Annotated in this window: 99 protein-coding genes and 1 pseudogene (1 of these 100 running past the window's edge); 55 read left to right on the top strand and 45 right to left on the bottom strand. The window is 63.3% G+C overall.

Features of this window, described 5'->3' with window-relative positions:
- The 6 genes from AB3X95_RS22790 to AB3X95_RS22765 form a co-directional block, all read left to right on the top strand.
- A protein-coding gene (locus tag AB3X95_RS22790) for a hypothetical protein (protein WP_368622620.1) crosses the window boundary here: on the top strand, positions 1-374 show its end. It extends 1,387 nt beyond the left edge of the window; only the last 374 of its 1,761 coding nucleotides appear in the window; the start codon falls outside the window, past its left edge; its stop codon occupies positions 372-374.
- Between the two features lie 1,103 nt (positions 375-1,477).
- On the top strand, positions 1,478-1,795 hold the full coding sequence (locus AB3X95_RS22785; RefSeq protein WP_368622619.1) for a helix-turn-helix transcriptional regulator: 318 nt from the start codon (positions 1,478-1,480) through the stop codon (positions 1,793-1,795).
- Between the two features lie 889 nt (positions 1,796-2,684).
- Entirely contained in the window at positions 2,685-4,046 is a 1,362-nt protein-coding gene (locus AB3X95_RS22780) for an ATP-binding protein (RefSeq protein ID WP_368622618.1), read from the top strand.
- On the top strand, positions 4,046-5,041 hold the full coding sequence (locus tag AB3X95_RS22775) for an O-methyltransferase (protein ID WP_368622617.1): 996 nt from the start codon (positions 4,046-4,048) through the stop codon (positions 5,039-5,041). Before AB3X95_RS22780 ends, AB3X95_RS22775 begins: the two co-directional genes overlap by 1 nt.
- Positions 5,042-5,243: 202 nt before the next feature.
- The gene (locus tag AB3X95_RS22770) at positions 5,244-6,203 is read left to right on the top strand and encodes an HNH endonuclease domain-containing protein (protein ID WP_368622616.1); all 960 of its coding nucleotides are present in this window, start codon (positions 5,244-5,246) and stop codon (positions 6,201-6,203) included.
- A 131-nt stretch (positions 6,204-6,334) separates the two neighbouring features.
- On the top strand, positions 6,335-8,905 hold the full coding sequence (locus AB3X95_RS22765; protein ID WP_368622615.1) for a DNA phosphorothioation-associated putative methyltransferase: 2,571 nt from the start codon (positions 6,335-6,337) through the stop codon (positions 8,903-8,905).
- 152 nt (positions 8,906-9,057) lie between these two features.
- Here AB3X95_RS22765 and dndE read toward each other — a convergent pair whose 3' ends face one another.
- From dndE to AB3X95_RS22735, 6 genes are all read right to left on the bottom strand, one after another.
- Entirely contained in the window at positions 9,058-9,429 is a 372-nt protein-coding gene (gene dndE / locus AB3X95_RS22760) for a DNA sulfur modification protein DndE (RefSeq protein ID WP_368622614.1), read from the bottom strand.
- Complete coding sequence (gene dndD, locus AB3X95_RS22755; RefSeq protein ID WP_368622613.1) at positions 9,419-11,443, bottom strand: DNA sulfur modification protein DndD; 2,025 nt, start codon at positions 11,441-11,443, stop codon at positions 9,419-9,421. The genes dndE and dndD overlap by 11 nt, the downstream gene beginning before the upstream one ends.
- Positions 11,433-12,917 (bottom strand): DNA phosphorothioation system sulfurtransferase DndC, encoded by a 1,485-nt coding sequence (gene dndC / locus AB3X95_RS22750; RefSeq protein WP_368622612.1) that lies wholly within the window; start codon positions 12,915-12,917, stop codon positions 11,433-11,435. The genes dndD and dndC overlap by 11 nt, the downstream gene beginning before the upstream one ends.
- Before the next feature lie 32 nt (positions 12,918-12,949).
- Positions 12,950-14,032, bottom strand: a complete 1,083-nt coding sequence (gene dndB / locus AB3X95_RS22745; RefSeq protein WP_368622611.1) for a DNA sulfur modification protein DndB — start codon at positions 14,030-14,032, stop codon at positions 12,950-12,952.
- Between the two features lie 357 nt (positions 14,033-14,389).
- Positions 14,390-16,438: a hypothetical protein gene (locus AB3X95_RS22740; protein WP_368622610.1), complete on the bottom strand. Its 2,049-nt coding sequence runs from the start codon at positions 16,436-16,438 to the stop codon at positions 14,390-14,392.
- Between the two features lie 2 nt (positions 16,439-16,440).
- Positions 16,441-17,085 carry a GIY-YIG nuclease family protein gene (locus AB3X95_RS22735; protein WP_368622609.1) on the bottom strand — a complete coding sequence of 215 codons (645 nt, stop codon included), beginning with the start codon at positions 17,083-17,085 and terminating at the stop codon, positions 16,441-16,443.
- Between the two features lie 646 nt (positions 17,086-17,731).
- Between AB3X95_RS22735 and AB3X95_RS22730 the strand changes: the two genes are divergently transcribed.
- Positions 17,732-19,180, top strand: a complete 1,449-nt coding sequence (locus tag AB3X95_RS22730; protein WP_368622608.1) for a YifB family Mg chelatase-like AAA ATPase — start codon at positions 17,732-17,734, stop codon at positions 19,178-19,180.
- Positions 19,181-19,512: 332 nt separating this feature from the next.
- On the opposite strand, the gene AB3X95_RS22725 is transcribed toward AB3X95_RS22730, so the two are convergent.
- Positions 19,513-20,031 (bottom strand): hypothetical protein, encoded by a 519-nt coding sequence (locus AB3X95_RS22725; RefSeq protein ID WP_255215170.1) that lies wholly within the window; start codon positions 20,029-20,031, stop codon positions 19,513-19,515.
- Positions 20,032-20,401: 370 nt separating this feature from the next.
- On the opposite strand from AB3X95_RS22725, the gene AB3X95_RS22720 reads away from it, so the two are divergent.
- Positions 20,402-20,938, top strand: coding sequence for a TlpA disulfide reductase family protein (locus tag AB3X95_RS22720; RefSeq protein WP_176122234.1), 537 nt, complete (start codon positions 20,402-20,404; stop codon positions 20,936-20,938).
- 58 nt (positions 20,939-20,996) lie between these two features.
- Here the strand turns inward: AB3X95_RS22720 and AB3X95_RS22715 are convergent, their stop codons facing one another.
- From AB3X95_RS22715 to AB3X95_RS22685, 7 genes are all read right to left on the bottom strand, one after another.
- Positions 20,997-22,346, bottom strand: a complete 1,350-nt coding sequence (locus AB3X95_RS22715) for a sigma-54-dependent transcriptional regulator (RefSeq protein WP_368622607.1) — start codon at positions 22,344-22,346, stop codon at positions 20,997-20,999.
- A gap of 31 nt (positions 22,347-22,377) precedes the next feature.
- Positions 22,378-24,411: an ATP-binding protein gene (locus AB3X95_RS22710; RefSeq protein ID WP_368622606.1), complete on the bottom strand. Its 2,034-nt coding sequence runs from the start codon at positions 24,409-24,411 to the stop codon at positions 22,378-22,380.
- A gap of 44 nt (positions 24,412-24,455) precedes the next feature.
- The gene (locus AB3X95_RS22705) at positions 24,456-25,736 is read right to left on the bottom strand and encodes a dicarboxylate/amino acid:cation symporter (RefSeq protein ID WP_176109672.1); all 1,281 of its coding nucleotides are present in this window, start codon (positions 25,734-25,736) and stop codon (positions 24,456-24,458) included.
- 377 nt (positions 25,737-26,113) lie between these two features.
- The gene (ugpQ, locus tag AB3X95_RS22700; protein WP_368622605.1) at positions 26,114-26,866 is read right to left on the bottom strand and encodes a glycerophosphodiester phosphodiesterase; all 753 of its coding nucleotides are present in this window, start codon (positions 26,864-26,866) and stop codon (positions 26,114-26,116) included.
- A 125-nt stretch (positions 26,867-26,991) separates the two neighbouring features.
- Entirely contained in the window at positions 26,992-27,999 is a 1,008-nt protein-coding gene (lipA, locus tag AB3X95_RS22695) for a lipoyl synthase (RefSeq protein WP_368622604.1), read from the bottom strand.
- 13 nt (positions 28,000-28,012) lie between these two features.
- Positions 28,013-28,738, bottom strand: coding sequence for a lipoyl(octanoyl) transferase LipB (gene lipB / locus AB3X95_RS22690; protein WP_368622603.1), 726 nt, complete (start codon positions 28,736-28,738; stop codon positions 28,013-28,015).
- 118 nt (positions 28,739-28,856) lie between these two features.
- Entirely contained in the window at positions 28,857-29,183 is a 327-nt protein-coding gene (locus tag AB3X95_RS22685) for a DUF2917 domain-containing protein (RefSeq protein WP_013088248.1), read from the bottom strand.
- Positions 29,184-29,281: 98 nt separating this feature from the next.
- On the opposite strand from AB3X95_RS22685, the gene AB3X95_RS22680 reads away from it, so the two are divergent.
- On the top strand, positions 29,282-30,265 hold the full coding sequence (locus AB3X95_RS22680; RefSeq protein ID WP_176122239.1) for a transcriptional regulator GcvA: 984 nt from the start codon (positions 29,282-29,284) through the stop codon (positions 30,263-30,265).
- A gap of 21 nt (positions 30,266-30,286) precedes the next feature.
- Here the strand turns inward: AB3X95_RS22680 and AB3X95_RS22675 are convergent, their stop codons facing one another.
- The 10 genes from AB3X95_RS22675 to AB3X95_RS22630 form a co-directional block, all read right to left on the bottom strand.
- Complete coding sequence (locus AB3X95_RS22675) at positions 30,287-30,556, bottom strand: DUF493 family protein (RefSeq protein ID WP_013088246.1); 270 nt, start codon at positions 30,554-30,556, stop codon at positions 30,287-30,289.
- Positions 30,528-31,487 (bottom strand): D-amino acid aminotransferase, encoded by a 960-nt coding sequence (locus tag AB3X95_RS22670; protein ID WP_368622602.1) that lies wholly within the window; start codon positions 31,485-31,487, stop codon positions 30,528-30,530. The genes AB3X95_RS22675 and AB3X95_RS22670 overlap by 29 nt, the downstream gene beginning before the upstream one ends.
- A 13-nt stretch (positions 31,488-31,500) precedes the next feature.
- Positions 31,501-32,730 (bottom strand): D-alanyl-D-alanine carboxypeptidase family protein, encoded by a 1,230-nt coding sequence (locus AB3X95_RS22665; protein ID WP_176122242.1) that lies wholly within the window; start codon positions 32,728-32,730, stop codon positions 31,501-31,503.
- A gap of 321 nt (positions 32,731-33,051) precedes the next feature.
- Entirely contained in the window at positions 33,052-33,696 is a 645-nt protein-coding gene (locus AB3X95_RS22660; RefSeq protein WP_176122243.1) for an alpha/beta hydrolase, read from the bottom strand.
- Between the two features lie 32 nt (positions 33,697-33,728).
- Positions 33,729-34,052, bottom strand: a complete 324-nt coding sequence (locus AB3X95_RS22655; protein WP_176122244.1) for a ferredoxin — start codon at positions 34,050-34,052, stop codon at positions 33,729-33,731.
- A 136-nt stretch (positions 34,053-34,188) separates the two neighbouring features.
- Positions 34,189-35,346 carry a VanZ family protein gene (locus tag AB3X95_RS22650; RefSeq protein WP_368622601.1) on the bottom strand — a complete coding sequence of 386 codons (1,158 nt, stop codon included), beginning with the start codon at positions 35,344-35,346 and terminating at the stop codon, positions 34,189-34,191.
- Positions 35,347-35,377: 31 nt separating this feature from the next.
- Positions 35,378-36,004, bottom strand: coding sequence for an ABC-type transport auxiliary lipoprotein family protein (locus AB3X95_RS22645; protein WP_368622600.1), 627 nt, complete (start codon positions 36,002-36,004; stop codon positions 35,378-35,380).
- A gap of 30 nt (positions 36,005-36,034) precedes the next feature.
- Complete coding sequence (locus tag AB3X95_RS22640; protein WP_176122247.1) at positions 36,035-37,000, bottom strand: MlaD family protein; 966 nt, start codon at positions 36,998-37,000, stop codon at positions 36,035-36,037.
- Positions 37,001-37,046: 46 nt separating this feature from the next.
- On the bottom strand, positions 37,047-37,925 hold the full coding sequence (locus AB3X95_RS22635) for an ABC transporter ATP-binding protein (protein ID WP_018436783.1): 879 nt from the start codon (positions 37,923-37,925) through the stop codon (positions 37,047-37,049).
- On the bottom strand, positions 37,922-39,055 hold the full coding sequence (locus AB3X95_RS22630) for an ABC transporter permease (RefSeq protein ID WP_176109686.1): 1,134 nt from the start codon (positions 39,053-39,055) through the stop codon (positions 37,922-37,924). Before AB3X95_RS22630 ends, AB3X95_RS22635 begins: the two co-directional genes overlap by 4 nt.
- A gap of 148 nt (positions 39,056-39,203) precedes the next feature.
- Here AB3X95_RS22630 and AB3X95_RS22625 point away from each other — a divergent pair, with 148 nt between their 5' ends.
- From AB3X95_RS22625 to AB3X95_RS22615, 3 genes are all read left to right on the top strand, one after another.
- The gene (locus AB3X95_RS22625; RefSeq protein ID WP_176122248.1) at positions 39,204-40,142 is read left to right on the top strand and encodes a biotin--[acetyl-CoA-carboxylase] ligase; all 939 of its coding nucleotides are present in this window, start codon (positions 39,204-39,206) and stop codon (positions 40,140-40,142) included.
- Positions 40,139-40,978: a type III pantothenate kinase gene (locus AB3X95_RS22620; RefSeq protein ID WP_176122249.1), complete on the top strand. Its 840-nt coding sequence runs from the start codon at positions 40,139-40,141 to the stop codon at positions 40,976-40,978. Before AB3X95_RS22625 ends, AB3X95_RS22620 begins: the two co-directional genes overlap by 4 nt.
- A 77-nt stretch (positions 40,979-41,055) precedes the next feature.
- Positions 41,056-41,295, top strand: a complete 240-nt coding sequence (locus tag AB3X95_RS22615) for a hypothetical protein (RefSeq protein ID WP_176122250.1) — start codon at positions 41,056-41,058, stop codon at positions 41,293-41,295.
- 68 nt (positions 41,296-41,363) lie between these two features.
- Here the strand turns inward: AB3X95_RS22615 and rfaE2 are convergent, their stop codons facing one another.
- From rfaE2 to AB3X95_RS22585, 6 genes are all read right to left on the bottom strand, one after another.
- Positions 41,364-41,846, bottom strand: a complete 483-nt coding sequence (rfaE2, locus tag AB3X95_RS22610; RefSeq protein WP_176368334.1) for a D-glycero-beta-D-manno-heptose 1-phosphate adenylyltransferase — start codon at positions 41,844-41,846, stop codon at positions 41,364-41,366.
- Positions 41,847-41,999: 153 nt separating this feature from the next.
- A complete protein-coding gene (locus tag AB3X95_RS22605) occupies positions 42,000-42,878 on the bottom strand; it encodes a ferritin (protein ID WP_013088232.1) in 879 nt (292 codons plus the stop codon).
- 621 nt (positions 42,879-43,499) lie between these two features.
- Positions 43,500-44,312 carry a PhaM family polyhydroxyalkanoate granule multifunctional regulatory protein gene (locus AB3X95_RS22600; RefSeq protein WP_368622599.1) on the bottom strand — a complete coding sequence of 271 codons (813 nt, stop codon included), beginning with the start codon at positions 44,310-44,312 and terminating at the stop codon, positions 43,500-43,502.
- Positions 44,313-44,394: 82 nt separating this feature from the next.
- Positions 44,395-45,252 carry an enoyl-CoA hydratase/isomerase family protein gene (locus tag AB3X95_RS22595; protein ID WP_176122253.1) on the bottom strand — a complete coding sequence of 286 codons (858 nt, stop codon included), beginning with the start codon at positions 45,250-45,252 and terminating at the stop codon, positions 44,395-44,397.
- Between the two features lie 54 nt (positions 45,253-45,306).
- Positions 45,307-46,560 carry an ABC transporter substrate-binding protein gene (locus tag AB3X95_RS22590; protein WP_368622598.1) on the bottom strand — a complete coding sequence of 418 codons (1,254 nt, stop codon included), beginning with the start codon at positions 46,558-46,560 and terminating at the stop codon, positions 45,307-45,309.
- Between the two features lie 196 nt (positions 46,561-46,756).
- Positions 46,757-47,740: a fumarylacetoacetate hydrolase family protein gene (locus AB3X95_RS22585; protein WP_176122255.1), complete on the bottom strand. Its 984-nt coding sequence runs from the start codon at positions 47,738-47,740 to the stop codon at positions 46,757-46,759.
- Between the two features lie 159 nt (positions 47,741-47,899).
- Between AB3X95_RS22585 and AB3X95_RS22580 the strand changes: the two genes are divergently transcribed.
- The 7 genes and pseudogenes from AB3X95_RS22580 (at position 47,900) to AB3X95_RS22550 (ending at position 56,023) form a co-directional block, all read left to right on the top strand.
- Complete coding sequence (locus tag AB3X95_RS22580) at positions 47,900-48,826, top strand: IclR family transcriptional regulator (protein ID WP_176122256.1); 927 nt, start codon at positions 47,900-47,902, stop codon at positions 48,824-48,826.
- Between the two features lie 41 nt (positions 48,827-48,867).
- The gene (locus AB3X95_RS22575; protein ID WP_368622597.1) at positions 48,868-50,154 is read left to right on the top strand and encodes a DUF3108 domain-containing protein; all 1,287 of its coding nucleotides are present in this window, start codon (positions 48,868-48,870) and stop codon (positions 50,152-50,154) included.
- 151 nt (positions 50,155-50,305) lie between these two features.
- Entirely contained in the window at positions 50,306-51,094 is a 789-nt protein-coding gene (locus tag AB3X95_RS22570) for an alpha/beta fold hydrolase (RefSeq protein WP_176122258.1), read from the top strand.
- A gap of 121 nt (positions 51,095-51,215) precedes the next feature.
- The gene (locus AB3X95_RS22565) at positions 51,216-51,473 is read left to right on the top strand and encodes a DUF3567 domain-containing protein (RefSeq protein WP_013088223.1); all 258 of its coding nucleotides are present in this window, start codon (positions 51,216-51,218) and stop codon (positions 51,471-51,473) included.
- 295 nt (positions 51,474-51,768) lie between these two features.
- Entirely contained in the window at positions 51,769-52,839 is a 1,071-nt protein-coding gene (locus AB3X95_RS22560) for a homocysteine S-methyltransferase family protein (protein WP_176368330.1), read from the top strand.
- Positions 52,840-52,910: 71 nt separating this feature from the next.
- A pseudogene (gene metH, locus AB3X95_RS22555) lies at positions 52,911-55,637 on the top strand (methionine synthase); the annotation flags it as partial.
- A 188-nt stretch (positions 55,638-55,825) separates the two neighbouring features.
- Complete coding sequence (locus tag AB3X95_RS22550) at positions 55,826-56,023, top strand: acid-shock protein (RefSeq protein WP_176122261.1); 198 nt, start codon at positions 55,826-55,828, stop codon at positions 56,021-56,023.
- A gap of 131 nt (positions 56,024-56,154) precedes the next feature.
- On the opposite strand, the gene AB3X95_RS22545 is transcribed toward AB3X95_RS22550, so the two are convergent.
- On the bottom strand, positions 56,155-56,481 hold the full coding sequence (locus tag AB3X95_RS22545; RefSeq protein WP_013088219.1) for a DUF1840 domain-containing protein: 327 nt from the start codon (positions 56,479-56,481) through the stop codon (positions 56,155-56,157).
- 460 nt (positions 56,482-56,941) lie between these two features.
- On the opposite strand from AB3X95_RS22545, the gene argS reads away from it, so the two are divergent.
- The 8 genes from argS (at position 56,942) to AB3X95_RS22505 (ending at position 65,329) form a co-directional block, all read left to right on the top strand.
- Positions 56,942-58,732: an arginine--tRNA ligase gene (gene argS, locus AB3X95_RS22540; protein WP_184226086.1), complete on the top strand. Its 1,791-nt coding sequence runs from the start codon at positions 56,942-56,944 to the stop codon at positions 58,730-58,732.
- 79 nt (positions 58,733-58,811) lie between these two features.
- Positions 58,812-59,633 carry an SPOR domain-containing protein gene (locus tag AB3X95_RS22535; protein WP_255215168.1) on the top strand — a complete coding sequence of 274 codons (822 nt, stop codon included), beginning with the start codon at positions 58,812-58,814 and terminating at the stop codon, positions 59,631-59,633.
- A gap of 176 nt (positions 59,634-59,809) precedes the next feature.
- Entirely contained in the window at positions 59,810-60,448 is a 639-nt protein-coding gene (locus AB3X95_RS22530; RefSeq protein ID WP_176368327.1) for a thiol:disulfide interchange protein DsbA/DsbL, read from the top strand.
- 15 nt (positions 60,449-60,463) lie between these two features.
- On the top strand, positions 60,464-61,237 hold the full coding sequence (locus AB3X95_RS22525) for an SDR family oxidoreductase (protein WP_176122264.1): 774 nt from the start codon (positions 60,464-60,466) through the stop codon (positions 61,235-61,237).
- Between the two features lie 3 nt (positions 61,238-61,240).
- Positions 61,241-62,059 carry a helical backbone metal receptor gene (locus tag AB3X95_RS22520; RefSeq protein WP_368622596.1) on the top strand — a complete coding sequence of 273 codons (819 nt, stop codon included), beginning with the start codon at positions 61,241-61,243 and terminating at the stop codon, positions 62,057-62,059.
- Positions 62,060-62,340: 281 nt separating this feature from the next.
- The gene (locus AB3X95_RS22515) at positions 62,341-63,927 is read left to right on the top strand and encodes an ABC transporter substrate-binding protein (RefSeq protein ID WP_368622595.1); all 1,587 of its coding nucleotides are present in this window, start codon (positions 62,341-62,343) and stop codon (positions 63,925-63,927) included.
- Positions 63,928-64,262: 335 nt separating this feature from the next.
- Positions 64,263-64,898: a LysM domain-containing protein gene (locus AB3X95_RS22510; protein WP_260332143.1), complete on the top strand. Its 636-nt coding sequence runs from the start codon at positions 64,263-64,265 to the stop codon at positions 64,896-64,898.
- Positions 64,895-65,329, top strand: coding sequence for a lysozyme inhibitor LprI family protein (locus AB3X95_RS22505; RefSeq protein WP_260332144.1), 435 nt, complete (start codon positions 64,895-64,897; stop codon positions 65,327-65,329). Before AB3X95_RS22510 ends, AB3X95_RS22505 begins: the two co-directional genes overlap by 4 nt.
- A 100-nt stretch (positions 65,330-65,429) precedes the next feature.
- On the opposite strand, the gene AB3X95_RS22500 is transcribed toward AB3X95_RS22505, so the two are convergent.
- On the bottom strand, positions 65,430-66,503 hold the full coding sequence (locus tag AB3X95_RS22500) for an MBL fold metallo-hydrolase (RefSeq protein WP_368622594.1): 1,074 nt from the start codon (positions 66,501-66,503) through the stop codon (positions 65,430-65,432).
- A 158-nt stretch (positions 66,504-66,661) separates the two neighbouring features.
- Here AB3X95_RS22500 and AB3X95_RS22495 point away from each other — a divergent pair, with 158 nt between their 5' ends.
- The 11 genes from AB3X95_RS22495 to bioB all read left to right on the top strand — a co-directional run bounded on the left by AB3X95_RS22495 (position 66,662) and on the right by bioB (position 79,340).
- Positions 66,662-67,066: a MerR family DNA-binding transcriptional regulator gene (locus tag AB3X95_RS22495; protein WP_018436808.1), complete on the top strand. Its 405-nt coding sequence runs from the start codon at positions 66,662-66,664 to the stop codon at positions 67,064-67,066.
- Positions 67,067-67,105: 39 nt separating this feature from the next.
- Positions 67,106-68,923 carry a bifunctional isocitrate dehydrogenase kinase/phosphatase gene (gene aceK, locus AB3X95_RS22490; protein WP_176368322.1) on the top strand — a complete coding sequence of 606 codons (1,818 nt, stop codon included), beginning with the start codon at positions 67,106-67,108 and terminating at the stop codon, positions 68,921-68,923.
- 72 nt (positions 68,924-68,995) lie between these two features.
- Positions 68,996-70,204: an acetyl-CoA C-acetyltransferase gene (locus tag AB3X95_RS22485; protein ID WP_368622593.1), complete on the top strand. Its 1,209-nt coding sequence runs from the start codon at positions 68,996-68,998 to the stop codon at positions 70,202-70,204.
- 27 nt (positions 70,205-70,231) lie between these two features.
- Positions 70,232-70,909, top strand: coding sequence for an SDR family oxidoreductase (locus AB3X95_RS22480; RefSeq protein WP_176109713.1), 678 nt, complete (start codon positions 70,232-70,234; stop codon positions 70,907-70,909).
- Positions 70,910-70,942: 33 nt separating this feature from the next.
- Complete coding sequence (locus AB3X95_RS22475; RefSeq protein WP_368622592.1) at positions 70,943-72,073, top strand: acyl-CoA dehydrogenase family protein; 1,131 nt, start codon at positions 70,943-70,945, stop codon at positions 72,071-72,073.
- A 7-nt stretch (positions 72,074-72,080) separates the two neighbouring features.
- On the top strand, positions 72,081-72,536 hold the full coding sequence (locus tag AB3X95_RS22470) for a YchJ family protein (protein WP_368622591.1): 456 nt from the start codon (positions 72,081-72,083) through the stop codon (positions 72,534-72,536).
- 613 nt (positions 72,537-73,149) lie between these two features.
- The gene (locus AB3X95_RS22465) at positions 73,150-74,457 is read left to right on the top strand and encodes a dienelactone hydrolase family protein (RefSeq protein WP_368622590.1); all 1,308 of its coding nucleotides are present in this window, start codon (positions 73,150-73,152) and stop codon (positions 74,455-74,457) included.
- A gap of 447 nt (positions 74,458-74,904) precedes the next feature.
- On the top strand, positions 74,905-76,266 hold the full coding sequence (gene bioA, locus AB3X95_RS22460) for an adenosylmethionine--8-amino-7-oxononanoate transaminase (RefSeq protein WP_368622589.1): 1,362 nt from the start codon (positions 74,905-74,907) through the stop codon (positions 76,264-76,266).
- Positions 76,266-77,450, top strand: a complete 1,185-nt coding sequence (gene bioF, locus AB3X95_RS22455; RefSeq protein ID WP_368622588.1) for an 8-amino-7-oxononanoate synthase — start codon at positions 76,266-76,268, stop codon at positions 77,448-77,450. The genes bioA and bioF overlap by 1 nt, the downstream gene beginning before the upstream one ends.
- Positions 77,447-78,187, top strand: coding sequence for a dethiobiotin synthase (gene bioD / locus AB3X95_RS22450; protein WP_176368314.1), 741 nt, complete (start codon positions 77,447-77,449; stop codon positions 78,185-78,187). The genes bioF and bioD overlap by 4 nt, the downstream gene beginning before the upstream one ends.
- Before the next feature lie 52 nt (positions 78,188-78,239).
- Positions 78,240-79,340, top strand: a complete 1,101-nt coding sequence (gene bioB / locus AB3X95_RS22445; protein WP_176122276.1) for a biotin synthase BioB — start codon at positions 78,240-78,242, stop codon at positions 79,338-79,340.
- Positions 79,341-79,448: 108 nt separating this feature from the next.
- Here bioB and AB3X95_RS22440 read toward each other — a convergent pair whose 3' ends face one another.
- Together AB3X95_RS22440 and AB3X95_RS22435 are read right to left on the bottom strand one after the other, a co-directional pair.
- Entirely contained in the window at positions 79,449-80,486 is a 1,038-nt protein-coding gene (locus AB3X95_RS22440) for a sulfate ABC transporter substrate-binding protein (RefSeq protein ID WP_176368313.1), read from the bottom strand.
- Between the two features lie 102 nt (positions 80,487-80,588).
- Complete coding sequence (locus AB3X95_RS22435) at positions 80,589-81,191, bottom strand: alpha/beta hydrolase (protein ID WP_176368312.1); 603 nt, start codon at positions 81,189-81,191, stop codon at positions 80,589-80,591.
- Positions 81,192-81,507: 316 nt separating this feature from the next.
- Between AB3X95_RS22435 and AB3X95_RS22430 the strand changes: the two genes are divergently transcribed.
- The 6 genes from AB3X95_RS22430 (at position 81,508) to AB3X95_RS22405 (ending at position 85,684) form a co-directional block, all read left to right on the top strand.
- Complete coding sequence (locus AB3X95_RS22430; RefSeq protein WP_368622587.1) at positions 81,508-82,449, top strand: 2-hydroxyacid dehydrogenase; 942 nt, start codon at positions 81,508-81,510, stop codon at positions 82,447-82,449.
- 117 nt (positions 82,450-82,566) lie between these two features.
- On the top strand, positions 82,567-83,493 hold the full coding sequence (locus AB3X95_RS22425) for a hydroxymethylglutaryl-CoA lyase (protein ID WP_368622586.1): 927 nt from the start codon (positions 82,567-82,569) through the stop codon (positions 83,491-83,493).
- Between the two features lie 34 nt (positions 83,494-83,527).
- Positions 83,528-84,049: a YbaK/EbsC family protein gene (locus AB3X95_RS22420; RefSeq protein WP_176109725.1), complete on the top strand. Its 522-nt coding sequence runs from the start codon at positions 83,528-83,530 to the stop codon at positions 84,047-84,049.
- Between the two features lie 5 nt (positions 84,050-84,054).
- On the top strand, positions 84,055-84,300 hold the full coding sequence (locus tag AB3X95_RS22415) for a DUF1289 domain-containing protein (protein ID WP_368622585.1): 246 nt from the start codon (positions 84,055-84,057) through the stop codon (positions 84,298-84,300).
- Positions 84,297-84,770: a MaoC family dehydratase gene (locus tag AB3X95_RS22410; RefSeq protein ID WP_368622584.1), complete on the top strand. Its 474-nt coding sequence runs from the start codon at positions 84,297-84,299 to the stop codon at positions 84,768-84,770. Before AB3X95_RS22415 ends, AB3X95_RS22410 begins: the two co-directional genes overlap by 4 nt.
- The gene (locus AB3X95_RS22405; protein WP_368622583.1) at positions 84,767-85,684 is read left to right on the top strand and encodes an MBL fold metallo-hydrolase; all 918 of its coding nucleotides are present in this window, start codon (positions 84,767-84,769) and stop codon (positions 85,682-85,684) included. The genes AB3X95_RS22410 and AB3X95_RS22405 overlap by 4 nt, the downstream gene beginning before the upstream one ends.
- Before the next feature lie 282 nt (positions 85,685-85,966).
- Here the strand turns inward: AB3X95_RS22405 and AB3X95_RS22400 are convergent, their stop codons facing one another.
- Positions 85,967-86,905 (bottom strand): DMT family transporter, encoded by a 939-nt coding sequence (locus AB3X95_RS22400; protein WP_176122285.1) that lies wholly within the window; start codon positions 86,903-86,905, stop codon positions 85,967-85,969.
- Positions 86,906-87,018: 113 nt separating this feature from the next.
- On the opposite strand from AB3X95_RS22400, the gene AB3X95_RS22395 reads away from it, so the two are divergent.
- Positions 87,019-87,489: an Lrp/AsnC family transcriptional regulator gene (locus AB3X95_RS22395; protein WP_129960278.1), complete on the top strand. Its 471-nt coding sequence runs from the start codon at positions 87,019-87,021 to the stop codon at positions 87,487-87,489.
- 37 nt (positions 87,490-87,526) lie between these two features.
- Here the strand turns inward: AB3X95_RS22395 and AB3X95_RS22390 are convergent, their stop codons facing one another.
- Positions 87,527-88,417 carry an alpha/beta fold hydrolase gene (locus tag AB3X95_RS22390; protein WP_184226102.1) on the bottom strand — a complete coding sequence of 297 codons (891 nt, stop codon included), beginning with the start codon at positions 88,415-88,417 and terminating at the stop codon, positions 87,527-87,529.
- A 316-nt stretch (positions 88,418-88,733) separates the two neighbouring features.
- On the opposite strand from AB3X95_RS22390, the gene AB3X95_RS22385 reads away from it, so the two are divergent.
- Positions 88,734-89,693, top strand: a complete 960-nt coding sequence (locus AB3X95_RS22385) for an NAD(P)H-dependent flavin oxidoreductase (protein ID WP_368622582.1) — start codon at positions 88,734-88,736, stop codon at positions 89,691-89,693.
- A 39-nt stretch (positions 89,694-89,732) separates the two neighbouring features.
- Here AB3X95_RS22385 and icmF read toward each other — a convergent pair whose 3' ends face one another.
- From icmF to AB3X95_RS22365, 4 genes are all read right to left on the bottom strand, one after another.
- On the bottom strand, positions 89,733-93,125 hold the full coding sequence (icmF, locus tag AB3X95_RS22380) for a fused isobutyryl-CoA mutase/GTPase IcmF (RefSeq protein ID WP_368622581.1): 3,393 nt from the start codon (positions 93,123-93,125) through the stop codon (positions 89,733-89,735).
- A 116-nt stretch (positions 93,126-93,241) separates the two neighbouring features.
- Positions 93,242-94,174, bottom strand: coding sequence for a LysR family transcriptional regulator (locus AB3X95_RS22375; protein ID WP_176122289.1), 933 nt, complete (start codon positions 94,172-94,174; stop codon positions 93,242-93,244).
- Between the two features lie 151 nt (positions 94,175-94,325).
- The gene (locus AB3X95_RS22370) at positions 94,326-95,411 is read right to left on the bottom strand and encodes a porin (protein ID WP_176368304.1); all 1,086 of its coding nucleotides are present in this window, start codon (positions 95,409-95,411) and stop codon (positions 94,326-94,328) included.
- Between the two features lie 556 nt (positions 95,412-95,967).
- Positions 95,968-96,504 carry a hypothetical protein gene (locus AB3X95_RS22365; RefSeq protein ID WP_309235099.1) on the bottom strand — a complete coding sequence of 179 codons (537 nt, stop codon included), beginning with the start codon at positions 96,502-96,504 and terminating at the stop codon, positions 95,968-95,970.
- A 533-nt stretch (positions 96,505-97,037) separates the two neighbouring features.
- Here AB3X95_RS22365 and AB3X95_RS22360 point away from each other — a divergent pair.
- The 6 genes from AB3X95_RS22360 to AB3X95_RS22335 all read left to right on the top strand — a co-directional run bounded on the left by AB3X95_RS22360 (position 97,038) and on the right by AB3X95_RS22335 (position 102,331).
- Positions 97,038-98,063 (top strand): bile acid:sodium symporter family protein, encoded by a 1,026-nt coding sequence (locus AB3X95_RS22360; protein WP_368622580.1) that lies wholly within the window; start codon positions 97,038-97,040, stop codon positions 98,061-98,063.
- A 371-nt stretch (positions 98,064-98,434) separates the two neighbouring features.
- Entirely contained in the window at positions 98,435-99,421 is a 987-nt protein-coding gene (locus AB3X95_RS22355) for a LacI family DNA-binding transcriptional regulator (protein WP_368622579.1), read from the top strand.
- A complete protein-coding gene (locus AB3X95_RS22350; protein WP_176122293.1) occupies positions 99,418-100,719 on the top strand; it encodes an AGE family epimerase/isomerase in 1,302 nt (433 codons plus the stop codon). The genes AB3X95_RS22355 and AB3X95_RS22350 overlap by 4 nt, the downstream gene beginning before the upstream one ends.
- Positions 100,716-101,624, top strand: a complete 909-nt coding sequence (locus AB3X95_RS22345) for a carbohydrate kinase (RefSeq protein WP_368622578.1) — start codon at positions 100,716-100,718, stop codon at positions 101,622-101,624. Before AB3X95_RS22350 ends, AB3X95_RS22345 begins: the two co-directional genes overlap by 4 nt.
- A 153-nt stretch (positions 101,625-101,777) precedes the next feature.
- Positions 101,778-102,008 carry a hypothetical protein gene (locus AB3X95_RS22340; protein ID WP_176109740.1) on the top strand — a complete coding sequence of 77 codons (231 nt, stop codon included), beginning with the start codon at positions 101,778-101,780 and terminating at the stop codon, positions 102,006-102,008.
- 77 nt (positions 102,009-102,085) lie between these two features.
- Positions 102,086-102,331, top strand: a complete 246-nt coding sequence (locus tag AB3X95_RS22335) for a hypothetical protein (protein ID WP_176109741.1) — start codon at positions 102,086-102,088, stop codon at positions 102,329-102,331.
- 91 nt (positions 102,332-102,422) lie between these two features.
- Here AB3X95_RS22335 and AB3X95_RS22330 read toward each other — a convergent pair whose 3' ends face one another.
- On the bottom strand, positions 102,423-102,884 hold the full coding sequence (locus AB3X95_RS22330; RefSeq protein ID WP_176368300.1) for a DUF3828 domain-containing protein: 462 nt from the start codon (positions 102,882-102,884) through the stop codon (positions 102,423-102,425).
- A 243-nt stretch (positions 102,885-103,127) separates the two neighbouring features.
- Here AB3X95_RS22330 and AB3X95_RS22325 point away from each other — a divergent pair, with 243 nt between their 5' ends.
- Together AB3X95_RS22325 and AB3X95_RS22320 are read left to right on the top strand one after the other, a co-directional pair.
- Complete coding sequence (locus tag AB3X95_RS22325; RefSeq protein WP_176122413.1) at positions 103,128-104,105, top strand: ion channel; 978 nt, start codon at positions 103,128-103,130, stop codon at positions 104,103-104,105.
- A gap of 242 nt (positions 104,106-104,347) precedes the next feature.
- Positions 104,348-107,935 carry an indolepyruvate ferredoxin oxidoreductase family protein gene (locus AB3X95_RS22320; RefSeq protein WP_368622577.1) on the top strand — a complete coding sequence of 1,196 codons (3,588 nt, stop codon included), beginning with the start codon at positions 104,348-104,350 and terminating at the stop codon, positions 107,933-107,935.
- 23 nt (positions 107,936-107,958) lie between these two features.
- Here the strand turns inward: AB3X95_RS22320 and AB3X95_RS22315 are convergent, their stop codons facing one another.
- Positions 107,959-108,654 (bottom strand): copper homeostasis protein CutC, encoded by a 696-nt coding sequence (locus AB3X95_RS22315; RefSeq protein WP_368622576.1) that lies wholly within the window; start codon positions 108,652-108,654, stop codon positions 107,959-107,961.
- A gap of 35 nt (positions 108,655-108,689) precedes the next feature.
- A complete protein-coding gene (locus tag AB3X95_RS22310; protein ID WP_176122298.1) occupies positions 108,690-109,976 on the bottom strand; it encodes an EAL domain-containing protein in 1,287 nt (428 codons plus the stop codon).
- A gap of 239 nt (positions 109,977-110,215) precedes the next feature.
- Between AB3X95_RS22310 and AB3X95_RS22305 the strand changes: the two genes are divergently transcribed.
- Positions 110,216-111,871: a Na+/H+ antiporter gene (locus AB3X95_RS22305; protein ID WP_368622575.1), complete on the top strand. Its 1,656-nt coding sequence runs from the start codon at positions 110,216-110,218 to the stop codon at positions 111,869-111,871.
- A gap of 62 nt (positions 111,872-111,933) precedes the next feature.
- On the opposite strand, the gene AB3X95_RS22300 is transcribed toward AB3X95_RS22305, so the two are convergent.
- Positions 111,934-113,241 (bottom strand): solute carrier family 23 protein, encoded by a 1,308-nt coding sequence (locus AB3X95_RS22300; protein ID WP_176122300.1) that lies wholly within the window; start codon positions 113,239-113,241, stop codon positions 111,934-111,936.
- A gap of 185 nt (positions 113,242-113,426) precedes the next feature.
- On the bottom strand, positions 113,427-114,959 hold the full coding sequence (locus AB3X95_RS22295; protein WP_368622574.1) for a diguanylate cyclase: 1,533 nt from the start codon (positions 114,957-114,959) through the stop codon (positions 113,427-113,429).
- Positions 114,960-115,343 lie beyond the last annotated feature (384 nt).

The following is a 115,343-nucleotide window of genomic DNA, read 5'->3' as shown; positions in this document are numbered from 1 at the left end:
AAGTCGCTAGCTGCATCAGGGATGCGAAAGTTGGAAAAGGCATAAGCGCCGGGCAGCTTGTCAGGGTGCCGTTACTGCTGTGCGGGGGCGGCTCGAGGATGCGTTTCTATGGGTCAATCGATCAGCTGATCAACAATACGCCGGGCTGGGATCTGAGTGTCGAACTCATGAAGCTACCGGTGCCGAGCGATCTGGCGGATTCAGGATGGCACGGCGAGGAGTTTGATCGACTGTCGGTCGCGTACGGGCTCAGCCTGTCCGGCGACGGTGATCGGAGTCTGGGAAAGATTGTGCGAGCAATCGAAGTCCCTGACGCGGAAAACTATCGACCGAAGGATGCGGGGGATTGCTACGTTTCCAAAGATCAGGTGTGAGATGTTAGAGACGCCGGTAGTCGAAGCGATGCTGAATGGCTGTGGTCGACAGGCGTTGATTAATTCGTTCGTCGTGGACGTGCCTCACACGCGGCAGCAGCATTTCCAACCTTCCATCGTCGGAAGAACCCAGACATCGACGGACGTTTTCCGCGGCGACGGACGAGGCCGCGAAGCATCATTGAAGCTTCTTGGCGAGATCTTCGGCGCGCGGACGTAATACCGCATCAGCATGCGTGGATCTTTGTGGCCCGCATCTTGTTTAGCTCGTGCAATGGGAAGATTGATGCCAGCCACGGCGTTGCTTCATGTCTGAGGTCATGAAAGCGGAGGTCTGTCAGAAACTTCCCATTAGCCCGTCGGCTGGCTTCTCTGCATGCTTCTAGGTAGTTCTTGCGTGCACGCGCGACAGCCCTAGTGACAGCGTCGGTGCAAATCAATAACCCTCCGCCTATCGTCGCTTACGTCGTCGCTTGTGAGGGCGATTTTTGGGGCATACTCGTTTCGGCGCGATTGTCCTTCAGAGCTTGACGGACTACGATAGCTCGGGGCGACAACGGCACGTCGCGGGTGTCTCCGTTTTCTTGGCTGGCAGATGCGCGACCCGCCGCGTGAGATCTACATTTTCCCATCGCAGCGAAACGATTTCTCCCCGGCGGATTGGCGTTTCAACGGCCAGCCAGATGATAGCGGGCAGTAGCGCAGAGTTGCTTGCCATTGCAACCCGCTCGAGCTCGCTATCCTGTGCGCCCCAGCTCTGACGCGGGATCGCCGGCGTCTGGGACTCCTGCCACGGGCTCGCCGGGCAATGCGTCGCGTCCGCGCGTTAATCGGCTGCGGTTTACAAGGGGCTTGACATGAACGAACGAAGGCTTGGCCGGCCGTCTGTCCAATTTCGCGGGCCGCTAGCAGCACGCACCGATTTCCACGCTGACGGTGCGAAATGGCTCGCAAGGCTCTCTCCCTCCGCACTGGCGCATTGGCCGTCAGTCGCTAAGCAGTTGTCTGACGCAGGGGTGCTAGACCTTGTCAATGGAGAATCGCAAGCCCGCTACTGTGAAGCATTCGCGCAATGGCGTGCCGCCAGTGACCGGCTTGGCACCATGTTGATCGAACTCGGCTTGATGGCAGGCCGTCGGGCGCGTATCCAAGACGATCTGCCGCACACACCACCAACACCCGCTGGGGCGACAGAGACCAAACCGGAAACCGTTCGACGACCGCCCAATGCGATCATGCGTCGTTCAGACGTCGAGCGCGAGACGGGTCTGTCGCGGTCAACCATCTATCAGCGCATGAAGGCGGGAACGTTTCCGAAACCGGTGCACCTCGGAGCCCGCTCTGTGGGATGGCGGGTTGCCGACATTGAGGTATTTTTGGCATCGCCAGCCGCCTATAAGGCTGCGGGCGGTGACATCTAGTGGTGCACCGGCATATACGGCCCCAGCATAGACACGAGGAGGCAGAGCGGCAAAAATCAGATCTCAAATTGCCCTAATCCCATTCGATTTCAGGGACGTCGAGACCGTCAGTCTCCCTTGACGCCCAAACAGGAGTACCACACGCAGGATGGCGAGGTATCCGCTCGAAAAGCTTGGGCCTTTACCAGGGACCAGTGCACGCTCTTGCGCCGCCTCGCCTGAGCGTGCACAACCCTCGGCGAATCGAGGATCGGCATTTCATCTGGTCGCCCATTCGGAGGGCCCGCAGCCTTCCCGCCTAATGCTGACCGAACGAACTGTTTCCGACGACCACGTTCCGCCCCGCATACTACGCACTGCTTGAAGCAACGCCTCGACGTACCCAAGACTTTCGAGGAAAATATCGGCCACGAAAACAAGTAGCTCAAAAACGTGAGATTCATCGTCCACCACCGCATCTGCCAAATAGGAGAGTCAATTGCTTGTAGATGCAAGGGAGCGAAACCACTTTTGAAAGTGCACATCTCTAAAACTGCTCAAGTGTTCCTCGTACGACAGATTTCTTGGTGCTGAACGAAACCTGTTTGATTCCTTAAGCAGAGATACGATCTGACTATGCAACCGCAACAAGCGGCCGAGGATTTGTCCAAGGCGCGATGAAGGAAATCGCGGAAAAGAGAATTATGAGAACATGCTTAACCACATAACTCCCGAGCGTTCTCGGCTTACCCACGAGCGCATTTTGTCAGTAGCGGCATGCAGCCCCCGGGTCGGCCGAAATCTTCTGGAATCCAGTTCCTGCGTTCGTAGCGGGTAAGCCGCAAACGACGTTTCACTTTGCAAAAAGTAGCGCAGCCGGCGTTTCAAAAAAAACAACCCAGTAAAAGGTATGACAGTGTCTCTTCCAGGCGACTCGGCGTTCAGGATCAATGCATCGCCCAGCAAAGAATTCTTCATTCACATGTTGACGAGGGATGTCCAACTTACCAGAGCCATCATTGACCTCCTCGACAATTGCGTCGATGGTGCAAAGCGCCTCTGTCCCGGCGGTGACTTCACCGGTCTTTGGGTCAAGTTACAGTTGGATGCAAATACATTTAGCATCACGGACAACTGCGGTGGGATTCCCGTTGAAATTGCACGCGATTACGCCTTTAGGTTCGGCCGCCCAAAGAAGGCGAAAGATACACCCAACTCCATGGGCTTGTTCGGCGTGGGGATGAAACGCACATTTTTTAAGCTAGGCAACTATTTCGAGGTAGTTAGCAGGTGCGAAACTGAAACGTTTGATCTTCAAGTTGACGTAAACGAGTGGTTAGGGGAGGAGGAAGAAGATCCCAGTGATTGGCACTTTCGCTTCGCTTCCGTTCATGAAGGTCTTCCTGCAGTACCCGAGGACGAACGCGGAACCAAGATTGTGGTTTCTCAGCTTCACGAGTCCATCAAAACTGCATTTAGCCTGGAAAATTTCATAGTGCAGCTAATGTCGGAGATCAAAGATGCTCATCTCTTAAGCATCGAAAAAGGGCTTGGGATCATCGTCAACAATATTCCGGTTCAGCTCGAAAAGATATCTTTGCTTGAATCAACACAGCTGCACCCAGCAGCCAAAACTTTGGACTACAACCGCCAGCAGATAGACGGCGGGAGCGGACCAGGTGTCTCCGTCAAGTTGATCGCCGGATTATCCGAACGCTCGCTTCCCCAAGGGGGCTGGTACATTTTCTGTAACGGACGGCTCATCGTCAAAGCAGACAAAACCTCCGAGACGATATGGGGCCCAAGTCACGGTATGCGCCAGTATCATCCGGACTTTGCTTATTTCAGAGGATACGCATTTTTCGAATCAACTGTCTCCTCACTACTTCCTTGGACCACGACCAAGACAGGAATCGACGTCGATTCTGCGCTCTATAAAGCGGTTCAGCAGCAAATGATCGAACTGAGCAAGCCGATCATTTCGTTCCTTTCGAACATCGCAAAAGAGCAAAGCGAAGGAGTGGTCGAAGAAGGGATACTGGATGCGAATATAAAAGCTGCCGCCTCGAAAGATATCCGCGAAGTATCAAGCGTATCGACCTTTCGCGCAGATATCAGAAAGACACCTCTTGGCCCGCGCGTTGGCAGAATTCAATACACCAAGCCGGTGAGTGAAATAGAAAAGGCCAAGAAACTGTTGGGTGTGACCACTCTGAAAGAGGTTGGCGAGCGCTCCTTCGATTACTATCTACAGTACGAAGGGGAAGATTGATGCCGTCGTTCAGGAAAATCAACTATTCAGTGCGCCCCGCTAAAGCGACGGAACGTCGCATGTTAGGCGAGCTTTTCCGACGACTATATCCATTTGAACGTGTGGAGAACTATCGATACATCGGCTTTGGATCAGTCTACTTTAGTGATTTCCAAATTGTTCATCGAGCATTGGGAATCGACGATATGGTCAGTATCGAGCGGGATACGAATGCGAAGGAATGCTTCGAGTTCAACAAGCCATTTCGCTCTATCGATTTGAAATTCGGTGAGTCTGAGGACATTCTTCCAACGCTACAGTGGGACAAACGAAGTATTGTTTGGCTCGATTACGATGGTCGCCTTAACTCTAGTGTGCTCTCTGACGTTGCTACTTTTTGCGCGAACGCGGGAAGCGGCAGCGTTTTGATCGTTTCCGTTAACGCACAACCAGAGGCCGAGCCGAACGAAGAAGCTCGAAGCCAGTTTGAGCGAGAGACCGGCGACGCGTTTGATAGCGGAGCTTATCGGCTAGCGAAGCTGAAGGAAAACTTACCCGGGCGCGTGCCCCCCGGCACACAAGGCCGCTCGCTTAGGAAAGAGGGTGTAGCAACGGTATTCTATCGCGTTCTTATGAATCAACTTGCGGAACAGATAGCGGTAAGGAACGCAACCCTGCTAGGCGAACACAAATTATTCCTCCAACAGTTCGCACATTTTCACTATAAAGATAACGCGCTCATGCTCACGGTCGGCATCATCCTTGTCAGCGAGGCCGAGCGCTCGCTTTGCGAAGCATGTTCGTTCGATGGGCTGGACTTCGTGCGAACTGGTGCAGAGGCTTATACGATCCGCGTCCCGTGTTTGACTGGTCGCGAAATACAGCACCTTAATTCGCAACTGCCAGCCCCAGCTGGCATATCACTGGAATGTCCTGGCGTCTCAAAATCAGAGATACAAACATACAGCGAGGTTTATCGATTTTTCCCGAACTTTGGCGAAATCCTTTGGACTTGACTTTGGGCGCACCGCTTCCGTAGTGGCCTTGAGAACCGCCTTGTCTGAGACGGTCCCTCGCGGTCAATTACGTGCACCTGCGAGCGTTGCTTCGGGGGACACTTAGCCGCGAACCGGCGCTTAGGAAGCAACCCAGATCGCGTTAAATGCATTTAGCGCATTTCAACAAGATTGGAACAGGGGATCCAAGCAGCACATGCACTTGAGCTCTAACTACATCGGCATCGACCAGTACGTACACGCGTGGATGAATATGCTTCGTTCGAGCAAAACGAGCACGCTCAAGTTTGCTCTCGCCCGCGCCATTTTGGATGAGGCAAGCGAAGCGCAAGGCGATGGAGAACTCCTGATTGCTCGCGAGCGCCTAGCATCGCGGCTCGTGTCCTACTATTGGTATCAAGTGAGGCAGTTTCGTCTCAAGCAAGCCGCGGTCGAGATTCAGGAACCGAACGTTGTCCGGCGAATACGGGACATGAGTCAGTCGGTCAGCATTAGGTGGAACCGGTTGCTGCCCGAAGTCAATGAAATTGTCGACTTCGTCACAACGGCCGGATTCAAGGAAGTCATTCCGCGTTTCAACACTGGGATCGAGGCGAAGATCTTCGAAGCCCGAACGAACGGCGCTATTGCAGTGCCGCCCGAACAGCGAGCGTTTCTTGCTGTTTTCGAGCCTCTGCTGATGCAAGCGACTCTCGCGGGGTGGGCTGAACAGATTGAGCAGTACAATCATTCACCGCGTGCACTCGCGAAGGTCAAGTTCGACGGGCGGAGGCGAGGGAGCGTATCGAAGTGGGCGCAACCGCTTCGGGCGCTCGACAATGCCTGCTTCTACTGCCGTCGGAGTGCACCGGAAGCCGTACACGTTGACCACGTCATACCGTGGGCATTCGTATTCGACGATGCAGCATGGAATCTCGTGTTGGCATGCGAGACTTGCAACGTGAAAAAGGGCGACAAGATTCCTGACCGTTACTATCTTCAACTTTTGTGCCAGCGGAACTCGAATCATTCGCTGTTGGCCGCATCCGAGTTCGGGAAAAAAATCTCGTTTTCTCTAACTCAGCTCCTTCACCAAAGTGTCGGCGGACTTGAGAAAACGCTAGAAGCACTGTGCGCACAAGCCTACCTTCAAGGATTCTCGCGTAATTGGTCACCGGTGTGACTCGTCGGTGTACTCGATATCGACCATTGCGTTCCTGAGAGCGCGGCCCCCTCCCATCTGACGAATTCCTTCCTAGGCCCGCATCGACGAATTACACTCAATCACGCATTCGATCATATCTAGGTGAGCAAATGTGTGCCATTGGTAAGACGATAGCCGACGAGTTCTATATTCACCTTTCGGTTCTCGATGATGTTCGAGACGTGGAAATCAGGACGCGGATAAGGGCGGCCGTTTACGCACTGTCATCATGCATCGGCGCCAATCCGAACGTAGCGAAGTACAACTCTCGTACTAAACGCGTCACCCTCCTCGACTACCCTCAGTTTTTCGAGGATCCCTTTCCGAGCTTGGCATGTTCGTGGGGGTTCCCTGACGGTGCTCGTGAGCCAATTTCGATTCGGCACTATGAAGACTCGCTCAATCCGCCCATCTTGCACAGGAAGGAACTCCTCGTCGGGGATAAACACCCGAGCTATTCCGCCTGGGCCGAATTAACCGCGAGCGCCGAAGCGTTCGGCTTGTTTGATGACACAAGGATTATTGGTTTTGCCGCGAATTGGGAGAAACTGCTCAGTGAAAAGAGTCTTCATGTAGTCGCACACTCGATCTTACCGCTGGGCAACGACGTATCCACGGTAAAAGGGATATCTGCTGGCGCCTCTGACGCGAAGGTGGTCTCGAGACATTTGACCGCTCTTTCTCGCACGGCGATATCCGCGCCTGTACAACTGTTGGAAAGGCACGGATATCTTGAATCCGGGAGGAGCTTTTTCGACTACGGCTGCGGAAGAGGGGGCGACATCGATACCCTAATCAATGCCGGGATCTCCGCATCGGGGTGGGATCCATACTACCGCCCAGCTGAATCACTTGTGAAAGCTGATGTTGTCAATCTCGGCTTTGTAGTCAATGTCATCGAGGATCCAGCTGAACGGGTAGAAGCACTGACCAAAGCTTTTTCGCTAGCGAACGAGGTGCTTTCGGTTAGTGTGATGCTAGATAGTGGCAAAAACGGCGGAACGCCCTTTCGAGACGGCGTCCTGACATCGCGAGAAACCTTCCAGAAGTATTTCACGCAGAGCGAGTTTCGAGATTATCTTGAAATGACACTCGGCCGAGACGTTTTCATGGTCGGGCCGGGAATTGCATTCGTCTTTGCGACGTCTGACGCAGAGCAGCGCTTCATCGTTAGTCGATATAGGCGCCACGGAATATCACGAACGTTGTCCCGAGTCCATCGGCCGCACCTCGTCCAACCAGTGGCCACGGCAAGCCGAACGAGCACAGCAGACGCACGGGCAATCGCAGAGAAGGAACAGCTCGAGCCTCTATGGAATGCAACGCTAGAACTTGGCCGGTATCCGGAAGCAGACGAAGTATCGGACTGCGCCGCGACGATCGCGCGGTTTGGTAGCGTCAACAAAGCGCTACGCAAGCTCGGAAGGCACTTTGATCTCAAGCTCTTGGAGACCGCGGCGCGATTTCGTGCCGAGGAGCTCAGCTTGACACTAGCCATCCAACGTTTCGACGACAAGCCGCCCTTCCAAAGCTTAGAGCGACAGCTTCAACGCGATATCAAAGCATTTTTCGGAAGTTATAGGGTAGCTCAGGATGCGGCACTGCGTCTCATGAAAAATGCTGCAGATCCGAACGTAATTCTCGACGCTTGCCAAATGGCGGCTTCAGCAGGTTTCGGGCATCTCGACGGGACGCATTCGCTTCAAGTGCACGTCTCCTTGGTGGAACGCTTACCGGCCGTCCTGCGCTTTTATGTTTACTGCGGTCTTCGGTTGTGGGATTCGATCAGCGATGTTCAGCTCATCAAAATCCACATCTGTTCTGGAAAGCTCAGCTTGATGGAATACGCGGATTTCGACATAGCGCCGTTACCACGACTGCGGCGTCGGATCAAAGTGTTCCTGCGAAAGCTTGATTACCAAGTGTTCGATTACGGAACCATAGAATATCCGATGCCGCTGCTTTATCGAAAGAGCCATTACCTGCACGAAGAGTATCCTCGATACGCGGAACAGCAAGCCTTCGATGAAGCGCTCGACAGAATCGGGGTACCGGGTGAAAAGGAATTCGGTCCAGCGTTGGAGCAACTGGAAGAAATCTTAGAAACGCACAGGCTACGCGTCGCTGGATTCAGCGTCGAACCCAGCGTGACGTTTCCTGACTTAGACGCGTTGTGCGGAACCCGGCTGACCTATCGAGCGCTGATTGAATGCGGAGAAACGCGTACTCGACTGGGCCTGTCGAATTTACCGCTCAATGTTTCGACATACAACGCACTTCACGCCCTCGCCGTACATGTCCTCGACCCAGTGATCGACTATTTTGGCCCGATTCGACTTACGTATGGCTTTTCTTCACCCGAACTCTCGAAGCAGATTCAAAGCGGCATCGCGCCGAAACTAGACCAACACGCCGCCTGTGAACACTCTTCGCGAGGCAAATTGTTATGCGAACGCGGCGGCGCCGCTTGTGACTTCATCGTCGACGACGAGGCTATGGACGAGGTGGCACTGTGGATCATTGACCACACTCCGTTCGACCGTCTCTATTTTTATGGGCCAGATCGCCCCATTCATGTTAGCTACTCGAACGAGCCAGCGGGAGTAGCCTACATGATGGTTCGCTCAACCGATGGGAAGCTAATGCCTCGCCCCTTTCGTGCTAGCGATCGTCTTTCTTAGCCAAGTGAACGCGATTTGCTATGCGAGCCTGTCGACCAAATCAGTTTTTGCCAAGCGTTGAGCTAGAGACAGCAGTAACACGTGCCGCTGATCCTGACCCGCCGTTACCAAGATACCGACTGACACGTCAATGCCGACCCGGTATCCGGGGTTTATGCGGCTACAGCTTGCCCGTTGAGGCCGCTGTGTCGAACGAGGTCCAATAAGGATCGTGACTTCCTTAGGACTTCAAGCCCGTCATCGATATGGCTCGCTAGCACGGCCGCGGCTGTCTTGCTATCAAGGTCACCATGAACTTGACGAACCAAACACTCGAAAAGAAGACCATATTCGCCAAAGAGTGTGGGGGAGTTGAACTCGCTACCGGTTGCGTCCGTTACCTTCAGGCCGCCGTCTTTCCCGCCCTCAAGCGAGATGAGGAGGGCCATTCGGCAAACGATATTGGGAGTTACACCGGTCCGCGCTTTGAGCAGTTTCAAAGTGTCCGCTGCGGACTTCGATATGCGAATTCTCTTAGGCAGCATTGGCACCTTCCTCGCGCTTCCAGAAATAGCCTTCGTCGACGCTCGTATAACCTTGCTGCTGGTCGTACTTCAAGTGATACGCGTGCGAGATATAAGGCTGCAACCCTTGATAGAACACCTGGTCGACCTCCGTATCGGTCGACAATACGATGACCTGGTGGCTCGCTACAGGGAAGTACGACTCGACCAGTTTGCTTCGATGGTGACTGTCCAATCTGCCGAGCGGCGTGTCAATGATGATGGGCAGATTTCGACCAGAGGTCTTTGCCAAAGCTTCGAGCATCGCAATCGCGAAAATTTGCTTCTCGCCCGCCGAAAGCCGCTTCTTCGGTATCGGTGCGCCATGCCGATCGCTCAAAGTCAGCTCGAAGGTCTTCGAGTCAATTCGCGCATCGGTAACGATGTCGTCCTTTCTCGCCAAGCGCTTGAAAGCACGAACAAAGTGCATCCGGAGTAGTTTGCACTTCTCCTCCGCCGCCACTGTCTTGAACGATGTCAAAACGCTCTGGATATCCGAGGCTAACACGTCCGCCTGCGTTGAGGTGCCAACTTGCTGGAGACGCATTTCGGCTTTTTTCTGCTTGCGCGTCACGTCAATGGCGGCCCAGACCTGACTGCGAATGGACTCGAGCAGTGTCCGCTTCCGGATTTCGAGTTCAGCAACTGCCTTCGTTGCTTCCTGAAGCTCAGCGAACGCGTCGCGAATTGACTCATCGGAGGGGGCGTGCGAGAGTCGATCCTGCAAATCCACCTCGCGCTGCACGATGTTCTCGGCGGCTTGATGTGTTGCAAACAACTCTCGAGCACCCGATACCGCTCCTCGCTTGAACGCGTCAGTGAATCGCGACACGTCGGCAGCGGTCAATCCGTGCAGCGAAGACTTCTCGCTGCCAGCGGCGAAATCGCCTGACAGTGCCTCGAGCCAATTGTCGACACACGCGTTAACAATACGCTTGCTTTTGCGAATTTCTTCGATCTTGCCGAGCTCCGTTTTCAGAGTCTTTATCTTTGACGTAAGCGCACGACCAACTGCGGCGCGCTCGGATCGTGCGTGCTCCTCCTCGAGCGTCTCCAAAACTGCACCTGACAGCTTCGGTACAAGGTTGAAGATAGCCAATCCGGACAATTGTTCGCGGAGGCGTTCTTCCTGTACTGTGCGTTTGTGACGGAGCTCCTCGAGTTCCTGGACGATCGCGTTGCGGTCCACTGCCCACGCGCCACCACGATCACTTAACGCAGCCTGCTTACGCTCCATCTCAAGCCTTTTTGCATCAAGCTGCGGGTAGACCTCGTTCGTCAGCGTCTTTTCCGCGGCACTAATGTCTTGCATGAGCTCGTCGTAACGTTGCTGCAGCGCTTCCAGCTCGGTCTTTGCGCCGTCGTGCATGTCCGCCGCTTTCCGATTGCGCTGGTAAATACCGAGGTCGCTGGAAAGACGATCCGCAACGTCGAGGCCCAAGAGGCGACGGATTGCGTCCGCCAAAACTTCGTTGCCGTCGTCGTTGGCGAGCTCGGCAATTTTCTCGCCGTCGAAGAAAAAGAACTGCGAAACGCCTTCAGGGACAAGTTGAGAGAGGAATGCCTGCGCCTGCTCGCCCGTCAAGAGAGGCGCGTCGGTGTCGCGCTGAAAAACTCGTAGCGTCTCGTCCACTGCCGCGCCTCGGTCTACCCAACTACGCTGCACGCGATAGTGGATCCGTTCTCCGAACCGAGCGTATGCGAACTCCAGCTCAATAAATGCTCTGTCGGCTCGGACGAGCTGGTTCGCCGGCGCGTGGATCAGGCCCCTCAGGAACGCATAATAGTCCTTCTGCGTAACCGACATATCGACCGATTGGCGGCCATACAGCGCGAGCCGCACAGCGCTTAGAAGCGTCGTCTTTCCGGCACCGTTCAGGCCGCCAAACAGCACAATCGGCCGCTTCGCACCGTATTTTGTCCGGGGAACGAGGTCGATGACGTGCTGACCTCGATACGTTCCAACGTCGTTGATTGTTAGTCGCTCAAGCAGCATCGCCCAACACCTTTCCAAGTTCAGCGTATTTTTTCAACAAATCCTCTTCCTGCCTCACGTAGCTACCGATCTTCACTTTCTTCTCGGTCTCTCTACGCACGGCGACTGCATCTTCGGACCAGTCTCGTGACAGGAGCTCGGACAACTCTCGCTGCAAGTTGGACCGCCGGGCGTAGCCTTCATACGACACTTCAAGCTCAAGCAGTTTCATGAGCAGTTGTCTAGGAAGACTCTGCTCCGCACAGAGCCGATCGATGAGTCGTGCCTCTTCGCCCGTGAAAATAAAGTCGTCGTTGACGTCCCAGTCGAGCGACTTGCCCACGACATCGTGATAGATCGCGAGGACCGAATCTTCCCAGTCGGGTTCGTTAGGATCCTGTCGCCACTCGACCCGAATGCGCTCGAGCTCTGGCTTCGTGATCAGCTCGTATTCGGCACCAGGATTGTTCTCGTTGACCAACAGCTGATTCTCGAGAAGCTGCCGGAGCAACTGCTTCCGGTATTCAAGCCGGTACGGCCCAAGGACGTGCTTGCTGACCGGTTCCGTACCCTCTTGTTTGACGAACACGGTAATCGACCCGTCTCTTCGACGGGCGTTACGAAACTCGCTCTTTCGCTCAGGCGACGTTGTGGCATGCAGCTGATTCCGGAAGTCGCGCAACGGAATCATCCATGTGTGACCGGTCTCGATGAGACCGTCCATCGCTCGATCCTTCTGCACGACCGTGCAAACCCAGCATCCGAAACGCGAATTTCCGCAAGACGGAGTACTCGTGTCGATGACAAGAGGGCATTCGCCCGCGTTTGAATCTTTATAAAGATCGAAGAGCGCCTGATGGTCTCCGCCCCAGGGGGCCGGCCCGGAGAAGAGATACTCCCACACGTCGTCCGCGCTCCACAGGTCGATCGGCGTGAAGACATAAGCGTTGGGAAGCGAGACATGGCGTGCCAACCGCGACCCTTGGATGCGATGCTTCTTCATCACCTGCGCGCGGGAGGCGCTTTCCTGCATGCGCGAGCCAAGTACAACGACGACTTCCCCGTGAGCCGCGACTTTCTCCGTGATGAATTCGCTGACGGGATCGATCTTCATTCGCTCGGTACACCAGCGGAACTGACGTGTTGGAGCAGGATATCCCTTGCCGATCAAGTTCACCCAGAAAGTCTCCGCGACCTTTGGAGTTACCGGCTCCGCGACTTCGATTGGAAGTCCCTTCGTGGAGGCCATCGTTCGCAAGCTTGCCAAGGTCTCGCGGATCAGATTGACCACAAGCGGCGTCTCAACGAGCGTATCGGACGAAACGATGTAGACGGGTTTCGTACGCTTCGTTTGCGGTAGCAGTTCAAGCGCCTCGAAGACAAGTCGGACGACCGCGGTGGAGTCCTTACCGCCACTGTAACCAATGACCCAAGGCCGAGAGTCGGCTTCGTAGACACGCACGATATCGTCGCGTGAAAGCTGGAGGTGTTCCATAAAATTAAGGTTCAATCAGTGAGCGAAGGTAATCACTGGAGTTGCTTCTCGAGCTCAGCTTCGTCCGGCGACAAAGAAAGGCCCAAAGTAGTTTTGATGCTGTTCGCTGTCAGCTGGACGTTCGTAGACGCCTTGCTAATTCGTCCATGCACCATGGCTCGGCCCTCCCAAAGTTTTTGATTGGAGCGCGACCAATCCAACTGCCGCAGGGCCTTTAATGCGCCTCTCCAATTACGTGGCCGCCTAGATAGCAACTCAGCTCCGGCGATGCCGAGCGCTTGCAGAGTTACACCGTGTGCGTGAATGAATTCCTGACGCAATTCTGCGGTCGACGCCTCGCGTGTTCGAGCTCTTCCCCAGTCAGGAATATTGTCTGCCACGGCATCCCAGTACTCCTTAGCGACCAGCTTTTCTTCTATAGAGACTTCGTCTTTGACCTGCTTCCGGAGCAGCGCCCGACTGGCGTGCTTGATGCTGCTCAATGTGAACAGTTTCGTGGACCTATTCGATATGCTCGACTTCTCCATCTCAGTCAGCCCTCGAAAGGCGAGGCATTCAGCCGCAAGGTAACGGGCAAGGTCCGATCCCGGATCTCTAAAGTCATAGAGTGTTCCAAGCGAATTACTGGGACGCACTGCGTATTTATTTAGGTCCGCAAACATCTGCTGACTTCTCGCGAGACCTTCGTCCACGAAGAACAGGACTGGAACGTTATCCTGCCCCAATTCAGGCGTTTCGCGTATTGCCTCTTCGATGGCGGCACGCCGATGCTGGCCATCGTTAATGAGGATCCGCGCATCCATTGGAATTTGAAGCAAGCCCAACGAGCCGTGACGGTCCTCGTCAAATGAGACAAAGCGCACTTCCGCATCGACTGAAGCGGTGAGTGCAGATAGAACATACGACTTCGGATTGCTTGTAAGGTAGTGCGCTATTTCGGGCACGCGCGCTCGATTCAAGGTTCGCTGAGCCCGCAGCTCAGGCGGAACCTCCTCCTCGTCGAAAACAAAGAGACGGGGAATCATGCGTAGCGGACACATGGCGATATAGAAGTCTCGCCCCGCCTGCCGTCCCTGAGCCGCAGGAAACGTATGGAAGTAGCCCTGTTCGTCCATGGAAGGTTGCAAATGTCGGATATGCCCCGGCATTTTATCACTTCCTCCTGCGACCTGGAAGTCATTTTTAACTTCCACAGTCCTGGATAGGCTTTCGATCCGACGTGAGGGGGTCACGCTCGCTAAGTTTTGAGCCTAGAAGCGGCCTTTTATCGAGCTATGTAGCGATTACATTACTTAATCACCTGTCCGAATGTCGAAGCAGTAGCTCATGAAGCGGCTTGCAGACGGTCGGTGCGACATGACGCCATAAGCCATCAGCGCCTGCCCGCCGCGATGACTGCAACGAAAAAAGCGCTACATCTGGTCGACGACGATTCTCGAACAGGGTGCAGCGCTCGACTAACGCGCCGTCCTTTAATCTGCGTCGTTCGATGCCGCAAATGGCTTGAGGCCTTCAAGAAAAATCTGCTTCAACCGCGCTCTTGCAATGCGGTCGCACTCTTTGTCGGATAGATCTTCACTTCCCTTGATGACAGAGGCCGCATTTTGAGGAGAAAACAGTCCATACAGCTTCTCAGTACTGTCAAAGACGCCGGGCCATTTTAACTGCGAACCCTTAGTGCAGAAGTGTTTCAGGATACTCGCCGCATCAACAACGGATTCATTTTCTGAATCTCCTTCACCATTTGTCTTCGAAATTGTCAGATCTTGACCGGTGCTTTTCGCAAAACGCCATCCGAAATACCAAAGCCGAAGCAAGTCAAGAATTCTCGCTTCGCTTGCGCCTGAAACCCTTATCTTTCGGCTACCGTAGTTCACGGCGATGAAGGTCCAAAGCTCATGAGTCGCCCCCGGCAGCGGAGCGTGAACCCGAAGAACATCGGCTTCGTAGAGCCTGTCCAAAAAGTAAATGTAATCGTTGACGTCGCCAAAACGCGTTCGATCGTCTTCAGGCGCCTCGACAAAGAGGCTTTGTCCGAGCCTAACTAACGCCTTCTGAAAGATGGTTTTGAATGCCCACTGTTCGCCCAAAGGGTCTTGTCCCACGCCTTTGATCTTTTCGATCGCTGAGCTGTGGTCGTCGATAACAAGCTTCTTCCAATGATCACCGTGATTAAACTGCAGGTCCTTCGCTAAAGCTTCCTGGTGTCCCCGTGGTTGCGACAAGTACTGACCAAATTCGCCTTCAATCAGATTATGATTACGGGCGTACTCGATCACCTTACTGTAGGGCGCAAACCGCCGAAGCAACGATAAAAGCCACGGCTTGAAGGATTCGGAGAATCCTTCAACTGCGGCCGGTAAATAGTTGGGAGGGATACCGGTGAATGGAGCAACCGGGTCGTCGCCATCATCATCAAAGTACTGTCTACGGTAGTAGTCTTCCAGAGATTCGCCTTGATGCATTAGCTGCCGTGGTTCTCCAGTTCCAAGTGACCGAGATACACTCTTGATGAAATCCAAAACCTCTTTCTTCACCATTGGATTGAATGTCTTCAAGTCGATCAGCTCGCGAACAAGCAAATGAAGATTAACCAACGAGTTTAAGTAGTATTTTTGGTCGAACCGATTGTTCGCCTCTTGCCATCTAAGCAGCGACAACGGGAGAAGTTCATCATCGTCAGTGCAGGTCGTCTTGGTGACTAAGGAACGAACACAACATGATTCGACGCTGAGGTCATCCAGAATGATCTGTGTCGCAAGATCGACCTCGCGGGCGTTTTTATTCAGATCAGTGAAGATCTCACGTGCAATACCCTTGATCCCAGACGTTCCTCCGTTAGCGGAGCCGACAAAACCCGCTTCTTTGTGAAGCATGAGGAAAATGATCGGAATCCGTGTTGGACGTTCGATTTCACTCAGCTGCTGATTTTTACCTTCCATCCATAATTTCAAAGCTCGGAGGCGGTGCTGACCATCAACGGCGACAGCGTCCACTCGCTTTTTATCCCACCGTAGTCGCGCGAGGTTTTCAGTCTTAGTAGTTACAAACTGAACCCCTCCGAAAACTGCTTTTCGATCAGCAGCTTTTCCTTCCGCAAAAAAGTCGTCAAATGCGCCGAATTGAGGATCCGGAATCGGTGGATCGTTGTTTTCGTAGTTTTCAAACTGCGATACGATCTTCCCGTCTTTATCCTTCGGCAGCAAGACGATCGTTAAACTATTAAAGAATTTCAGCTTATTCGGCAAGCGAAGATAGCCATCTACGATCTCGCGATTTACTCGCTCGATGTCGATTTGTCGCTGGAACAGTTCTTCCAAGCTATAGATGGTATCTAGGGATGGATTTACCTCTTCGTGGGTTTTTAGCTCAGCGGTGACTCGGTTCAGATCCATGAGACAGGTGAAATATGGCACCTTCACCGTGGGAGAAAGGGAGAACTCGCCTCTAATCCCGTAAAGGGGGACGTTGTAGTTTCTCTGATCGACCTGAGTGTCGACGATCGGCGGAACAAAGCTCATTTTTAACCCAACCTTATTGTAAATCCTGGATTGAACAGTCGCGAAAATACTTCCTCAAATAAACCCTCGTATGGCGAGAGCATATCTAATTCATCCGTTTCGTCGTCGCTTACATTTTCTGAAAACTCGGCTATAGGTGGCGTAGGCACCAAAAGCAGGTAAGTCTGCTCAATATCCAGGCCCGCCTCCTTCAATCGGTTGCGCAATATGCTGCCCCCGCTTAAATGCTGACCGATCCTTGCCTTAAGATTGATCGACTTTCCCACGTAAAGTGGCATTTGGAATAGCATCGACCAGTCAAGCGAGAACTTCATCGCGGCCAAAAACTTATCGTCCTTTAACGCCTTGACCAGTTCGCTCTCTTTGCCTTTCGAGATATTTCCTTTTGACCGCAGTTCGACCTCGTAATATGGTGCAACATCGCCCTTGCGGCTTTGGAACTTGGGCGCGCGAATGGCAGACAATAAATCCTCGGCGAACTCCTCCGGCGACTCCCGAAATCGAAACGACCTAAACCAAGCATAAATGCCGCTCTGCCCGTCTGAGATGCGATCTATAACGGCGCTCGGCCCGGCCGGGAAAGCGGTTAAGTCAAATAGAACGGCGCCCTCGGGCCGCGACAATTCGAGCACTGATGCGCGTAGCATTCTCATATTCCGCCGCAGACCTTTCTGCGTCAACTTGAATCGAAGTCAAATCCTGCTGCGTTTTTTTGGACCGTTCTGCGCAAGATCCTCGCGCTATTATGCCTTCGCTTTCATGCTATGGAACTTGGAATTCGCGAATCGCTCGGAGTCGAGTCCTCCGCAGCGGACCACGACGATAAAACAAGCTCCTAGGTCCTCGAGACGTTTGTGAGCGAGTTCTGCGTCTTGTGGCCCCTTCGTCTGCAATTAACGACCGTCTCGAGCCCGGACTTTATTTCCGAGAGCCTTTTTGGACGGTTCGGTTCGGTCACCCGCACGCTCCTCGGGAGCGGCTCAATCGGCTATGCACCGTTGGCTAGCGGTCATCGCTCGACTCTCGATCATCGAATCAACGGACGAGCCCTTCGCTCCAGTTTGGCGGATATCGAGCGCGCTTTTGCTGTGGACGGGAATTGACATCGCGTCAGCCCGACAACGCGCAACCGCAACCGGGCATCCGGGTGTCGCAGCCGCTCGCCTCGCCGAGTCAGACTGGCTCGCCGCGCACTGAAGGCAATTTGACAGATTTGTAACTTCGCGGGCCGCTGTTTGGTCTGTTACATTTTAAGAATGTCCCAGAGCAAAACCCCGCCCCCATTTTGACAACGTGGCGCGACCAGTCTGGAAAACCGTCAACCTCGCGCCCGCCGATCTGCCGAAAGAATCCGGTCGTTTCGATCTGCCTATCGCGCTCGGCATCCTCGCCGCGAGCGGGCAAATTCCGGCCGAATCGCTGCTCCATCGCGAGTTCGCCGGCGAGCTGTCGCTGACCGGCGCGCTGCGGCCGATGCGGGGCGCGTTCGCGATGGCATGCGGCACCGCGCGGGGCGCTCTGACGAGCGCAGACGCCGCCTGCGCAGACGCCGACGCATCATCTGAAACGCGTTCCGCGTTGCCGACCCTCCTCGATCAGGTAACCACACAGGTTTTTCATACCCCACAGCTCTACCTGCCGGCCGCTAGCGCGGCGGAAGCGGCGCTCGTGCCCGGTGTCGACGTGTTCGGCGCCGCCGATCTGCCGTCGCTATGCGCGCACCTCGCAGGCGCGCCTGACGCGCGTCTTAGCCCGGTCGCCGCACCCGAGCTCCACGAGCACGCCGCCGCTCCGGCGCCGGACATGGCTGACGTGATCGGCCAGCGCGCCGCGCGGCGCGCACTCGAAGTCGCCGCGGCCGGCGGCCATCACGTGCTGCTGATCGGGCCACCCGGCGCCGGCAAGTCGATGCTCGCGGCGCGCCTGCCCGGCCTGCTGCCGCCCATGACCGACGACGAAGCGCTCGCTTCCGCAGCGCTGCTGTCGGCGAGCCGCATCGGCTTCAAGCCGTCGCAGTGGCGGCAGCGGCCGTTTCGCGCGCCGCATCATTCGTCGAGCGCGGCGGCGCTGGTCGGCGGACGCAATCCGCCGCAGCCTGGCGAGATCACGCTCGCGCATCTGGGCGTCCTGTTTCTCGACGAGCTTCCCGAATTCGACCGCGTGGTGCTCGAAACGCTGCGCGAGCCGCTCGAAGCCGGCCGCATCACGATCTCGCGCGCCGCCTGGCAAGCGGACTTCCCCGCCGCCTGCCAACTGATCGCCGCAATGAACCCGTGCCCGTGCGGCTGGCGCGGCGATCCGGGCGGGCGCTGCCGCTGTACGCCCGAAGTTGCGGCGCGCTATCTGCGTAAATTGTCGGGACCGCTGCTCGACCGCATCGACATCCAGCTGGAAATTCCAGCTCTGACCGCCACCGAACTTGCGGCCCGCGCCGCTACCGCCGGCGAGGCAAGCGCGGCGATCGCACACCGCGTAAGCGCTGCGCGCGAGCGGCAACTGGTCCGGCAAGGCAAGACCAACCGCGAACTGGACGGGCGCGAAGTCGACGATGTGTGCCGCCCCGACGCAGCGGGCGAGGCACTGTTGCGCGAAGCCGGCGAGCGCTTCGGCTGGTCGGCGCGCGCGTACTACCGGGTACTGAAGGTCGCGCGCACCGTCGCGGATCTGGCTGGCGTGGCGATGCCGAGCGCCGCGCAGGTCGCCGAGGCAATCCAATACCGCCGCGCTTTTGGCTCGTTATGATGAGAAAAAACTACTGTCAAGACTTGACTTATTCACACAGCCACGATCCTGTTAGATTTTGATACAACTCGAAAGCGCGCAGACAGGCACCCATACAAACCATTGATTTAATTGACTTTTTTAAAACGCCCTGCGCTCATGGATTTTGACGAAAGGCCCGTCTGATGGGCTTTTGCGGCCTTTGAAGGCGACTTCTCAACAGAGTTATCCACAGGTTGTGCGCGTAACTCAAAAAGCTCAACGTAAACCGGTAATTAGCGCGCAAACCTGCGAAGGAACTTTCACTGCATTCGGCATTCTGAGGCGCGTCCGTTCGGCCAAAAATACCGCGTTCAGTAGAGTTGGAACGACGAAAAAAACTGGTCGACCTGGTCTTGCGGCAGCGGTTGATCGGCGATGATCGCCGCCTGGTACACGTGCCGGCCGCGCGCGACGAGCCGCGCATACACGGTGCGCGTTTCGTGTTTGGCGCCCGCGGCGCCGCTCACCGTCATTTCCTGCCCCGGAATCCTGCCGCCCGCCGCCAGCGGGATCTGCACCGCGTGAGCATCGGGTGTCGCGCCGACGTTGCGTGCCAGTCCCGCGCGCAGGAAGTCGAGTGCGGCGCGCTGCGTCGCGTCGCTGTCGTCGGGCAGCATCACGGTGCCGACAGCGAAGACCGCATTGCCCGCTTCGGCAGTCTGCATCGCCATCTGCATGGGTGTGCCGTCGATCTGCACCGCGCGCTGGTCGTTGCCCGGCTTGGCCGGGAAGTCGACCGTGTAGCCCTTGTCGTTATTCATCACGGTGCGCCAGTCGAAGGTCGGCGAGCAGGCGCTGAGCGCGACGCCGAGCGCCAACGCGGCCGTCATCGCGCCGAGCACGGTACGAGCGTGACCGGGTCGCGTGAAAGCGCGAAGGAAATGGCCCGCCGGCCGGAAGACGTCCGCACGGCGGGCGGAAATTCGGCGGATCAACGGAAAGCGGCACGAAACGCGGGCAACCAAGCGGCAGACGCGAAGAACGATTTGGAGCATGGGGCGAAAGAGATCGGGCTTGCGAAGCGTAAAACGCCATTATCCGCTGATCGGCTTCCGGCCCGTCGCGCCGAGCCGCACCCTTCGGCCACCTCGGCGCAGCCGCCCCATTGCAGCTACAATGGAAAAGCTATTCAGCACCGGCCCGAGCGCCATTGCACCGACCCATTGTTCCGCGCCGCGCGCGACTCACGAGGTTCCGTCCATGAGTTCCAATTCACCGACCGCCGCCCGGCGCACGAACCCGCTTCGCTATCTGATTGCGGTGGCCGTGGCCATTGCGCTCGCCGTCGCCGGTTACCTGGCGTTTGCCGGTCAACAGCGCGTGCCAGATGCGACCTTCACGCTGCTATCGGGACAGAAGCTCACGACCGCGGACCTGAAAGGCAAGGTTTATCTGGTCAATTTCTGGGCAACGAGCTGTGACACCTGCATGAAAGAAATGCCGCAGATGGTCGAGACCTATAACCGCTTCAAGGGCCAGGGCCTCGAATTCGTCGCGGTGGCGATGAACTACGACGCGCCGATGTACGTGACCAACTACACGCAAACGCGTCAGTTGCCGTTCAAGGTCGCCATGGACGACGGCTCGGCCGCCAAGCAGTTCGGCAACGTGCAGCTCACGCCGACCACCTTCGTCGTCGATAAAGACGGCAAGATCCTGAAGCGCTACGTCGGCGAGCCGCAATTCGCGGAACTCGACCAGTTGCTCGCGAAAGCGCTGAAAGCTGGCGCGGCTTAAGCCCGGTCAAGCAGTCCGCAACGCGCCGGCGCAATCTCCCGCCGCCGGCGCTCCCTCCTCACCGCTCCCCTTCGCCTTTGGCCGCAAGGCCATATCGCTTGATCTTCTCGTAGAGCGTCGCCTTGCCGAGCTGCAGCCGGTCCGCCGCGACCGCGACCACGCCGCCCGCCTGCTCCAACGCCTCGGCGATCATCGCGCGCTCGAACTGCTCGACACGCTCCTTCAGCGGATGGGTGGCCCCGTCGTCTTCGTCGAACGACAGCACCGGTTCGTCGGCGATGCCGAGTACGAAGCGGTCGGCGGCATTGCGCAGCTCGCGCACGTTGCCCGGCCAGTCGCGCTGCATCAGGCTCGCACGCTGGCGATCGGTGAGCATCGGCGCAGGCCGCTGATAACGGACCGCAGCATCGAGCAGGAAATGCTCGAACAGCGGCACGATGTCCTCGCGACGCTCGCTCAACGGCGGCAGCGCGATCGTCACCACGTTGAGCCGGTACAGCAGATCGCGCCGGAACGAGCCATCCGCGACATGCTCGGCCATATCGCCTTTCGCGGCCGCGATCACACGGCAATTAACGCGAATCGGCTGATTCGAGCCGAGCCGCTCGAGCAAGCCATCCTGCAGCACGCGCAGCAGCTTGACCTGCAGCGCGAGCGGCATGCTCTCGATCTCGTCGAGAAACAGCGTGCCGCCCGACGCATGTTCGAGCTTGCCGATCCGTCGCTTGGCCGCGCCAGTGAACGCGCCCGGCTCGTAGCCGAACATTTCCGATTCGAACATCGGCTCGGGCAGCGCGCCGCAGTTCACCGCGATGAACGGCTTGTCGCGCCGCGGCGACAGCTCGTGCAGGCTGCGTGCGATCAGCTCCTTGCCCGCGCCGGTATCGCCGTTGATCAGCACGGACGCATCGGTCGGCGCGACGTTGGCGATCAGCCGGCGCACCTGCTCGATCGCCGGACTGCGGCCGATGATGCGCGGCGCGACCGCGTTTTGCCCGGCCAGCTCACGGCGCAGCGCGAGGTTTTCGAGCACGAGCTTGCGGCGCTCCATTGCACGCCGCACGGTTTCGATCAGCCGCTCGGACGCGAACGGCTTTTCGATGAAGTCGTAGGCGCCATCGCGCATCGCCTGCACGGCGATCGAGATATCGCCGTGGCCGGTGACCAGAATCACCGGCACGTCGGGCGCGCGCTCGTGGCACTGCGCGAGCAGATCGAGGCCGCTCGCGCCGGGCAGCCGGATATCGCTGACGATCACGCCGGAAAAGTCCGCGCTGATCAGCCTCGCCGCCGCCTCGACCGATGCATGGCCGATCACGTCGAAGCCGGCCAGTTGCAGGCTCTGCACGCTCGCGCGCCGCACCAGTTCGTCGTCTTCGATATACAGCACTTGCAGGCCGTCGTTCATTGCGTGTTCCGGGTGATGCGTCAGTGTGAAATCAGGAGCCCGCCGTCAGCGGATCGTGCGAAGGACTGGTCTGCACGCGCGCGCGACGCAGTGTCAACACGAATGATGCACCGCCTTGCGGCGCGTTGCGCGCGACCAGCGAGCCGCCGCAATCACGCGCGATCGACGACGAAATCGCGAGGCCAAGGCCGAGCCCCTGGCCCATTTCCTTCGTCGTGAAGAACGGTTCGAACAGGTGCGGCAACACGTCGTCGGGAATGCCGGGGCCGTTGTCGCCGACCGCGATCGACAGGTTCGTGGCGCCCGCCTCGACCTCGACCGTGATACGCGGCGGGTTCATGCCGGCAGTTGCGTCGAGCGCGTTGCCGAGCAGGTTGATCAGCACCTGTTCGAGCCGCAGATCGTCGCAATTCGCGATCAGCTCCGGATGATCGTCGACGAGATTCAGCGGCGTGCGCGCGACGGTGTCAGCCTCGGCATCGATCAGCACGAATTCGAGCTCGACGCCCTGCAGACGCTTCTGCAGCAGCGCGACGACGTTGCGCAGCGCCCGCACGATCGACGCGCGTGCGCTGCGTGGCCGCGCGCGGCCGACGAACAGCTTCAGCTGATTGGTGATCTTGCCCATGCGCTCGGTGAGCGCCGCGATCGCTTCGAGATTCTCGCGCGCCGATGCCTGATCGCCGCGTTCGAGCAGCACGCGGGTGTTGTCGGAGAAACTGCGCAGTGCTGCGAGCGGCTGGTTCAGCTCGTGCGTGATGCCGGCCGCCATCTGGCCGAGCGCGGCGAGCTTGCTCGCCTGGATCAGTTCGTCGTGCGCGGCGCGCAGCTCCTGTTCGGCGCGGGTGCGCTCGGCGACTTCCTTTTGTAGCTGCTGGTTCGCCTCGGACAGATCCGCGGTGCGCTCGGCGACGCGCTGATTCAGTTCGGCATACGCCTTCTGCAGCAGCGCGCGGCTGCGCATCACTTCGCGCACGCGCGCGCGCCGCATGCGCCAGTAGAACGCGAGCAGCACCAGCGACACGTAGCCGAAGCCGGTGACGATGGTCGCCTTGAGCGCGTCGGCATCGACGGGGTCGACTGGGGACATCGTGATCAGATGCCAGTCCGGCTCGCCCATCGCGTGCCGCGACGCCAGGTAGCGCGGTGCGAGGCGCCCGCCGCCGATCCGCAGAATCTGCGCATTGCCTTCGAGCATGCGCTCGACCGTCACCGGCAGCGGCTCGATCGGCTGCTGCGCGTACTGGCGCGCCTGATAGATCGAATCGGCGATCCGGCCGGGCAGCGGCCGGATCGTGTGGTACTTCCACGCCGGCACCGACGACAGGAAGATCACGCCATGATCGTCGGTGACGACGAGCGGCTCGGACGCGTCGACGCCCTGAAACCATTCGAGGTCGAGCTTGACGACCGCCACACCGACGATCTTGCCGTCGCGCCGCACCGGCTGCGAGATGTAGTAGCCGGGCGCCTGCGAAATCGTGCCGATGCCGAAGAAGCGGCCGACGCCGCCATTCATCGCATCGACGAAATACGGCCGGAACTGATAGCCGGCGCCGACGAAGCTGCCCGGGCCGCGCCAGTTGCTGGCGGCGACGCAGTAGCCGTCGAGCGAAATGATGTAGGTGACCGTCGCGCGCGCATGGCGGTTCAGGTCTTCGAGATAGAGATTCGCGCGCTGGACGTTGGCGGGGTTCGGATCGATCAGCACGTCCTGCACGATCGGATGCTCCGCGAGCAGATAAGGCAGCGATTCGTAGCGCTCGAGCGTGCTCCTGAGCGCGCTCGCGGTGCGCTCGGCGCGCACGGCGGCGTTGCGCCGCAGCGTGTCGACACCGCTTTTCCACGCAAGGCTGTAGGTGAGCCAGCATGCCGCCACGAGCCCGGCTGCGAGCGCGAAGAGAATCAGCAGGCGGCGGGTCACGTTCGCAAGGTCCGATAGATGAGCATCGGACATTGTGGCATAGGGCGGCAAGGGCTCGCCGCCAGAGGTAGGCGTCGAAGACTCCGGGGACGCCGGAGCGACAGCAGACGCCTCGGAAAGACGCGCGGACGCCGGTTTCATGCTCAAGCGTCCGCGCTGGTCACGACAAGGTTGGCGAGCGCGGCTCAAACGCCGGCCGGCTCTTTGACCGCCACCTCGCCGCGCAGCACCTTGTTCAGCCTGGCGCGATCGAGCTCTTTTTCCCAGGCCGATACGACGACCGTCGCGACACCGTTGCCGACGATGTTCGTCAGCGCGCGGCACTCGCTCATGAAGCGGTCGATGCCAAGGATCAGCACCATGCCCGACAGCGGAATCGTCGGCACCACGGCCAGCGTCGCCGCGAGCGTGATGAAGCCCGCGCCGGTCACGCCGCTCGCGCCCTTCGAGGTCAGCATCGTCACCGCGAGCAGCGTCAGCTGCTGGCCCCACGAGAGGTCGGTGTTGGTCGCCTGGGCGATGAACAGCACCGCCATCGTCATGTAGATGTTGGTGCCGTCGAGGTTGAACGAGTAGCCGGTCGGCACCACGAGTCCCACCACCGAGCGCGAGCAGCCGAGATTTTCGAGCTTCTGCATCAGTTGCGGCAGCGCGGCTTCGGACGAACTCGTGCCGAGCACGATCAGCATCTCTTCCTTGATGTACGCGACGAAACGCAGGATGTTGAAGCCCACCATCCGTGCGATTGCGCCGAGCACGACCACCACGAATACGATCGAGGTCAGATAGAACGTGCCGATCAGCTTGAGCATCGGCAGCAGCGAGCCGATGCCGTACTTGCCGATCGTGAAGGCCATCGCGCCGAACGCGCCGATCGGCGCGAGCTTCGTGATGATGCGCACCATGCCGAACAGAATATGCGAGAGCCCTTCGATGAAGTTCGTGACGGGCTTGCCCTTCTCACCGGCCGTGGCGAGCACGGCGCCGAACAGCAGCGCGATCAGCAGGATCTGCAGGATTTCACCCTGCGCGAACGCCGACGACAGCGTGTCCGGAATCAGGTGCATGAAGAAGTCGACGGTCGACTGGCCGTGCGCCTTCGCCGCATACGACGCGACCGCGCGGCTATCGAGCGAGGCCGGGTCGACGTTGAAGCCGGCGCCGGGTCGCAGCAGGTGCGTGGCGGCGAGGCCGAGCACCAGAGCGAACGTCGAGACGATTTCGAAGTACAGCAGCGCCTTGCCGCCGACGCGTCCGACCTTCTTCATGTCTTCCATGCCGGCGATGCCCGTCACGACCGTGCAGAAGATGATCGGCCCGATCACCATCTTGATCAGCTTGATGAAGCCGTCGCCGAGCGGCTTCATGTCGGTGGCGAGGTTCGGGTAGAAATGTCCGAGTACGATGCCGATGATGATCGCCACGATCACCTGGACGTACAGCACTTTATGGATAGGTTTCTTCACGATGGTTCCTGCGAGGGGTATGAGCGAATGACCTGCCGCGACGCGCGACACGCAACCGAAACGTCGTCACGTGCGCGCACGACAGCGGGCCGCTGCAAAGACGACGAATTCAGAAATACCGGGAAGGGAAATCGGACATCGTTGTCTCCTTGCTTTTATGTCGGGCCGTGGCGGCCACGCGTTTTAATTCGCAAGGTCGATGCCAGTTTAATTTCAGACTGAGAGCCTTGATTTTTATGGGTTTTTAGGCAACGCGCGGCGCGCGCCGTCCGGGATTCCGGAAATCCGGACGAATTCTGTCGGGGAATCCGGAATCCAGTGCGCGCACGGTTGCGGGAAAACCCGCAGGGGTTGGTGCGAAGCTCGCGAGCGCGAGTTCAGCTCAACAGATCGATCCGATCCGTGCAAATCATGTCGACGCCCCATTCTTCGAGCACCCGCGCGCGCGCCGGATCGTTCACCGTGTACGCGAGCACGCGCAGCCCGGCCGCGCGGATCTGCGCGACCAGCGGCTCGCTCAGATAACGGTGACTCGCGTGCAGCGATGCGCAGTCGAGCTCACGCACGATGCTCAGCCAGTCCGCCGGAACCTGCTCGAACAGCATGCCGCGCGGCAGCGACGGCGCGGCAGCGCGCGCGGCGGCGAGCGCGTCGAACGAAAATGACGACAGGAGCGGCGGCGTCTGCCCTCGCCAAAACTCGAGCGCGCCTTGGGCGACCAGCGTGCCGGTGATGACTTCGCGGCCCGGACACGGCTTGATCTCGATGTTCGCGGCGATGCCGTCGCGCGCGCAACGCCCGGCCGCGTCGGCCAGCGTCGGCAGCCGCGTGCCGGCGAACTCGGCGCCGCGCCACGCGCCGGCATCGAGAGCGGCGAGTTGCTGCCACGTATGCATGGCCGCGGGCCCGTGGCCGTTGGTCGTGCGATCGAGCGTGTCGTCGTGCAGCAGGAACAGCGCGTTGTCGGCGGACAGCTTCGCGTCGAATTCGACCATGCGATAGCCGTAGCGCACGCAGGCGTCGAAACCGGCCAGCGTGTTTTCCGGCGCGAGCGTGCCGCCGCAGCGGTGCGCGATCAGCCGCGGATAAGGCCATTGCGCGGAGGTCCCGCGGTCGATCCCAGTTGCCACGTGTCGTTTCCTTACTGATAGATGAACGGTTCAAAAAAAAGCCCGCACATCGGCGGGCTTTTTCGTTTTTGCGGGCGTGAAGCGAGGCAACAGCGGCGAGGCAACAGCGGCGAGGCGTCAGCGCGTCAGACTACGCCGGCTCCATGCGCCTGCACGTCGGCGTGATAGCTCGAACGAACCATCGCGCCCACCGCGGCGTGCGTGAAGCCCATCTTGTACGCCTCTTCCTCGTACATCTTGAAGGTGTCCGGATGCACGTAAGCGCGCACCGGCAGATGGTGCTCCGACGGCTGCAGATACTGGCCGATCGTCAGCATGTCGACGTCGTAATCGCGCAGATCGCGCATCACCTGCAGGATTTCCTCTTCGGTTTCGCCGAGACCGACCATCAGGCCGGACTTGGTCGCGACGTGCGGATGCAGCGCCTTGAAGTCCTTCAGCAGCTTCAGCGAATGCGCGTAGTCCGAACCCGGGCGCGCCTCCTTGTACAGACGCGGCACCGTTTCGAGGTTGTGGTTCATCACGTCGGGCGGCGCCGCGTTGAGGATGCCGAGCGCGCGGTCGAGGCGGCCGCGGAAGTCCGGCGTCAGGATTTCGATGCGCGTTTCCGGCGACAGCTCGCGCGTCTGACGGATACATTCGACGAAGTGCGCCGCACCGCCATCGCGCAGATCGTCACGGTCGACGCTGGTAATCACCACGTACTTCAGCTTCAGCGCGGCGATGGTGCGCGCGAGGTTAGCCGGTTCGTCGGCGTCGAGCGGATCGGGACGGCCGTGACCGACGTCGCAGAACGGGCAGCGGCGCGTGCACTTGTCGCCCATGATCATGAAGGTTGCGGTGCCCTTGCCGAAGCATTCGCCGATGTTCGGGCAGCTCGCCTCTTCACACACCGTGTGAAGATTGTGCTCGCGCAGGATCTGCTTGATCTCGTAGAAGCGCGAATTGCCGGTGGCCGCCTTCACGCGGATCCAGTCCGGCTTCTTCAGCTTTTCGATCGGAACGACCTTGATCGGGATGCGCGCGGTCTTGGCTTGCGCTTTCTGTTTCGCGGTGGCGTCGTAGGCGGCGGGGGCCGGCACGCCTTCGGGCGCGGAGGTGGCTGCTGCGGAGTTCGCGGTTACGTCAGTCATTCGTTCGATCCAGTCAGGCGGTGAGCGCACCGGCCTGCGGTTGGGCGACGGCCGCGGGATTGCCGTCGAGGTTTGCGGTGAGACTTGCTGCGAGGGTACGCGCCACGTCGTCCCAGCCGGCGGCGACGCCGAGCGTCGCCATGTCGACCGTTTCGAGCCCCGCGTAGCCGCATGGATTGATCGCGAGAAACGGAAGCAGGTCCATGTTCACGTTCAGACTCACGCCGTGATAGCTGCAACCGTTGCGGATTTTCAGGCCAAGCGCCGCGATCTTCGCGCCAGCATGCGACCCGGCCTCGGGCCCGGGCGCCACGTAGATGCCGGGGGCGCCCGCCTTGCGTTCTCCGGCGAGATTATACGCCGCCAGGGTGTCGATCACGGCCTGCTCGATCCGCGTGACCAGCTCGCGCACCATCAGCTTGCGCCGGCGCAGGTCGAGCAGCAGATACGCGACCACCTGGCCGGGCCCGTGATACGTGATCTGCCCGCCGCGGTCGACCTTGACGAGCGGAATGCTGCTGTCGGCCGCGAGCAGGTGAGCCGGATCGCCGGCCTGGCCGAGCGTGAAGACGGGCGGATGTTCGACGAGCCAGATTTCGTCGGGGGTGTCGGCGGTGCGGGCGTCGGTGAACGCGCGCATCGCGTCGAAACTGACCTGGTAGGGTTCGAGGCCGAGCCAGCGCAGCTTGGCTGGCCCGATGGCAGCTAGAGGAGACGGAGAAACCGGGGTGGCGCACATGATCCCGCGAGTTTACCGAAATCTCGGAAACCGCGCCCGAGGGGACGGGACGCAACGCAGAGGGGCTGGCGCGCCGCCAGCCCCATCATAAGACGCGGCGCAGCCGCCGCACCCACGCTCAAACCGTGCGCCAGCCGCCGCGCACGCGCATCATCCAGCGTTCGCCGATGCGCGCGAACCAGTTCAGCGCGCGCTTGTCGCAGCGGGTCGGCACCGAGAACGTGACCTTTGCGAACGTGGCGCCCTCGGCGCTGAGCCAGAGCCGCTCGCCGCGGCGCAGATGCAGCGTCTGGCCGGGCTGCAGCCAGTAGTCTTTGGTGTCGTCGCTGCGCGTGACCCACACCGCGCCGCCGCGCACGGTCAGCTTCGTGCTGCGCGCGACCTTCAGCGGCAGCGTGTCGCCAGTGCGGATTTCATATGCAATGCTAGAGGAAATTTCTCGCATGAGGCCCTCGCCAAAAATCGTTTCCTGACTAGAATCCTAGGTGCAGCAAGGACTTGGGCAAAACGATCAATTTTCACGTCTATGTGAGAAATATTGCGATGGACCTGCGTCAACTCCCCGCTCTGAACGCGATCAAGGCGTTCGAAGCCGCCGCCCGCCACGAGAGCTTTTCGCGCGCCGCCGACGAGCTCTTCGTCACCCACGGCGCGGTCAGCCACCAGATCCGCGGGCTCGAGGCCGAGCTCGGCGTGTCGCTGTTTGCGCGTGACGGCAAGCGCGTGCGCCTCACCGAAACCGGCCGCCGTTACGCCACCCAGGTGCGCGCCGCGCTGATGGAACTCGCCGATGCGACCCGCGCGATACGCGCCGGCGACCGCGAGCGGCGCCTCGTGATATCGATGCTGTCGTCGTTCGCGGCGCGCTGGGTGACGCCGCGCATCGGCAGCTTTATCGAGGCGAATCCGCAGTGGGATCTCGAGCTGCTGACCACCAACGCGCTGACGGACTTCGCGCGCGACGACGTCGACGTGGCGATCCGTTTCGGCTTCGGCAAATATCCGGGACTGCACGCCGAGCTGCTGCTCGACGAGATTTTCTTCCCGGCCTGCTCGCCCAACTTCAACGGCGGCAAGCTGCCTCAAACCCCGGCCGATCTCGCCAAAGTCCCGCTGCTGCGCTCCGACGACGAGCTATGGCGCCCGTGGTTCGACGCCGCCGGCCTCACCGACTGGCCGGAGCCGAAACGCGGCGTGCTGTATCAGGATTCGTCGAATCTGCTGCAGGCGGCGGTCGACGGCCAAGGGGTTGCACTCACGCGCCGCTCGCTCGCGATGCACGAAATCGCAGCAGGCCGGCTCGTGCGGCTGTTCGATGTGGATGGGCCCAGCCCGTGGCAATACTATCTGGTCTGCCTGCCGCAGACGCTGGAGACCGCGCGGGTCAAGGCGTTTCGCGACTGGGTGTTCGATGAGGTGGCGCGCTTCAGGCAGCTGTTCGATCTCGCCTGCGCGGCGGGGCCCGAGGCGAGTGCGCGCCTTGCGGCGGAGGGGGCGACGGCGGACGCGTTGCGCGCCGCGCCGTGAGGTGAAAAACCGCGTGCGGCGTTACAGCACGACCTTGACCATCGGATGGCCGGTCAGCGCGCGATAGATGTCGTCGAGATGCGCGCGGCTCGTCGCGCGCACGTGGACGGTCAGCCCCGTGTAGGTGCCGCTGCTCGACGGCCGCGTCTCGACGCGCGACGCATCGACCTCGCTATCGAACTCGCGCACCACTTCGACGATCGTCGCGGCAAACTCGGGGTGCGATTTGCCCATGATCTTGATCGGGAAATCGCAGGGGAATTCAAACAGTGAGTCGTTCTCGGGATTCATTCTCTACTCCTTCTTGCGCCGCGGCGGCTTCGGCCGCCTTGGCTCGCTGATACGCCGCATACAGCGCCGCAAACACCGCGCCCGGCTGGCCCACGCCGACCGGCGCGCCGTCGAGCCGCGTGACCGGCAGCACTTCCTTGGTCGCCGAGCTGACGATGATTTCATCGGCCGCGCGCACTTCGGCCTCGGTGATGTCGCGCGCCTCGAAGCGTATGCCGCATTCGGCCGTCAGCTCCTCGATGAGCCCATAGCGGATTCCTTCGAGAATCTTGTTGCTGCGCGGCGGCGCGGCCAGCACGCCATCCTTCACGACCCACACGTTCGACGACGACCCTTCGGTCAGCAAACCATCGCGGAACTGCAGCGTCTCGAAGGCGTCGTTTTCGGCCGCGTATTGCGCCATCAGCACGTTGCCGAGCAGCGACACCGACTTGATGTCGCAATTGAGCCAGCGACGATCTTCCGCGCTCACGCACGCGACGCCGCTCGCGCGCTGCGCGGCGCCGGGCAGGCTCAGCGCGGTAACCATCACGAACACGGTCGGCTTCACGCCGGCCGGAAACGCGTGAGCGCGCTTCGCGACGCCGCGCGTCACCTGAATGTACGCGATCGCGTCCTGATCAGCACGCAAGCCGCCGTCCGCTTCGTTGGCTTCGACCACCCGCTCGATCAGCTCGCGCCAGCCAGCGTCGTCGAGCGGATTGGCGATGCCGATCTTGCCGACCGAGCGCGCGAGCCGCGCCAGATGCTGCTTCAGACGAAACGCGGTGCGGCGGCCGCTCGCGTGCGCGTACAACGGCGCCACTTCGTAAATGCCGTCACCGAAAATGAAGCCGCGGTCGAGCACCGGCACGCGCGCTTCGGACAACGGCACCAGTTCGCCGTTCAGATAAACGATCGGGTCCGGCGCAACCTCGCAGACAGCGGTCATTGCGACGTAGCCCTTACTTTTTCTTGTTGAACATCAGCATCAGCGAATCCCACACGCGGCCGACCACACCGGCTTGCGGCACCGGCTGCAGCGCGAGCACCGGGAACTGCGCGAGCACCTTGCCGTCGGCGACGAGCTTGGCGGTGCCGATCTGCTGGCCGTTCGCGATCGGCGCGATCAGCGGATCGTTCAGTTCGATCTGCGGCTTCGCCTTGTCGCCGGCGCCCTTCGGCAGAGTGATGTACTGGTCGCTCTTCACGCCGACCTGCACGCTGTCCTGCGAACCCTTGTAGACGCGCGGCGTGGCCACGACCTGGTTCGCCTTGTACAGACGCGTCGTGTCGTAGGCGGTGTAGCCGTAGTTCAGCATCTTCAGGCTGTCCTGCACGCGGTCGTGTTCCTTGGTCTCGCCCATCATCACCGAGACGAGACGGCGCGACGCGTCGGTCGTGCCGGGCAGCGGACGCTTCGCGCTCGCGATCAGGCAGTAGCCGGCCGCTTGCGTGTGACCAGTCTTCAGACCGTCGACGCTCGGGTCGATCCACAGCAGACGGTTGCGGTTCGGCTGCTTGATCTTGTTGTACGTGAATTCCTTGACCGAGAAGATGTTGTAGTAGTCCGGATAGTCGCGGATCAGGCGCGCCGACAGGATCGCGAGATCGCCCGCGGTCGTGTAGTGCTGCGGGTCGGGCATGCCGTTCACGTCGGCGAAATGCGTGTTCTTCATGCCGAGCTTCTGCGCTTCCTTGTTCATCATGTCGACGAACTGCGCCTCGTTGCCGCCCACCAGTTCGGCGAGCGCGATCGCCGCGTCGTTGCCCGACTGCACGATCATGCCGTACACGAGGTCGTGCACGGTCACCGGCTTGAGCGCCTCGATGAACATGCGCGACTCGTCGTTGCGCACGCGCCGCACGGCTTCGCTCGGCTCGATGCTCTGATCCATCGTGATCTTCTTGGTGCCGAGCGCTTCGAACACCAGATACGCGGTCATCAGCTTGGTCAGCGACGCCGGCTCGACGCGTTCGTCGGCATTGGCGGACGCGAGCACCTGGTTGCTGGTCGCATCGACGAGCACCCACGAGCGCGCGTTGACGCCCGGCGGAGGAACCTGCGCGAACGCGGTGCTCGCGACCAGCGTGGCCGGCAGCACGAGGCCGACGGCGATGGCACGATTGAGCGAAGTGGGAATGAAAGAAGCGACTGACGGGGAAGACGTGCGGCCAGAGGAGGAGAAACGCATAGGGTCGATTGGTGCAGAAAAATACGTTGCGCGACAGCGCGCGGAGTTGGGGGAGCCGGTCGGCGGGGCATCTGGCCGTAAAACGGCGGGCGCCCGTTGGACTGATGGCGACGCAATCGGTTCGCGAGCACAGCGCTAAGCACCCGGCCGCGCCCTCCCGCGAAATGATTCCGCGGCGCGCGATTCTGCCGGCTGGGCGGCGCTGTGCCCAAAAAAAGAGCGCTCATTATACGCGCGCTACCTGGTCAACTTCGTGCGTGTGTCGTTGATTTGCACACGTTTGCGCGTACCTGTCCCCCGCAAAACGCGTGTCGAGCGTTTTCAGCGCCAGGCGTCGACGATGATGCGCTTCAGGATGTGAAGCTTACGATGCAGAAAGTGCTCGGCGCCCGGAATCACGACGACCGGCAGTTCCTGCGGCCGCGCCCAGTCGAACACGGATTGGATCGGAACGGTCTCGTCGACTTCGCCGTGAATCACGAGCGTGCCTTCGGGCACCGGCGCGACGTCCCAGCGGCTCGCCGCGGTACCGACGAACACGATGCGCTCGATATCCCGGCCTTCGTCGCGCAGCTTCGCCGCGACGTGCGACAGCACCACGGTGCCGAACGAAAAGCCCGCGAGCACGAGCGGCAGATCGCCAAAGTCCGGATCGGCGCGCATGTGCTCGAGGACCGCGCACAGATCGTCACGCTCACCGACGCCCGCGTCGTGTTCGCCCTGAGTCTGGCCGACGCCGCGGAAATTCGACCGGTACGTGACGTAGTTCAATTGCACGAGCGTGCGCGCGAGTGTCTGCGCGACCTTGTTGTCCATCGTGCCGCCGAACAGCGGATGCGGATGCGCGACGAGCGCAATGCCGCGCGGCGCGGCGCTTTTATCGCGCACGTCGTCGGGCAGGTCCAGCGCGACCTCGATCTTGCCGACCGGGCCGTCGATCAGATACTTCTTCGTGTTGACGTTCATCGGGATGCCTGTGGATCGTTTCGTGGTTCGCGTTATTGATCGATCTTCAGACGCTCGACGACCTTGCCGTTCACGAGATGCGATTCGACGATCTCGTCGATGTCGCTCTCGTCGACGTAGGTGTACCAGACCGCCTCGGGATACACGACGAGCGCCGGGCCCAGTTCGCAGCGATCGAGGCAGCCGGCCTTGTTGATGCGCACCTGGCCGGGACCGGCGAGCCCGAGTTGCTTCACGCGTTTTTTCGCGTACTCCTGCATCGCCTGCGCATTGCAGTTCGCGCAGCTCGGACGCTCGGCGCCGGGGTCGCGTTGATTCAGACAGAAGAAAACGTGGTGCTTGTAAAAGGAATCCATGATGTTCGGGAGGCGAGCCTGAAAGGAAGTGCAATGGCGCAGTCGGCATCCGGTATGCCGAAGCGCCCGTCGTGCGGACGATTATAGCGACCGGGCTGTGCACGCGCCGGGGCCTGGCGGCCGCAGCGCAAGCGCGTCAGGCCGGCTTCACGCGCCGCTTCAGCCACGCCCGCTCGACCGCGAACGCGAGCCACACCAGCGCCGCATAGGGCCACATCCACGCGAGCCAGCGCGCGAGTCCGTTGAAATGCAGGTAGCGTCCCTGTCTCCAGTCGGCGAGCACCGCGTCGAAATACGGATTCACCGGCAGCAGATTGACGAACACGAGTGCGATGACCAGCGCGACCCCGGCGAGCGTCGCGCGCACGCGCCGCCGCAGCGGCAGCGCGACGAGCGCCGCGACGGTGCCGCAGACGAGTCCGAGCAACGCGCCCGGCGTCGCCCAGTCGAACGCGAGGCCCGATTGCGATTGCAGGAACGTCGCGCCGGCCTTCACGCATAAGGTCGCGACGATGAACACGAACAGCAGGCGCACGCGCGGCGCATGACGGCGCATCGGCAGCGACGCGAGCGCGAGCGCCGCGAACAGGTTCAGCGTCGTGATCAGCGCTTCCCATGTGTCGTCGTCAAGCCACGCGGCGGCCGCCGCCGGCCATGTGCCGACCTGCCATGCAGACGGCGTCCACGCGAGCAGCGCGTCCTGGGTGGCCGGATCGACGCTCAGCCACAGCGCGCGCGGCCAGTTGCCGAGGCCGAACAGGCGCGGCGCCGGAAACATCGTCGCGAACGGCCACGCGGCGACGATGCACGCGAGCGTCGCATGGCCGCGCTCGAACCACAGCAGCCGCAGACGCCTGAACAGGCCGCGATCGAGCAGCGCGCCGGTTAACGGCGACATCATCGCCGCGCCGACGAGCGCGCCGAGCGTGTTGGCCGCAAGGTCGAGATTGGAGGCGACGCGGGTCGGCAGATAGGTCTGCACGGCTTCCATCGTGCCCGACAGCAGGCCGCCCAACACGAACGCGAGCGCGACGGCCAGCGTGCCGCGCCAGCGCGGATACACCGCGAGCACCACCAGCGCGCCGAACGGCATATAGCCGAGCACGTTGGTGACGACGTCGAACGCCGTCAGGTACTGCGGCATCGGATCGAACAGATAGGCGAACGGCGCGATGCCGAGCGAGCGCCACCCCGAGAACGGATACCACGAGCCGTACACGATCAGCGCCGCGTACAGCAGCAGCGCCCGACGTGCCAGCGTCGACGGGCGGCGCAGCCACGGGCGTTCGCTCATGCGGCGCTCCTTTGCGTGCGCTGCCTGCCCGTCATTGCGCGGCGACCAGCGCCTGCGAGCCGAGCCACGCGGTGATCTGCGCGACGAGATCGTCGCTGGCCGCGGCGAGCGCCCGCGCGCCGCCGGCCGCATCCGCCGAATGTGCGGGCGCGTGCGCGACGAAGGTGTGCTGGCCGACCACCTTGCCACCCTGCATCAGCGTGGCGCGCGCGGTGATCGCGCCGTGGCTGTCGGTCGGGCTGGCGAACACCTGCTCGAACTCGGTCAGATCGACCCGCAGCACCGGCGCGCTCACGCCGTCCGCGCCCGTCAGCACGGTGCCGCGCTCGCTCAGCGCGTTGCGCAGGCGCTGCGTCAGCAGTTGCGACGGCATCATCGTCCAGTGGCTGTTGGCGTAGGCGGCCATCTGCTGCGCATCGGCGTAGCTCAGCCGATACGTCAGCCGGTCCGATTCGAGCACGGACGGCGCGCTCACCTCGAGCACCTTGACGGCCGCCAGCCGACTCGTGGCGGCGGCCTGCGGCGGCGGTCCGAAGTCGTAGCGGACGTCCGACACGACCGCGGACGTGCCCGCGCAGCCCGCCGCCAGCACGCCGAACGCGAGCAGCGCCGCGAGCGCGGCGCGCGAGAACAACAGTCGGTGAATCGAGCGTGACATGGGCATCTTCCTCTGTTCTAGCCTGCCAATTTAATGGGCTGCGGGCGCGGCCGCGGGCCACGCGAAGCCGGCCTCGCCCGGACCCGGCGCCGCGCGCGGCGCGCCGAACAGCACGCTGCGCGGATTGGTATTGAAGGTGTCGGCGGCGCGATCGATCGATTGCGCCGCCGAGCGCACGTCCTCGGTCAGCGAATTGACGCGCGGCAGCGTCTCGAAGCCGACCCGCGCGGACAGGTCCTGCAGCGACGTGTTCATCTGCGCGAGCGCATCGCCCGCCTGCTGCGCGGCCGTGCCGACCTTGTTCAGATTGCGCTCGAGGGGTCCGTCCGGACGGTTCAGGCCGGTGATCATCTGGTCGGTCGAGGCGAGCGTGTGGTTCAGCTGGTCGATCGTGCCCGGCAGCTTGCTGGCGACCGGCGCCATCTCACGAGTCAGCGTCGCGACGCCCGAAGCCGCCTGCGCGATGCTCGCCGCCGTCTCGTGCAGCTGTTCGACCATTTCCGGCGACAGCATGTCGTTCACGTTGTCGGTGACTTTTTCGAGCTTGCGCAGCAGCACGTCGCCGCGCTGCTGCAACTGGTCGAACAGACCGGGGTGCATCGGCAATTGCGCGACCTGGTGCGCCGACGAGTGCAGCGGCGTCAGGTCGCGCCCGGTATCGTCGAGCTGGATGAACGCGATGCCGGTCACGCCCTGCAAGCCGAGGCTGCCGAACGTCGAATGCGTGATCGGCGCGTGCTCGTCGACCATGATGCGGATCAGGATCTGCCCCGGATGGGTCGGATCGAACTTGATCGACTGTACGCGGCCGACGTCGAGGCCGCGAAAGCGCACCGCCGCGTCCGCAAAGAGGCCGGTCACGTTGGTGCGCGCGATCAGGTCGTACGGCACCCGCACGGTGCGGTCGACGTTGAACAGATACGCGGCCAGCGCGATCGCCGCCGTCAGCACGACCGTAAAGAGCCCGGCCCAGAACGCATGTGCTTTGTTTTCCATTGTCAGTTTTCCTGGTTCATAGCGGCCTGCTTCGCGGCGACCGGCCTCACAGCGACAACTCGGACGACGCGGGCTCGAGCGCCGCCCGCGGCAGCTTCGCGCGACGCTCGGGCGGCAGCGCCTGCAGCGCGCGGCGCCCGCGCAGGCCGAGGAAATATTCGCGGATGAACGGATGGTCGACGCCCGCGGCCTCCTCGACCGGCGCGTTGACGAGCACCTTGCGATCGGCAATCACGGCCACGCGCGTCGACAGCGCGACCATCGTGTCGAGGTCGTGCGTGACCATCACGACCGTCAGACCGAGCGCGCGATGCAGCCCGGAGATCAGCTCGACGAATTCGTCGGACGCCTGCGGATCGAGGCCGGCGGTCGGTTCGTCGAGGAACAGCAGTTCGGGTTCGAGCGCGATCGCGCGCGCGATGCCGACCCGCTTGATCATGCCGCCCGACAGCGCCGACGGCATCTTCGACGCGTGCTTGCACGGCAGCCCGACCATTTCGAGCTTCAGCATCACGATGTCGCGCAGCAGGTCTTCGGGCACCTTGCCGAGCTCGCGCACCGGTTGCGCGACGTTGTCGAACACGGACAGCGACGAGAACAGCGCGCCGCGCTGGAACAGCATGCCGGAGCGGCTGCGCATCAGCAGCGCGGTCTCGGGGGAGATCGTGGCGAGGTCTTCGCCGAACAGCTTGATCGTGCCCCGCGACGGCCGCTCGAGGCCGAGAATCTGCCGCACCAGCGTGGTCTTGCCCGAGCCCGAGCCGCCGACGATCGACACGATCTCGCCGCGCCGCACGTCGAGGCTCAGATGCTGATGCACGATGTTGCGGCCGTAGCGCTTGGTGATGTCGATCACCTCGATCACCGGCTCGGCGATCGACGGTACGGGCTGGCCGCGTACGGCTTCGGTTAGTGGCGCGATCATCCGAGCCCCACGTTCTGAAAGAGGATCGCGAACACCGCGTCCGCGAGAATCACGATGGTGATCGACGTGACCACCGAGGTCGTCGTGCCTTCGCCGAGACTCTGCGAATTGGCCTTGATACGGAAACCGAAATGACAGCCGGCGAGCGCGATCAGCATGCCGAACACCGCGCCCTTGCCAAGGCCGATCCACAGGTTCGCGATCGGCACGACGACGGGCAGCTGCCGCGCGAAGAAGCTCATGTCGATACCGAGCACGAGCTTCGCGGCGAGCGCACCGCCTGTCAACGAGATCACGTTGGTCCACATCACGAGCAGAGGCATCGCGACGGACAGTGCGATCACGCGCGGCAGGATCAGCCGCAGACCGTGCGGGATGCCCATCACGCGCATCGCGTCGAGCTCCTCGGTCACGCGCATCACGCCGATCTGCGCGGTGATCGCCGAGCCCGAGCGGCCCGCCACTAGAATCGCCGACAAGACCGGGCCGAGTTCCCGAATCACCGCGAGGCCGAGAATATTGACGATAAACTGGTTCGCGCCAAAGATACGCAATTGCTGTGCCGACAGATAGCTCAACACGATGCCGATCAGGAACGCGACGAGCGCAGTGATCGGCAGCGCGCGGGCGCCGGCGTTGTAGATGTTCGCGGAGATTTCGGTCCACGGCGTGAGTTTCGGTTTGCGCAGGATCGCGAGCAGATCGAGCACGAAGCGCCCGAGCATCGTGACGCCGCCCTGCATGTGCTCGACGAACGAGAAGATGCCAAGGCCGAGGCGCGTGAAGGGATCGAAGCGCGTGACCGGCTCGGCGCTCTCGCGCACCGTGTCGAGCAGCGCGATGCGCTCGAAGATGTCGCGCTGCGTGTCCGTGAGCGCGGTGCCCGGCGGCAATTTGCGGCCCCATACGCGCCACAGCGCCTGGCCGCCGACGTGGTCCATGCTGTCGACGCGCGACAGGTCCCACCCGCCGATGCCCTGCGCGCCGGTCAGCGAACGCAGTTGCGGAATCACGTGCCCGGTGTCGCGATCGCGCGCGAGCGCGAGCGCCGTCCACTGGCCCGAGAGACGGACGATCTTGCCTTGGCTGCCGGCCGCGACTTCAAGGCCGGGCGGAGTGTCGTAGTTCAAGGATCGCGTGAATCTGGTTATCGGATTAGCGGCCATTGTAACGAAGGCTCGGCCGCCCGGTCCGCCAGGATGTGCATCGATCCGCGTCGCCTCCTCGCCGGTCCGCATTCGAGTCCCAGGCGGGTTTGCTGTGGCTACAATACGAGGCATGAATGCCTCCAAGACTCCCGCCTCTCCGCCCGCTGCGGCAAGCGCGGCCGCGGCCTCGTCGTCGGCTTCCGCCGACTGGCGCATCGATCGCGAGCGCGCGGTCAAACTGTTCGGCGCGCATGCGCATGACTGGCCGATCGAAATCGTCGAAGAAACCGGTTCGACCAACGCCGATCTGATGGCCCACATGAAAGCACTGCCGCGACACGCGAACGCGCTGCCGCGGCCGATCGTGCGCGTCGCGTATCTGCAGACCGCCGGGCGTGGCCGTCGTGGCCGGCCGTGGTACGCGGAGCCAGGCAACGCGCTGCTGTTTTCAGTCGCGTGCGTGTTGCCGCGCCCGCTCGAAGGGCTCGCGGGCTTGAGCCTCGCGGTGGGCGTCGCGCTCGTCGACGGGCTGCGCTCGCTGCCGGTCGCGGGTCCCGGACAGATCGCGCTGAAGTGGCCGAACGACGTGCTGCTCGAAGGCGACAAGCTCGCCGGCATCCTGATCGAAACCGCGTGGAGCACCGACGACGCGAGCGCGGTCGTGATCGGCATCGGCACCAACGTGAAGGGCGCCGACGAACTCGCGGCGAAGGTCGGCGCGCTGAACGCCGAGGTATCGCCGCAGGCGCGCGGCACCGTGCCGACCGCGTTGCAGCGCGCGCTGCCGAACGCGAATCTGACCGATACGCTTGCCGCCGAATTGAACGCGCTCGAACCGATGCTGCAGCGCTTCGGCGCTGAAGGCTTCGCACCGTTCCAGGCTCGCTGGAACGGAGTGCATGCATACGCGGGCCGCGATGTGGTGCTGCTCGAGCAGGGTCAAGAACTCGCGCGCGGCGTGGCGGCGGGCGTCGACGAACGCGGCCAGTTGCTGCTCGATACGGCCGAAGGCCGCCGGAGCATCGCGACCGGCGACGTGTCGCTGCGCCTCGCCGACGGTGCCGCATGACGCAGCGCGCGCCTTATCTGCTGATCGACGCGGGCAATAGCCGGATCAAGTGGGCGCTGGTGCAGCCGGACGGGACGCAGTTGGCGAGCGGTGCGCTCGCGCATCACGACATTGCCGGGCCACGCGCGCAATCTGCTTCGCAAACCGGTTGGGCCGACTTGCCGGCGCCCTGCGGCGCGTGGCTCTCCAACGTCGCGGGCACGCAGATCGCGGCGCACATCGCCGCGCTCGTCGAAGCGTACTGGCCGCAACTGCCGCTCGCGACGATCCGCGCGAGCGCTCATCAATGCGGCGTGACCAATTGCTATACGACACCGCACTCGCTCGGTAGCGACCGCTGGTGCGGCATGATCGGCGCGCACGCGGCCTTTCCCGGCGAACATCTGCTGCTCGCGACCTTCGGCACCGCGACGACGCTCGAGGCGTTGCGTGCGGACGGCGCGTTTATCGGCGGATTGATTGCGCCGGGCTGGACGCTGATGATGCGCTCGCTCGGTGAGCACACCGCGCAACTGCCGACGCTCGACGCCACGCACGCGCGCGGTCTGCTCGACGGGGCGGCTACAGCCGACGCGGCACGACGCGGTCCGTTTTTCGCAACGGATACGCCGCGCTCGCTGTCGGCGGGCTGCACGCTGGCGCAGGCCGGATTGATCGAGCGGATGTGGCGCGATCTGCAGGATGAATGGCAAGTGCCGGTGCGTCTCGTGGTCAGCGGCGGCGCCGCCGACGAAGTGGCGAGCGCGCTGAAAGTGCCGCATACTCGCCACGATTCGCTGGTGCTGTCGGGGCTCGCGCTGATCGCCGCCGAGGATACGGCGCGCCAAAGCGGCTGAATGCCTGCCGGGCGGGTGCGACCGAGTTGCGCCCTCCGCCCCGCGCTCAACTTCTTTCTGGATTGGAAACACCCACGATGCTTCGCTGGCCGATCGCCATTCTGATTGTTGTCAACGTGCTGGCTTTCGTCGCGCTGCGTGGCGCCTTCGGCCCGATGCCCACCGCCAGCGGACGCGAGCCGAATCATCTGAACCGCCAGATTCATCCGAACTGGCTGAAGGTGCGCCCGGTCAGCGCCGCCGATGCGGCCGATCAGGCAGTGGTCGGCGGACCCGCACCGCAGGCACGGATTTCGACATTGGAGTTGCCGCAGTAATCGGCCGAGCGACGCGGTCGATTAGACGCTCGGCATTGCGCCGCGCGTTCGCGCGGCAACGCGCAGCATCAACCCTGCGTTCGCACCTTCTTCAACAGCGCGGTCGTCGAGCGATCGTGCTCGAACGCGATCGCGATCGCCTTGCCGCCCCAACCGCGCACGAGCGCCGATTCGGGTAGCGCGTCCATGTCGTAGTCGCCGCCCTTCACGAGCACGTCCGGGCGCAGCGCGGAAATCAGCTCGACCGGCGTCTTCTCGCCGAAGCCCACCACGTAGTCGACGCTTTCCAGCGCCGCGAGCAAGGCCATGCGGTCGGCCTCGTTGTTGATCGGCCGGTCGTCGCCTTTGCCGAGCATCCGCACCGATGCGTCGCTATTCACACCGACGATCAGGCACGCGCCCAACGCCTTCGCGTCGGCCAGATAGGTGACGTGACCGCGATGCAGGATATCGAACACGCCGTTCGTAAATACGACGGGCGCGCGCAGCGAAGGACGCAGCTTCGCCAGGGCATCGCGCGTCAGAATCTTGCGTTCAAAGATGGCGGTCATCGCACGGTCACAGAGTTGGGGAGTTACGGAGTTGCGGGAAGAGGAATGCCGGGTGCCGCCACGATACACGCTGGGCGGCTCGAAGCAAAACGGTCCGGCAAGCTCACGCTTGCCGGACCGCCATTTGAAACGGTGCTGACACCGCCCGAGCCGTTACGCCGGTTGCTGCTGCGCCGGGCTTTGTTCAGCGGCTTGCAGACGCGCGACCACTTCCTTGCGATAACGGTTCAGTTCCTGCGCGGTGGTGAACGTGCGTTCGAACAGCAGCGACAGGTTGTGCAGAATGCGCTCGACGACCTTCTTTTCCCAGCCGTCGTCGAAACGGATCTGCTCGTCGAGCCAGCGCTCGAGCCATTCCGGATCCGGCAGACGCGACTGGATCGTGTCGCGCGGGAACAGCGCCTGGTTCACGTGCAGGTTGGTGGGGTGCAGCGGCTTTTCGGTGCGACGCGCCGACGCCATCAGCACGCCGATCTTGGCGAACGCGGCACGCGCGATGTCGCCGGTTTGCGCCATCGCCTTCTTCATGTAGCGCAGATACGCGCCGCCGTGGCGCGCTTCGTCGCGTGAGATGGTTTCGTAGATGTGCTTGATGACCGGCTCGGTGTGCCATTCGGCGGCGCGGCGATACCAGTGATTCAGGCGGATTTCGCCGCAGAAGTGCAGCATCAGCGTTTCGAGCGGCGGCGCGGGATCGAACTCGAAGCGCACCGCGTGCAGTTCCTCTTCAGTCGGGACCAGTTCCGGCTTGAAGCGGCGCAGGTATTCCATCAGCACCAGCGAGTGTTTCTGCTCTTCGAAGAACCAGACGCTCATGAATGCGGAGAAATCGCTGTCGTGATGATTGTCACGCAGAAACATTTCCGTGGCAGGCAACGCCGACCATTCGGTGATCGCGTTCATCTTGATCGTCGCGGCCTGCTCGTCGGTCAACAGCGATGCATCGAATTTGTCCCAGGGAATGTCCTTCTCCATGTCCCATCGAACGGATTCGAGCGATTTATAAAGTTCCGGATAAAGCATGGTGTTCATAGTCCCACCCCTGTTCTGCACATACTGTGTGTGTCTGTTGCTGCTACGTGTAGCCGTTTTCACCTGTGACGAACGGACATGCCGTTTATCGGCCAAGCATTCAATTTTACGCGTTAACCGGCCGCCCAGAAGCATCGGGCAGCAAAGAAGTCCGGTCTGTTGTATTGGCGCCTGGAGCGTGAATCAGGCGCCGCGGCCAACCGTGGGTGAGGAATACCCTTTGCCTGAGGTCGAGCCAGTCTGGGTCGACAACCGCACCGTCCAGCTCTGCACCGGTAGCGCCGGCGGCGAATGACGAGAGAGTGGCGGGATTGGTTGTTTTCGGCGCACGCCCCAAAGCCAGATCAAGCTTACACAATGATAGCACGCGCCTCCGGCGAAACCCGTGACAGAACCGGTGCCAGCGTGCTATGGCATTGACTTCTCTCAATAAAGTCGGCAATTCGCGCGGGAGGAAATCGCCGGCGTTGGCATACGGCAAAAACGTAGGCGATGGGTTGTCTCGTCATCGGGAACTGATTCGCGGGGGCGAGAGGTGATGCAAGCGCGGACCTGACCGCCCCTGCATTTGATTGCTTGCGCAGTCGCACGGGGTGCGAGCGTGTCGCCCGCACCGCCCGCTCACGTCGACTTTTTCTGCGTTGCTGCGCTCGTGCCCTCGCCGGACGCGCGTTTGGCCGATGTCGCGGCGCGCTTCGCGGCCGACCGTTTGGCGGCGGGCTTCGCGCTTTGCGCACCGGTGCCCGACGGATCGCCGCCCGACGGATCGCCGTCCGACGGATCGCCGCCCGACGGATCCGCAGCCTTCGACTCCGCCTTGCCCTGCGTGCCCCCGCCCGCCGCCGCGACCGCGACGGACGGCTGCGTCATCGCGAACTGCGCGATCTGGTTGAACTGCGATTGCAGCAGATTCCACCACGCGGATGCATCGAAACCGTGTGCCGCGGGCGCTCCCTCCTCGTCTCTGTCGGCTGGAGGGGCGCTTTCGGGCGCGGGTTCAGCGGGCTTCGTCCAGCTCGGCGCCGGCGCGGGGCTCGGCGCGTCAGTCGCGGCCGCACCCGTTGCGGCAGCCGCCGCCTGCGACATCGACGTCTGCGCAAACGCGCCGAACGCGCGCAGCGTCGCGAGCGTCGCGCGCTGCACTTCGAGCGCCTGGATCGCCGACTGCAGCATGCTCAGATTCAGCTTCAGCCATTGCTCGACCGCGCGCATGTCGGTGATGCGCTTGTCGAGCTCCTCGACGCTCGTGAGCGGCGCCATCATGTCGGACATCATCGACAGCGATGGACTCGTGCCGCCACCCGGCTGCGCGCCCGTCATGGCGGCGCCGAACGGCGACAGCCGAATCATGCTCCACATCCGATCGAGCATTTCAGCGGGCGGAAAACCGGGAAAGCCGGGAAAGGGCGGCGCGGAGCCAGTGGTGTCGGTCATGGTTGTCGCCTCGGTACTGGATGACAGGTAGAGCGCGCGATGCCGCGCGCGTTGATTCGATCATACCGTTTGAGGTATGACATCACGATGGTTCGCCGTGACGCGGACGGCCTGCGCCAAAATCCGGCGCGCGCCGCTCGCGCAACGAGCTCAAGCCCTCGCGCACATCGGGCCCGGCGAAGCCCATGAACTCCAGCGCGAGCGACGTATCGAACGCCGGCCCCGCCGTGCGCAGCCAGTTGTTCAGCGCGTACTTGGTCCAGCGGATCGCGGTCTGAGACCCGTCGGCGAGCTTGCGCGCGACTTCGAATGCCTTCGGCAGCAGCGCGCTTTCGTCGACCGCGAGCGACACGAGCCCGATGCGCTCCGCCTCTTCGCCGCTCACCGGCTCGCACAGCAGCAGGTAGTACTTCGCCTTCGCCATGCCGCACAGGAGCGGCCAGACGATCGCCGCATGGTCGCCCGCGGCGACGCCCAGACGCGTATGTCCGTCGATGATGCGCGCCGTCTTCGCCGCGATCGAGATATCGGCGAGCAGCCCCGCGACGAGCCCCGCGCCGACCGCGGGCCCGTGCATCGCCGACACGATCGGCTTGCCGCAATTGATCACGTTGTAGACGAGGTCGCGCGCTTCGCGCCACACCCGCGTGCGCACCTCGAAATCGTTCGCCATGTCCTCGACGAGCTGCAGATCGCCGCCGGCCGAAAAGCCCTTGCCCTCGCCGCGAATGATCGCGACGCGCGTGTCGGGATCGCGATCGATGTCGCGCCAGATTTCCGCGAGCTCGTAATGCATGCGTGCGTCCGCGGTCGCGAGGCCACTTTTATTCGCGCCCTCGCCGCTCATCACGACTTCGAGCACGCCGTGCGGATGACGCTGCAAACGCAGCGACTGGTAGTGCGCGTAGTACGCGTCGTTCGGTTGCGATGACTGAGTCATGGTGAGCAGTCCGTAGGTGATTCGTTCAGTCGCGCGCGGAACGTCGCGACCCGTTCAATGCGGCTGATAAAGCCACTTGCCATTAGTGATTTCGACCATCACGCGCGCGCGCTGATCGAGCCCGAGATGATCGGCCGCGCTCATGTTGACCACGCCGTTGGTATCAGCGAGACCGCGGGTTCCTTCGAGCGCATCGCGCAGCGCGCGGCGAAACGCCGGCGTGCCTGGCGCACCGCTCTTCAACGCAAGCGGAATTGCGTGCTCGAGCAACGCGTCCGCGTCCGAAGTGTACGAACCGAACGCCGACACGCTGCCCGCGCCGTGCTGCGCCTCGAAGCGCGCGATGTATTCGAGCGCGAGGCGCCTGGCCGGATGATCGGCCGGCAATTGCGCAGCGACCAGCACCGGGCTCGCGGGCAGGTAAGTGCCGTTGCAATCGGCTCCGCACACACGCAGGAAGTCGTTATTGCCGACGCCGTGGTTGTGATAGATGACGCCTTTGTAGCCACGCTCGCGCAGCGTTTTCGGCGGCAGCGCGGCAGGTGTGCCGGCCGCGCCGACCACCACCGCGTCGGGGTGAGTCGCGAGAATCTTCAGCACCTGGCCGGTCACGCTCGGATCGGTGCGATTGAAGCGCTCGCTCGCGACCACGTCGATGTGATGCAGCTGCGCGAACTTCGCGACCTCGGCGTAGAAGGTCTCGCCTAGCGCGTCGGCCTGGCCGATGAACGCGATCGTCTTCACGCCGTGTCCGCTCGCATGCTCGGCGATCGCCGAGGCCATCATCGCGTCGGTCTGCGGCGTCTTGAAGACCCAGCGACGTTTCGCATCGACCGGTTCGATGATTTTCGCGGACGACGCGAGCGAGATCATCGGCGTTTCGCCCTCGGCGACCACGTCGATCATCGCGAGCGAATTCGGCGTGATCGATGAGCCGATGATCGCGTCGACGTGATTCTCGCTGATCAGCTTCTTGGTGTCCTGCACGGCCTGGGTCGTGTCCGAGGCATCGTCGAGCACGATGTACTCGACGGTTTGCCCGCCAATCTGTTTCGGCAGCAGCGCGACCGTGTCGCGCGCGGGAATGCCGAGCGATGCGGCCGGTCCGGTCAGCGACAACACGAGACCGATCTTCACCTGCGCGAACGATGTCAGCGGCAACGCGCAGACGAGCGCGGCGCACAGCGTCGCGGCGCGCCGCGCGAAGCGCCGGCCGCGTTGATACGAGCCGCGCGCGCTCGTGCGCGCCTGAACGAGTGACGCATCAGCGCGTCGATGTCCAGCTGCGGGGAAGTTCAATCGCGGCATGCTGTCTCCTCACGTCGGGATTTTCGTTGTGGTGTATTGCCGATGTGCTACCGATGCGTTGCTGCACGCTTTATGACATTCGCACCGTCCCAGCCGGCGCGCCAGTCAGTGTAGCCGCGCGCGCGGGCGGTGGCATCGGGCGAAACCCTTTCGCACGTATCGCCGCGTCAACGCATCGCCGCGTGAGCGCCGCGCTTCATTCGAGCGGCGCGATGCTCTGTTCGATCGCACCGAAAATCGACTTGCCCGCGTCGTCGAACATTTCGATCTTCACGGTGTCGCCGTACTTCATGAACTCCGTTTGCGGCGCGCCGTGCTCGATCGTTTCGAGGCAGCGCTTCTCCGCGATACAGCAGTAGCCGCGCTTCGCGTCCTTGTTCGACACCGTGCCCGAACCGACGATCGAACCAGCCCGCAGATTGCGCGTTTTCGCCGCATGGGCGATCAGCTGACCGAAGTGAAACACCATATCGGTGCCCGCGTCGGGCTGGCCGACTTTCCTGCCGTTCCAGTGGACGATCATCGGCCGATGCACGCGGCCTTCGCGCCAGTGTTCGCCGAGCTCGTCGGGCGTCACCGCGACCGGCGCGAACGACGTGGCCGGCTTGCTCTGGAAAAAGCCGAAGCCCTTCGCGAGTTCGGCGGGGATCAGATTGCGCAATGACACGTCGTTGACGAGCGCAACCAGCCGCACGCCGCGCAATGCCTGCTCGGGCGTCGCGCCCATCGGCACGTCACCAGTGATGACCGCGACTTCGGCCTCGAAGTCGATGCCGTACTGTTCCGATGCGCACACGATGTCGTCGCGCGGGCCGATGAAGTCGTCGCTGCCGCCCTGGTACATCAGCGGGTCGGTCCAGAATTCGGGCGGCATTTCCGCGCCGCGTGCGCGCCGCACGAGTTCGACATGGTTCACGTACGATGAACCGTCGGCCCACTGGAACGCGCGCGGCAACGGCGCCATGCACTCTTTAGCGTCGAACGAAAAGCTGTTGCGCGCGCGGCCCTGGTTCAGCGCATCGTAGAGGTCGTGCAGTTGCGGCGCGTAGAAGGCCCAGTCGTCGAGCACGCGCTGCAGCGTGGGCGCGATCGCGTCGGCGATGGCCGCCGTGTGCAGGTCGCGGGACACGACGATCAGTTGACCGTCGCGCGTGCCGTCCTTCAGCGAGGCAAGTTTCATAGAGCTGTGAACCGTGTATTAGTGACGATGGAAGGAATCTATTCTACGATGGTGAATCGGCGCGGCCCAAGATGTGCGTGTTCTTCGTCGCTGTCACTGTCACCACCGCCGTTACGCGCCTTTTACGATTACCGAACGCGCTGCCCGCGCCCTCTGCACATGTCCGCCAACGCCCGCTCCGGCACGATCCGCACCCGCACCGACCCCGCGTCCGCCGACGAACTGCCCGACCCCGCCGATGCCACCGACGCAACCGGTGTCGATGACGAAGCTGGTGAACCCGGCGAAGAAAAACTGCGCTCAGGCATCCAGTCGATCGAGGTCGGGTTCAGGCTGCTCGACGTGCTGACCCACGAGCCGCGCGCAATGATGCTGCGCGATCTCGCGCAGCGCGCGGGCATGAGTCCGGCGAAGGCGCATCGCTATCTGGTCAGCTTTTTGCGTCTCGGCGTGGTCGCGCAAGACCCGCTGTCCGGCCGCTACGAACTCGGCGGCTTCGCTTTGCAGCTGGGGCTCGCGCGGCTTGCGCGGGTCGACGGTGTGAAGCTCGCGCGCATCGCGCTCGCCGAGTTGCGCGACCGGCTCGATCTGACGGTCGGCATCGCCGTGTGGGGCAATCAGGGGCCGACGATGGTGCACTGGATGGAGTCGAGCTATCCGGCCAAGGCATCGTTGAAACTCGGCGACGTGATGCCCTTGCTGAGTTCCGCGACCGGTCTGCTGTTCGCTGCCTACCTGCCATCCGGCAAGACCGACGCGATGATCGAGCGCGAGCTGGCCGACTCGCGGCGTTCGTCGCATAGCGGCGCGCCGCGCACCCGCGAAGACGTCGACAAGGTGCTCGCCGAGGTGCGCGAGCACGAGGCCGCGCGAGTCGAAGGTATGCTGCTGCCGACGATCCACGCGTTTTCGATGCCGGTGTTCGATTCGACCGGCGAACTCGCACTCGCTCTCGTCGCGCTCGGCCATGAAGGCGGGTTCGATATCCGCTGGGGTGGCGAGATCGATACCGCGCTGCGCGAATGCGCGCGCAAGCTGTCGTACGAACTCGGCTATAGCGCGATCCCGCGTAGCGACAACGGTTGATACGCGCCAGTCCTTTCAAGCTCTCACCAATTCAAGCGCCGATGGATTTTGCTTCCGCCAACCGCCGTGGTGATCGCCCTCCCGCTTTGGGCAGCGGGCCAGGACGCGGGGCGCGCGCGGGACGCTGGATCGCGGTGCTCGTGGTCGTGGCGGTCTTGCACTGGATCGCGGCGCAATGGTTCGAGCGCAATCGCGTGGATCTGAATCCGGCGAATCACGAGCATGTGCCGGTGCAGGTCGCGCTGCTGACGCCCGAGAGGGTCGAGCGCCAACCGGCGCCAAAGCCGGCCGCGCCGGCACCGCACCCACCCGCGCCCACACGCAAGCCCGCGGCGCGTCCGCCGCGCGAGCAGCATGTGTTGAGCGCGTTGCAGCCGGCCAAGCCGAACGAGCCGGCGGCCACGCCGGCATCGGAGGTCGCGGCAAGCGCGCCGCCCGCCGCCGCGAGCGCGAATGCGCCGGTCAATGCCAATGCCAATGCCAGCGGCGCCGCCGCGAGTGCCGCTGGCGCGGCCAGCGCGCCGCAGGCGTCGCAGGGCGTGAAGTTTTCGGTGCCGCCATCGGCCGAACTCGACTACGACACGTTCTACAACGGCGTGCGCAACGCGCCCGGCACGATCCATTGGGCGAGCAATGGGCAAGGCTACGAAATGGTCGTATCGGTGCCGCTGCCGTTCGTCGGTCCGTTCGTGTTTTCGAGCCACGGAGGGATCGACGCGTTTGGCCTCGCGCCGGCGCAGTACAGCGAAAAGCGTGGCCGTCGCGCGGAAGACATCGCGATCTTCAATCGCAGCGACAGGAAGATTGGCTTCACGCGCACGCCCGCCTCGCTGCCGTTGCCCGACGGCGCGCAGGACCGCTTCAGCGTCGTGATGCAGCTCGCAAGCCTCGTGCGCGGCGATCCTGACGCCTATAAGCCCGGCGTGACGCGACAGTTTTTCGTCGTCGATTCCGATAGCGGCGAGAACTGGCCGATCGAGACGATCGGCGACGAAACGATCCGCGCGGCACAGGGCTACCTGCAGACGCGTCATTTCAAACGTCTGCCGCGGCACGATGGCGACCAGCGCCGCATCGACGTGTGGCTCGCGCCGTCGCTCGGCTGGCTGCCCGCGCGCATTCTGCAGACGGAGCCGAACGGTACCCAGTTCGAGCTGGTGTGGCGCGGCAAGCTAAATGTCGATGGGGCCTCTGCGGTGGATGCCTCGCCCTCCGCCCCCTCCGCCCCGAGCCCTGCGCCGGCGCCGGCCGACGCATCGGCAGTAACGTCCGAGCCCGCCCCCGCCGCACCGGTCGATTCAACCGCTCCAACAATCATCAAACCGTGACACTTGTCGTGACACAGTGTCACCAGCAGAACTGCTCGAGATCGGCGAAACTTACTTTGCAACACTGACTCGCACGTCAATGGAGTCTCCGTTTGCGCGAACGGGGCGACCCACCGCGCTTTTTCACTGCGTTTCCTTCAAAGGAGTCTGCATGCAAGTGAACATCAACGGTATCGAAACACGCTACGTGCTGAGCAACGAAGGCGGCGGCCCGTGGCTCACGTTCATCCATCAGCTGGGCGGCGACCTTTCCATCTGGGATCAGATGGCCGGCTATTTCCGCGACGATTACACAGTGCTGCGCTACGACGTGCGCGGCCACGGCCACAGCGCGGTCGCGCGCGAGCCGTTCACCATGCGCGATCTGGCCGACGATCTCGCCAAACTGCTCGATGCGCTCGGCGCGCCGACGACGCACCTGGTCGGCCTGTCGCTCGGCGGCATGATCGCGCAGCAATTCGCGCTCGACCATCCATCGCGTCTCGACACGCTGACGATCGCCGACAGCACCGGCGGCACTCCGCCCGAAAACCGCGAGTTGTGGAATCAGCGAGCCCACACCGCTCGCAGCGACGGCATGGAGGCGCTGCTGCCGTCGACGATCGCGCGTTGGCTCACGCCCGACTTTCAGGCCGCGCATCCCGAAGCGGTCGAGCCGATCCGTGAGGCATTTGCGCGCACCCCGCCGGAAGGCTTCGCGATGGCCTGCGAGGCGCTGCGCGACTTCGACCTGCGCGGCAAGCACGGCGCGATCCGCTTGCCTACGCTGACGGTGGCCGGACGTCACGATACGGGCACGCCCCCTGCTGCTACGCAGGCAATAGCGGAGGCGATCGAGGGCGCCCGCTTCGAGTTGCTGGATGCCGCGCATCTCACGCCCGTCGAGCAATCTCACCGTTTTGCCGCGTTGCTTGAATCGTTTCTGGAGCGGCGAGTCTAACCGTCAGGTCCGGAGTTTTTTTTACTTGCGTCGTCCGGACCCACCCCTTGAATTCCATCCCCCATGCTCCACCTATGTTGCAGAAAAGGGCAGGAGCCCAACGGAAATAAGGAGTGTCGCCATGCAAATGATCTATAACAGCCCTAACTACTGTGTCGTCGAGTTTCCTCCGCAGGAAGGTCAGCTGGCCATGAAGTCGGGCGGCTACGAGATTGTTGACAAGAACATGCAGCGCGAAATCTACATCGACGGTGCAATGGCGGCGCGTTTTCGCGAGCATGTGCAAAAGCTGATCGAAGGCGAGCCGACGCTCGACGAGGTCGACGAATTCCTCGGTCAATTCGACAGCTTGATGCACCAACCCGTTGTTCTGCATTGACCGGAGGGGTTTAGCTGGCGCTCAGGCGACATCGATCGACCGTACCGCGCGGCTTGTCCGGCGGGTTCCATCTTGCGGTCGGCGGCAACGAAACGGCCCGGCAGGCTTTGGCTTGCCGGGCTATTTTTTATTGCTTCGTCTGTTAGCTCGTTCTGAATTGCTGACGCGGCGCATTCGTATCGGTCGATTTTGCCGGTCGCGCCTCAAACCCGCCTCCCGCCCGCCGGGCGCATCCGCGCGGCAGCGGCTACAATGACAGGCTTTCCGCCAATGCCGGCGCAAGCCCTCGTCCGCCATGACCCAGCCTGCTCAATCCATCACGCCAGTCCGTTCCGAGCCCGCCTATACCCGCGGCGCAGCGCTGCCCGCGCTGCTGAACTCGCGCATCCTGATCCTGGACGGCGCAATGGGCACGATGATCCAGCGCTACAAGCTCGACGAAGCCAGCTATCGCGGCGAGCGCTTCAAGGACTACGCGCGCGACATCAAGGGCAACAACGAACTGCTGTCGATCACCCAGCCGCAGATCATCTCCGAGATTCACGAGCAGTATCTGGCAGCGGGCGCGGACATCATCGAGACCAACACGTTCGGTGCGACCACGGTCGCCCAGGCCGACTACGGCATGGAGTCGCTCGCCGTCGAGATGAACCTCGAATCGGCGAAGCTCGCGCGCGCCGCGTGCGATAAGTACGCGACGCCGGACAAGCCGCGCTTCGTCGCCGGCGCAATCGGCCCGACGCCGAAAACCGCCAGTATCTCGCCGGACGTCAACGATCCCGGCGCGCGCAATGTGACCTTCGACGAACTGCGCACCGCGTACTACGAGCAGGCGAAAGCCCTGCTCGACGGCGGCGCGGACCTGTTCCTCGTCGAAACGATCTTCGACACGCTGAACGCGAAAGCCGCGCTGTTCGCGCTCGACGAACTGTTCGAAAACACCGGCGAGCGTCTGCCGATCATGATCTCGGGCACCGTCACCGATGCCTCGGGCCGCATTCTGTCCGGCCAGACCGTCGAGGCCTTCTGGAACTCGCTGCGTCACGCGAAGCCGCTCACGTTCGGCCTGAACTGCGCGCTCGGCGCGGCGCTGATGCGCCCTTATATCGCCGAGCTCGCCAAGCTGTGCGACACCTACGTGTCGTGCTATCCGAACGCCGGTCTGCCGAATCCGATGAGCGACACCGGCTTCGACGAGTTGCCCGCGGATACCTCGGGCCTGCTGAAGGAATTCGCCGAAGCGGGGCTCGTGAACATCGCGGGCGGCTGCTGCGGCACGACGCCCGAGCACATCGCGGCGATCGCGAAGGCGCTCGCCGATCTAAAGCCGCGCAAGTGGCCGAGCCAGTATCGCGACGCGGCCTGAGCCGGCCTCACGCACTTCACCCCGACGCCCGGCACGCCCAGAACGCCCCTTAACGCACGCACCCGACTCGCACATACGCCATGACCGATCACACCATGCGCCTTAGCGGCCTCGAGCCGTTCAACGTCACGTCCGGGACGCTCTTCATCAACGTTGGCGAACGCACCAACGTGACCGGCTCGAAAGCGTTCGCGCGAATGATCCTGAACAATCAGTTCGACGAGGCGTTGGCCGTCGCGCGCCAGCAGGTCGAGAACGGCGCGCAGGTCATCGACATCAACATGGACGAGGCGATGCTCGATTCGAAAGCGGCGATGGTGCGCTTCATGAATCTGATCGCGTCGGAGCCGGACATCGCGCGCGTGCCGATCATGATCGACTCGTCGAAGTGGGACGTGATCGAGGCGGGCCTCAAATGCGTGCAGGGCAAGGCGATCGTCAACTCGATCTCGCTGAAGGAAGGCAAGGAGCAGTTCGTTCACCACGCGAAGCTGATTCGGCGCTACGGCGCGGCCAGCGTCGTGATGGCCTTCGACGAACAGGGCCAGGCCGATACGTTCGCGCGCAAGAAGGAAATCTGCCGGCGCTCGTACGAGATCCTCGTCAACGAAGTCGGCTTCCCGCCCGAAGACATCATCTTCGATCCGAACATCTTCGCGATCGCGACCGGCATCGAGGAGCACAACAACTACGCGGTCGACTTCATCGAGGCGACGCGTTGGATCAAGCAGAACCTGCCGTATGCGAAGGTGAGCGGCGGCGTGTCGAACGTGTCGTTCTCGTTTCGCGGCAACGACCCGGTGCGCGAGGCGATTCACACCGTGTTCCTCTATCACGCGATCCAGGCGGGGATGGACATGGGCATCGTCAACGCCGGTCAGCTCGGCGTCTATGCCGAGCTCGATCCCGAACTGCGCGAGCGCGTCGAAGACGTCGTGCTGAATCGCCGTGAAGACGGTACCGACCGTCTGCTCGAAATCGCCGACAAGTTCAAGAGCGGCGCCGCGAAGAAGGAAGAGAACCTCGAGTGGCGCAACCAGCCGGTCGAAAAGCGTCTCGCGCACGCGCTCGTGAGCGGCATCACGACCTTCATCGTCGAAGACACCGAGGAAGTGCGCGCGAAGATCGCCGCCGCGGGCGGCCGTCCGATCAATGTGATCGAAGGCCCGCTGATGGACGGCATGAACATCGTGGGCGACCTGTTCGGTCAGGGCAAGATGTTCCTGCCGCAGGTCGTGAAGTCGGCGCGCGTGATGAAGCAGGCGGTCGCGCATCTGATCCCCTTCATCGAGGAAGAAAAGCGCCAGCTCGCGGCGGCCGGCGGCGATGTGCGCGCGAAGGGCAAGATCATCATCGCGACCGTCAAGGGCGACGTGCACGACATCGGTAAGAACATCGTGTCGGTCGTGCTCCAGTGCAACAACTTCGAAGTGGTCAACATGGGCGTGATGGTCCCGTGCAATGAGATCCTCGCGAAGGCGAAGGTCGAGGGCGCGGACATCGTCGGGCTGTCGGGCCTGATTACGCCGAGTCTCGAAGAGATGGCCTACGTCGCGTCAGAAATGCAGCGCGACGACTACTTCCGCGTGAAGAAGATTCCGCTGCTGATCGGCGGCGCGACCACCTCGCGCGTGCACACCGCGGTGAAGATCGCCCCGCAGTACGAGGGTCCGGTGGTCTACGTGCCGGACGCGTCGCGCTCGGTGTCGGTCGCCTCGAGCCTGCTGTCCGACGAGGGCGCCGCGAAGTACATCGACGAACTGAACGCCGATTACAACCGCATCCGCGATCAGCACGCGAACAAAAAAGCGCAGCCGATGGTCACGCTCGCCGAAGCGCGCGCCAACAAGACGAAGATCGACTGGGCGGCCTATCAGCCGGTCAAGCCGAAGTTCATCGGCCGGCGCGTGTTCAAGAACTTCGATCTGAACGAGCTCGCGAACTATATCGACTGGGGTCCGTTCTTCCAGACGTGGGATCTCGCCGGCCCGTATCCGGCGATCCTCAACGACGAGATCGTCGGCGAATCGGCGCGACGCGTGTTCTCCGACGGCAAGTCGATGCTCGCGCGTCTGATTCAGGGCCGCTGGCTGCAGGCCAACGGCGTGATCACGCTGTTGCCGGCCAACACGGTGAACGACGACGACATCGAAATCTACACGGACGAATCGCGCACCGAAGTCGCGCTCACCTGGCGCAATCTGCGTCAACAAAGTGTGCGGCCGGTGGTCGACGGGGTGATGCGACCGAACCGCTCGCTCGCCGACTTCATCGCGCCGAAGGATTCGGGCGTCGCCGACTACATCGGCATGTTCGCAGTGACGGCGGGTCTTGGCGTCGACGTGAAGGAGAAGCAGTTCGAGAAGGATCTCGATGACTACAGCGCGATCATGCTGAAGGCGCTCGCGGACCGGCTCGCCGAAGCGTTCGCCGAAGCGATGCACGCGCGTGTGCGGCGCGACCTGTGGGGCTACGCGAGCAGCGAAAACCTCTCCAACGACGAACTGATCGCCGAAAAATACCGCGGCATCCGCCCGGCGCCGGGCTACCCGGCCTGCCCCGACCATCTCGTCAAGCGAGACATGTTCGAGGTGCTGCAGGCGAACGAAATCGGCATGAGCGTGACCGAATCGCTGGCGATGCTGCCAGCGGCGAGCGTCTCGGGCTTCTACCTCGCGCATCCGGACAGCACCTATTTCTCGGTCGGCAAGATCGGCGCGGATCAACTCGACGACTACGCGCAGCGGATGTCGCTCTCGAAAGCGGACGCCGAGCGCGCGTTGGCGCCGTTGCTTTGAGCGTGAAGCGATGCGTGGCCCGGCCGTGCGGCCCGGGCCACGCATGCGCGACTATATCGAATCCGAAAGACTGAATATTTGGCGCCACGGCAATTTCGGCTTTGTAGACTGAGTCGGCTTTCATCCCGTCAGGCGCGAGCACGACGCGCCGGCTCACCAAGATTGCAACCGTCAACGGAGAAAATCGTATGAAGAAGCTGACACTGTTATTGACCGCTGTTTCACTGGCCGCAGGTGCCTCCATGGCGCTCGCGCAGCCCGCCGCGCCGGGCGGATCGAGCTCGGTCAGCTCCTACTCGCCCCCCACCGAGGCGCATGTCAAAAAGGCGAAGAAGCAAAAGATGAAGAAGGGCGCGGCAGCGTCGGCGGCCTCCGAGAGCCAATGAGCGGCACGGCGCATAAAACCTTCTGAATAGCAAAGAGCCCGCGTCGAGCGGGCTCTTTTCTTTGGTGCGCCAAAAGAGCGCTTACGTAGACCTTCTGAGTCCGGACCGCGGCGCTCGGGACCCGCCAGAAATCAGATCCCCCAGACGATATCCGCGTTTTCCTTCTGCGCCGCGCGCAGCATGTCGAGGAACGGATACGCGCGCTGCGCGAGACCGGGCGGAATCTCGTGACGATCGCGGCCGTCCTCGCCCTCGTGGAAATGGCCCTCGTGCTCGGCGCGCTCCTGCTTATCGGATGTGATCGCCGCTTCGAGCTTTTCGATGGCCGGGCCCAGTTCGTCGTGAGTGATGACGCCCCGCTGCCCAAGGCGTTTGCCGACAATGCCGACCAGATACTGCGCCAGATTCTCCAGCATCATCACGTCCGGGCAGGCGTGGCACTTGAAAGTAATCAGCATGACTGTTCCCTTTTTCGTTATGTCGGGTGAGCGCACGAGCGTCCCAAGGGCTGCATCTGCGCGCGCCTGACGCGGCGCCGGCAAGGCGCGGCGGCCACACCCCTCGCGGGCAGCTCATTGAACATATTAGCACCTGCTAAAATCCGTCTGAACGGAAAAGCGCGCCGCCCAGCGCCACGTACGGCGCGGCTCGACGAGCATCGCGCACGCGGGCAACCGGGGGCGTCGAATCATCGGCCGCAATCCGCATACCGCGCGAGCCTGCGTAACGGCAAGCCGCCGTGCGGAGTCCACCGCGTTGCGCGGCTTGCGTTGCGGGTCGTCGCATCGCCTCGGGACGCTCTGCCGGCGGCGCTGCCATCAGCGCCGCCAAGCGCGGCCGCGCTCCACGCTTGCGACACCGGCCGCGGCCGGCGCCTCTTCCGCCTTACCGGATTGCCTCACTGGACTTGCAACAAGCATGCTGCCCGCACATAAACACACACTCGAAACACTGCTCGCCGACACGGTGAAGCAGGTCGCGACCGCCACGCAAGGCGCGACCGAAGCCGCTTTCGTCTCGCCCGCCATCGCGCTGGAGCGCCCGAAAGTCGCCGCGCACGGCGACGTCGCGTGCAACGTCGCGATGCAGCTTGCCAAGCCGCTGCGCGCCAATCCGCGCCAGCTCGCGCAACAGATCGTCGACGCGCTGCTCGTCAATCCGCAGGCCAAAGGCCTGATCGATACTGCCGAAGTGGCGGGCCCCGGCTTCATCAACCTGCGCCTCACGGCCGCCGCCAAGCAAGGCGTGATCGCCGCCGTGTTCGCCGAGAAGGATGCGTACGGCCACTCGCGGCGCGACGCCGGCAAGCATGTGCTGATCGAGTTCGTGTCGGCCAATCCGACCGGCCCGCTGCACGTCGGCCACGGCCGCCAGGCCGCGCTCGGCGACGCGCTTGCGCACGTGCTCCAGTCGCAAGGCTGGGACGTGCATCGCGAGTTCTACTACAACGACGCCGGCGTGCAGATCCACACGCTCGCGCTGTCAACCCAGGCACGCGCACGCGGCCTCGCCCCCGGCGACGAAGGCTGGCCCGCGTCGGCCTACAACGGCGAGTACATCGCCGACATCGCCAAGGACTATCTGAACGGCATCACGGTCGAGGCGAGCGACGGCGAGCCGGTCACCGGCGCGCGCGACGTCGAGGACCTCGAGGCGATCCGCCGCTTCGCCGTCACGTATCTGCGTCGTGAGCAGGACATGGATTTGCAGGCGTTCGGCGTGAAGTTCGACCAGTACTACCTGGAATCGTCGCTGTACACGGAAGGCCGCGTGGAGAAAACCGTCGACGCGCTGATTGCCGCGGGCAAGACTTACGAGCAGGAAGGCGCGCTGTGGCTGCGCACGACCGACGACGGCGACGACAAGGACCGGGTGATGCGCAAGACCGACGGCACCTACACGTACTTCGTGCCGGACGTCGCCTATCACGTCGCGAAGTGGGAGCGCGGCTTCACGAAGGTCATCAACGTGCAGGGCTCGGATCACCACGGCACGATCGCGCGCGTGCGCGCCGGTCTGCAGGGTCTCGGCATCGGCATTCCGAAGGGCTACCCCGACTACATCCTGCACAAGATGGTCACGGTCATGCGCAACGGCGAAGAGGTGAAGATCTCGAAGCGCGCGGGCAGCTACGTGACGGTGCGCGACCTGATCGAATGGTCGGGTGGCGCGATGCCGGGCTCGGAAGCGGCCGTCGATATGATCGACGAGGAAACCATCCGCCGCGGCCGCGACGCGGTGCGCTTCTTCCTGATCTCGCGCAAGGCGGACACCGAGTTCGTGTTCGACATCGACCTCGCGCTGAAGCAGAACGACGAGAATCCGGTGCACTACGTGCAGTATGCGCACGCGCGCATCTGCTCGGTGATCGCCGAATGCAACGCGCGCTACGGCCTCGACGAAAGCGCACTGCCGAACATCGATCTCGCGCCGCTCGCGAGCGAGCGCTCGATGGCGCTGCTCAACAAGCTCGCCGAATTCCCGGACATGCTGCAGCACGCCGCCGACGAACTCGCGCCGCACGCGGTCGCGTTCTACTTGCGAGAACTCGCCGGCGAATTTCACTCGTTCTACAATGATCGTGCCGAGCGCGTGCTGGTCGACGATGCGGCCGAACGCAACGCTCGCGTCGCGCTGCTCGCGGCCACGCGCCAGGTGCTGGCCAACGGTCTCGCGACGATCGGCGTCTCCGCTCCCGTCAAGATGTAACTCCTCCAGCGTAATATGCGCGCGGCCGTCGTTATAATCGGCGGCCGTTCCTGGATTCTTTTTGCAGGTGATTCGTACGATGGCAAAACCACGCCGCACAACAAAGCAATCGAAGCAAACCGGGGGCACTTTTCTCGGCATCGTGCTGGGCCTGATCGTCGGCCTGGCGATCGCGGTGGTGGTGGCGCTGTATATCACCCGTGCGCCTACGCCGTTCGTGTCGAAGGTCGCGCCGCCGGCGCCAACCGACAACGGCGCGAGCCAGGCGCAATACGATCCGAACCGTCCGCTGCAAGGCAAGACGCCGGGCCAGCCGGTGCCGCAGGCCGCGCAACCCGCGCCACCGAACACCGCGCCGGGCCAGACCAACGCGCAGACCCAGTCGGGCATGCTCGAAGAACCGCAGATCGTCGAAGTGCCGCCGTCGGGCGGCAACGCGAATAACAACGGCACGGCGGTCGCGCCGAGCCCCGCGCAGGAAAACGGCACCGGCGGCATCGTCGCGCCTGCGCCGGCGAAGAAGCCGCAGACCTCGAGCGCGCCGGCCGCCACCGCGGCGGGCTCCGCGCCGAAGAGCTCGAGCGCGACCACCCTGGCCAACGTCAAGCCTGGCTCGGCTGCCGCGCCCGCGCCCGCACCCGCACCCGCACCCGGCGACGCGAACACCGGCTACTTCCTGCAGGTCGGCGCGTACAAGACCGCCGCCGATGCCGAGCAGCAGCGCGCGCGCCTCGCGTTCCAGGGCTTCGAATCGAAGGTCACGCAGCGCGATGCCGGCGGCGTCACGTACTACCGCGTGCGCATCGGGCCGTTCTCGAAGTTCGAGGACATGAATTCGAGCCGTCAGCGTCTGTCGGACGCAGGTGTCGATACCGCGGTGATCCGCTTCACCAAACAATAAATAAACGGTAATGCCGGCCCGCGCGGCGCGTCGAACTATCGGCGCGGCGCGCGAGTCACAAGCACGATGGCCGCTTCGACCTGTATTGTGGCGGGCCACCACACCGAATCCCACCAGCGGTGACGGGCCTTTCGCATGGCGTCGCCGCGCCACCGCCTTATCCGGGTCTACACGACATGAAAAAACTGCTGAGCATCCTGTTCCTCTCGCTGGGCCTGATCGCGGCGAGCGCGCATGCGTCGCCGAGCGCGCCGGTGGCCGGCAAGGACTACACCGTGCTGGCCACGCCGCAACCTACCGACGTGCCGGCCGGCAAGATCGAAGTCATCGAATTCTTCTGGTACGGTTGCCCGCACTGCAATGAATTCAACCCGTTCCTCGAAGCGTGGGTCAAGAAGCAGGCCCCGGACGTCGTGTTCCGCCGCGTGCCGGTAGCCTTCCGCGACGACTTCATCCCGCACTCGAAGATGTTCCACGCGCTCGACGCGCTCGGCCTCGCGAACGAACTGACGCCGAAGGTCTTCAACGAAATCCACGTCAACAAGAACTATCTGCTGACGCCGGAAGACCAGACCAAATTCCTGGCGAAGTTCGGCGTCGATCCGAAGAAGTACATGGAAGCGTACAACTCGTTCTCGACGCAAAGCGCGCTGCAGAAGGACAAGAAACTGCTCGACGGGTTCAAGATCGACGGCGTGCCGACGCTCGCCGTGCAGGGCAAGTATTTGACCGGCCCAGCCGCGACCGGCACCCTGCCGGGCACGATCCAGGTGCTCGATTACCTCGTCTCCCAAGTCCGCGCCAAAAAGATGTAATCACGAGGCGCCGGTATGACCTCTCCGCTGAAGGTTTTCATTACCGGCGCTTCGAGCGGCATCGGCCTCGCGCTCGCCGGCGAATATGCACAACGCGGCGCGATTCTCGGCCTCGTCGCCCGCCGCGGCGACGCGCTCGCCGCGTTCCAGCAGTCCCATCCCCAGAACACCGTCTCGATCTATGCGCTCGACGTGCGCGACGCGGAAGCGCTCGCCGATGCGGCCGCGCGCTTCATCGCCGAGCACGGCCTGCCCGACGTCGTGATCGCCAATGCCGGCATCAGCCGCGGCGCGCTGACCGGTCACGGCGATCTGCGCACGTTCCGCGAGGTGATGGACATCAATTACTTCGGCATGGTCGCGACGTTCGAGCCGTTCGCCGCCGCAATGGCCGACACCAAACATGGCACGCTGGTCGGCATTGCGAGCGTCGCCGGTGTGCGCGGCCTGCCGGGCTCGGGTGCATATAGCGCGTCGAAGTCGGCGGCGCTGAAGTATCTCGAAGCGTTGCGCGTCGAGATGCGGCCGTTCGGCGTCGGTGTCGTGACGATCGCGCCCGGCTATATCCGCACGCCGATGACCGAGCACAATCCATACAACATGCCGTTCCTGATGGACGCCGACCGCTTCGCGGCGAAGGTCGCGCGGGCGGTCGAACGGCAGACGTCGTTCGCGGTGTTTCCGTGGCAGATGCGCGTGGCCGCGATGTTGCTGCACGTGCTGCCGCGCTGGCTCTACGACCGCGTGTTCGAACGCGCGCCGCGCAAGCCGCGCGCCGCCACCGAGTAAGTCATGCAACCAAGTGCGATCGATGCAGCCGGCGTCGCGCACGAATCCGCGGGCGCCGATGCGCGCATCGTGTCGCTGGTGCCGAGCCTCACCGAAACCCTGTTCGCGCTCGGGCTCGAGCGGCAGATCGTCGGGCGCACCGGCTTTTGCGTGCATCCGCGCGACAAGGTCCGCGCGGTGCCGAAGGTCGGCGGCACGAAAGCCGTCAAACTCGACGCGATCCGCGCGCTGCGCCCCACCCACCTGATCGTCAATATCGACGAAAACGAACGCGACACCGTCGAGCAACTGCGCGCGTTCGTGCCGCACATCGTCGTCACTCATCCGCAGACGCCGCGCGACAACCTTGCGCTGTACGCGCTGCTCGGCGCGATCTTCAGACGCGAAGAGGAAGCGCGGCGCTTGAGCGGCGCGCTCGATGCGCGTCTGCGCGAAGCCGCCGCTCACACCTTCGCCGCGCAGAACGTGCTGTACCTGATCTGGCGCGAACCGTGGATGAGCGTCGCGCGCGACACCTACATCGCCGGGATGCTGCGTCTCGTGAACTGGCACACATTGCCCGACGTGCACGGCGGCAGCGCGGGTGCCACGCGCTACCCGACGCTCGACTTCGACGCCGCGCCATGGCTCGCGCAAGTCGACCGCGTGCTGCTGTCGAGCGAGCCGTACCGCTTCACGGCCGCGCATCGCGATGCGCTCGCGCGCGATCCGCGGTTCACCGGCAAGCGCATCGAGCTGATCGATGGGGAAATGACGTCGTGGTACGGCGTGCGCGCAATCGATGGCATCGGCTATCTGCTGCGCGAGGCCGCGGCGGCCTGAGGCGGCAACACAGCCACGCCGCCCCCATATGGATATGTCGATTAAATTGTTGTCGCCATAATGGCCCTTCGATAAGCTTTCGCGAAGGCGCGCCGCCGGCCATGCCTCGAAGCCAGGCCCCTCGGCCTCAGGCCGGGATCGCCCGACCTGTACGGCGGCGCCGGGAACGTATCACAATCGTGGCGACGCGTGCGCTGGGACCGCTCTCCTGCCCGCTCACGCATCGCTGCCATAAACACAACCAGCCGCACTGCCTGACTGCGCTCGTTACCGGAGATCCTATGCGCTTCAAACTGCTCGCAGCCGCCATCCTGCTCACGGCGCCCGCGCTCGCGCTCGCCAAACCGTTGACCGTCTGTACCGAATCGAGTCCCGACGGCTTCGACGTCGTGCAGTTCAATTCGCTCGTCACGACGAATGCATCGGCCGACGTGATCTTCAACTCGCTGGTGTCGTTCGACGAAGCCGCGAAGAAGGTCGTGCCCGCGCTCGCCGACAAATGGGAAGTGAGCCCCGACGGCCTGACCTACACGTTCCACCTGCGTCCGAACGTGCAGTTCCAGACCACCGACTACTTCAAGCCCACCCGCCCGCTGAATGCCGACGACGTGATCTTCACCTTCGACCGCATGCTCAACGACAGCAATCCGTGGCACAAGGTGGCGGGCGCGAGCGGCTTCCCGCACGCGCAGTCGATGGGGCTGCCGAAGCTGATCAAGTCGATTACCAAGGTCGACGACAACACGGTCAAGTTCGAGCTGAACGAGCCGAACGCGACGTTCGTGTCGATCCTGACGATGGGCTTCGCGTCGATCTATTCGGCCGAGTACGCGGACCAGTTGCTGAAGGCCGGCCAGCAGGTCGACCTGAACGCGAAGCCGATCGGCACCGGCCCGTTCGTGCTGAAGAGCTATACGAAAGACGCGGTGATCCGTTATGACGCGAACCCGACCTACTGGGGGCCGAAGCCGAAGATCGAGCGTCTGATCTACGCGATCACGCCGGACGCGACCGTGCGCGCGCAGAAGGTAAAGGCTGGCGAATGCCAGATCGCGTTGTCGCCGAAGCCGCAGGATCTCGCCGACGCGAAGAAGGACAAGTCGCTCGCGATCGTGCAGACGCCCGCGTTCATGACGGCCTTCGTCGCGCTGAACACGCAGCAGAAGCCGCTCGACAACCAGAAGGTGCGCGCCGCGCTGAACATGGCGTTCGACCGCACGACGTATCTGAAGACCGTGTTCGACAACACCGCGACGCCGGCCGTGAACCCGTTTCCGCCGAACACGTGGAGCTACAACCACTCGATCAAGGGCTGGCCGTACGACCCGGCGAAGGCGAAGCAATTGCTCACCGACGCGGGTTTTCCGAACGGCTTCCAAACGACCATCTGGGTGCGTCCGAACGGCAGCGTGTTGAATCCGAATCCGAAGGCCGGTGCCGAACTGCTGCAGGCCGACTTCGCGAAGATCGGCGTGAAGGCGGACGTCAAGGTGATCGAATGGGGCGAGCTGATCAAGCAGGCGAAGCAAGGCCAGCATGACTCGCTGTTTATGGGATGGGCCGGCGACAACGGCGATCCGGACAACTATCTGTCGCCGCTCTTCAGTTGCAACGCGGTGAAGTCGGGCATCAACTTCGCGCGCTTCTGCGATCAGGATCTCGACAAGCTGATCGCCGACGGCAGAGCAACGTCCGATATCGCCAAGCGCACGAAAGCGTATGAAGCCGCGCAGCAGATCATCCATGACGAAGCGCTGTGGATTCCGCTCGGCTATCCGACCGCTGCTGCGATCACGCGTACGAACGTGAGCGGGTATCACGTGAGTCCGTTTGGACGGCAGAATTTTGGGGCGGTGGTGGTGCAGTGATTTTGCGCTGCGGTTGACGCAGACGGCCCTGCGAGAAAGCCCGGTTCTTGAACCGGGCTTTTTTTATCTGACGCGCGAATTGGCTGATCGCATATGACACTGCGTAACCTTTTTCCGACGTGATCTCGGGCCTTTGACCGCTATAGCGACTGCTAATGCAATTTTCCTCAGGCAAGAAGCTAATAATCGTTTGCAAAGCAACGGCCTACACTTTGACAAAAGGAATGGTTACGGCAATGCAAGCTCCAACGAGGACAGGTTTCGAACGGTGGCAGGACGGTGTTAGCAAGGCTGTAAGCGATGCAAGATGGAATTCCTGGGATTGCGAAATCCAGATGGCAGTCAACGAGTACAACCTCCATCTTCGCGGCACCTCGGGGTATGTGGCCTTGGATTGGCAGATTATCAAGGCGATATTGTGGGTCGAAACAGGTGCACACAACCCTCAGTGGAACGCGAAGCCGATGCAAATTGGGGTTTCAGGAGATCCCGGATTAGCGTCCCTGCTTTCGGGCAAAGAAGGCGGCGATCTGATTCTGCTACCAGGCTGGAAAGGACGGCTGACAATGTCCTCAGTCAGAACGATAGCGGCGCATAACATCCGCGCCGGGATTGGCTATCTGCTTATGCGCATGGCAAAGTTCGAGTACCGAAACGTACCCGGTGCTGACCCGAAAGTTTATGAAATCGCCGTCAAGCCAGGCGATAGTCTGGACAAGATGGCGAAGGGTCAAGGCACCACGATCGAGACGTTGAGAAAGCTGAACCCGACGGCCGCTGTTCTTCGCCCTGGACAGGTATTGACGTACCGGAAAGCTTCAATTCAAAAAGTGATTGCAGGCTGGCACCCCATTGTCACGACATTCATAGCACTGCGCTATAACGGACGTCGGGACCCAAACTACGCCAGAAAACTTGATTACGCGTTGTCATCGGTGCGGAAAGGAAAGGCGGCCCTATGTGCACAATGAAGCTGATCTGTTTCGCCCTGGCCGTCTGCCTGCCAACAATGGTCCTTGCAGCCTCAGCGGTTCCCGTCGCAAGCGAGCGGGCCTTGCGCGAGGAATGCAGCGCGTTCTCGCAAGCGGGGATGCGGGACTGTCTGGCAGAAAAAGCAGAGGCGAGTAAGAAGGCCCTCAGACGAGCCGAGGAGAAGATGGCTGGCACCCTCGCCAGATGGGATGAAGACGAGAAGTACGTCAACCAGGCCAGGGCAAAACTCGCCGCATCAAACAGAAAATTCGCTCGGTACCGTGAGTCTCAATGCGACTTCGCAGCTTCGCTGACTGGTGGTGCGGCCGGCAATGCGCATGAAATCAGCCGTTTAGCTTGCGTTTCCGAACTCAACAACCGGCGGGCCGAGCAACTACGCAACGCTGCATCTGACATGCCCTTGAAGTAATTCGCATGAGAGGACACCCAGCATCGTTGCGCCGCTCAGTGCTTTCGCCCAGCGCGGACATATTCGTCCGCGCTTCTTCGCCCGCGGCGAAGGTCCGAGATCACACCGCCGCAAACCGGATCACCCCATCCGCATCCTGCGTCCGCTTCAATTCCCCCGCCCGCCACAGCAGATGCAAATGCGCGAGCGCCTCACCCATCGCGAACGTCATCTGATGTATATCGAGTTGGCGCTTGAACATCAGCGGCACGATATCGGCGGCGCTTTGCGGCTTTTCCGCGCACGCTTCGCGCACTTCGGCGAGCCGCGCGTCATGATGCTCACGCAGTTGCTGAATGCGCGTGCGCACGCCGCGAAACGGCTTGCCATGCGACGGCAGCACGAGCGTGTCTTCTGGCATCGTCTCGTAACGGCCAAGCGACTCCAGATACAGTTCGAGCGGCGAGCCCTCAGGCTCGATATCGAACACCGACACGTTGGTTGAAATGCGCGGCAGCACCATGTCGCCTGAAATCAGCGTGCCGGTTTCCGCACAGTGCAGCGCGCAGTGTTCCGGCGAGTGGCCGAAACCCGTCACCACGCGCCACGTCCTGCCGCCGATCCTCACGTCCTCGGCTTCGCGCAAACGGCGGTATTGCCCCGGAATCGCCGGCACGAGGCTTGAGTAATAGCTCGTGCGATTGCGCAGCTTGTTGATCGATTCGGCATCGTTCAAACCGTGCCGTGCGAAGTGCCGCGCCGCGGCCTCGCCGCCCGCGTTCGAACCGTCGCCCGTCGCCATCACGCGCGCCTGCATGTATTCGCCGAGCGTCATCCACAGCCGCGCGTCCCAACGCTTTTTCTCGCCGCCGCCGCACACCCAGTGCGCGAGGCCGATGTGGTCCGGATGGCAATGCGTGACGATCACGCGCAGCACCGGCAGCCCGTCGAGCGCCGAATCGAACACGCTCTCCCAATTCGCCTTGATCGTGTCCGACGTGATGCCGCAGTCGACCACGCTCCAGCCTTGCTGACCGTCGATCTCATCGCGCAGCAGCCACAGGTTGATATGGTCGAGCGCGAACGGTAACGGCATGCGCAGCCAAAGCACGCCGGGCGCGACTTCCATCGTGCGGCCCGAGTCGGGCATCGTGTCGTTGAACGGGTATTGGAGTTGGTGTTCGAGCGCATTCATGGGGACTGTCTTCCTCAGACGACTCTCCGGCATGGCCAGGTATGCGATGCCGGTCGGCCTGGTTGTGGTTGCGTTCCGCTCAGGTTGACGATAACGTAAACGTCGATTCTATCGTTCAATCCGGTTTTGTGCCGGCCAAGCGGCCACGAGATGTCCCGATGAATACGCAATACACGATCACCGAACTCGCGCGCGAATTCGACGTCACGCCACGCGCAATTCGTTTCTATGAAGACCAGGGTTTACTCTCACCGAGCCGCGAGGGTTCGAGCGGCTTGCGACGCGTCTATTCCGGCCGCGACCGCACGCGTCTGAAGCTCACGCTGCGCGGCAAGCGGCTTGGCTTCACGCTGTCGGAGATCCGTGACCTGCTCGACGTCTACGAGTCGCCGACCGACACCGTGCCGCAATTGCACGCGTTTCTCGCGACGGTCGCGCGTCATCGCGAAGTGCTCGAACGTCAGCGCGAAGATCTCGACGCGACGCTCGAAGATCTGGCGCAGTACGAAGCACAGGCGCGCGCGTTGCTCGATGGCACGAGGCACGACGCGAAACCTGCCTGAAGCTGCCTCACTCTGACCGGCGTTTGCGGAGCGCGCGTGATGAATCACTTCCCCAAACTGTTATCGTCGCAAATCGGTTTCGACGTCGCGCAGACGATGCTCGAAGGGTTCGACCGTCACTACCGGATCTTTCGCGACGCGGCGATCCATGCGAAGACGCTGTTCGAAGCCGGCGACTGGCACGGCCTGCAAAAGCTCGCGCGCGACCGCATCGCGTCGTACGACGATCGCGTGCAGGAATGCGTGCACCTGCTCGAAGACGAGTACGACGCGGAGAACATCGACAGCGAAGTGTGGCAGCAGATCAAGCTGCACTACATTGGTCTTCTGACCACGCACCGTCAGCCCGAGTGCGCGGAAACCTTTTTTAATTCGGTTTCCTGCAAGATCCTGCATCGCTCGTACTTCAACAACGATTTCATTTTCGTGCGCCCGGCGATTTCGACCGAATACATCGAGAACGACGAACCGGCCGCGAAGCCGACCTATCGCGCGTATTACCCCGGTACGGACGGACTCGCCGCGACGCTGGAGCGGGTCGTCACGAACTTCCAGCTCGATCCGCCGTTCGAGGATCTGACGCGCGACGTCGCCTGTGTGGTGCAGTCGATTCGCGAAGCGTTCGGCGTGTTCGACGAAGCGCCGAATTTCCAGATTCACGTGCTGTCGTCGCTGTTTTATCGCAACAAGGCTGCGTACATCGTCGGGCGCATCATCAACGGCGACGCGCTGCTGCCGTTCGCGGTGCCGCTGCGTCACGTGAAACCGGGCGTGCTCGCCTTGGACACCGTGCTGCTCAAGCGCGAGCAGTTGCTGATCATCTTCAGCTTCTCGCACTCGTATTTTCTGGTCGACATGGAAGTGCCGTCCGCGTATGTCGAGTTTCTGCGCACGGTGATGCCGGCCAAGCCGAAGGCGGAGATCTATACGTCGGTGGGCCTGCAGAAGCAGGGCAAGAATCTGTTCTATCGCGATCTGCTGCATCACCTCAAGCATTCGAGCGACCGCTTCATCGTCGCGCCCGGCATCAAGGGGCTCGTGATGCTGGTGTTCACGTTGCCGTCGTTCCCCTACGTGTTCAAGCTGATCAAGGACAACTTTCCGCCGCCGAAGGAAACCACGCGAGCGCAGATCCAGCAGAAGTATCTGCTCGTCAAACGTCACGACCGGCTCGGCCGCATGGCCGACACGCTCGAATATTCGAGCGTCGCGCTGCCGCTCGCGCGGCTCGACGAAACGCTGTTGCGCGAACTCGAGAAGGAAGTGCCGTCGCTGATCGAATACGACGGCGAGAACCTCGTGATTCGCCACATGTACATCGAGCGACGCATGATCCCGCTCAATCTGTTCTTGCAGAACGGCAACGACGACGACATCGAGCACGGCATCAAGGAATACGGCAACGCGGTGAAGGAGCTGATCCAGGCGAACATCTTCCCCGGCGACATGCTGTACAAGAACTTCGGCGTGACGCGCCACGGCCGTGTCGTGTTCTACGACTACGACGAGATCGAGTACCTGACCGACTGCAACGTGCGCGCGGTGCCGGCGCCGCGCAACGAGGAAGACGAAATGTCGGACGAGCCGTGGTACCCGGTCGGTCCGCACGATATTTTCCCGGAGACGTACGGCACCTTCCTGCTCGGCGATCCACGCGTGCGCCGCTCGTTCATGCGGCATCACGCGGATCTCTTCGAGCCCGAATTGTGGCAGCGATACAAGGATTTTCTATTGAAGGGCGAGTTGCCCGATTTTTTCCCGTACGACCAGAGCGTGCGCTTCTGCGTGCGTTATCCGGAGCGGTTCGCCGAAACAACCGATGCAGAGGCGAACGAGCCGAATGTGCGCGTGGCTTGATGAATCTCACGAGGGTTCACAGCAGGCCGCGCGCGGCGGTAGCCATCCAAGCTATGACCAAGGAGCTCAAACATGAGTGACGCATTTCAAAGTGGTATCCATGCCGATCCGATCGTGATCGTCAGCGCGGCGCGCACGCCGATGGCCGGCTTTCAGGGCGACTTCGCGTCGCTGAGCGCGCCACAACTCGGCGCGGTCGCGATCAAGGCGGCCGTCGAGCGCGCGGGTCTGAAGCCCGAGCAGATCGACGAAGCGGTGATGGGCTGCGTGCTGCCCGCCGGCCTCGGCCAGGCGCCCGCGCGCCAGGCCGCGCTCGGCGCGGGTCTGCCGCTCGCCACAGGCTGCACGACGGTCAACAAGATGTGCGGCTCCGGCATGCGCGCGGCGATGTTCGCGCACGACATGCTGGCCGCGGGCTCGCTCGACGTGATCGTCGCGGGCGGCATGGAAAGCATGACGAACGCGCCGTATCTGTTGCCGAAAGCGCGCGGCGGCATGCGCATGGGCCACGGTCAGGTGCTCGACCACATGTTCTACGACGGCCTTGAAGACGCGTACGACAAAGGCCGTCTGATGGGCACGTTCGCCGAGGAATGCGCGGCGTCGTTCGACTTCACGCGCGAGGCGCAGGACGCCTTCGCGGTCGAGTCGCTGAACCGCGCGAAACGCGCGAACGAGGACGGCTCGTTCGACTGGGAAATCGCGCCGGTTACGGTGGCGGCTCGCAAGGGCGACGTCACGATCGCGCGCGACGAGCAGCCGTTCAAGGCCAACCTCGACAAGATCCCCACGCTGAAGCCCGCGTTCAGCAAGACCGGCACCGTGACGGCGGCGAACTCGTCGTCGATTTCGGACGGCGCGGCCGCGCTCGTGATGATGCGCGAGTCGACTGCGAAGCGGCTCGGCGTGACACCGCTCGCGCGCGTCGTCGGTCATTCGACGTTCGCGCAGGAGCCCGCGAAGTTCACGACCGCGCCGGTCGGCGCGATCCGCGAGCTGTTCGAGAAGAACGGCTGGCGCGCCGGCGACGTCGATCTGTACGAGATCAACGAAGCGTTCGCGGTCGTCACGATGGCCGCGATGAAAGAGCACGATTTGCCGCACAACAAGGTCAACGTGAACGGCGGAGCATGCGCGTTGGGCCATCCGATCGGCGCCTCGGGCGCGCGCATTCTGGTTACGCTCATCGGCGCGCTGAAGAATCGCGGTCTGAAGCGCGGCGTCGCGTCGCTGTGCATCGGCGGCGGCGAGGCGACCGCGATGGGTATCGAACTGATCTGAAGCGTTGACCAAACTTCGAGGAATACGATGAAAACAGTGTTGATCGTCGGTGCGTCGCGTGGCATCGGCCAGGAATTCGTGCGGCAGTACAAAAAGAGCGGCTGGCGCGTGCTTGCGACCGCGCGGGACGGCGCCGCGCTCGACGCACTCAACGAGCTCGGTGCCGAAACCTTCATGCTCGACGTCACCGCGCCCGAAGAGATCGCGGCGCTCGGCTGGAAGCTCGACGGCGAACGGCTCGACGTCGCGATCGTGGTGTCGGGCGTGTACGGTCCGCGCACCGAAGGGATCGAGACGATCACCGCCGAGGACTTCGATCACGTGATGCATACGAACGTGCGCGGCCCGATGCAGCTGCTGCCGATCCTGCTGCCGCTCGTCGAGGAAACGGACGGCGTGCTCGCGGTGATTTCGAGCCGCATGGGCAGCATCGCCGATGCGAGTGGCACGACGGGCTGGCTGTATCGCACCAGCAAGGCGGCGCTGAACGCCGTGCTGAAGCTCGCGTCGCTCGACGCGCAACGCGCGACCTGCGTGTCGCTGCATCCCGGCTGGGTGCGCACCGACATGGGTGGCGCGCAGGCCGCGCTCGATCCGGCGCGCAGCGTCGCGGGCATGCGCGAGGTGCTGGCGCAGGCGGCGGCATCGCGCGACGCGTTCCACGGCCGCTTCGTTCAGCACGACGGTACGCAGCTCGACTGGTAGACAACCAGGTTGCATCGGATCGGAGACACACTCATGGTGCTTGACCAGGATCACCTGATGGTGCGCGACGCGCTGCGCACCTTCGTGCGCGAAGCGATCACGCCGTACGCGGCGCAATGGGATCGCGAGCGCACCTTTCCGCGCGACGTGCACCGGCAGCTCGCCGAACTCGGCGCCTATGGCGTGCTGGTACCCGACGCGTATGGCGGCGCCGGCATGGACGCGCTCGCGCTCGCGCTGATCCTCGAAGAAATCGCGGCCGGTGACGGCGGCACGTCGACCGCGATCTCGGTGAACAACTGCCCCGTGTGCAGCATCCTGCTCACCTATGGCAACGACGCGCAGAAGCGCGACTGGCTCACGCCCCTCGCGCGCGGCGAGATGCTCGGCGCGTTCTGCCTGACCGAGCCGCAAGCGGGCTCGGATGCGTCGGCGCTGCGCACTACCGCGACGCGCGATGGCGACGCGTACGTGATGAACGGCGTCAAGCAGTTCATTACGAGCGGCAAGAACGGCGACGTCGCGATCGTAATGGCCGTCACCGATAGGACCGCCGGCAAACGCGGCATCAGCGCGTTCATCGTGCCCACCAGCACGCCGGGCTACGTAGTCGCGCGTGTCGAAGACAAGCTCGGTCAGCATTCGTCAGACACCGCGCAGATCGTGTTCGAGGACTGCCGTGTGCCGGCCGCGAACCGGATTGGCGCGGAAGGCGAAGGCTACCGGATCGCGTTGTCAGGGCTCGAAGGCGGGCGCATCGGCATCGCTGCGCAAAGCGTCGGCATGGCGCGCGCCGCGTTCGAAGCGGCGCTGACTTACGCAAAAGAACGCGAGAGCTTCGGCGCGCCGCTGTTCTCGCACCAGGCGGTGCAGTTCCGTCTGGCCGACATGGCCACGCAACTCGAAGCCGCGCGTCAATTGATCTGGCACGCTGCGTCGCTGAAAGACGCGGGCCGACCGTGCCTGACCGAAGCCGCGATGGCAAAACTGTTCGCTTCCGAAGCAGCCGAGCGCATCTGCTCGGCCGCGTTGCAGATTCACGGCGGCTACGGTTATCTGAGCGACTTCCCGGTCGAGCGGATTTACCGTGACGTGCGCGTGTGCCAGATCTACGAAGGCACGAGCGATATCCAGAAGATCCTGATCGCTCGCGCGCTCAACTGAAATTTCAATGAATAAGCCATTGTTGTCACCGCAAAGACCTGTCGACTGTCCATGCGGCGGCGCCGTGCCCGCCGCACGCGGAGGCGCCGCGACCAAGGCCCCGCGTTTCGCACAATGCTGCGGCCGCTATATCGACGGCGGCGAAGCGGCGCCGCGCGCGCTCGAACTGATGCGCTCGCGCTATAGCGCGTACGTGCTGGGCGCAACCGACTACCTGCGCGCGACGTGGGACCCCCGCACCTGCCCCGCCGATCTCGACGTCGATCCCACCGCACCCGACGCGCCTCGTTGGCTCGGACTGCAGATCAAAGCGTTCGCCGAAAGCGATGCCGATCACGCGACCGTCGAATTCATCGCCCGCTACAAAGTGGGGGGACGTGCGCATCGGCTGCATGAATTGAGCCGCTTCCTGCGTGGCGATGATGGTCGCTGGCGTTATGTAGACGGAGACGTCAATGAGTAGCAGGCGCGGATTAAGTGATCGCTGCATTACGCGTCGAGGCTTTCTCATGCCTGCCTCTCGCTCTCGACAAAATTCATAAAAGCCCTCGGATCGGGCTTTTTTTCGTTCCACGCGCGCAGGCTCCTTCGTTGGCCTCGCGCCACAGCACTTACACGACCTTTAGTCGCCGCTTCCCGCCACATGTCCCCGGCCCTTGCCTGGCAAGGCTTTGAGGCCTTATTCGCAGACGCAGCAATTTTTTCGTCGCGGGTTCTCCTTGATTGCACAAAACAAAATTGTCGTGCCAGGATGAGTCCGTAGTTTCATGACGTCACATTGCGAGAGCGGGTCACACCAGTTCCGCAACATGCAAAGGAAGCCTGACTGGCCGCTGATAGTAAGCGCGCCGCGCGGGCTCCGGCAGCATCGAGTGACGCTCATCCTCGGCGCGTGGGGTCGCGTCGGCCGTTGGGTTCATCCCGTGCGATCTCGATTTGCGTGCGTGCGCTTTGCGCACTACGCACGCTAGTGAGTCTGTTTGTGTCGAAAACGCGAACGAAAGCTGAACGTCAGCAGCGTTTTTGGCCACCGGACAGCACGGAGTTCAGGACAGGTCTTTCAAGCAGGTGCGTCAATGGTGTTGAGCAAGGTTCTGACGAAGTGTGCGGCGGTCTGCGCCGCGGCCACGTGTGCGGTCACGATTGCGCACGCCGATCCGCTCGCTTACTCTTCGCCTTCGGCACACAACGCGACACCGACCAGCGACACCCAGGGACCGCTGTCGCGCGCCCGCGTGCCGCGCCTCGCGCTCGACGACGACGTCTATCTGCCCACCGCTCACCTGAACGAAAAGATCATCCGCGTGCCGGTCGACGCCGCCGGCACTGTCACGCTCGAAACCACGATCTACAAGCCGGACGGCCGCGGCCCGTTCCCGATGATCGTGTTCAACCACGGCAAGATTCCGGGCGATCCGCGCACCCAGGAACGCAGCGACCCGCTGCCGTTCGCGCGCGAATTCGTGCGCCGCGGCTACGTGGTCGTCGCGCCAAACCGCCAGGGCTTCGGCCACTCGGACGGCGTGTACGAGCAGGACGGCTGCGACGTCCAACGCAATGGCCTCGGCCAGGCCGGCGACGTCGCCGCGACGATCGATTACATGTCGAAGCAGCCTTATGTCGACGCGACGCACATTGTGGTGGCCGGCACCTCGCATGGCGGTCTCGCGACGATTGCGTACGGCACCGAAGCGGCGCCCGGCGTGCGCGCGCTGATCAATTTCTCGGGCGGCCTGCGCCAGGACTCCTGCGAGGACTGGCAAGGCAATCTGACGCGCGCATTCGGCGCATACGGCGAGAAGACCACGGTACCGTCGCTGTGGCTCTATGGCGATAACGATTCGGTGTGGAACGCGCCGCTCGTCGCCGGCATGTACGCCGCGTATGGCGCGCATGGCGCGAGCGTGAAGATGGTCGACTTCGGCAAGTACAAGAACGACGCGCATCGGCTGGTCGGTGACCGCGACGGCGTGCGCGTCTGGTGGCCGGCCGTCGAAGCGTTCCTCGCGCGCGCCGGCATGCCGACGGCCGTGCAGTATCACGTCGCCGATCCGGCCGCGCCGCAGGCAACCGGCTTCGCCGCGCTCGACGCCGTCGACGCGGTGCCGTTCCTCGACAACGAAGGTCGCAATGGCTATCGCAACTTCCTGCACCAGTATCCGAGCCGCGCATTCGCGGTGTCGGATTCGGGCGCGTGGTCGTGGGCCGAGGGCGGCGACGATCCGATGTCGGTGGCGGTGGCGAATTGCCAGAAGCAGAGCTCCGATCCGTGCCGGCTGTATGCAGTCGATAACTCGGTCGTGTGGGGCAATCAGGGCTCGCAGACGGCGGATGCGGGTGATGCCGATGCGAATGGCCGGAAAGCGATTGCGAGCCGGGAGTGAAGTACGCATAGCATCTGGATTCGAGTTCGATTCCGACGTGTCGAAGGCCTGCTGATTCAGTAGGCCTTTTTGCATTCGGGCCGCCGTTGCACGATGACCGCAACGAGCGTTCGTGCCGCGCGCCCTGCGAACCACCTCTTCACCACAAATTCTCGCCAGTAATAGCCCATTACTTTGACGTCGCTATCTCCGTCGATTAGCGAGCTTTGATGCCGAAGTCGAACGAGCTGCGTCGAACAGCGGCAAACCTCGACGCCACGGCGAAAAACGCGCGTTTCGCAGCTGATGCGCGCGGCGAAATAAACCGCTAATCTCGACCCCGCGCGCTCGCCAAGGCTCGTTCCTCCGACCGGAATAGGTCTGCGGAAAAAACGGAAACGGCCTTTCAAAAAAGGCGTGAGACCGACCTCGCGCGTGCGTGGCATAAAAGCACCTCGGAGTACCTCTTTGGAAAATTCAGCAGCCCCCCGGGTCGCCCCTGAAGACTGGGTCGCCCGCAGCCTTCGCGCGGTATGGCATCCGTGCACGCAGATGAAGCATCACGAACGTCTGCCGCTGATCCCCGTCGCGCGCGGTCAAGGCGCATGGCTATACGATCGCGCGGGTCATCGCTATCTCGACGCGATCAGTTCGTGGTGGGTCAATCTGTTCGGTCACGCGAACCCGCGCATCAACGCGGCGCTGAAAGAGCAGCTCGATACGCTCGAACACGCGATGCTCGCCGGCTGCACGCATGAACCCGCCGTCGAGCTCGCCGAACGTCTGCACACGTTGACCGGCAACACGCTCGGCCACGCGTTCTTCGCGTCGGATGGCGCGTCGGCGGTCGAGATCGCGCTGAAGATGAGCTTTCATAGCTGGCGCAACCGGGGCTACGCGGACAAGCAGGAATTCGTCTGCGTTGCCAACAGCTACCACGGCGAGACGATCGGCGCGCTCGGCGTGACCGACGTCGCGCTATTCAAGGACGCGTACGATCCGCTGATTCGTCACGCGCACGTCGTCGCGTCGCCCGATGCACGGCTCGCGCAAGCGGGCGAGACCGCCGCCGACGTCGCGCGCCGCGCGCTCCACAACGTGCGCGCGCTGTTCGAGGCGCGCGCGAACCGCATCGCCGCGCTGATCGTCGAGCCGCTCGTGCAGTGCGCGGCCGGCATGGCGATGCACGACGCGTCGTACGTCGCCGGATTGCGCGCGCTGTGCGACCAGTACGGCGTGCATCTGATCGCCGACGAAATCGCGGTCGGCTGCGGCCGCACCGGCACGTTCTTCGCATGCGAGCAGGCAGGCGTGTGGCCCGACTTCCTGTGTCTGTCGAAAGGCATCAGCGGCGGCTATCTGCCGCTGTCGATCGTGCTGTCGCGCGACGAGATCTTCGCAGCCTTCTATCACGACGACACCGCACGCGGCTTCCTGCATTCGCACTCGTACACCGGCAATCCGCTCGCGTGCCGCGCCGCGCTCGCAACGCTCGATCTGTTCGCGAGCGACGACGTGCTCGCCACCAACGCCCGCAAATCGGCAAAGCTCGAGGCCGCGCTCGCGCCGCTCGCCGAGCGCGCGCAGGTGCGCAATCTGCGTCAGCGCGGCACGATCTTCGCGTTCGATGCGGCGATCGACGATCCCCAGCGAGCCAAAACGTTCTCGCGCCGCTTCTTCGAAAACGCGCTCCAACGCGAGCTATTGTTGCGCCCGATCGGCACCACCGTGTACCTGATGCCACCGTACATTCTCGACGACGAAGAACTCGCGCTGCTCGCCGCGCGCACACGCGACACCTTCGACGCCACGCTCGCGGAGGCCCGCTGATGCATCTGCTCGACACACTCGCCGAAGGCCTGAAGGAAATCGACGCGCGCGGCCTGCGCCGTCGCCGCCGCACCGCGGACACACCCTGCGCCGCGCACCTGACGGTCGACGGCCGTGAAATGATCGGCTTCGCGAGCAACGACTACCTGGGCCTCGCCGCGCATCCGCAGTTGATCGAGGCGATCGCCGAAGGCGCGCGGCTGTACGGCGCGGGCAGCGGCGGCTCGCATCTGCTCGGCGGTCATTCGCGCGCGCATGCGCAGTTGGAGGACGATCTCGCGGCATTCGCGGGCAGCTTCGTCGACGATGCCCGCGCGTTGTATTTCAGCACCGGCTATATGGCGAATCTCGCGACGCTGACCGCGCTCGCGGGCCGCGGCACGACGCTATTCTCCGATGCGCTCAATCATGCATCGCTGATCGACGGTGCGCGGCTGTCGCGCGCCGATGTGCAGATCTATCCGCACTGCGACATGGATGCGTTGAGCGCGATGCTCGAAGCGTCGGAGGCGGACGTCAAGGTGATCGTTTCCGACACGGTGTTCAGCATGGACGGCGACATCGCGCCGCTGCCGCGTTTGCTCGAACTCGCGGAGCGGCATGGCGCCTGGCTGATCGTCGACGACGCGCACGGCTTCGGCGTGCTCGGTCCGCAAGGCCGCGGCGCGATCGCGCAAGCCGCGCTGCGCTCGCCGCATCTGATCTCGATCGGCACGCTCGGCAAGGCGGCGGGCGTTTCCGGCGCCTTCGTGGTCGCGCACGCGACCGTGATCGAATGGCTCGTGCAGCGCGCGCGTCCGTATATCTTCACGACCGCGTCGGTGCCGGCGGCCGCGCATGCGGTGTCGGCGAGCCTGCGCATCATCGGCGGCGATGAAGGCGATGCGCGCCGCGCGCATCTGCAGCAACTGATCGAACGCACGCGCGCGATGCTGAAGGCGACGCCGTGGCTGCCCGTCGATTCGCATACGGCCGTTCAACCGCTGATCATCGGCGCGAACGATGCGACGCTCGAGATCGCCGCGTCGCTCGATCGCGCAGGGCTGTGGGTGCCCGCGATCCGTCCGCCGACCGTGCCGACCGGCACGTCGCGCCTGCGCATCTCGCTGTCGGCCGCGCACTCGCACGCGGATCTCGACCGGCTCGAAGCCGCGCTGCAACAAGTCGGCGCGCGCGCCGCATGAGCAACCCGAATAACGATGGCGGCGCACTGTCGCTGTTCGTCACCGGCACCGACACGGAAATCGGCAAGACCTTCGTGTCGTCGGCGCTATTGCGCGGCTTCGTGCGCGAAGGTCTGCAAGCGGCCGCGATGAAGCCGATCGCGGCGGGCGCGTTCGAAGTGAACGGCGTGCTGCACAACGAAGATGCGGATCAACTCGATGCCGCGTCGAGCGTGCTGCTGCCGCCCGCGATGCGCACGCCGTATCTGCTGAAGGAACCGGCTGCGCCGCACATCGCTGCGGCGCTGGAAAACGTCTCGTTCGATGTCGATCACATCGTCGCGTGCCATCGCGAAGCGCTGAAGCTCGCCGAGGTCGTCGTGGTCGAAGGTGTCGGCGGCTTTCGCGTGCCGTTGACCGCGACGCAGGACACCGCCGATCTCGCCGTCGCGCTGGGGCTGCCGGTAGTGCTGGTGGTCGGCATGCGGCTCGGCTGCATCAGCCATGCGCTGCTGAGCGCCGAAGCAATCGCCGCGCGCGGTCTCACGCTCGCGGGCTGGGTCGCGAATCGCATCGACCCGGATATGAGCTTCCCCGACGAAAACATCGCGTCGATTCGCACGCATCTCGCGCAAGCGTATGACGCGCCGCTGCTCGGTATCGTGCCGCATATCAGCCCGCTGTCGCCGGAACTTGCGGCCGAACAGCTCGATATTCGACGGCTTCTGCAAACGCTGCGCCAATTGCGCGCGACATAGCGCTGCCCAGCAGCGCCGAACCCCATTTCATCCGTACACGAGGATCGATCACATGACACAACTGAACATCGCAGCGGGCAACGCCGACACGAGCGCCGCCAACGGCAATCCGACTGCCGCCGCTACTGAAGCGAAGCCGCTCGCGCGCTGGCGCGTCGCGGATATCGTCGCGTTGTACGAATTGCCGTTCAACGACCTGCTGTTTCGCGCGCAGCAAACGCATCGCGAACATTTCGACGCGAACGCCGTGCAACTGTCGACGCTGCTGTCGATCAAGACCGGCGGCTGCGAAGAGGATTGCGCGTACTGTCCGCAATCGGTGCATCACGACACCGGTCTCGCGGCCGACAAGCTGATGCCGGTCGACGAAGTGCTCGCCGCGGCGAAACTCGCAAAGGACAACGGCGCGACGCGCTTCTGCATGGGCGCCGCGTGGCGCAATCCGAAGGACCGCCACCTCGAGCCGATCAAGGACATGATCCGCGGCGTGAAGGCGATGGGCCTCGAAACCTGCGTGACGCTCGGCATGCTCGAAACGCACCAGGCACAAGCGCTGCGTGATGCGGGCCTCGACTACTACAACCACAACCTCGATACGTCGCCGGAGTTCTACGGCCAGATCATTTCGACGCGCACCTATCAGGATCGGCTCGACACGCTCGAACGCGTGCGCGACGCGGGGATCAACGTGTGCTGCGGCGGCATCGTCGGCATGGGCGAATCGCGCCGCGAACGCGCGGGGCTGATCGCGCAGCTCGCAAACATGGAGCCGTATCCGGAATCGGTGCCGATCAACAATCTGGTGCAGGTGCAAGGCACGCCGCTGACCGGCACCGAACCGATCGACCCGTTCGAATTCGTGCGCACGATCGCGGTTGCGCGCATCACGATGCCGCGCGCGATGGTGCGTCTATCGGCCGGCCGCGAACAGATGGACGAGGCGTTGCAGGCGATGTGCTTCCTCGCGGGCGCGAATTCGATCTTTTACGGCGATCAGTTGCTGACCACGAGCAACCCGCAGGCGGAAGCGGACCGCAAGCTGCTCGCGCGTCTGGGCATTCGCGCTGAGGCTGCGCTGCAAATGCCAGTTGAGCAGAGTGAGTGCGAGCGAGGATGTGCGCATGGGCATGGGGATCACGGCGCGGCGAATTGAGTCGCGGAGTCGCTGCATCGGTAACTCGCATGCGCCAAGCGTGCGGGAATGAAAAAGGCTGCCTCGTTTTGCGAGGCAGCCTTTTACTTTTTACGCTAAACCCTAAGCTCACTTCCGATCGACAATTATCTGATCGAACGTCCCCCCGTCGGAGAAGTGCGTGTCCTGCGCCTTCTGCCAACTGCCGAACATCTGCTCGACCGTGAACGTCTTGATCGGCTTGAACTCGGCCGCGTGCTTCGCGAAGACGTTCTTGTCGCGCGGACGCAGATGATGCTGCGCGATGATCTCCTGCGCGGCCGGCGACCACAGATAGTCGAGGTATGCCTGCGCTTGCTTGCGCGTGCCACGCTTGTCGACGACCTTATCGACGATCGACACCGGCGGCGCCGCGAGCAAACTCAGCGACGGATACACCGCTTCATAGCTGCCCGCGCCGACACCCGTATCGATCAGCGATACTTCGTTTTCGAACGTGACGAGCACATCGCCGATACCGCGCTGCGTGAACGTCGTCGTCGCTCCTCGGCCGCCGGTATCGAGCACCGGCACGTTGCGGAAGATCGCCTTCACGAAGTCGAGCGCCTGCGCGTCGGTGCCGCCCTGCTGCTTGCGATAACCCCACGCGGCGAGATACGTATAACGTCCGTTGCCCGAGGTCTTCGGATTCGCGATCACCGCCTGGACGCCGGGCTTCGCGAGGTCGTCCCAGTCCTTGATGTGCTTCGGGTTGCCCTTGCGCACGAGGAACACCATCGTCGTCGTGTAGGGCGCGCTATCGTCCGGCAGACGCGCGCGCCAGTTGGCAGGGACCAGGTGGCCTTTTTCGGCGAGCAGGTCGATGTCGTTCGGTTGATTCATCGTCACCACGTCGGCCTGCAACCCCTGCAGCACCGACAGTGCCTGCGCGCTCGACGCGCCGTGCGACTGCCGCACCGACACCGTCTCACCGCTCTTCTGCTTGTAGTCCGCGATGAAGCCCGCGTTGATGTCCTTGTACAGCTCGCGCGTCACGTCGTACGACACGTTCAGCAGCGACGTATCCGCGCGCGCTGTCGTGACGCCGCCGAACGCGAGCGCAACCAGTGTGATGCCTGCCGTCACGACCGCTGTGAGCCGGCGTGATGTCCCCGTGTTGCCCTTCATTGTTTCCCCGTCTGTCGATGATCAAAACCTGTAGCCGCGCATACGCGGCATGACGCGGGATTCTAACGGATTGCTTACCTGGCGCGCGCCGCGGCGGGGTGCTCACACGAGCGCATGCTGCACCGTATCGATTGCCTCCTCGCGAAAGCGCAGCGGCGCCGCGCAGTGCACGAGCGTATCGACGAAGTACTTCGCACGCGGCCAAGGACCGAAGCCCGCCGCCGTGTTGATATGCCCCGCATCGCCGAGATTGACGAACGCGCTGCCGAAACGCTGCGCGAGATTGCGCGCGTCGGCAAGCGTCATCCACGGATCGGTTTCGCTGCCGATCAGGATCGACGGCACGCCCAGACGTCGCGCGTCGAACGGTCCCGCGAATTCGAACTTGCGCGGACTCGCGGGCGCGACGAACAGCACGCCGACCACGTCGCTGGCGAGTGCGCCCTGCTGCAACGCATGCGCAGTCGCAAGGCAGCCGAAGCTGTGCGCGGCCAGCACGAACGGACCGCGTTCGCGCGCGAGCAGATCGCGCAATGACTTTGCCCATAGCGCGAGATCGGGCGCGTCCCAGTTGGCCTGCTCGACGCGCAACGAGCGCGCGAACTGCCGCTCCAGCCAGGTTTGCCAATGCGCGCCTTCGCTGCCGTGCAGGCCGGGAACGGTGACGAGCCGTGGCGGCCAGCTCGATCGGGTGCATGAAAGCATGTGCGTGCCTCGCAGCGCAGGGAATCCGGGCCATCATTGTCCCGCTCGGTCGCGCGTCGATGAACCAAGATTTTGTGCTTTGGTTATGGGGCAAACGAAGAAATGCGCCGGTACGCGCGGGCTCGACGCCCGCGACTACACGCATCCCGAAGCGCACGCCCGTGCGCAGACGCGCGCGATTTGTGTCGAAAAAGTAGAATGAAGCCTATTTCATAACGGGAGGAGACCCGATGCCGCTCGCGTCGCTCCATCGCCGAGGCGCGCTGCCAGTCCGCCCCGCTGATGCGCAGATCGACGCAGCCGCAATCCGTACCGCATGAAAATACTCTTCTACGCCCCGCACACCGAAGCCGCCGCCTGGCTGCACGACTTCGCGCGCGCTTTGCCCGCGGCCGAGCTGCGCGAATGGCAGCCCGGCGACAACGCGCCAGCCGATTTCGCGGTGGTCTGGCGTCCGCCGCGCGAGATGCTGGCCGGCCGCACGACGCTGCGCGCGATCTTCAATCTCGGCGCGGGCGTCGATGCGATTCTCGCGCTCGAACGCGCGCACCCCGGCACGTTGCCGCCCGAAGTGCCGCTGATTCGCCTCGAAGATACCGGCATGGGCGCGCAGATGGCCGAGTATGTGACGCATGCGGTGCTGCGCTATCTGCGCCGCTTCGACGAATACCAGATGCTGCAGGGCGAGCGCCGCTGGAAAGTGCTCGAGCCGCATCCGCGCGCAACATTCACGGTGGGCGTGCTCGGTCTCGGCGTGCTCGGCACGCAGGTCGCGCAAACGCTCGCGTCGTTCGGCCTGCCGGTGCGCGGCTATAGCCGCAGCGCGAAGCGGATCGACGGCATCGCGACGTTCGCCGGCGACGCGCAGTTCGATAGCTTCCTCGACGGCGCGAAGGTACTCGTCAATCTGCTGCCGCATACACCCGATACGGAAGGCGTGCTGAATGCGCGAGTCTTCGCGAAGCTCGCGCGCGGCGCATATCTGATCAACGTCGCGCGCGGCGCGCATCTGGTCGAAACGGATCTGCTCGCCGCGCTCGCGAGCGGCCAGCTCGCCGCCGCGACGCTCGACGTGTTCCGCGAGGAACCGCTGCCCGCCGATCATCCGTTCTGGCGCGAGCCGCGCATCACGATCACGCCGCATACGTCGGCGCTGACATTGCGCGAGGACAGCGTCGCGCAGGTCGCGGACAAGATCGGCGCGATGATGCGCGGTGAGCAGGTGAGCGGAATAGTGCAGGTGGAGCGCGGCTACTAGGTGAATTCCCACGCCCGCGCGCGTCGCAGGCGCGCGGGCTGAACTGAATTACAGCAATGCGGCAGCACCCATCCTGGATGGGACTGCGGTAAAACCGCATCGGATCGGAGACACATCATGGCCTTACCGCAACAAGTGAAAATCGTCGAAGTGGGCCCGCGCGACGGGCTGCAGAACGAGAAGGAATTCGTGCCGACCGCGACCAAGATCGAACTGATCAACCGGCTGTCGGCGGCGGGTTTTCGCAACGTCGAAGCGGCGTCGTTCGTGTCGCCGAAATGGGTGCCGCAGATGGCCGACGGCGCTGATGTGATGGCTGGCATCGAGCGCCGCGCCGGCACCATCTACTCGGTGCTGACGCCGAACCTGCGCGGCTTCGAAGGCGCGCTCGCCGCGCGCGCCGACGAGATCGTGATCTTCGGCGCGGCGAGCGAGGCGTTCTCGCAGAAGAACATCAACTGCAGCATCGCCGAGAGCATCGAGCGCTTCGCGCCGGTTGCCGCAGCGGCGAACCAACATGGCCTGCGGATTCGCGGCAGCGTGTCGTGCGCGCTCGGCTGCCCGTATCAGGGCGAGGTGCCGGTCGCGTCGGTCGTCGACGTCGTCAAGCGCTTCGCGGCGCTCGGCTGCGACGAGATCGATATCGCCGACACGATCGGCGTCGGCACGCCGAAGCGCACCCGCGAAGTGTTCGACGCGGTGACCGAAGTGTTTCCTCGCGAGCATCTGTCGGGACACTTCCACGACACCTACGGCCAGGCGCTTGCGAACATCTACGCTGCGCTGCTCGAAGGCATCGAGATTTTTCATGCATCGGTCGCGGGGCTCGGCGGTTGCCCGTACGCGAAGGGCGCGACCGGCAACGTCGCGACCGAAGACGTGTTGTACCTGATGAACGGCCTCGGCATCCAGACCGGCATCGACCTCGCCCAGGTGGTCGAGATTGGCGACTTCATTTCGAACGCGATCGGCCGGGCCAACGTGTCGCGCGCCGGCAAAGCGCTGCTCGCGAAAGCGCGCAGCGAAGCGAATACCTGCGTATAAACGCTCCATCCATTTTGAATCAGGATTTCCAACGATGAACGACCTCGCGTCCTTCGACTCCGACGATCTCGCCGCGCTGCCCGACTCGGCACGCCGCGTCGCGCTGCTGCTGCGCGAACGCGGTCACGCGGGGCGAATCGTGATGCTGCCGGAAACCGGCAAGACTTCCGCCGAAGCGGCCGCTGGACTTGGCTGCGCGGTCGCGCAGATCGCGAAGTCGATTCTGTTCCGGCGCCGCGAAGACGACGCCCCGGTGCTCGTGATCGCGAGCGGCGCGAATCGCGTCGACGAAAAGAAGGTGGCCGCGCAGGTCGGCGAGATCGGCCGCGCGGACGCGAAGTTCGTGCGTGAAAAAACCGGCTATGCGATCGGTGGCGTGTGCCCGGTCGGCCACGCGACCGAGCCGGTCACGCTGATCGATGCCGATCTGCTCGAGTTGGAGAGCCTGTGGGCGGCCGCTGGTCATCCGCACGCAGTGTTCAATCTGACCGCGCAGGAGCTGATCGCGCTGACCGGCGCGCCGGTCGTCGATGTCGCGTTGCGCGAGACGGCCTGAACACGATGGCGAGCAGTAAGCCTTACGAACAAAAAGCCGGCGACGTCTGCGTGCCGTCGCCGTGCATCAACGTGTGCAGGATGGATGCGTCGACCGGCTGGTGCGAAGGATGCCTACGCACGATCGACGAAATCGCCGGCTGGTCGACGTTCGACGACGACGATAAGCGCGCGGTATGGGACGCGATCGAAGCGCGCCACGCGGAGTTCATTGCTGGCCGCACGGCATCGACGGAGAAGGAAAAGCAATGAAAGCCGCGCCGCGCGTCGTCACGCTCGGTGAGACGTTCAGTTCGACGCTCGCGTTGTCGGTGGAGTCGATCAAATCGTTCGCAACGCTCGTCGTCGATCTGAACCCGCTGCATCACGATGAAGCGTATGCCGCGCAAAGCCGCTTTGGCGGGCTGATCGCGTCGGGCACGCAACCCACCGCGTATTTCATGGCGCTGCCCGCCACGCATTTTTCTACTTACGCGCAACCACTCGGCCTCGAATTCGATATCAAGCTGAAGAAGGCGGTGCAGGCGCACGACACGCTGACGATCACATGGCGTGTGCGCGACGCTCACTGGAAGCCGAGCCTGAACGGCGACCTGACCTACCTCGAAGGCACCGTGGTCAATCAGCGCGGCGAACTGCTGCTGACGGGCACCTCGACGATCCTCGTGATGCCGAAGCCCGGCGCGCTCGAGCACGCGCAATCGAAAACGGCCGCACCATGATCGCGCTGCCCGCATCGATCCAGGTGTTCGAGCGCGGCTGGCTGTCGTCGAACAATGTGCTGCTCGTCGATGAAGCCTGCGCAGCGCTCGTCGATACCGGCTATGCGACGCACGCTTCGCAGACGGTCGCGCTGGTGCGCAATGCGTTGCACACGCGGCCGCTCGATCTGATCGTCAACACGCATCTGCATTCGGATCACTGCGGCGGCAACACGCTGTTGCAGGCCACATGGCCGTGTCGCACGCTGATCCCGTCATCCGAAGCCGATGCGGTACGCGACTGGGACGAAACGCGCCTCAGCTTTCGCGCGACCGGTCAAACCTGCGAGCGCTTCGGCTTTACCGGCACGCTCGCACCCGGCGCGCGCTTGCGGCTCGGCGCACTCGACTGGCAGGTGCTCGGCGCACCGGGCCACGATCCGCATTCGCTGATGCTTTATTGCGCGGACGAACGCTTGCTGATCAGCGCGGACGCGCTATGGGAAAACGGTTTCGGCGTGATCTTTCCCGAACTCGAAGGCGAAAGCGGCTTTGCCGAGCAGCAAGCCGTGCTCGACATGATCGCGACACTCGACGTGCGCGTGGTCATCCCAGGCCACGGCGCGCCGTTCACGCATGTCGAACCGGCGCTCGACCGCGCGATGTCGCGCGTAGCCTGGTTGCGTGCCGATCCCGCGCGCAACGCCAGGAACGCGCTGAAGGTGCTGATCGTATTCAAGCTGCTCGAAGTTCGCGAGATGAGCGTGGACACGCTTTTGCGCATGCTCGACGACGCGTCCGTGATGCGCGCCGCCGCGTCGATGCTGAAGCCACGCAGCGAATGGCCAGCGTTGCTAACGGGACTGATCGGGGAGCTCGCGGCAAACGACGGACCGCTCGAAGTGGACGGCACGCGCATTCTTGCGCGGCGTTGAACGTGTGATTGACCCGTGCAGCCGGTGCGGTCGAAAAGCGCACCGGAACCAAAACCGTACCGACAAAAAGAAAGCCGCTCGACGAGGCGAGCGGCGGAACATCTGTGTGGACGTGATCAGCGTCACCATCAATGATACGCGCGCGAATATTCGCAACGCATCGGTGATTTCCCTACAGAAAATTGACACCGCGTTTTACAAATGCATACATCTTCTGTCATCAAGCCGCGTTAGGCGTTCGAATGTGAGCGCTTTATTCCGGAATCCCTGGCAATATCCGTATCACGTGGACGACAGGCGCTTTTTCTGCGGCACGATCCGCCAGCCGAGATTCACGCCCGCCGCCGCCAGCAGAATCAGCGCGGCACCGAGCACCTGAATCCATGCGAGTGTCTGTCCGAACGCAATCCGGTCGACGATGATCGCGACCACCGGATAGATGAACGACAACGCGCCCGTCATCGACGTTGGCAGCTTCTGAATCGCGCCATACAGCAGCACGTACATGAGACCGGTATGGACGACGCCGAGCACGACCAGTTCGAGCCACTGCCCCCCGCTTGCCGGCAATGCGTCGAAGCGCACGAACGGCGCTAGCAACAGCACGCCGAGCGACACCTGGATCAGCGCGAGCAGATGCGGCGGCGTGCCCTTCAGCCGCTTCGTGATGATCGACGATACCGCGTACATCGCCGCCGCGCCGACCGCATAGGCGACGCCGACCAGATATTGCCCCGGCACCGCGAGCACGGCCGGCTCGACCTTCACGACGAACACGAGCCCGACGAACGCGACCACGAGCCACGCAATCGTCGACGCGCTGATACGCTCGCGAAACACCAGCGCACCGAGCCCGACCAGCATGAACGGCTGCGTGTTGTAGACGGCCGTCGCCATTGAAATCGACGCGCGTGAATACGCGGCGAACAGCAGCACCCAGTTTACGACGATCGCCGCGCCGCCGAGTAACGCGAGGCCGAGCATCTTCCACGAAAACAGCTCGCGGCGAAACAGGCCGAGCACCGCGCACACGAGCGCGAGCGTCGCGCCGCCGAAAATGCAGCGGAAAAACACCACGTTAAAAGGGCTTTGCTGCGACGACACGACGAGCCAACCGATCGTGCCCGACATCAGCATCGCAATGCTCATCTCGGCCGCGCCGCGGCGGATGTCGCTCGACGAACTGCTCGAGCTCGTCGCTGAAGCCTTGTTTGAAGCCATGATTCGATCCCGGATTGATGACTGCATAACTGGCAGTGTAATTAATCCACCTGCGCGAATACATGGCTAAACTTAAGCGTTACCGCTTTTTCACCTCATAAACGAAGGCCATTATGAGCAAACGCCTTGCATCGATCGCACCGGTCGCACTTGACGACACCGACCGCGCACTGCTCGCCGCGCTCGCGCAGGACGCGCGCCAGCCGGTCAGCGAACTCGCGCGCGTCGTCGGCTTATCGGCACCCAGCACGGCCGAGCGCGTGCGGCGGCTCGAAGCGCAGGGCGTGATCGAGCGCTTCACCGTGCAAATCGATCCGCGCGCGCTCGGCTTCACGCTGCAGGCGATCGTGCGCGTGAAGCCGCTGCCCGGCCAGTTGCATCTGGTCGAAGAAGTGATCCGGCGCATTCCGGAGTTCGTCGAATGCGACAAGGTAACCGGCGACGACTGTTTCATCTGCCGCCTGTACCTGCATTCGATCGAGCAGCTCGACGAGATCCTGTCCAAAGTGACCGAGCGCGCGGAGACCAGCACCGCGATCGTCAAGTCGACGCCGGTCGCGCGACGTCTGCCGCCGCTCGGCTGACAAGGTCGAACGAAGGCCGCGCGAAACGGCCCGGCGCTTATTTTTCGACGGCCTCGAAAAACGACAGCATCTCGGCGACCAGTTCATCCGGCGCTTCCTCGGGCAGATAGTGCCCGCACGATAGCGCGCGGCCGCTCACGTCGCGCGCGACATGCCGCCATTCGTCGAGCGCATCGAAGCATTTTTCGACCACGCCCTTGTCGCCCCACAGCACGCGCAGCGGACAGCCGATCTTGTTGCCGCGCTCGATATCCGCGCGATCATGCTCGAGATCGATGCTCGCCGACGCGCGATAGTCCTCGCACATCGCGTGCACCGCGCCCGGTTGCGCGAGCGCTGCCCGATACGCGTCGAGCGCGGCGGGGTCGAACGGCGCGAGGCCCGCGTGACGTCCGCCCATCACCGCGTCGACATAGGCGGCCGGATTCGCGCCGATCAACGTTTCGGGCAGCGGCTCGGGCTGGATCAGGAAGAACCAGTGGAAGTAGTGCGTCGCGAACGTGCGGTCGGTGGCTTCGTACATCGCGAGCGTCGGGGCGATATCGAGCAGCATCAGACGCTCGACCGCCTCGGCGTGATCGAGCGCCATCCGGTGCGCGACGCGCGCGCCGCGATCGTGCGCGCAGACGAGGAAGCGCTCGAAGCCGAAGTGGCGCATCACCGCGACATGGTCGGCGGCCATCGCGCGTTTCGAATACGGCGTGTGCGTCGCATCGCTCGGTGGTTTGCCCGACGCGCCATAGCCGCGCAGATCGGTTGCGATCACCGTGAAGTGCTGCGCGAGCGGCGCGGCGCAGCGTTCCCAGATCAGATGCGATTGCGGATGGCCATGCAGCAGCAACAGAGGCGGCCCGGCGCCGCCCTTCACTCCGAAAATATCGACATCGCCCGCGGCGACGCGAAAAGGCGTGAAATTTTCGAAGGCCATGACGTCTCGTTGATCGATTGAGGTCCGTGCATTGTAGAAGGCCGACAAGTCCGTGCGAGGTGGGATAACCCACGCAGACGTGGAACCCGAATACTCCTTCGAACCGTTCCAAATGGCCCTAACGCGCGGTGGGCGTCCACTTCGCCTATAATCGAACGGTCGTTCTTAAATGTTTGTCGCGACTACGGCATGCCGGTTTCGTGCGATTGCCACACGCATTCGCCGCCCGGCACGCCGCAAGCCGCGTGCCGCCGCTAAACTCATCTATCCGCCGGGCGCGCGCCGCACCGGTTGGCCCAATCTGGAGATTCGCACCATGGCACTGCCCGCCGTTCTGCACAACCTCGCGCTGCCCGTCGTCGCTTCACCGATGTTCATCGTCAGCTATCCCGAACTCGTGTTGGCACAGTGCAAGGCCGGTATCGTCGGCTCGTTCCCAGCCCTCAACGCGCGTCCGGCCGAACTGCTCGACGAGTGGCTCACGCAGATCCAGGCGCAACTCGCCGAGCACAAGGCCGCGAACCCGGATGCGGTGATCGGCCCGATCGCGGTCAATCAGATCGTTCATCAGTCGAATGCGCGGCTCGAACACGACGTGCGCGTGTGCGTCGAGCACAAGGTGCCGATCTTCATCACCAGCCTGCGGGCGCCGGCACGCGAGATCGTCGATGCGGTGCATAGCTATGGCGGCATCGTGCTGCACGACGTGATCAATCTGCGTCATGCGCAGAAGGCGCTGGAAGCTGGCGTCGACGGGTTGATTCTGGTTGCGTCGGGCGCGGGTGGCCACGCGGGCACCACCTCGCCGTTTGCGCTGGTCGGCGAGGTGCGGCGCATTTTCGACGGCCCGATCGTGCTGTCGGGCTCGATTGCGAACGGCGGCTCGATTCTCGCCGCGCAGGCGATGGGCGCGGACCTCGCGTACATGGGCACGCGCTTCATCGCGACCAAAGAAGCGCATGCCGTTGACAGCTACAAGCAGGCGATCATCAACGCGAAGGCGTCGGACATCATCTACACGAACCTGTTCACCGGCGTGCATGGCAACTACATCCGCGAGAGCATCCAGAACGCGGGGCTCGACCCGGACGCGCTGCCCGAATCGGACAAGACCAAGATGAACTTCGGCAGCGAAAAGGCGAAGGCGTGGAAGGACATCTGGGGCGCAGGCCAGGGCGTCGGCCTGATGGACGACGTACCCGACGTCGCCGAACTCGTGCAGCGTCTGAAGAAGGAATACGACGACGCGAAGGCGCGGCTCGGCATCGCGCGCTGAAGGTGTTGAACGGGGGCGGGCCGGGCCGCCCCTCGCGGCCTACATATTCCGACGATACTGCCCGCCCACCTCGAACAGCGCGTGGGTGATCTGCCCAAGCGAACACACGCGCACCACGTCCATCAACACCGCGAACACGTTGCCGTCGTCGATCACCGTGCGCTTCAGGCGTTCGAGCGCCTCAGGCGCGGCGTCGCGGTGGCGCGTCTGGAAATCCCGTAGCCGCCGCAGCTGACTCTGCTTTTCCGCGTCGGTCGAACGCGCCAGCACCAGCGGACGCGGCGCTTCATGCGGATGCGCGCTCAGGAACGTGTTCACGCCGACGATCGGATACGAGCCGTCATGTTTGCGATGCTCGTACAGCATCGACTCGTCCTGAATCCGTCCGCGCTGATAACCGGTTTCCATCGCGCCGAGCACGCCGCCGCGCTCGGTGAGCCGCTCGAACTCGGCGAGCACTGCTTCCTCGACCAGATCAGTCAGCTCGTCGATCACGAAGCTGCCCTGATTCGGATTCTGGTTCTTCGCCAAACCCCATTCGCGATTGATGATCAGCTGGATCGCGACCGCGCGGCGCACCGATTCCTCGGTCGGCGTCGTGATCGCTTCGTCGAACGCATTGGTGTGCAGCGAGTTGCAGTTGTCGTAGATCGCGATCAGCGCCTGCAGCGTCGTGCGGATGTCGTTGAAATCGATCTCCTGCGCGTGCAGGCTGCGGCCCGACGTCTGCACGTGATACTTCAGCTTCTGGCTGCGCTCGTTGGCGCCATAGCGCTCGCGCATCGCGATCGCCCAGATGCGTCGCGCGACGCGGCCGAGCACCGTGTACTCCGGGTCCATCCCGTTCGAGAAGAAGAACGACAGATTCGGCGCGAAGTCGTCGATCGACATGCCGCGCGCGAGATACGCTTCGACGTAGGTGAACCCGTTCGCGAGCGTGTAGGCAAGCTGCGAGATCGGGTTCGCGCCGGCCTCGGCAATGTGATAGCCGGAGATCGACACCGAGTAGAAATTGCGCACGCCGTGTTCGACGAAATACGCCTGGATGTCGCCCATTACCTTCAGGCTGAATTCGGTCGAGAAGATGCAGGTGTTCTGCCCCTGGTCTTCCTTCAGGATGTCGGCTTGCACGGTGCCACGCACGTTTTCGAGCGCGGCACGGCGCGTGGCGGCGAGTTCGGCTTCGGTCAACGGGCGGCCTTGCTGTTGCTCTTTCAAAGCAAGCTGCTGGTCGATCGCGACGTTGAAGAACATCGCGAGGATCGTCGGCGCGGGGCCGTTGATCGTCATCGACACCGATGTGTCCGGCGAGCACAGGTCGAAACCGTCGTAGAGCGTCTTCATGTCGTCGAGGGTCGCGACCGACACGCCCGAATTGCCGACCTTGCCGTAGATGTCCGGGCGCCCGTGCGGCTCCTCGCCGTACAGCGTTACCGAGTCGAATGCGGTGGATAACCGCTTGGCCGGCATGCCTTCCGACAGCAGCTTGAAGCGGCGATTGGTGCGCTGCGGATCGCCCTCGCCCGCGAACATGCGCGTCGGGTCCTCGTTCTCGCGGCGAAACGGAAACACGCCAGCGGTGAACGGGAAATAGCCGGGCAGATTGTCGAGCATCAGCCAGCGCAGGATCTCGCCGTGATCGACGAATTTCGGCAGCGATACTTTGCGGATTTCGGAGCCGGACAGCGTCGTCACGGTCAGAGCGGTGCGGATTTCGCGTTCGCGGATGCGCACCACGTGTTCGTCGCCGGTATAGGCGGCCACCGTTTGCGGCCACGCATCGAGCAGCTTGCGTTCGCGCTCGCCGAGCGCGGTGTTGCGTTGCTCGATCAGCGCGTCGAGCGATGAGGCGTCGTTGCCCGCTTCGCCGAGCATGCGGCGCGTCTCGACGAGCTGCCAACGCTCGCGCGCGATCTGCGCCTGCGCGCCGGCCCGCTCGCGATAGCCGCGCACCGTCTGCGCGATATCGGCCAAATAGCGCACGCGCGCGGGTGGCACGATCGCGTGCAGGTTGCTCGAAAAGCGCAGACCTTCGGGAGCACTCAGGCGCGCGCCGCCGTCGCGCAGGCCGTGGGTGCGCAGCGCAGCGGCGATGCGCAGGTACAGCGCGGTCACGCCGTCGTCGTTGAAACGCGACGCGATCGTGCCGAACACCGGCATCGCATCGGGCGATGTCGCGAAGTCCGCGCGGTTGCGCTGCACCTGCTTGGCGACATCGCGCAGCGCATCCTGCGCGCCCTTGCGATCGAACTTGTTGATCGCGACGAAGCTCGCGAAGTCGAGCATGTCGATCTTCTCGAGCTGGCTCGCGGCGCCGAACTCCGGCGTCATCACGTACAGCGATTCGTCGACGAACGGCACGATCGCCGCATCGCCCTGACCGATCCCCGAGGTCTCGACGACGATCAGATCGAAACCCGCGACCTTGCACAGCATCAGCGCGGCGGGCAGAGAGTCGGAGAGTTCGGTCGATGCCTCGCGCGTCGCCATCGAGCGCATATACACACGGGCGTCGCCCCGTGCGCCACCGCCCCAGTCGCCGATCGCGTTCATGCGGATGCGGTCGCCGAGCAGCGCGCCGCCGGATTTGCGGCGCGACGGATCGATCGCGAGCACGGCGATGTTCAGCGTGTCGTCGTAGTCGAGCCGGAAGCGGCGGATCAGCTCGTCGGTCAGCGACGACTTGCCTGCGCCGCCGGTCCCGGTGATGCCGAGCACGGGAACCCGCGTGGTCTGCGCGAGCGTCGATAGCTGGTCGCGTGCGGCTGCGTCGACGGTGTTCGTTTCGAACGCGCTGATCAGTTGCGCGAGGCGGCGGAAGATCGGCGCGGCGGGATCGTCAGGGTAGGAGCCGGGGGCAGTGCGGCCGTGTGGAGCATCAGCCTCGACGCAAAACGGTAATGGACGCGCGGCCAGCTCGGCGAGCCATTCGCGCACCGGCGTCGGCCGCGCCGCCTCGGCCGCGCGCGCGCCTTCGACGCAGCGCGCGATCATGTCGTCGATCATGCCTTGCAGGCCGAGCCGCTGACCGTCGTGCGGCGAGTAGATTTTTTCGACGCCGTCGCGTTCCAGCGCGGCGATCTCCTCGGGGACGATCACGCCTCCTCCGCCGCCGAACACCTTGATGCGCTCGCCGCCGCGCGCACGCAGCAACTCGACGAGATAGCGGAAATATTCGTTGTGACCACCCTGGTAGCTCGACACGGCGACGCCGTCGGCGTCCTCGTTGAGCGCGGCGGTCGCGACTTCGGCGACGGAGCGGTTGTGGCCCAGGTGGATCACCTCCACGCCGCTCGCCTGCAGGATGCGCCGCATGATGTTGATCGACGCGTCGTGGCCGTCGAACAGTGCGGCGGCGGTGACGAAGCGCAGGCGCCGGCCCGCGGGCAGCTCGTGGCTGCCGGCACGCTGCGGCGTGGACAGATCGGTCATGTCTCCCCCAATTCATTTAACTGATGGGTGTTGACAATCAGTATATAGAAACGGGGTAAGACGGCGCCGGGGGCGGGCGGCCGATTGGCGGCGTTTGTTAGGTGCTTCGTGAAACGCTACCGCACAGCCAACGCCTTGATCTCATCAAGCGACGGCCACAGCGATTCGTTCGCGAACCGCGCCGCCAGAAAATCGACGAACGAGCGCACCTTGGCCGACAGATGCCGCCGGCTCGTGTAGACGACGTGGATCGGCAGTTCGCGCGGCGGCACTTCGTCGACGAGCAGCGGCACGAGCCGCCCTTCGGCGAGATCGCTGCCGATCACCTCGGTGCCCAGCATCGCGATGCCCGCGCCGTGCAGCACGACCACGCGCTGCGCCTCGAGCTGATTGACGATCAGGTTGCCCGACAGGCGCACGCGCGAGCTCGCGTCGCCGGTCGCGACTTCGAGTGCCGACACGCCCGCGTACTGCAGATAGTTGTGGCGCGCGAGATCGGCGACCCGCTTCGGCGTGCCATGCTTGCGCAGATAGGCGGGCGACGCGCACAGCACCAGATGCGCGGTCGCGATCTGCCGCGCGATCAGCGACGACGACTTGAGCCCGCCCGGCGACGCGCGAATCGCGACGTCGAAACCCTCGTCGATCAGCTCGACGACGCGGTCGGACAGCGTCATATCGACGGTGACCTGCGGATACTGCTCGGCGTAGTCCGCGACCGCGGCCATCACGTGATTCAGGCCGAACGCCGATAGCGACGACACCCGCAGCCGCCCGTGCGGCACGACGCTCGCCGCGCCGACCGCCTGGCCTGCCTCGTCGAGCTCGGTGAGCGCCTGGCTGAGCCGCTCGTAATACTCGCGGCCCGCCTCGGTCGGTGCGACGCGGCGCGTGGTGCGGTTCAGCAGCCGCGCGCCGAGCTGCTGCTCCAGATGCATCACGTGCTTGCTCGCCATCGCCGCGGACATCTCCATCTTCTCCGCCGCACCGACGAAGCTACCTGCTTCGACCACGTGGCGAAACACTTTCATGCTGACGAGGGTGTCCATCTCAGTCGCTCGCTTCAGGAATCAATCCACGCCATTTTGCCGGGTTTATCAAAGGGACGGCAGCAAAACACCCGTATTCGATTGCGCTGAAAACGACAAAGCCCGCGTTCCGGGCGGAACGCGGGCTTTGCGGTGAAACCGTAGGCCGGGATCAGAACTTCGCGCGCAACCCCGCGCCGTACGTGTTGCCGCTCGACTGACCAGTGATGTGGTCATACATGTACGCGGCATACACGTCGGTGCGCTTGGACAGCGGATAGTCGTAGCCGACCGCCGCCGTCTGGCGCGTCTGGTTCGAACCGCCGCCGTTACGCGAATACGCGTACGACGCCATCACCGAGCCCGGCCCGAACGGCACCGTGACACCGCCCTGTCCGGTGTTCACGTGCCAGCTCGTCACCTGCTGGTTGTTGTACGTGTACATGTACTGGCCGTACAGCTTGACGAACTTCAGGTCGTACGACACGCCCGCCTGCGCGACGCTCTGGCTGCGCAGACCCGGCACGCCCGAGGTTTCGAAGCTGCCGAGGTCGCCCGGCACGTTATTGAAGTTCACGTACTGGTACACCGCGGTCGCCGCGAACGGGCCGTGGAAGTACAGCACCTGGCCGCTCCACTTCTTCGCGCCGTTCTGGGTCGTGTTGCCGAGCGCATACATCGCCGTCGCCGACAGGCCGTTGAAGTTCGGCGTCGAATACGACACCGCGTTGTTCCAGCCCGAGTCGCCGGTCACGCCCTGATCGGTCGTGTAGGTCGGGAAGGTGCCGAGGCCGAGGTACACGTGGGTAACCATCGGCGAGAACACGTACGAATCGATGAACGGGTTGAACAGGATCGTCGACACGAACAGCGGCGTCGTCAGACGGCCGGCCGTCACCGTGCCGTACGGCGATTCGATGCCGACGTACGCGTTGCGCGAGAACATCGTATCGCCGGTGAAGCGGCCGAACTCGCCAGTCTGCGCGCGGAAGAAGCCTTCGATCGTGAAGATCGCCTTGTAGCCGTTGCCCAGATCCTCGGTCCCCTTGAAGCCCCAGTAAGACGTCGACATGCCACCGCCCGACACGACTACCGCGGTCTTGCCACCCGGAAACTTCTGCGCACCGACCCATTCGTCGACCTGGCCGTAGAGCTGCACGCTCGATTGCGCGAATGCCGACGATGCGCTCGCCAGCGCGGCGACCCATGCGGTGGCCTTGAGAGTAGTCTTCAGCGCGGTGCTGAGGCTTGTGTTCATTGGTTCTCCAATCTTTGTCAAAAAGGTGTGGCTGTGCGAAAGGGGGCGCTCGCGCGAAACGTTGTTGTTATCCGTTCGATCGTCGAGTCAATCTGGGCGGGTCCATCTTTGCGGACCATTTTTATAAACAAAAATATCGCTGCTTATTGCGGGTATATCGGTCTGATTAGTTTGGTCGGTTATCGGCTTGATATGACACTTCAGCTGGACTGCGGCCGGCGCCCCGGATGCAATGCGGCATGCGGCGAACCGCGCGCCAGGGCGGCGGAAACGCCTTAAATGAAGGGCCATGGCGCGACGCGGCAGAATGCCAAGATTTGACGCTGACCGATACTTCGATGCCGAGCGTTTTCAAAAAAGTGTGGCGTCGAAACGTCAGATTCGGAGCTCGCGCGCAGAGGAAGGCGCGCGGAGGATCGCGGGAAGGGATCTGGAGGACGGGTTTTGCGACAGGTGATATGCGGTCGCGTTGCGTGTAGAGCCGGCAGCCTCACCCGTTCAGGCAGCGGCGAACGTGGCCCACTTGACGCGAATCGACCAGGTAAATCGCGCTCAGCTAATTGCGATAGGGTGAACCGCCCGGTTGCCGCGGATCGTCGGACGGGCGTTGCATTGGACGCGCGGCGCCGCGCTCTTCGTTGTAGCGGGCGACGTCGGCGCGGATCGAGCCGTTGCGCATCGGCATGTTGGACGGTGGATGCGGTACCGGACGCGCTTCCGCACTGACCGGCGTGATCGCGCCGGCATAGCTGGACGGATCGCCGACACGGCGCATGCCGGACTTGTAGCTGCCGAAGCCATAACCAAAATTGGCGTCCGCGATGTTCGGATTGCCGCGCTGTGCGCGTGCGTCACGCCAAGCCGTCGCATTGCGCGAGCCGCGCGGAGCAGGCGCGCCACCCGCACCGGCGTAGTGGCCGTCGCCGTGCATCTCCATGCGCGGCGTGTGCCCGCCAGCGTGGTGCGAATAAGCGCCGCCCACGGCGCCACCGCCGCCATGGGGCACACCTTGCCCCTTCGCATAGGCGAACGAGCACAGCACGGCGATGACCGCGCCCCACGCCCAGTGCCTCGTTCTCGACAACCCGTCCACCTTGTGACTCTCACGCCCGAAGACTTGCCTGAAATCCACCGTTCGAGCTGCGATGGACCTGTTGCGGGAGGAGAAAAGCGCCGCGTGCCTGCCGCGGCGCAGGCATCCCTGCGGCCTTTGACTGAGTAATTTATGGGCGTGGGCAGAGGGTGTCGAGCCAAAAAGTGTTAGGTCTCGTCGGTGGATGTAACACCCTGTTACTGCGGCGTTTTTCGCGCTGGAGCCCTTGTGCGGGTACGCCATTGCGACTTGCTTCGAGGCGTTTTCGCCTACTCCGCGCGAACCCCGTTTGTTGCAAATAAACGCCGCTTGCAACGTCGATGGATGAACGGTTTGTCGCGCGGAAGCACGTCGCCAATACTGAAATCGGGTGCGCCGCGCGAGTCAATGCGCAAACTTCATTAATCGATTCGGCAAATGAATTTGCGTTTTCAATCGACTTTCGACAACAATAGTCGTTTCCCATTGACACGCACCGCGCCGTGACAGGCCCGTCCCGTGCTCACACCGCGTCATTGAATTGAGATTGCGACATGGCCCGTCCGAAATTCCTTCCCGATAACTTCACCCTGTGCCTCGTCGGCACCGTGATCCTCGCCAGCCTGCTGCCCGTTCATGGGCAGGCCGCGGTGGGGTTCAACTGGGTGACGAACATCGCGGTCGGCCTGCTGTTCTTCCTGCACGGCGCGAAGCTGTCACGCGAGGCGATCATTGCGGGCGCGACGCACTGGCGCCTTCACCTGGTGGTGCTGCTGAGCACGTTCGCGCTGTTTCCGCTGCTCGGCCTCGCGCTTAAACCGGTCGTTTCGCCGCTGGTCACGCCGTCGCTCTACGCCGGCGTCCTCTTCCTCTGCACGCTGCCATCGACGGTCCAGTCTTCGATCGCGTTCACGTCCATTGCCAAGGGCAACGTGCCGGCCGCGGTATGCAGCGCGTCCGCCTCGAGCCTGCTCGGCATCTTCGTTACCCCAGCACTCGTCAGCCTCATCGTGACGAATCAGGCTGCGAGCGGCGGTACTTCGCCGTGGCATACGATCGGCAACATCGTGCTGCAACTGCTCGTGCCGTTCGTGGCCGGCCAACTGTTGCGCCCGCTGATCGGCAAGTGGATCGAGAAGAATCGCGGCGTGCTGAAGTTCGTCGACCAGGGCTCGATCCTGCTCGTCGTGTACGGCGCGTTCAGCGAGGCCGTCACCGAAGGCCTGTGGCACACGATTCCGCTCTCTGCGCTCGGCGGCCTCGTCGTGGTGAGCTGCGTGCTGCTCGCGCTCGCACTGGGCGTGACGATCTTCGTGAGCAAGCGGCTCGGCTTCAATCGCGCGGACCAGATCACGATCATCTTCTGCGGCTCGAAGAAGAGCCTCGCCGCCGGCGTGCCGATGGCCAAGGTGATCTTCGCGTCGCACGCGGTCGGCGCCGTGGTGCTGCCGCTGATGCTGTTCCACCAGATCCAGCTGATGGTCTGCGCCGCGCTCGCGCAGCGCTGGGGCGCCCGCGACCTCAGCGGCGAGAGCGAGGCGGCGGCACGGCGACCCGCCGCCGCCGTCGCGCGCCGTTGAACACACTCGCAATGCGAATCGGACATTCATAAGCGCCCTCCCTGAGCGTCGTTTTGATCGTGCGAAGCAAGCCGCCTTCGGGCGGCTTTTTCTTTTGGCTCTTCATTGGCCGTTGTCGTTATTTCACGCGCAAACGCTCTTGTTGTCGCCTCGGCCGGATGGCATAGGACGATTCTGGATGTGCCTCTAAAACGGCGGCTCGCCTATTGTTTAGTCTTTTTTACTAAACAATCCAACTTCAGACAACTCCATTAAATACGGGTATTTACCGGTGTTGCGCGAGCGTTTTTCGGGCTGTTTTAGCAGCGTTTTACTATACAATCGCCCGACCTGAACCCGTGCTGCCTCGCCTCGCGCGGCAGCTTCATTCGATGGCCACAACCATCCGCGACGTCGCCCGCGCGGCCAGCGTTTCGATCGGCACCGTGTCGCGCGCGCTCAAAAATCAGCCGGGCCTTTCCGAGGCCACGCGCGAACGCGTTGTTCAAGCGGCGCGCCAACTCGGCTACGATTCGGCGCAGCTGCGCCCGCGCATCCGCCGCCTGACCTTCCTGCTGCATCGTCAGCACAACAACTTCGCCGCGAGCCCGTTTTTCTCGCACGTGCTGCACGGCGTCGAAGACGCTTGCCGCGAGCGCGGCATCGTGCCGTCGGTGCTGACCGCCGGGCCGACCGAGGACGTGATTCAGCAGATGCGCCTGCACGCGCCCGACGCCGTCGCGATCGCCGGCTTCGTCGAGCCCGAAACGCTCGCCACGCTGGTCGCGATGCAACGCCCGCTGGTGCTGATCGATCTATGGTCGCCGGGTCTGCGCTCGGTCAATCTCGACAACGCCGGTGGCGCCACCCTTGCGATGCGCCATCTGTTCGAGCAGCAGCGCAAGCGCGTCGCGTTCATCGGCGGCTCGCTCGCGCACTTCAGCATCGCCGAGCGCGCGCTCGGCTACCGGCGCGCGTTCTTCGAAGCTGGGCTGCTGTTCGACCCGTCGCTCGAAGTGAACATCGACGCCGGGCTCGATCCCGACACCGGCGCCGCGCGCGCGATGCAGCGCCTGCTCGATGCGCCGGGCCCGCGCCCCGACGCCGTATTCGCATTCAACGATGCCGCCGCGCTCGCCGCGCTGCGCGTGTGCCTCGCGCGCGGCCTCAGCGTGCCCGACGACATCGCGATCATCGGTTTCGACGACATTCCTGCCGCCGCCCACGCCACCCCGCCGCTATCGACGATCGCAGTCGACAAGGAGGCGCTCGGCCGACGCGGCGTCGAACTGCTGCTCGAAGACTCGCCCGCCGAACTCGAAGTCCGCTTGCCCGTTCAACTCGTTGCCCGTGCCAGTACTTTGGTGAAAACGCCATGACGAAAACCGATCCGCATCACCCTTCCACCGACGTCGCGAAGGCGCCGCCGGTCGCCAGCTTCCGCAAGCGCGAGTTTTTGCTCGCGCACATCGAGGACACGCTGCGCTTCTACGCGCCGAACGTGCTCGATCCGAGCGGCGGCTTCTACCACTTCTTCCGCGACGACGGTTCGATCTACAACCGCACCACGCGCCACCTGGTCAGCAGTTGCCGCTACGTGTTCAATTACGCGATGGCGTACCGGCAATTCGGCGACCCGAAGCACCTCGAATACGCGCGCCACGGCCTGCGCTTTCTGCGCGACGCGCACTGGGACTCGCAGCACGAGGGCTACGACTGGGAAATCGAATGGCGCGACGGCAGAAAGCGCACGCTCGACGCGACCCGCCACTGCTACGGCCTCGCGTTCGTGCTGCTCGCGTACTCGCACGCGGCGATGGCCGGCATCGAAGAAGCGAAACCGATGATCGGCGCGACCTTCGAGCTGATGGAGCACCGCTTCTGGGACGCCGCCGCCGGCCTCTACGCCGACGACGCATCGGCCGACTGGCGCGTCAGCACGTATCGCGGGCAGAACGCGAACATGCATACCACCGAGGCGCTGCTCGCCGCGCACGAGGCGACCGGCCATCTGGTGTATCTCGATCGCGCCGAGCGGGTCGCGTCGAACATCACGCTGCGCCAGGCGAAGCTGTCGCAGGGGCTCGTGTGGGAGCATTTTCACGCGGACTGGTCGGTCGACTGGCATTACAACGAGGAAGACAGCTCGGACATCTTCCGTCCGTGGGGCTTCCAGCCCGGCCATCAGACCGAATGGGCGAAGCTGCTGCTGATTCTCGAACGCTTCCGCCCGCTGCCGTGGCTGCTGCCGCGCGCGATCGAACTGTTCGACGCCGCGATGACACACGCATGGGACGAAGACCACGGCGGCCTCTACTACGGCTTTGGCCCCGACGGCACCGTGTGCGATCACGACAAGTATTTCTGGGTGCAGGCCGAAACGTTCGCGGCCGCCGCGCTGCTCGGCAAGCGCACCGGCAACGAGCGCTTCTGGGACTGGTACGACGAGATCTGGCGCTATAGCTGGACGCACTTCGTCGACCACAAGTACGGCGCGTGGTATCGCATCCTGACTTGCGACAACCGCAAGTACAGCGACGAAAAGAGCCCGGCCGGCAAGACCGACTATCACACGATGGGCGCGTGCTACGAAGTGCTCGCCCATGCGCTCGGCGAAGACGCGTCGGCTGGATCGACCGCGCCCGCCGCAGCGGTTTCAGCGGAGAAAGCACAATGAGCGCGACCACCGAACTTCCCGTTTTCGTGTCCGCCGGTGACATCCTCACCGATCTCGTGCGCACCGGCGCATCGCATTGGCTGTCGCGTCCGGGCGGCGCGGGCTGGAACGTCGCGCGCTGCGTCGCGCGGCTCGGCCTGCCGACCGCGTGCGCGGGCTCGCTGGGCGTCGATAACTTTTCCGACGAGCTGTGGGACGCGAGCGTCGCCGCCGGGCTCGACATGCGCTTCCTGCAGCGCGTCGAGCACCCGCCGCTGCTCGCGATCGTGCATCAGACGCATCCGCCGGCCTACTTCTTCATGGGCGAGAACAGCGCCGATCTCGCGTTCGATCCAGCCAGGCTACCGGCCGGCTGGATGAACGCAGTGAAGTGGGCGCATTTCGGCGGCATCAGCCTCGCGCGTCAGCCGCTCGGCGATACGCTCGCGGCGCTCGCTGCCGAGTTGCGTTCGCACGGCGTGAAGATCAGCTTCGATCCGAACTATCGCAATCTGATGGAGCACGGCTACGAGCCGACATTGCGCCAGATGGCCGCGCTCGCGGATCTGATCAAGGTTTCGGACGAAGACTTGCGCATGTTCTTCAGGACCAGCGACGAAGCCGCCGCTCTCGCGCAATTGCGCGCGATGAATCCGGCCGCCACCGTGCTCGTCACGCGTGGCCCCGACGCGGCGATGCTGCTCGACGGCGCCGCGCTGATCGAAGCGAAGCCGCCGCGCGTCGAAGTGGTCGACACGGTCGGCGCGGGCGATGCGTCGATCGGCGGTCTGCTGTTCAGCCTGATGAGCGCGCCGCAACGCAGATGGCCCGAGCATCTTGGATTCGCGCTCGCGGCCGGCGCGGCGGCGTGCGGCCACGCCGGCGCGCACGCGCCGACGCTCGACGAGGTGGTCGCGCTGCTGTAAAACGCGGCGCTGTAATTCTGCTGCCTTGAGGCGCGCGTAGCGTGACGGATGTCGAGCGCGTCGCGCTGCGCGAAGCCGCCCTGGGCGGAAACCGATCCCGCCACGCCGTGCTAGGATGAAAATATCGAAACCTTTGCGAAAAGGAGCGAGGCCATGGAGGACGTCACCTACACCAAAGGGATCTACACGGCCACTGCGTCGATAAGGGAAGTCGCACAGGACGCCTTTCAAGGTGTCGTCACCCTCGCGCGCGACGAGGGCGAACCCAGCGACGATCAGGAGACCACGCTCTACGAAGTCGACTCGACGTCGTCGACGCCGGGAGAAGCGCTCGAAGAAGCCAAAGCGCTCGCACATCGTATCCTCGGGGAAATCGAACTGTAGGCCGAACCAAGGGGCAGCGCGTCGCGCGTGCTCGCGCATCGGCGCGCCGCTGCGGGGTCGACCGGCTGGAGGCGATCATGGCTGAACAGCTGTTCCAATACGGCGTGTATTCGATTCACGTTCGTCCGCTCGAACTGAGCGGCGCGCGCTGGGACGCGGAGTACGAAATCCGTCATCGCGAGAAGGCCGTCAAGCCGTGGACCACGGTTGGCGGCGACGCGGGCTTTGCAGAGCAAGCGGAAGCGGTGGAAAGCGCGCGTCGGCAGGCCGTCGACGATATCGAGCATGGCGCGGGAATTCCGAAGCCGCACGTGTTTCCGTAAGCGGTTGTCGACGCGCTTTTTGAAGCCGCAGCGAGATTCGCCGTGGCGGCCTTGAGCGCTGCGCGTCGCCACGCAAGGTAAGGCTGAGCTGTCAGCGATAGTCGCGCGTATCTACGACCTTGGTGATCTTCCAGATGCCGTTTTCCTGGCGCAAAAACACGATATTGGTCTGTTTGTCTTTCGAGCCGAACGTAACAGCCACGAGCGCCACGCCGTCGAGCATGAAGACTGGATGCACCGCTATATGCCCGGCCCAATCTTTCTCGTCGAAGTCTTGTACTTTCGTGAAGTACTCCGCATCTTCGGACAATTTGTTGGCCTGATATTGCTTTCGCAATAAATCGACGGTTGGTTTTACAACGTGCCTGTATATCTCCTTTTCCATGATCGGATAGTCTCGGTCTGCGGCCAGGCGCGGAATGAACCATGCGTAGAAATCTCTTACGCGGGTCTCGGGAGTTGCTTGTTCGGCGTGGGCCGGGTTTCCTGCATATGAGGTGCCGTTAAAACTCAGCAACAGCGTGGCAACAAAAATCGCCAGATATTTTCTCATGGCATATTAGATTATCTCGATCATATTTCGATTTAGAAATCATACAGCAAACCCAAAACAAACCAAGATATTTTATTATCTTGAAAACATTTTAAATAGGGATAGCTTTTTTGAATAAAAATATAGCCTTCGTCAATACCGTGCTAGTTACGAGGGAAATCAAGCTGATCGGCACGTTCTAGTCAATTGCATGAGTCTCGCGCCATGCTACGCTGTACCTGTATCGATCCCCACGAGCGCGTGATGGCAAGCGAACCGTCAGACCGTTTTTCCACGCTCGGCGACCCCGACACCGACACCAGCGCGCCGAGGCGCCACGCGCGCGGCAGCCGCGAAATGCGTCTCGACGATCGCGTGGTGATCGCGCACGGGATGCCGACGCCGTTGTGGCAAGACCTGTATCACCGCGCGCTCGGCGTGCGCTGGCCGGTGTTCTTCGTGTCGCTCGCGCTGCTGTTTCTGCTGCTCAACACCGTGTTCGCCATGCTCTACATGCTCGGCGACGCGCCGATTGCGAATCAGTTTCCGAAGGGCTTCGGCGGCGCGTTCTTCTTTAGCGTCGAAACGCTCGCGACGGTCGGCTACGGCGACATGCATCCGCAAACCGTCTACGCGCACTGGATCGCGACGCTCGAAATCTTCATCGGCATGTCCAGCATCGCGTTGGCGACCGGGCTGATCTTCGCGCGCTTTTCGCGGCCACACGCGAAGATCATGTTCGCGCGCTATGCGGTGATCCGGCCGATCGACGGCCGCATGACGTTGATGGTGCGCTCGGCCAACGCGCGTCAAAACGTGATCGCCGAGGCACGCGCGCGGCTGCGCATCATGCGTCTGGAGACGTCGATCGAAGGCTTTACGCTGCGCAAGCTCTACGACCTCACGCTGGTACGCGACCAGCACCCGGTGTTCAAGCTCGGCTGGACGCTGATGCACATCATCGACGAAGCGAGTCCGCTGTTCGGCGAAAACGCCGAATCATTGAAGGGCCGCGACGTGTCGCTGCTGCTCACGCTCGAAGGCATCGATGAATCGACGTCGCAAACCATGCAGGCGCGCCACATGTGGACCTGCGACCAGATCGTCTGGCAGCACCGGTTCGTCGACATCATGAGCGAGCAAGACGGCGTGAGCCACATCGACTATTCGCACTTCGACGAGATCGTGCCGCTCGATGCGGCGCCGCTCCAACCGGACATCGCGGCGAACACCGCGCAGTAGCAATAGCCACAGTCCCATTCGACGCCCCACGATACCCAGGGCATACCCGAAGCGCGCCGCCGCCTGGCAAATCCGGCTCAAAAGCGGGCCGAAACGCGCGAGTCATCGCGCCCATTCGCGCTCGCCCGATTAAAGAAGCAATAATTCACTCCCGCGAGCGCTAAAAAATAGAGTCTCTTTCGCTGCGCGGTATCGGTGACCCCACCACCCGCGCGCCGAGCCAGAACATTGGAGACTCCCCCATGACCGCTCGCCTGCCCATCGACGGCACGCCCGCTCTCGCCGACTACAAGCTTTCCGACAATCTCACCGCGACGCGCGGCCGAATCTTTCTGACCGGCACCCAGGCGCTCGTACGCCTCCCTCTGATGCAGCGCGCGCTCGACAAAACACGCGGCCTGAACACCGCCGGCTTCATCAGCGGCTATCGCGGCTCGCCGCTCGGCATGGTCGATCAGCAGTTGTGGAAGGCGAAAAAACTGCTCACCGCGAGCGACGTTCGCTTTCTGCCCGCGATCAACGAAGAACTCGGCGGCACCGCCGTGCTCGGCACGCAGCGCGTCGAAGCCGATCCCGAGCGTACCGTCGATGGCGTATTCGCGATGTGGTACGGCAAGGGCCCGGGCGTCGACCGCGCGGGCGATGCGCTGAAGCATGGCAACGCGTACGGCTCGTCGCCGCACGGCGGCGTGCTAGTGGTCGCCGGCGACGATCACGGCTGCGTGTCGTCGTCGATGCCCCATCAGAGCGACTTCGCGATGATGGCGTGGCATATGCCGGTGGTGAATCCGTCGAACATCGCGGACATGCTCGAGTTCGGCCTGTACGGCTGGGCGTTGTCGCGCTTCTCGGGCGCGTGGGTCGGCTACAAGGCGATTTCGGAGACCGTCGAATCGGGCTCGACCGTCGATCTCGACGCGCTGCAAACCGAATGGACACCTCCGCAGGAATTTGAAGCACCAGCCGGCGGTTTGCACAACCGCTGGCCCGATCTGCCGAGCCTGACGATCGAAGCGCGTCTGCACGCGAAGCTCGACGCGGTGCGCCAGTTTGCGCGCATCAACAGCATCGATAAATGGATCGCGCCGAGCCCGCACGCGAACGTCGGCATCGTCACGTGCGGCAAGGCGCATCTCGATCTGATGGAAGCGCTGCGCCGGCTCGATCTGAGCGTCGCCGATCTCGACGCGGCCGGCGTGCGCATCTACAAGGTCGGGCTGTCGTTTCCGCTGGAGATGACACGCATCGACGCGTTCGTGTCGGGCCTGTCCGAAGTACTCGTGATCGAAGAGAAGGGCCCCGTCATCGAGCAGCAGATCAAGGACTATCTGTACAACCGCACGCAAGGCACGCGGCCGGTCGTGATCGGCAAGCACGCCGAAGATGGCTCGTTGCTGCTGTCGTCGCTCGGCGAATTGCGGCCGTCGCGCATTCTGCCGGTGTTCGCGAACTGGCTCGCGAAGCACAAGCCGGCGCTCGATCGCCGCGAACGCGTCGTCGATCTGGTCGCGCCGCAGATCCTGTCGAACGCGGCGGACAGCGTGAAGCGCACGCCGTATTTCTGCTCCGGCTGTCCGCACAACACGTCGACGAAAGTGCCGGACGGTTCGATCGCGCAGGCCGGCATCGGCTGTCATTTCATGGCGTCGTGGATGGAGCGCGACACGACCGGACTGATTCAGATGGGCGGCGAAGGGGTCGACTGGGCCGCGCATTCGATGTTCACGAAGACCCGCCACGTGTTCCAGAATCTCGGCGACGGCACCTACTTTCATTCGGGCATTCTCGCGATTCGCCAGGCGGTCGCCGCGAAAGCGACGATCACCTACAAGATCCTCTATAACGACGCGGTCGCGATGACGGGCGGTCAACCCGTCGACGGCAGCATCTCGGTGCCGCAGATCGCGCGACAGGTCGAAGCCGAAGGCGTGTCGCGCTTCGTCGTGGTCAGCGACGAGCCCGAGAAATACGACGGTCATCACGGCCAGTTTCCGCAGGGCACGACGTTTCACCATCGCAGCGAGCTGGACACCGTGCAGCGCGAGTTGCGCGACACCGACGGCGTGACCGTGCTGATCTACGACCAGACCTGCGCGGCCGAAAAACGCCGGCGTCGCAAGAAAGGCGAATTCCCCGATCCGAACAAGCGGCTCTTCATCAATGAAGAAGTCTGCGAAGGCTGCGGCGATTGCGGTGTGCAGTCGAACTGTTTGTCGGTGGAACCGGTGGAAACCGCGCTCGGTCGCAAGCGCCGCATCGATCAGTCGTCGTGCAACAAGGACTACTCGTGCGTGAACGGCTTTTGCCCGAGCTTCGTCACCGTCGAAGGCGGTACATTGAAAAAGGCCGCGGGCGTCGCCTTCGATCCGCAGGCGCTCGCTGCCCACGTCAACGCGTTGCCGATTCCCGCGACGCCACTCGATGCCGCGCCGTACGACATCCTCGTCACCGGAGTCGGGGGCACCGGTGTCGTGACGGTCGGCGCATTGATCAGCATGGCCGCGCACCTCGAAGGCAAGAGCGCGTCGGTGCTCGACTTCATGGGCTTCGCGCAAAAGGGCGGCTCGGTGCTGTCGTTCGTGCGTTTTGCCGCGCGCGACGAATGGCTGAACCAGGTGCGCATCGACACGCAGCAGGCCGACGTGCTGCTCGCCTGCGACATGGTGGTCGGCGCGAGCGCCGATGCACTGCAGACGGTGCGGCATGGCCGCACGCGCATCGTCGTCAACACGCATGCGATTCCGAACGCGAGTTTCGTACAGAACCCCGACGCGACACTGCATGCCGATGCGCTGATCGACAAGATGCGTCACGCGGCGGGTGCAGAGCGCATGTCGACGTGCGACGCGCAAGCGCTCGCAACGCGTTTTCTCGGCGATACGATCGGCGCGAACATTCTGATGCTCGGCTTCGCATGGCAACTCGGTCTGGTGCCGGTGTCGTTCGCCGCGATGATGCGCGCGATCGAACTGAACAACGTCGCGGTGCAGATGAATCAACTCGCGTTCTCGATAGGGCGCATGGCCGCGGCCGATCCCGCCGCGCTCGAATCGCTGTGGCAGTCGCGACATGCGCCGAAGCCGAGCGTGCGAGTCGATACGCTCGACGAGCTGATCGCGCATCGCGAAGCACGTCTGCTCGCGTATGGTGGCGCGACTTATGTGAAGCGCTATCGCGCGCTCGTCGATGCGGCACGGCGCGCGGAAACCGCCGTCGATGCGGCGAGCGAGCGTGTGACGCGCGCGGTCGCGACGACGTTCTACCGGCTGCTCGCGGTGAAGGATGAGTACGAAGTCGCGCGTCTGCATACGGATGCCGCGTTCCGCGATGCGCTCGAAGCGCAGTTCGAGGGCGTCGCCGGCAAGGACTTCACGATCCGCTTCAACCTCGCGCCGCCGACGCTTACGCGCGCGCAGCCCGGTGCCGTGCCCACGAAGAAGACCTATGGTCAGTGGATGTGGCCCGTGCTCGGCCTGCTTGCGAAATGGCGCGGTCTGCGCGGCACGGCGCTCGATCCGTTCGGCCGCACGCTCGAGCGCAAGATGGAGCGCGAGCTCGCGAGCGATTACGAAACCACGCTGCAACGTGCGCTAGCGAAACTCGACGCGAGCCATCTCGACGACGTCGCGAAACTCGCTGAACTGCATGCGCGCATACGCGGTTATGGGCACGTGAAGCTGGCGAACCTGGCGGGCGTCAAGCGTGGCGAGCGCGACCTCGCCGCACGCCTCGGCATCGATGCGGCGACCGGTGTCGCGGTGAAGAAGTCGCTCGAGGAAATGAAAGGCGCCGGGCAGTTGCGCGGCATTCCGGTGGTGGTCGCGAAGTAAGTAGGTTCGTTGCGCTGTTCGGCTCAAGTCGCGTCGAGCAGCGCCCGCACCTGCATCACCTTCACCGGATCGACGGGCGCGAGTCCGTTGCCGTTCACGCGAACGCCGGAGCCGAAATGGACGGCCTCGACGTGCGTGTTGCTGACGAAGCGCGCGACCGCATCGACCGTCAAGCCGGCACCGGCGAGCACCGTGCAAGGCGAGCCGTCAGCCTGCCGCACCAGTTCGCTGACCACGGCTTGCGCCTGCAGCACCGACGGCTTTCCGCCCGACGTCAACACATTCGTCACCGCCTCGAAGCCGAGCAGTACGTCGAGCGCTTCGCGTAGATCGCGCGCCTCGTCGAACGCGCGATGGAACGTGATCGCGAGTCCATCGGCAGCTTCGCACGCGCGCGCGAGACCTTCGCGGTCGATCGTGCGCTCGGCATCGAGCATGCCGATCACGATGCCGTTCGCGCCGGCCGCCTTCACCGCACGGATGTCGCGCAGCATCACCGCGTAGTCGTCGGCGTCGTAGACGAACGAGCGGCTATGCGGCCGCACGATCACGTTCACGGGTATGCCAACCGCGGCTACCACTGCCTCGATCAAGCCCACACTCGGCGTCAAACCGCCCTCGCCCATCGCGGTCACGAGTTCGAGACGGTCGGCACCGGCTTGCGCGGCCGCACGCGCATCGGCGACGGTCGTGGCAATCACTTCGAGCAGCACGGACATGAGCGCAAGCTGATTTCGATTAAAGCGACATCATGTCAGATGCGCGCGTCGCGTTCTTCCTCGACCCAGTCGATATCGCCGCACAGCACGCAGGTCTCGCTGCCGACACGCGTCGCCACCGACAGCGTCACGCACGGCAACGCCTCGTTGATCGACAGATACGGCCGTGTCACGTGCACGCGCTCCGGCGCATTGATCGCGACGCTGAAGTACGGGCGACGCAGCCAGTTCGCGCCCTGCGCGTCGGCGAGCGGCAGGAAGCGCGTCTCCTGCGCGGCGCGATCGGCGCGCAGCACGACGTTGCGGCCCGCCTGGCGGCCCTTCGCATCGAGCAGAAAACAGCGCGCCGCGTGATCGAGCGCGAGGAAATTCCAGCACACCTCATCGAGCGGCTCACCAGCGGCGAGACGCTCCGCGGCGCGCTCGAACGCGCGCAGATACGGCGCGAGCCGGATCGCGCTGCGCCGCTCGCGCGCCTCGGCCTGCTCGCGATAACGCTCGGTGACTTCGCCGATGCAAATCGCCGTGTGGATCGCATCGGCAATACCCGGACTCGGCCGGCCGAAGAAAAACCCCTGCACGAAGTCCGCATTGCAGGCGAGCGCCATCTGCGCTTCGTGCTCGGTTTCGATGCCCTCGATCAGCACGAGCTTGCCTGCTTCATGCAGCAGCGACACGAGCCCCGGCAGGATCGTCGCCATGTCGGCGCGATGCGCGGCGTGCGACAGCATGATGCGGTCGAGCTTCACGATGTCGGGATTCAGCTGCCAGATCCGCTCGATGTTCGAATGGCCGGCGCCGAAATCGTCGAGCGCGATCAGGAAGCCGCGCTCGCGGAACTCGCGCACCGCGTCGGCGAGTCGATCGAGATCGTCGGCGCGCTGCTCGAGCACTTCGAGCACGACGCGCCGCGGCGACAGATCGAGCCGCCGCAGATTCGCGAGCAAAGCGGCCGCGAGATACGGGTCGGTCAGCACGCCCGGATGCACGTTCAGGAACAACCATTCGCGCTCCGCGCCGAGCACCTTGAAGTTCTCCAGATGCAGCGTCTGCGCGAGCCGGTCGATCTGCAGCGCGTCGCCGAGGCGCGCGGCCTCGCCGAATACGTCGAGCGGCGACACCGCGCGATCGAGCGCGTCGTGTGCGCGCAGCAAGCCCTCGTAGCCGACCGCACGCAGGTGCGACAGACTGAAAATCGGCTGGAACACGCTAGTCAGCGTCAGTTCGCCGTGCTGCACCGAATAGCGTCGAAGGCCCGAGGTCACCTCGACCTCGAAGCCGTGCGGCACGCTCGCCGCCCTGTCCTGTTGCGCAATCGTCATGCAATCCTCTCACGCGAGAACCGGCCGGTCAGAACGCGAACGGCAACGAGACCGACACCGTCTCTCAAAATGTGCGTCATCGTTACCGGTTAAGCAAGGTCCATGCGCACGCTAGCGCACACTGTGCTGTAATTCGCCCGAAAGATTGCACCGGCGACAGCGTTCGTGCGCCGCCCGGGGGCGTGACGCGCACCGTTGCGGTGCGCGCCACGCCCCCCTTCATCCACCCGGAATACACGATGGAAATTGTCTTCACCGTTCTGATGCTGCTATTGGCCGTCGCCGCGTCCGGCGTGCTGACCCGCGCACTGCCGTTCAAGCTGCCGTTGCCGCTCGTGCAGATCGCGATCGGCGCGATGCTCGCGTGGCCTCGCCTCGATTTGCACGTCGCGTTCGATCCGGAAATCTTCATGCTGCTGTTCATTCCGCCGCTGCTGTTCGCGGATGGCTGGCGCATTCCGAAGCGCGAGTTCTTCATGGCGCGCCGCGCGATCCTGATGCTCGCGCTCGGTCTCGTGTTCATGACGGTGCTGGTGGTCGGTCACTTCGTGCACGTGCTGGTGCCGCAGATCTCGCTGCCGGTCGCGTTCGCGCTCGCCGCGGTGCTGTCGCCGACCGACGCGGTCGCGCTGTCCGGTATCGCCGGCAAGGGCAAGATTCCGGGGCAGCTGATGCATATCCTCGAAGGCGAGGCGCTGATGAACGACGCGTCTGGCCTCGTCGCGCTGAAGTTCGCGATCGCCGCCGCGCTGACCGGGGCGTTCTCGCTGCGTGCGGCGTCGGTTAGCTTCGTGATCATCGCGGTGGGCGGCCTCGCGGTCGGTGCAGCGGTGAGCGCGGTGTTCAGCTTCGTGTCCGCGCGTTTCCTGAATCTCACCGAGGAAGGCGATCCCGCGCCCGGCGTCGTGATGACGCTGCTGATTCCGTTCGCCGCCTATCTGAGCGCCGAGCGCTTCGAGCTGTCGGGCATTCTCGCCGCGGTGTCCGCCGGCATGATGATGAATTACGCAAGCATCATGGAAAAGTGGCAGGTCGCCTCGCGCGTGCGTGCCACGAGCACGTGGACGATGATCGAGTTCGTGTTCAACGGCATGGTGTTCATCATGCTCGGCCTGCAGTTTCCGCACATCCTCGGCCGCGCGCTGCTCGATGCGCATGAAACCAACGACGCACAGGTCGTGCTGCTGATCGGCTATATCGTTGCGGTGGCGCTCGCGCTATACGCGATGCGCTTCGCGTGGGTGTGGCTGCTGCGCTGGTTCGCTAGCCGCGGTGCGACGAAACATGGCGTCGCGAACGCGGTGCCGGGGTTGCGCATGGTGTCGGTGACAACCGTGGCCGGGGTGCGCGGCGCGGTGACGCTCGCGGGCGTGCTGTCGCTGCCGGAGGTGCTGCCCAACGGCACGCCGCTGCCGGGACGCGATCTCGCGATCTTCATCGCGTCGGGCGTGATCCTGCTGTCGCTGCTGGTGGCGGTGGCCGCGTTGCCGCTGCTGCTGCGCGGCTGGCGGCGCGGCAAGGACCCGCACGCGGCCGAGGAAGCGCTCGCGCGCACGCTCGCCGCTCAATCGGCGATTCGCGCGATCGATCATCTGCACGACACCGAGTGCGCGGACCTCGATGAATCGGCGCAGGCCTATGCAACCGACGTGACTGCGCGCGTGATGGACCTGTACCGCCGCCGCCTCGCGTCACTCGACGACGACCAGGCGCCACGCGAACTCGCGCGCCGTGCCGATGCGCTCGAATTCCGCATGAAGCTCGCGGCGATGCGTGCCGAGCGCAAGACGCTGCTCGATTTGCGCGACACCCAGCGCATCAACGACGAGACGATGAACAAGCTGATGCGTGAGGTGGATCTGTCGGAGACGGCGCTGACCGCGCGCAAAAGGTAGGAGGTCGCTGCTGGATCAGGCTCGGCACCGGCGCTCGAAACGCCGGTGCCGGTAGAAGAAGCTCAGGCCACCGGCCCTTGCGTCGGCTTCCTTCTCAACAGCGCGTACAGAATGATCGCGCCGAACGTCGCGGTGCCGATGCCGCCGAGCCCGAAGCTGCCGAGCTTCAGCGAGAAGTCGCCGGCGCCGAGCACGAGTGTGACTGCCGCGACGATCAGATTGCGGTTATCGGAGAAGTCGACTTTGTTGACGACCCAGATGCGTGCGCCCGTCACCGCGATCAGGCCGAACACGACGATCGACACGCCGCCCAGCACCGGTCCCGGAATCGTCTGGATTACCGCGCCGAACTTCGGCGAGAAGCCGAGCACGAGCGCGATCAACGCGGCGATCACGAATACCAGCGTCGAATAGATCTTCGTGACCGCCATCACGCCGATGTTTTCCGCGTACGTGGTCACGCCGGTGCCGCCCGCGAAGCCCGACACGATCGTGGCGAGCGCGTCGCCGAGAAACGCGCGGCCGATGTAGCGGTCGAGGTTCTGGCCAGTCATCGCGCTGACCGCCTTGATGTGGCCGAGGTTTTCCGCGACGAGGATCACCGCGATCGGCGCGAGCAGTGTCATCGCGTGCGGGTCGAACACCGGCGACATGAAGTGCGGCATGCCGAACCACGCAGCGTTCGCGACGATCGAGAAATCGATCGGCTTGCCCATGCCGAGGCCGTTCGTGACGATCGCGTAGATGACGTAGGCGAGCAGCAGGCCGACCAGAATCAAGAGACGCTGCAGCATGCCGCGCGTGAATACCGCGACCGCGCCGACGCACAGCACCGTGACGAGCGCCATCCACGACTCGAAATTGCTGCCGCTCACGCCATGCACGGCGATCGGCGCGAGGTTCAGACCGATCACGCAGACGATCGCGCCGGTCACGACCGGCGGCATCAGCGTTTCTATCCAGCCCGTTCCCACCGCCGCCACGATCAGACCGATCACCCCGTACGCAACACCGCACGCGATGATGCCGCCCAACGCGACCGGAATGTTCGGATTCGCTCCGTGTCCGCCGTAGCCGGTGACCGCGATCACGAGACCGATGAACGCGAAGCTCGAACCGAGATAGCTCGGCACGCGCCCGCCGACGAGCACGAAGAACAGCAGCGTGCCGATCCCCGACATGAAGATGGCCAGATTTGGATCGAAGCCCATCAGCAGCGGCGCGAGCACCGTCGAGCCGAACATCGCGACGACGTGCTGGACGCCCATCGCGAACATCTGCGGCCACCCGAGCCTCTCGTCGATGCCGACGATGGCGCCCTGGGCGGCGGCAGGCTGGCGGCGCCAGCGGGGGAAATAGGATGCGGCCATCGCGGGGATTCTCCTCTGGGTCGGCGTGGTGTGTGCCGATCACGCGCTGCGGCGTGGGTCCGGCGAAATTACGCGCGAGTTTACGGAGAGCAATAAGGGCTGGCAAGCAGGCTATGAGGCAGGCTATGAGGCAGGCTATGAGGCTTGCTATGAAGCCGGGTCGACAAGCATGGCCCGGGTGCGCGTCACTTCGCGCCGTGCGCGTCGATGTCCGGCGTCACCGCGGAGCCGGCCCGCGAGGAGTTGTCCGTCGCCGCGCCGTAGGCCATCACTCGATTGCGGCCGGCATCCTTCGCGCGATACAGCGCCTGGTCGGCGGCGTCGACGAGTGCACGGCTGGTCGCGAACGCCGCGTCCTGCGCCGTTGCTGCTCCGGCACTCACCGTCAGGACGTGATGCGTGCTGGCCACGTGGCGGCATTGCAGCGCCTGCACCGCCGCGCGGATCTGCTCGGCGATCCGCTGCGCGCCCGTCGCATCCGTGTCCGGCAGCAGCACCGCGAACTCCTCGCCGCCGAAGCGGGCAGCCGTGTCGCCCGGACGCCGCGCGTTCTGCGCGATGCAGCGCGCGACGCCAATCAGCGCTTCGTCGCCGGCCGAATGACCGTACAGGTCGTTGAAGCCCTTGAAGTTGTCGACATCGATCAGCAGCAGCGACAGCGGCCTGCCGTTGCGCTGTGCGCGACGCCATTCGTCGTTCACGTGCTCCTCGAAGGTGCGGCGGTTGTTCAGGCCGGTCAGCCCGTCAGTGCGCGCCAGTTCGCGCAGCTCTTCCTCGGCCGCGCGGCGCAGACGCAACTGGCGTGAGAACAGGATCGCGAGCGCGATGATCGTCACGTCGAGCGCGACGATCAGCGTGCCGATGACCCACGCGCGCCGCCGCCATTGGACGTAGATGTCGCGCGTGGACAGCGCGACGTCGAGGATCAGCGGAAAGCCGTCGATATGGCGGAACGCGTACCAGCGCTCGACACGGTCGATCGCCGCGGTGCCGAAGAAGTCGCCGCTCGGCTGCTTGACGAAGCGCGAGAAGTTGGCCGTGCCAGTCAGGTTGATGCCGATCGTTTTCGGGTCGTAAGGACGGCGCATCAGCATCGTGCCGTCGCTGAGCATCAATGCCATCGAGCCGCTCGGCCCGAGCTTCATGCCGTCGAACAGCCGATGGAAATACGTGAGCCGCAGCGTGCCGACCACCACGCCGCCGAAGCTGCCGTCCGGCCTCGAGATGCGGCGGCTCAGCGCGATGCGCAGGTCCTCGTCGGTGCCGTTCCGGCTGAACGGGCGGCTGATGTACAGCCCGACGTCGGGCGAAGCGCGCTGTGTCTTGAAGTAGTCGCGGTCGGCATGGCTCTGTTCGCGCGGCGGCCACGCGCGTGAATCGAAACGCACGTTGCCGTTCTCGTCGAGCACGAATACCGAGCCCATGTCCTGTGCGCTGATCGAGCCGTCGAACAGCACCATCTGGCGGATCGCCGGCGGCAGATCGAGGACGCCCGGCTGCTTCAGTCCGTCGATCACCGCGCGCAGCGACAGGTCATAGATCTCGAGATTGCGCGACACGTCGCGCTGGACCAGCAGGGATATGTTGGCGATGGAGTCTTGCGCGCGGCGCAACGCATCTTCGCGCATCTGTGCGAGCAGCGACACGGCCATCGCGAGGATCGCGCCGGCCAGCAAGACGCTGATCGCAATCACGTTGTTCGGTCCGCGCGTCGACATGCGTTTTTGGTTTTTGGCTTGCGCTGAAGGTGGCGCGTGAAGAGGCGGCCGCGTCCCGGCAGTACCGTTAATTACGCGACCTACGAAAGCGTTAGCGTAGCAGACGTGGCGCATCGGCAAACGTTTGCATAGACGGATTTTCGCCCGAATGCGCAAAATCGGCGCGCCGGAAGCCCCGTCCGACGGGGGGTGCGCCTGATCGCTCGTTTATCCAGGCGTCGTCCGATTATTCGGATAGCAAATGCGTATTGGCTGGATAGTCGGGTCTGAAAAATTCGAAGAGCCCTGTGCAACAAGGGTTTAAAGCGGAAAGTGGTTGATGCATTTGCAGGAACCTGGCATTTTATGGGTAATTTCCTGCAAATTCTGTCGAGGTCTGGATGG

Source organism: Paraburkholderia sp. BR13444 (assembly GCF_040948755.1).
GTDB lineage: Bacteria > Pseudomonadota > Gammaproteobacteria > Burkholderiales > Burkholderiaceae > Paraburkholderia > Paraburkholderia youngii.
The sequence above is the reverse complement of the archived record's forward strand: the minus strand, read 5'-3'. Positions and strand labels throughout refer to the sequence as shown.

Coding starts and splice junctions, on each gene's coding strand:
- AB3X95_RS22785 (WP_368622619.1), top strand. CDS start 1,478: ATGTTGATCGAACTCGGCTTGATGGCAGGCCGTCGGGCGCGTATCCAA.
- AB3X95_RS22780 (WP_368622618.1), top strand. CDS start 2,685: ATGACAGTGTCTCTTCCAGGCGACTCGGCGTTCAGGATCAATGCATCG.
- AB3X95_RS22775 (WP_368622617.1), top strand. CDS start 4,046: ATGCCGTCGTTCAGGAAAATCAACTATTCAGTGCGCCCCGCTAAAGCG.
- AB3X95_RS22765 (WP_368622615.1), top strand. CDS start 6,335: ATGTGTGCCATTGGTAAGACGATAGCCGACGAGTTCTATATTCACCTT.
- dndE (WP_368622614.1), bottom strand. CDS start 9,429: ATGCTGCCTAAGAGAATTCGCATATCGAAGTCCGCAGCGGACACTTTG.
- dndD (WP_368622613.1), bottom strand. CDS start 11,443: ATGCTGCTTGAGCGACTAACAATCAACGACGTTGGAACGTATCGAGGT.
- dndC (WP_368622612.1), bottom strand. CDS start 12,917: ATGGAACACCTCCAGCTTTCACGCGACGATATCGTGCGTGTCTACGAA.
- dndB (WP_368622611.1), bottom strand. CDS start 14,032: ATGGACGAACAGGGCTACTTCCATACGTTTCCTGCGGCTCAGGGACGG.
- AB3X95_RS22740 (WP_368622610.1), bottom strand. CDS start 16,438: ATGAGCTTTGTTCCGCCGATCGTCGACACTCAGGTCGATCAGAGAAAC.
- AB3X95_RS22735 (WP_368622609.1), bottom strand. CDS start 17,085: ATGCTACGCGCATCAGTGCTCGAATTGTCGCGGCCCGAGGGCGCCGTT.
- AB3X95_RS22725 (WP_255215170.1), bottom strand. CDS start 20,031: ATGACGGCCGCGTTGGCGCTCGGCGTCGCGCTCAGCGCCTGCTCGCCG.
- AB3X95_RS22720 (WP_176122234.1), top strand. CDS start 20,402: ATGAGTTCCAATTCACCGACCGCCGCCCGGCGCACGAACCCGCTTCGC.
- AB3X95_RS22715 (WP_368622607.1), bottom strand. CDS start 22,346: ATGAACGACGGCCTGCAAGTGCTGTATATCGAAGACGACGAACTGGTG.
- AB3X95_RS22710 (WP_368622606.1), bottom strand. CDS start 24,411: ATGAAACCGGCGTCCGCGCGTCTTTCCGAGGCGTCTGCTGTCGCTCCG.
- lipA (WP_368622604.1), bottom strand. CDS start 27,999: ATGACTGACGTAACCGCGAACTCCGCAGCAGCCACCTCCGCGCCCGAA.
- lipB (WP_368622603.1), bottom strand. CDS start 28,738: ATGTGCGCCACCCCGGTTTCTCCGTCTCCTCTAGCTGCCATCGGGCCA.
- AB3X95_RS22685 (WP_013088248.1), bottom strand. CDS start 29,183: ATGCGAGAAATTTCCTCTAGCATTGCATATGAAATCCGCACTGGCGAC.
- AB3X95_RS22680 (WP_176122239.1), top strand. CDS start 29,282: ATGGACCTGCGTCAACTCCCCGCTCTGAACGCGATCAAGGCGTTCGAA.
- AB3X95_RS22675 (WP_013088246.1), bottom strand. CDS start 30,556: ATGAATCCCGAGAACGACTCACTGTTTGAATTCCCCTGCGATTTCCCG.
- AB3X95_RS22670 (WP_368622602.1), bottom strand. CDS start 31,487: ATGACCGCTGTCTGCGAGGTTGCGCCGGACCCGATCGTTTATCTGAAC.
- AB3X95_RS22665 (WP_176122242.1), bottom strand. CDS start 32,730: ATGCGTTTCTCCTCCTCTGGCCGCACGTCTTCCCCGTCAGTCGCTTCT.
- AB3X95_RS22660 (WP_176122243.1), bottom strand. CDS start 33,696: ATGAACGTCAACACGAAGAAGTATCTGATCGACGGCCCGGTCGGCAAG.
- AB3X95_RS22655 (WP_176122244.1), bottom strand. CDS start 34,052: ATGGATTCCTTTTACAAGCACCACGTTTTCTTCTGTCTGAATCAACGC.
- AB3X95_RS22650 (WP_368622601.1), bottom strand. CDS start 35,346: ATGAGCGAACGCCCGTGGCTGCGCCGCCCGTCGACGCTGGCACGTCGG.
- AB3X95_RS22645 (WP_368622600.1), bottom strand. CDS start 36,004: ATGTCACGCTCGATTCACCGACTGTTGTTCTCGCGCGCCGCGCTCGCG.
- AB3X95_RS22640 (WP_176122247.1), bottom strand. CDS start 37,000: ATGGAAAACAAAGCACATGCGTTCTGGGCCGGGCTCTTTACGGTCGTG.
- AB3X95_RS22635 (WP_018436783.1), bottom strand. CDS start 37,925: ATGATCGCGCCACTAACCGAAGCCGTACGCGGCCAGCCCGTACCGTCG.
- AB3X95_RS22625 (WP_176122248.1), top strand. CDS start 39,204: ATGAATGCCTCCAAGACTCCCGCCTCTCCGCCCGCTGCGGCAAGCGCG.
- AB3X95_RS22620 (WP_176122249.1), top strand. CDS start 40,139: ATGACGCAGCGCGCGCCTTATCTGCTGATCGACGCGGGCAATAGCCGG.
- AB3X95_RS22615 (WP_176122250.1), top strand. CDS start 41,056: ATGCTTCGCTGGCCGATCGCCATTCTGATTGTTGTCAACGTGCTGGCT.
- rfaE2 (WP_176368334.1), bottom strand. CDS start 41,846: ATGACCGCCATCTTTGAACGCAAGATTCTGACGCGCGATGCCCTGGCG.
- AB3X95_RS22605 (WP_013088232.1), bottom strand. CDS start 42,878: ATGAACACCATGCTTTATCCGGAACTTTATAAATCGCTCGAATCCGTT.
- AB3X95_RS22600 (WP_368622599.1), bottom strand. CDS start 44,312: ATGACCGACACCACTGGCTCCGCGCCGCCCTTTCCCGGCTTTCCCGGT.
- AB3X95_RS22595 (WP_176122253.1), bottom strand. CDS start 45,252: ATGACTCAGTCATCGCAACCGAACGACGCGTACTACGCGCACTACCAG.
- AB3X95_RS22590 (WP_368622598.1), bottom strand. CDS start 46,560: ATGCCGCGATTGAACTTCCCCGCAGCTGGACATCGACGCGCTGATGCG.
- AB3X95_RS22585 (WP_176122255.1), bottom strand. CDS start 47,740: ATGAAACTTGCCTCGCTGAAGGACGGCACGCGCGACGGTCAACTGATC.
- AB3X95_RS22580 (WP_176122256.1), top strand. CDS start 47,900: ATGTCCGCCAACGCCCGCTCCGGCACGATCCGCACCCGCACCGACCCC.
- AB3X95_RS22575 (WP_368622597.1), top strand. CDS start 48,868: ATGGATTTTGCTTCCGCCAACCGCCGTGGTGATCGCCCTCCCGCTTTG.
- AB3X95_RS22570 (WP_176122258.1), top strand. CDS start 50,306: ATGCAAGTGAACATCAACGGTATCGAAACACGCTACGTGCTGAGCAAC.
- AB3X95_RS22565 (WP_013088223.1), top strand. CDS start 51,216: ATGCAAATGATCTATAACAGCCCTAACTACTGTGTCGTCGAGTTTCCT.
- AB3X95_RS22560 (WP_176368330.1), top strand. CDS start 51,769: ATGACCCAGCCTGCTCAATCCATCACGCCAGTCCGTTCCGAGCCCGCC.
- AB3X95_RS22550 (WP_176122261.1), top strand. CDS start 55,826: ATGAAGAAGCTGACACTGTTATTGACCGCTGTTTCACTGGCCGCAGGT.
- AB3X95_RS22545 (WP_013088219.1), bottom strand. CDS start 56,481: ATGCTGATTACTTTCAAGTGCCACGCCTGCCCGGACGTGATGATGCTG.
- argS (WP_184226086.1), top strand. CDS start 56,942: ATGCTGCCCGCACATAAACACACACTCGAAACACTGCTCGCCGACACG.
- AB3X95_RS22535 (WP_255215168.1), top strand. CDS start 58,812: ATGGCAAAACCACGCCGCACAACAAAGCAATCGAAGCAAACCGGGGGC.
- AB3X95_RS22530 (WP_176368327.1), top strand. CDS start 59,810: ATGAAAAAACTGCTGAGCATCCTGTTCCTCTCGCTGGGCCTGATCGCG.
- AB3X95_RS22525 (WP_176122264.1), top strand. CDS start 60,464: ATGACCTCTCCGCTGAAGGTTTTCATTACCGGCGCTTCGAGCGGCATC.
- AB3X95_RS22520 (WP_368622596.1), top strand. CDS start 61,241: ATGCAACCAAGTGCGATCGATGCAGCCGGCGTCGCGCACGAATCCGCG.
- AB3X95_RS22515 (WP_368622595.1), top strand. CDS start 62,341: ATGCGCTTCAAACTGCTCGCAGCCGCCATCCTGCTCACGGCGCCCGCG.
- AB3X95_RS22510 (WP_260332143.1), top strand. CDS start 64,263: ATGGCAGTCAACGAGTACAACCTCCATCTTCGCGGCACCTCGGGGTAT.
- AB3X95_RS22505 (WP_260332144.1), top strand. CDS start 64,895: ATGAAGCTGATCTGTTTCGCCCTGGCCGTCTGCCTGCCAACAATGGTC.
- AB3X95_RS22500 (WP_368622594.1), bottom strand. CDS start 66,503: ATGAATGCGCTCGAACACCAACTCCAATACCCGTTCAACGACACGATG.
- AB3X95_RS22495 (WP_018436808.1), top strand. CDS start 66,662: ATGAATACGCAATACACGATCACCGAACTCGCGCGCGAATTCGACGTC.
- aceK (WP_176368322.1), top strand. CDS start 67,106: ATGAATCACTTCCCCAAACTGTTATCGTCGCAAATCGGTTTCGACGTC.
- AB3X95_RS22485 (WP_368622593.1), top strand. CDS start 68,996: ATGAGTGACGCATTTCAAAGTGGTATCCATGCCGATCCGATCGTGATC.
- AB3X95_RS22480 (WP_176109713.1), top strand. CDS start 70,232: ATGAAAACAGTGTTGATCGTCGGTGCGTCGCGTGGCATCGGCCAGGAA.
- AB3X95_RS22475 (WP_368622592.1), top strand. CDS start 70,943: ATGGTGCTTGACCAGGATCACCTGATGGTGCGCGACGCGCTGCGCACC.
- AB3X95_RS22470 (WP_368622591.1), top strand. CDS start 72,081: ATGAATAAGCCATTGTTGTCACCGCAAAGACCTGTCGACTGTCCATGC.
- AB3X95_RS22465 (WP_368622590.1), top strand. CDS start 73,150: ATGGTGTTGAGCAAGGTTCTGACGAAGTGTGCGGCGGTCTGCGCCGCG.
- bioF (WP_368622588.1), top strand. CDS start 76,266: ATGCATCTGCTCGACACACTCGCCGAAGGCCTGAAGGAAATCGACGCG.
- bioD (WP_176368314.1), top strand. CDS start 77,447: ATGAGCAACCCGAATAACGATGGCGGCGCACTGTCGCTGTTCGTCACC.
- bioB (WP_176122276.1), top strand. CDS start 78,240: ATGACACAACTGAACATCGCAGCGGGCAACGCCGACACGAGCGCCGCC.
- AB3X95_RS22440 (WP_176368313.1), bottom strand. CDS start 80,486: ATGAAGGGCAACACGGGGACATCACGCCGGCTCACAGCGGTCGTGACG.
- AB3X95_RS22435 (WP_176368312.1), bottom strand. CDS start 81,191: ATGCTTTCATGCACCCGATCGAGCTGGCCGCCACGGCTCGTCACCGTT.
- AB3X95_RS22430 (WP_368622587.1), top strand. CDS start 81,508: ATGAAAATACTCTTCTACGCCCCGCACACCGAAGCCGCCGCCTGGCTG.
- AB3X95_RS22425 (WP_368622586.1), top strand. CDS start 82,567: ATGGCCTTACCGCAACAAGTGAAAATCGTCGAAGTGGGCCCGCGCGAC.
- AB3X95_RS22420 (WP_176109725.1), top strand. CDS start 83,528: ATGAACGACCTCGCGTCCTTCGACTCCGACGATCTCGCCGCGCTGCCC.
- AB3X95_RS22415 (WP_368622585.1), top strand. CDS start 84,055: ATGGCGAGCAGTAAGCCTTACGAACAAAAAGCCGGCGACGTCTGCGTG.
- AB3X95_RS22410 (WP_368622584.1), top strand. CDS start 84,297: ATGAAAGCCGCGCCGCGCGTCGTCACGCTCGGTGAGACGTTCAGTTCG.
- AB3X95_RS22405 (WP_368622583.1), top strand. CDS start 84,767: ATGATCGCGCTGCCCGCATCGATCCAGGTGTTCGAGCGCGGCTGGCTG.
- AB3X95_RS22400 (WP_176122285.1), bottom strand. CDS start 86,905: ATGGCTTCAAACAAGGCTTCAGCGACGAGCTCGAGCAGTTCGTCGAGC.
- AB3X95_RS22395 (WP_129960278.1), top strand. CDS start 87,019: ATGAGCAAACGCCTTGCATCGATCGCACCGGTCGCACTTGACGACACC.
- AB3X95_RS22390 (WP_184226102.1), bottom strand. CDS start 88,417: ATGGCCTTCGAAAATTTCACGCCTTTTCGCGTCGCCGCGGGCGATGTC.
- AB3X95_RS22385 (WP_368622582.1), top strand. CDS start 88,734: ATGGCACTGCCCGCCGTTCTGCACAACCTCGCGCTGCCCGTCGTCGCT.
- icmF (WP_368622581.1), bottom strand. CDS start 93,125: ATGACCGATCTGTCCACGCCGCAGCGTGCCGGCAGCCACGAGCTGCCC.
- AB3X95_RS22375 (WP_176122289.1), bottom strand. CDS start 94,174: ATGGACACCCTCGTCAGCATGAAAGTGTTTCGCCACGTGGTCGAAGCA.
- AB3X95_RS22370 (WP_176368304.1), bottom strand. CDS start 95,411: ATGAACACAAGCCTCAGCACCGCGCTGAAGACTACTCTCAAGGCCACC.
- AB3X95_RS22360 (WP_368622580.1), top strand. CDS start 97,038: ATGGCCCGTCCGAAATTCCTTCCCGATAACTTCACCCTGTGCCTCGTC.
- AB3X95_RS22355 (WP_368622579.1), top strand. CDS start 98,435: ATGGCCACAACCATCCGCGACGTCGCCCGCGCGGCCAGCGTTTCGATC.
- AB3X95_RS22350 (WP_176122293.1), top strand. CDS start 99,418: ATGACGAAAACCGATCCGCATCACCCTTCCACCGACGTCGCGAAGGCG.
- AB3X95_RS22345 (WP_368622578.1), top strand. CDS start 100,716: ATGAGCGCGACCACCGAACTTCCCGTTTTCGTGTCCGCCGGTGACATC.
- AB3X95_RS22340 (WP_176109740.1), top strand. CDS start 101,778: ATGGAGGACGTCACCTACACCAAAGGGATCTACACGGCCACTGCGTCG.
- AB3X95_RS22335 (WP_176109741.1), top strand. CDS start 102,086: ATGGCTGAACAGCTGTTCCAATACGGCGTGTATTCGATTCACGTTCGT.
- AB3X95_RS22330 (WP_176368300.1), bottom strand. CDS start 102,884: ATGAGAAAATATCTGGCGATTTTTGTTGCCACGCTGTTGCTGAGTTTT.
- AB3X95_RS22325 (WP_176122413.1), top strand. CDS start 103,128: ATGGCAAGCGAACCGTCAGACCGTTTTTCCACGCTCGGCGACCCCGAC.
- AB3X95_RS22320 (WP_368622577.1), top strand. CDS start 104,348: ATGACCGCTCGCCTGCCCATCGACGGCACGCCCGCTCTCGCCGACTAC.
- AB3X95_RS22315 (WP_368622576.1), bottom strand. CDS start 108,654: ATGTCCGTGCTGCTCGAAGTGATTGCCACGACCGTCGCCGATGCGCGT.
- AB3X95_RS22310 (WP_176122298.1), bottom strand. CDS start 109,976: ATGACGATTGCGCAACAGGACAGGGCGGCGAGCGTGCCGCACGGCTTC.
- AB3X95_RS22305 (WP_368622575.1), top strand. CDS start 110,216: ATGGAAATTGTCTTCACCGTTCTGATGCTGCTATTGGCCGTCGCCGCG.
- AB3X95_RS22300 (WP_176122300.1), bottom strand. CDS start 113,241: ATGGCCGCATCCTATTTCCCCCGCTGGCGCCGCCAGCCTGCCGCCGCC.
- AB3X95_RS22295 (WP_368622574.1), bottom strand. CDS start 114,959: ATGTCGACGCGCGGACCGAACAACGTGATTGCGATCAGCGTCTTGCTG.